The organism is Pseudomonas sp. ESBL9, from assembly GCF_036668715.1.
In the GTDB taxonomy this organism is placed as follows: domain Bacteria; phylum Pseudomonadota; class Gammaproteobacteria; order Pseudomonadales; family Pseudomonadaceae; genus Aquipseudomonas; species Aquipseudomonas lundensis.
The window spans coordinates 229,479-344,821 of sequence record NZ_JAZEVV010000003.1 but is presented as its reverse complement, the minus strand read 5'-3'; the positions used below and the strand labels follow the sequence as shown (position 1 = coordinate 344,821).

Annotated in this window: 97 protein-coding genes and 1 pseudogene (2 of these 98 cut by a window edge); 48 read left to right on the top strand and 50 right to left on the bottom strand. The window is 60.1% G+C overall.

Annotated features, from left to right (window positions below):
* From V6F78_RS11245 to glnE, 9 genes are all read right to left on the bottom strand, one after another.
* Positions 1 to 1,335, bottom strand: the 5' portion of a protein-coding gene (locus V6F78_RS11245) for a lipopolysaccharide kinase InaA family protein (RefSeq protein ID WP_094990067.1). 114 nt of this gene lie to the left of the window's left edge; 1,335 of the gene's 1,449 nt are visible here — the first part of the coding sequence; its start codon is at positions 1,333 to 1,335; its stop codon lies beyond the left edge, outside the window.
* Positions 1,335 to 2,087 (bottom strand): lipopolysaccharide kinase InaA family protein, encoded by a 753-nt coding sequence (locus V6F78_RS11240; protein WP_094990066.1) that lies wholly within the window; start codon positions 2,085 to 2,087, stop codon positions 1,335 to 1,337. Before V6F78_RS11240 ends, V6F78_RS11245 begins: the two co-directional genes overlap by 1 nt.
* A complete protein-coding gene (locus tag V6F78_RS11235) occupies positions 2,084 to 2,818 on the bottom strand; it encodes a lipopolysaccharide kinase InaA family protein (protein WP_047273071.1) in 735 nt (244 codons plus the stop codon). Before V6F78_RS11235 ends, V6F78_RS11240 begins: the two co-directional genes overlap by 4 nt.
* Complete coding sequence (gene rfaP, locus V6F78_RS11230) at positions 2,818 to 3,624, bottom strand: lipopolysaccharide core heptose(I) kinase RfaP (protein ID WP_047273070.1); 807 nt, start codon at positions 3,622 to 3,624, stop codon at positions 2,818 to 2,820. Before rfaP ends, V6F78_RS11235 begins: the two co-directional genes overlap by 1 nt.
* On the bottom strand, positions 3,624 to 4,745 hold the full coding sequence (locus V6F78_RS11225) for a glycosyltransferase family 4 protein (RefSeq protein WP_094990065.1): 1,122 nt from the start codon (positions 4,743 to 4,745) through the stop codon (positions 3,624 to 3,626). The genes rfaP and V6F78_RS11225 overlap by 1 nt, the downstream gene beginning before the upstream one ends.
* Positions 4,745 to 5,806: a lipopolysaccharide heptosyltransferase I gene (waaC, locus tag V6F78_RS11220; RefSeq protein WP_047291591.1), complete on the bottom strand. Its 1,062-nt coding sequence runs from the start codon at positions 5,804 to 5,806 to the stop codon at positions 4,745 to 4,747. Before waaC ends, V6F78_RS11225 begins: the two co-directional genes overlap by 1 nt.
* Positions 5,807 to 6,841 (bottom strand): lipopolysaccharide heptosyltransferase II, encoded by a 1,035-nt coding sequence (gene waaF / locus V6F78_RS11215; protein ID WP_047275016.1) that lies wholly within the window; start codon positions 6,839 to 6,841, stop codon positions 5,807 to 5,809.
* Between the two features lie 155 nt (positions 6,842 to 6,996).
* Complete coding sequence (locus tag V6F78_RS11210; RefSeq protein WP_047273066.1) at positions 6,997 to 7,920, bottom strand: branched-chain amino acid transaminase; 924 nt, start codon at positions 7,918 to 7,920, stop codon at positions 6,997 to 6,999.
* Between the two features lie 84 nt (positions 7,921 to 8,004).
* Positions 8,005 to 10,977, bottom strand: coding sequence for a bifunctional [glutamate--ammonia ligase]-adenylyl-L-tyrosine phosphorylase/[glutamate--ammonia-ligase] adenylyltransferase (gene glnE, locus V6F78_RS11205; RefSeq protein ID WP_047291587.1), 2,973 nt, complete (start codon positions 10,975 to 10,977; stop codon positions 8,005 to 8,007).
* Positions 10,978 to 11,360: 383 nt separating this feature from the next.
* Between glnE and aceE the strand changes: the two genes are divergently transcribed.
* The 12 genes from aceE to msrA all read left to right on the top strand — a co-directional run bounded on the left by aceE (position 11,361) and on the right by msrA (position 29,651).
* Positions 11,361 to 14,006 (top strand): pyruvate dehydrogenase (acetyl-transferring), homodimeric type, encoded by a 2,646-nt coding sequence (gene aceE / locus V6F78_RS11200; RefSeq protein WP_047291585.1) that lies wholly within the window; start codon positions 11,361 to 11,363, stop codon positions 14,004 to 14,006.
* 11 nt (positions 14,007 to 14,017) lie between these two features.
* Positions 14,018 to 15,652: a dihydrolipoyllysine-residue acetyltransferase gene (aceF, locus tag V6F78_RS11195; protein ID WP_047291583.1), complete on the top strand. Its 1,635-nt coding sequence runs from the start codon at positions 14,018 to 14,020 to the stop codon at positions 15,650 to 15,652.
* A 438-nt stretch (positions 15,653 to 16,090) separates the two neighbouring features.
* Positions 16,091 to 18,172, top strand: a complete 2,082-nt coding sequence (gene tssI / locus V6F78_RS11190; protein WP_047291582.1) for a type VI secretion system tip protein TssI/VgrG — start codon at positions 16,091 to 16,093, stop codon at positions 18,170 to 18,172.
* Positions 18,169 to 19,023 carry a DUF4123 domain-containing protein gene (locus V6F78_RS11185; protein ID WP_332727221.1) on the top strand — a complete coding sequence of 285 codons (855 nt, stop codon included), beginning with the start codon at positions 18,169 to 18,171 and terminating at the stop codon, positions 19,021 to 19,023. Before tssI ends, V6F78_RS11185 begins: the two co-directional genes overlap by 4 nt.
* Positions 19,020 to 19,796: a hypothetical protein gene (locus tag V6F78_RS11180; RefSeq protein ID WP_332727220.1), complete on the top strand. Its 777-nt coding sequence runs from the start codon at positions 19,020 to 19,022 to the stop codon at positions 19,794 to 19,796. The genes V6F78_RS11185 and V6F78_RS11180 overlap by 4 nt, the downstream gene beginning before the upstream one ends.
* A 165-nt stretch (positions 19,797 to 19,961) precedes the next feature.
* The gene (locus V6F78_RS11175; RefSeq protein WP_332727218.1) at positions 19,962 to 20,621 is read left to right on the top strand and encodes a hypothetical protein; all 660 of its coding nucleotides are present in this window, start codon (positions 19,962 to 19,964) and stop codon (positions 20,619 to 20,621) included.
* Positions 20,622 to 20,624: 3 nt separating this feature from the next.
* Positions 20,625 to 21,434 (top strand): hypothetical protein, encoded by an 810-nt coding sequence (locus V6F78_RS11170; protein ID WP_257011119.1) that lies wholly within the window; start codon positions 20,625 to 20,627, stop codon positions 21,432 to 21,434.
* Positions 21,435 to 21,446: 12 nt separating this feature from the next.
* On the top strand, positions 21,447 to 22,256 hold the full coding sequence (locus V6F78_RS11165; protein WP_257011118.1) for a hypothetical protein: 810 nt from the start codon (positions 21,447 to 21,449) through the stop codon (positions 22,254 to 22,256).
* Between the two features lie 11 nt (positions 22,257 to 22,267).
* Complete coding sequence (locus V6F78_RS11160; protein ID WP_169839403.1) at positions 22,268 to 24,475, top strand: lipase family protein; 2,208 nt, start codon at positions 22,268 to 22,270, stop codon at positions 24,473 to 24,475.
* A gap of 192 nt (positions 24,476 to 24,667) precedes the next feature.
* Positions 24,668 to 26,056 (top strand): alkaline phosphatase D family protein, encoded by a 1,389-nt coding sequence (locus V6F78_RS11155; protein ID WP_094990063.1) that lies wholly within the window; start codon positions 24,668 to 24,670, stop codon positions 26,054 to 26,056.
* Between the two features lie 183 nt (positions 26,057 to 26,239).
* Entirely contained in the window at positions 26,240 to 28,933 is a 2,694-nt protein-coding gene (locus V6F78_RS11150; RefSeq protein ID WP_094990062.1) for a putative bifunctional diguanylate cyclase/phosphodiesterase, read from the top strand.
* A 67-nt stretch (positions 28,934 to 29,000) separates the two neighbouring features.
* Entirely contained in the window at positions 29,001 to 29,651 is a 651-nt protein-coding gene (msrA, locus tag V6F78_RS11145) for a peptide-methionine (S)-S-oxide reductase MsrA (RefSeq protein ID WP_332727215.1), read from the top strand.
* A 100-nt stretch (positions 29,652 to 29,751) separates the two neighbouring features.
* Here msrA and V6F78_RS11140 read toward each other — a convergent pair whose 3' ends face one another.
* From V6F78_RS11140 to putP, 3 genes are all read right to left on the bottom strand, one after another.
* Complete coding sequence (locus tag V6F78_RS11140) at positions 29,752 to 30,588, bottom strand: 23S rRNA (adenine(2030)-N(6))-methyltransferase RlmJ (RefSeq protein ID WP_047291535.1); 837 nt, start codon at positions 30,586 to 30,588, stop codon at positions 29,752 to 29,754.
* Positions 30,589 to 30,677: 89 nt separating this feature from the next.
* Positions 30,678 to 31,019 (bottom strand): hypothetical protein, encoded by a 342-nt coding sequence (locus V6F78_RS11135; RefSeq protein ID WP_048377079.1) that lies wholly within the window; start codon positions 31,017 to 31,019, stop codon positions 30,678 to 30,680.
* A gap of 220 nt (positions 31,020 to 31,239) precedes the next feature.
* On the bottom strand, positions 31,240 to 32,727 hold the full coding sequence (gene putP / locus V6F78_RS11130) for a sodium/proline symporter PutP (protein ID WP_047291531.1): 1,488 nt from the start codon (positions 32,725 to 32,727) through the stop codon (positions 31,240 to 31,242).
* Between the two features lie 458 nt (positions 32,728 to 33,185).
* Between putP and putA the strand changes: the two genes are divergently transcribed.
* Positions 33,186 to 37,139 carry a trifunctional transcriptional regulator/proline dehydrogenase/L-glutamate gamma-semialdehyde dehydrogenase gene (gene putA / locus V6F78_RS11125; protein ID WP_332727212.1) on the top strand — a complete coding sequence of 1,318 codons (3,954 nt, stop codon included), beginning with the start codon at positions 33,186 to 33,188 and terminating at the stop codon, positions 37,137 to 37,139.
* Between the two features lie 92 nt (positions 37,140 to 37,231).
* On the opposite strand, the gene V6F78_RS11120 is transcribed toward putA, so the two are convergent.
* The 4 genes from V6F78_RS11120 to V6F78_RS11105 all read right to left on the bottom strand — a co-directional run bounded on the left by V6F78_RS11120 (position 37,232) and on the right by V6F78_RS11105 (position 42,073).
* Positions 37,232 to 37,816, bottom strand: a complete 585-nt coding sequence (locus V6F78_RS11120) for a hypothetical protein (protein ID WP_143517909.1) — start codon at positions 37,814 to 37,816, stop codon at positions 37,232 to 37,234.
* Between the two features lie 86 nt (positions 37,817 to 37,902).
* Positions 37,903 to 38,943, bottom strand: a complete 1,041-nt coding sequence (locus tag V6F78_RS11115; RefSeq protein ID WP_052959347.1) for a hypothetical protein — start codon at positions 38,941 to 38,943, stop codon at positions 37,903 to 37,905.
* A 228-nt stretch (positions 38,944 to 39,171) separates the two neighbouring features.
* Complete coding sequence (locus V6F78_RS11110) at positions 39,172 to 40,056, bottom strand: DUF4123 domain-containing protein (RefSeq protein ID WP_052959346.1); 885 nt, start codon at positions 40,054 to 40,056, stop codon at positions 39,172 to 39,174.
* Positions 40,043 to 42,073: a type VI secretion system Vgr family protein gene (locus V6F78_RS11105; protein WP_332727210.1), complete on the bottom strand. Its 2,031-nt coding sequence runs from the start codon at positions 42,071 to 42,073 to the stop codon at positions 40,043 to 40,045. Before V6F78_RS11105 ends, V6F78_RS11110 begins: the two co-directional genes overlap by 14 nt.
* A gap of 266 nt (positions 42,074 to 42,339) precedes the next feature.
* Here V6F78_RS11105 and V6F78_RS11100 point away from each other — a divergent pair, with 266 nt between their 5' ends.
* The 4 genes from V6F78_RS11100 to trxC all read left to right on the top strand — a co-directional run bounded on the left by V6F78_RS11100 (position 42,340) and on the right by trxC (position 49,657).
* The gene (locus tag V6F78_RS11100) at positions 42,340 to 44,082 is read left to right on the top strand and encodes a potassium/proton antiporter (protein WP_047291523.1); all 1,743 of its coding nucleotides are present in this window, start codon (positions 42,340 to 42,342) and stop codon (positions 44,080 to 44,082) included.
* Positions 44,083 to 44,117: 35 nt separating this feature from the next.
* Positions 44,118 to 47,480 (top strand): mechanosensitive channel MscK, encoded by a 3,363-nt coding sequence (gene mscK / locus V6F78_RS11095; RefSeq protein WP_094991021.1) that lies wholly within the window; start codon positions 44,118 to 44,120, stop codon positions 47,478 to 47,480.
* Positions 47,481 to 47,588: 108 nt separating this feature from the next.
* A complete protein-coding gene (gene selO, locus V6F78_RS11090; RefSeq protein WP_332727208.1) occupies positions 47,589 to 49,052 on the top strand; it encodes a protein adenylyltransferase SelO in 1,464 nt (487 codons plus the stop codon).
* A gap of 164 nt (positions 49,053 to 49,216) precedes the next feature.
* Positions 49,217 to 49,657, top strand: coding sequence for a thioredoxin TrxC (gene trxC / locus V6F78_RS11085; protein WP_047274986.1), 441 nt, complete (start codon positions 49,217 to 49,219; stop codon positions 49,655 to 49,657).
* Here the strand turns inward: trxC and V6F78_RS11080 are convergent.
* Positions 49,654 to 50,427: a ParA family protein gene (locus tag V6F78_RS11080; RefSeq protein WP_047291517.1), complete on the bottom strand. Its 774-nt coding sequence runs from the start codon at positions 50,425 to 50,427 to the stop codon at positions 49,654 to 49,656. The two genes, trxC and V6F78_RS11080, sit on opposite strands and share 4 nt — an antisense overlap.
* A gap of 336 nt (positions 50,428 to 50,763) precedes the next feature.
* Between V6F78_RS11080 and V6F78_RS11075 the strand changes: the two genes are divergently transcribed.
* The 22 genes from V6F78_RS11075 (at position 50,764) to V6F78_RS10970 (ending at position 69,762) form a co-directional block, all read left to right on the top strand.
* The gene (locus V6F78_RS11075; protein ID WP_047291514.1) at positions 50,764 to 51,483 is read left to right on the top strand and encodes a beta-ketoacyl synthase chain length factor; all 720 of its coding nucleotides are present in this window, start codon (positions 50,764 to 50,766) and stop codon (positions 51,481 to 51,483) included.
* Positions 51,459 to 52,271: a lysophospholipid acyltransferase family protein gene (locus tag V6F78_RS11070; RefSeq protein ID WP_048377302.1), complete on the top strand. Its 813-nt coding sequence runs from the start codon at positions 51,459 to 51,461 to the stop codon at positions 52,269 to 52,271. Before V6F78_RS11075 ends, V6F78_RS11070 begins: the two co-directional genes overlap by 25 nt.
* Positions 52,246 to 52,506 carry a phosphopantetheine-binding protein gene (locus tag V6F78_RS11065; protein WP_094991022.1) on the top strand — a complete coding sequence of 87 codons (261 nt, stop codon included), beginning with the start codon at positions 52,246 to 52,248 and terminating at the stop codon, positions 52,504 to 52,506. Before V6F78_RS11070 ends, V6F78_RS11065 begins: the two co-directional genes overlap by 26 nt.
* A 9-nt stretch (positions 52,507 to 52,515) precedes the next feature.
* Positions 52,516 to 52,770: an acyl carrier protein gene (locus V6F78_RS11060; RefSeq protein WP_047273032.1), complete on the top strand. Its 255-nt coding sequence runs from the start codon at positions 52,516 to 52,518 to the stop codon at positions 52,768 to 52,770.
* Positions 52,767 to 53,312 carry a hypothetical protein gene (locus tag V6F78_RS11055; protein ID WP_332727204.1) on the top strand — a complete coding sequence of 182 codons (546 nt, stop codon included), beginning with the start codon at positions 52,767 to 52,769 and terminating at the stop codon, positions 53,310 to 53,312. The genes V6F78_RS11060 and V6F78_RS11055 overlap by 4 nt, the downstream gene beginning before the upstream one ends.
* Positions 53,309 to 54,979: an AMP-binding protein gene (locus tag V6F78_RS11050; RefSeq protein WP_094991023.1), complete on the top strand. Its 1,671-nt coding sequence runs from the start codon at positions 53,309 to 53,311 to the stop codon at positions 54,977 to 54,979. The genes V6F78_RS11055 and V6F78_RS11050 overlap by 4 nt, the downstream gene beginning before the upstream one ends.
* Positions 54,980 to 55,028: 49 nt before the next feature.
* Positions 55,029 to 55,763 carry a glycosyltransferase family 2 protein gene (locus V6F78_RS11045; RefSeq protein ID WP_047273029.1) on the top strand — a complete coding sequence of 245 codons (735 nt, stop codon included), beginning with the start codon at positions 55,029 to 55,031 and terminating at the stop codon, positions 55,761 to 55,763.
* The gene (locus V6F78_RS11040) at positions 55,760 to 56,698 is read left to right on the top strand and encodes an LpxL/LpxP family acyltransferase (RefSeq protein WP_169839896.1); all 939 of its coding nucleotides are present in this window, start codon (positions 55,760 to 55,762) and stop codon (positions 56,696 to 56,698) included. Before V6F78_RS11045 ends, V6F78_RS11040 begins: the two co-directional genes overlap by 4 nt.
* The gene (locus V6F78_RS11035; protein ID WP_047281961.1) at positions 56,679 to 58,223 is read left to right on the top strand and encodes an HAL/PAL/TAL family ammonia-lyase; all 1,545 of its coding nucleotides are present in this window, start codon (positions 56,679 to 56,681) and stop codon (positions 58,221 to 58,223) included. Before V6F78_RS11040 ends, V6F78_RS11035 begins: the two co-directional genes overlap by 20 nt.
* Positions 58,216 to 58,641 (top strand): acyl-CoA thioesterase, encoded by a 426-nt coding sequence (locus V6F78_RS11030; protein WP_047273026.1) that lies wholly within the window; start codon positions 58,216 to 58,218, stop codon positions 58,639 to 58,641. Before V6F78_RS11035 ends, V6F78_RS11030 begins: the two co-directional genes overlap by 8 nt.
* A gap of 83 nt (positions 58,642 to 58,724) precedes the next feature.
* Positions 58,725 to 59,288: an outer membrane lipoprotein carrier protein LolA gene (locus tag V6F78_RS11025; RefSeq protein WP_047273056.1), complete on the top strand. Its 564-nt coding sequence runs from the start codon at positions 58,725 to 58,727 to the stop codon at positions 59,286 to 59,288.
* Positions 59,278 to 61,590 (top strand): MMPL family transporter, encoded by a 2,313-nt coding sequence (locus V6F78_RS11020; protein ID WP_332727202.1) that lies wholly within the window; start codon positions 59,278 to 59,280, stop codon positions 61,588 to 61,590. Before V6F78_RS11025 ends, V6F78_RS11020 begins: the two co-directional genes overlap by 11 nt.
* Positions 61,587 to 62,747 (top strand): sodium:proton antiporter, encoded by a 1,161-nt coding sequence (locus V6F78_RS11015; protein ID WP_332727200.1) that lies wholly within the window; start codon positions 61,587 to 61,589, stop codon positions 62,745 to 62,747. The genes V6F78_RS11020 and V6F78_RS11015 overlap by 4 nt, the downstream gene beginning before the upstream one ends.
* Entirely contained in the window at positions 62,738 to 63,985 is a 1,248-nt protein-coding gene (locus V6F78_RS11010; RefSeq protein WP_088500214.1) for an NAD(P)/FAD-dependent oxidoreductase, read from the top strand. The genes V6F78_RS11015 and V6F78_RS11010 overlap by 10 nt, the downstream gene beginning before the upstream one ends.
* Positions 63,982 to 64,710 carry a class I SAM-dependent methyltransferase gene (locus V6F78_RS11005; RefSeq protein ID WP_047291499.1) on the top strand — a complete coding sequence of 243 codons (729 nt, stop codon included), beginning with the start codon at positions 63,982 to 63,984 and terminating at the stop codon, positions 64,708 to 64,710. Before V6F78_RS11010 ends, V6F78_RS11005 begins: the two co-directional genes overlap by 4 nt.
* Positions 64,707 to 65,234: a DUF3261 domain-containing protein gene (locus V6F78_RS11000; protein ID WP_080963736.1), complete on the top strand. Its 528-nt coding sequence runs from the start codon at positions 64,707 to 64,709 to the stop codon at positions 65,232 to 65,234. Before V6F78_RS11005 ends, V6F78_RS11000 begins: the two co-directional genes overlap by 4 nt.
* Positions 65,231 to 66,415, top strand: a complete 1,185-nt coding sequence (locus tag V6F78_RS10995; protein WP_169839893.1) for a beta-ketoacyl-[acyl-carrier-protein] synthase family protein — start codon at positions 65,231 to 65,233, stop codon at positions 66,413 to 66,415. The genes V6F78_RS11000 and V6F78_RS10995 overlap by 4 nt, the downstream gene beginning before the upstream one ends.
* Positions 66,412 to 66,879: an ApeP family dehydratase gene (locus V6F78_RS10990; protein WP_047273020.1), complete on the top strand. Its 468-nt coding sequence runs from the start codon at positions 66,412 to 66,414 to the stop codon at positions 66,877 to 66,879. The genes V6F78_RS10995 and V6F78_RS10990 overlap by 4 nt, the downstream gene beginning before the upstream one ends.
* Positions 66,872 to 67,600: a 3-oxoacyl-ACP reductase FabG gene (gene fabG / locus V6F78_RS10985; RefSeq protein ID WP_047291495.1), complete on the top strand. Its 729-nt coding sequence runs from the start codon at positions 66,872 to 66,874 to the stop codon at positions 67,598 to 67,600. Before V6F78_RS10990 ends, fabG begins: the two co-directional genes overlap by 8 nt.
* Entirely contained in the window at positions 67,600 to 68,826 is a 1,227-nt protein-coding gene (locus V6F78_RS10980; protein WP_094991026.1) for a beta-ketoacyl-ACP synthase, read from the top strand. The genes fabG and V6F78_RS10980 overlap by 1 nt, the downstream gene beginning before the upstream one ends.
* 19 nt (positions 68,827 to 68,845) lie before the next feature.
* Complete coding sequence (locus V6F78_RS10975; RefSeq protein ID WP_047273017.1) at positions 68,846 to 69,286, top strand: hypothetical protein; 441 nt, start codon at positions 68,846 to 68,848, stop codon at positions 69,284 to 69,286.
* Positions 69,287 to 69,315: 29 nt separating this feature from the next.
* Positions 69,316 to 69,762 (top strand): hypothetical protein, encoded by a 447-nt coding sequence (locus V6F78_RS10970; protein WP_047274957.1) that lies wholly within the window; start codon positions 69,316 to 69,318, stop codon positions 69,760 to 69,762.
* A 22-nt stretch (positions 69,763 to 69,784) separates the two neighbouring features.
* On the opposite strand, the gene V6F78_RS10965 is transcribed toward V6F78_RS10970, so the two are convergent.
* Positions 69,785 to 70,072, bottom strand: a complete 288-nt coding sequence (locus V6F78_RS10965) for an addiction module antidote protein (RefSeq protein WP_047273015.1) — start codon at positions 70,070 to 70,072, stop codon at positions 69,785 to 69,787.
* A gap of 519 nt (positions 70,073 to 70,591) precedes the next feature.
* On the opposite strand from V6F78_RS10965, the gene V6F78_RS10960 reads away from it, so the two are divergent.
* On the top strand, positions 70,592 to 70,771 hold the full coding sequence (locus V6F78_RS10960; protein WP_169839891.1) for a DUF6124 family protein: 180 nt from the start codon (positions 70,592 to 70,594) through the stop codon (positions 70,769 to 70,771).
* Between the two features lies 1 nt (position 70,772).
* Here V6F78_RS10960 and V6F78_RS10955 read toward each other — a convergent pair whose 3' ends face one another.
* On the bottom strand, positions 70,773 to 71,672 hold the full coding sequence (locus V6F78_RS10955) for a LysR family transcriptional regulator (protein WP_169839890.1): 900 nt from the start codon (positions 71,670 to 71,672) through the stop codon (positions 70,773 to 70,775).
* 169 nt (positions 71,673 to 71,841) lie between these two features.
* Here V6F78_RS10955 and V6F78_RS10950 point away from each other — a divergent pair, with 169 nt between their 5' ends.
* Entirely contained in the window at positions 71,842 to 73,074 is a 1,233-nt protein-coding gene (locus tag V6F78_RS10950; RefSeq protein WP_414860395.1) for an MFS transporter, read from the top strand.
* Here V6F78_RS10950 and gspM read toward each other — a convergent pair.
* The 24 genes and pseudogenes from gspM to pilM form a co-directional block, all read right to left on the bottom strand.
* On the bottom strand, positions 73,061 to 73,516 hold the full coding sequence (gene gspM, locus V6F78_RS10945; RefSeq protein ID WP_047291494.1) for a type II secretion system protein GspM: 456 nt from the start codon (positions 73,514 to 73,516) through the stop codon (positions 73,061 to 73,063). The two genes, V6F78_RS10950 and gspM, sit on opposite strands and share 14 nt — an antisense overlap.
* On the bottom strand, positions 73,513 to 74,619 hold the full coding sequence (gspL, locus tag V6F78_RS10940) for a type II secretion system protein GspL (RefSeq protein ID WP_047291492.1): 1,107 nt from the start codon (positions 74,617 to 74,619) through the stop codon (positions 73,513 to 73,515). The genes gspM and gspL overlap by 4 nt, the downstream gene beginning before the upstream one ends.
* Positions 74,616 to 75,476, bottom strand: coding sequence for a type II secretion system protein GspK (locus tag V6F78_RS10935; protein WP_094991030.1), 861 nt, complete (start codon positions 75,474 to 75,476; stop codon positions 74,616 to 74,618). Before V6F78_RS10935 ends, gspL begins: the two co-directional genes overlap by 4 nt.
* Positions 75,473 to 76,036 (bottom strand): type II secretion system protein GspJ, encoded by a 564-nt coding sequence (locus V6F78_RS10930; RefSeq protein WP_047291487.1) that lies wholly within the window; start codon positions 76,034 to 76,036, stop codon positions 75,473 to 75,475. The genes V6F78_RS10935 and V6F78_RS10930 overlap by 4 nt, the downstream gene beginning before the upstream one ends.
* Complete coding sequence (gspI, locus tag V6F78_RS10925; RefSeq protein ID WP_048377313.1) at positions 76,026 to 76,397, bottom strand: type II secretion system minor pseudopilin GspI; 372 nt, start codon at positions 76,395 to 76,397, stop codon at positions 76,026 to 76,028. The genes V6F78_RS10930 and gspI overlap by 11 nt, the downstream gene beginning before the upstream one ends.
* Positions 76,394 to 76,876, bottom strand: coding sequence for a type II secretion system minor pseudopilin GspH (gspH, locus tag V6F78_RS10920; RefSeq protein WP_048377314.1), 483 nt, complete (start codon positions 76,874 to 76,876; stop codon positions 76,394 to 76,396). Before gspH ends, gspI begins: the two co-directional genes overlap by 4 nt.
* 3 nt (positions 76,877 to 76,879) lie before the next feature.
* Positions 76,880 to 77,320 (bottom strand): type II secretion system major pseudopilin GspG, encoded by a 441-nt coding sequence (gspG, locus tag V6F78_RS10915; protein ID WP_332727192.1) that lies wholly within the window; start codon positions 77,318 to 77,320, stop codon positions 76,880 to 76,882.
* Positions 77,321 to 77,323: 3 nt separating this feature from the next.
* A complete protein-coding gene (gene gspF, locus V6F78_RS10910) occupies positions 77,324 to 78,535 on the bottom strand; it encodes a type II secretion system inner membrane protein GspF (RefSeq protein WP_332727191.1) in 1,212 nt (403 codons plus the stop codon).
* Between the two features lie 2 nt (positions 78,536 to 78,537).
* The gene (gene gspE, locus V6F78_RS10905) at positions 78,538 to 80,010 is read right to left on the bottom strand and encodes a type II secretion system ATPase GspE (RefSeq protein ID WP_047291479.1); all 1,473 of its coding nucleotides are present in this window, start codon (positions 80,008 to 80,010) and stop codon (positions 78,538 to 78,540) included.
* Positions 80,007 to 81,893 (bottom strand): type II secretion system secretin GspD, encoded by a 1,887-nt coding sequence (gene gspD, locus V6F78_RS10900; protein WP_332727189.1) that lies wholly within the window; start codon positions 81,891 to 81,893, stop codon positions 80,007 to 80,009. Before gspD ends, gspE begins: the two co-directional genes overlap by 4 nt.
* A 9-nt stretch (positions 81,894 to 81,902) precedes the next feature.
* The gene (locus V6F78_RS10895; protein ID WP_332727187.1) at positions 81,903 to 82,436 is read right to left on the bottom strand and encodes a type II secretion system protein N; all 534 of its coding nucleotides are present in this window, start codon (positions 82,434 to 82,436) and stop codon (positions 81,903 to 81,905) included.
* Between the two features lie 58 nt (positions 82,437 to 82,494).
* A complete protein-coding gene (locus V6F78_RS10890; protein ID WP_332727186.1) occupies positions 82,495 to 83,007 on the bottom strand; it encodes a cytochrome b in 513 nt (170 codons plus the stop codon).
* A 104-nt stretch (positions 83,008 to 83,111) separates the two neighbouring features.
* Positions 83,112 to 84,596, bottom strand: coding sequence for an N-acetylglucosamine-binding protein GbpA (gbpA, locus tag V6F78_RS10885; protein WP_169839882.1), 1,485 nt, complete (start codon positions 84,594 to 84,596; stop codon positions 83,112 to 83,114).
* Positions 84,597 to 84,988: 392 nt separating this feature from the next.
* On the bottom strand, positions 84,989 to 86,056 hold the full coding sequence (gene hemE / locus V6F78_RS10880; RefSeq protein WP_047291470.1) for a uroporphyrinogen decarboxylase: 1,068 nt from the start codon (positions 86,054 to 86,056) through the stop codon (positions 84,989 to 84,991).
* Between the two features lie 165 nt (positions 86,057 to 86,221).
* Complete coding sequence (locus V6F78_RS10875; protein WP_047291468.1) at positions 86,222 to 87,640, bottom strand: FAD-dependent oxidoreductase; 1,419 nt, start codon at positions 87,638 to 87,640, stop codon at positions 86,222 to 86,224.
* Between the two features lie 33 nt (positions 87,641 to 87,673).
* Complete coding sequence (gene gltB, locus V6F78_RS10870) at positions 87,674 to 92,122, bottom strand: glutamate synthase large subunit (protein WP_047291466.1); 4,449 nt, start codon at positions 92,120 to 92,122, stop codon at positions 87,674 to 87,676.
* Positions 92,123 to 92,455: 333 nt separating this feature from the next.
* Complete coding sequence (locus tag V6F78_RS10865) at positions 92,456 to 94,057, bottom strand: AAA family ATPase (RefSeq protein ID WP_047274923.1); 1,602 nt, start codon at positions 94,055 to 94,057, stop codon at positions 92,456 to 92,458.
* Between the two features lie 10 nt (positions 94,058 to 94,067).
* Entirely contained in the window at positions 94,068 to 95,168 is a 1,101-nt protein-coding gene (gene aroB, locus V6F78_RS10860; protein ID WP_095008498.1) for a 3-dehydroquinate synthase, read from the bottom strand.
* Between the two features lie 150 nt (positions 95,169 to 95,318).
* A complete protein-coding gene (gene aroK, locus V6F78_RS10855) occupies positions 95,319 to 95,837 on the bottom strand; it encodes a shikimate kinase AroK (protein ID WP_047273052.1) in 519 nt (172 codons plus the stop codon).
* 4 nt (positions 95,838 to 95,841) lie between these two features.
* Positions 95,842 to 97,080 (bottom strand): annotated as a pseudogene (locus tag V6F78_RS10850) (type IV pilus secretin PilQ); the annotation flags it as partial.
* Between the two features lie 159 nt (positions 97,081 to 97,239).
* Positions 97,240 to 97,767 (bottom strand): pilus assembly protein PilP, encoded by a 528-nt coding sequence (locus V6F78_RS10845; RefSeq protein WP_169859250.1) that lies wholly within the window; start codon positions 97,765 to 97,767, stop codon positions 97,240 to 97,242.
* A complete protein-coding gene (locus tag V6F78_RS10840) occupies positions 97,764 to 98,384 on the bottom strand; it encodes a type 4a pilus biogenesis protein PilO (protein ID WP_332727179.1) in 621 nt (206 codons plus the stop codon). The genes V6F78_RS10845 and V6F78_RS10840 overlap by 4 nt, the downstream gene beginning before the upstream one ends.
* Positions 98,384 to 98,950 carry a PilN domain-containing protein gene (locus V6F78_RS10835; RefSeq protein ID WP_047291456.1) on the bottom strand — a complete coding sequence of 189 codons (567 nt, stop codon included), beginning with the start codon at positions 98,948 to 98,950 and terminating at the stop codon, positions 98,384 to 98,386. The genes V6F78_RS10840 and V6F78_RS10835 overlap by 1 nt, the downstream gene beginning before the upstream one ends.
* Positions 98,950 to 99,633 (bottom strand): type IV pilus assembly protein PilM, encoded by a 684-nt coding sequence (gene pilM / locus V6F78_RS10830; RefSeq protein ID WP_169859249.1) that lies wholly within the window; start codon positions 99,631 to 99,633, stop codon positions 98,950 to 98,952. The genes V6F78_RS10835 and pilM overlap by 1 nt, the downstream gene beginning before the upstream one ends.
* Before the next feature lie 205 nt (positions 99,634 to 99,838).
* On the opposite strand from pilM, the gene V6F78_RS10825 reads away from it, so the two are divergent.
* Positions 99,839 to 102,262: a penicillin-binding protein 1A gene (locus V6F78_RS10825; protein WP_390898184.1), complete on the top strand. Its 2,424-nt coding sequence runs from the start codon at positions 99,839 to 99,841 to the stop codon at positions 102,260 to 102,262.
* Between the two features lie 146 nt (positions 102,263 to 102,408).
* Here V6F78_RS10825 and V6F78_RS10820 read toward each other — a convergent pair whose 3' ends face one another.
* From V6F78_RS10820 to rpmE, 3 genes are all read right to left on the bottom strand, one after another.
* The gene (locus V6F78_RS10820; protein WP_047272988.1) at positions 102,409 to 103,677 is read right to left on the bottom strand and encodes a malic enzyme-like NAD(P)-binding protein; all 1,269 of its coding nucleotides are present in this window, start codon (positions 103,675 to 103,677) and stop codon (positions 102,409 to 102,411) included.
* Between the two features lie 181 nt (positions 103,678 to 103,858).
* On the bottom strand, positions 103,859 to 104,686 hold the full coding sequence (locus V6F78_RS10815) for a thermonuclease family protein (RefSeq protein ID WP_332727176.1): 828 nt from the start codon (positions 104,684 to 104,686) through the stop codon (positions 103,859 to 103,861).
* A gap of 5 nt (positions 104,687 to 104,691) precedes the next feature.
* Complete coding sequence (rpmE, locus tag V6F78_RS10810; protein ID WP_047272986.1) at positions 104,692 to 104,919, bottom strand: 50S ribosomal protein L31; 228 nt, start codon at positions 104,917 to 104,919, stop codon at positions 104,692 to 104,694.
* 218 nt (positions 104,920 to 105,137) lie between these two features.
* On the opposite strand from rpmE, the gene V6F78_RS10805 reads away from it, so the two are divergent.
* The 6 genes from V6F78_RS10805 (at position 105,138) to V6F78_RS10780 (ending at position 112,602) form a co-directional block, all read left to right on the top strand.
* Positions 105,138 to 107,357: a primosomal protein N' gene (locus V6F78_RS10805; RefSeq protein WP_047279881.1), complete on the top strand. Its 2,220-nt coding sequence runs from the start codon at positions 105,138 to 105,140 to the stop codon at positions 107,355 to 107,357.
* Positions 107,358 to 107,566: 209 nt separating this feature from the next.
* Positions 107,567 to 109,303 carry an arginine--tRNA ligase gene (gene argS / locus V6F78_RS10800; RefSeq protein ID WP_047291451.1) on the top strand — a complete coding sequence of 579 codons (1,737 nt, stop codon included), beginning with the start codon at positions 107,567 to 107,569 and terminating at the stop codon, positions 109,301 to 109,303.
* A gap of 1 nt (position 109,304) precedes the next feature.
* A complete protein-coding gene (locus V6F78_RS10795; protein WP_047272983.1) occupies positions 109,305 to 109,997 on the top strand; it encodes an SPOR domain-containing protein in 693 nt (230 codons plus the stop codon).
* Between the two features lie 175 nt (positions 109,998 to 110,172).
* Positions 110,173 to 110,703: an ATP-dependent protease subunit HslV gene (gene hslV, locus V6F78_RS10790; RefSeq protein WP_016783176.1), complete on the top strand. Its 531-nt coding sequence runs from the start codon at positions 110,173 to 110,175 to the stop codon at positions 110,701 to 110,703.
* A 67-nt stretch (positions 110,704 to 110,770) separates the two neighbouring features.
* Positions 110,771 to 112,105, top strand: coding sequence for an ATP-dependent protease ATPase subunit HslU (hslU, locus tag V6F78_RS10785; protein WP_047272982.1), 1,335 nt, complete (start codon positions 110,771 to 110,773; stop codon positions 112,103 to 112,105).
* A 125-nt stretch (positions 112,106 to 112,230) separates the two neighbouring features.
* Entirely contained in the window at positions 112,231 to 112,602 is a 372-nt protein-coding gene (locus tag V6F78_RS10780; protein ID WP_390898183.1) for a gamma-butyrobetaine hydroxylase-like domain-containing protein, read from the top strand.
* Between the two features lie 136 nt (positions 112,603 to 112,738).
* On the opposite strand, the gene V6F78_RS10775 is transcribed toward V6F78_RS10780, so the two are convergent.
* The 4 genes from V6F78_RS10775 to V6F78_RS10760 form a co-directional block, all read right to left on the bottom strand.
* Complete coding sequence (locus tag V6F78_RS10775; RefSeq protein ID WP_047291447.1) at positions 112,739 to 113,479, bottom strand: phasin family protein; 741 nt, start codon at positions 113,477 to 113,479, stop codon at positions 112,739 to 112,741.
* 188 nt (positions 113,480 to 113,667) lie between these two features.
* Positions 113,668 to 113,949: a polyhydroxyalkanoic acid system family protein gene (locus V6F78_RS10770; protein WP_047291446.1), complete on the bottom strand. Its 282-nt coding sequence runs from the start codon at positions 113,947 to 113,949 to the stop codon at positions 113,668 to 113,670.
* Between the two features lie 611 nt (positions 113,950 to 114,560).
* On the bottom strand, positions 114,561 to 114,878 hold the full coding sequence (locus tag V6F78_RS10765; RefSeq protein ID WP_047291444.1) for a hypothetical protein: 318 nt from the start codon (positions 114,876 to 114,878) through the stop codon (positions 114,561 to 114,563).
* A gap of 273 nt (positions 114,879 to 115,151) precedes the next feature.
* A protein-coding gene (locus V6F78_RS10760; protein ID WP_047272977.1) for a polyhydroxyalkanoic acid system family protein crosses the window boundary here: on the bottom strand, positions 115,152 to 115,343 show its 3' portion. The gene runs 84 nt beyond the window's last position; 192 of the gene's 276 nt are visible here — the last part of the coding sequence; its start codon lies beyond the right edge, outside the window — the gene reads right to left on this strand; its stop codon occupies positions 115,152 to 115,154.

Sequence of the window (115,343 nt, the reverse complement as noted above, 5' to 3'; positions counted from 1 at the left end):
GCGGTGCTGGCACATTGAGTCCAGATCAATCAGCGCCCAACGTCCGGGCGCCCGCGATGGGTCCCAAAACACGTTATGCCCCTTCAGATCACCATGGCTGATGCGCTCACGAATCAAGTCAGCAAACAGCTGATCCAGCGCCTGCAACTCGGCTTCTGGGGCATCGCCGCTCTCAACGTAAGGCGCAAAACGCTCAATGATGTCCGGCCCGGGCAAGTATTCAGTGACCAGATAGGCCTTGGTGCGCAACCACAAAAACCGGGTTTCCAGCAGTGCCAACGGCTTGGGCGTGGCGATACCGAGAAACGCCAGCCGATTGCCTTCACGCCATGAGTGCCAGGCGCGGCTCGGGCGCCAGAAGCGTTTAAGCCAATGGGCAACGCCCTTGATGTTGTAGCGTTTGATCACCAGCGTGCGACCGTCTACTTCAACCTTGCCGACACTCGCTGCGCCGCCGGTTTTGTAGAGATGGCCCTGATCGAGCAACGCATCAGCCCTGGCCAGCACCGGCAGCATCGCGGCCTCTTCTTCACGTCGCACAGCTTGAAAGGCCATCGCCCCACGTTGCACGCTGAACAACGAACAGTCGCGGCCGACCTTGTCGAGAAAGTCGTTCAGACGCCAGGCGCGCACTTTTTCGACGTGCTTGAGCAATGCTTCCAGCGGCAAGGCGTGCTCACCGTTACTGAGTAGGTAATGCACCAGCAACTCTTCGATAAACGGCTCAAGGTTTTTGGGCAACTGGGCGAAGAACACCCCAAGGTTTTCCAGCACCTTTTGTCGAGACAACGGCGTGCCCGCGGTTTCAACGCAAATACCGCCACCGTCGATGACGAACAGTTTGCCGTTTTGACGCAACAGGTTGTCCAGATGCAGGTCTTGCTGCCACACGCCTTTGAGGTGCATCCGGGCAATGGCTTCCAGAGCTTGCGCCAATACAGCTTGTTGCTCGTCTGCCAGCACCGGCAAATCCTCAACGGCGCGCCACGCGTCGCCCAAGCTCTCGGCGTGCTCCAGAAACTCAAACAGCAACCAGCCGCCCTCACCTTCCTGCAACCCGTCTGCCAGCAACAGCGGTGTAGTCAACCCCTGCTCGGCCAGCACGCGGACACCCGTCAGCTCACGTTCAAAGTTGCGCGCAGCCTTGCTGCCGACCATCAATTTGGCCAGCACGGTGCGACCACGCCAGACACCGGCGCCGACATAGCGCTGGCCCGGCAAGACGCGCAACAACGTCAGCAGTTGCAAGTGCGCGGGCCCGGCAGCGTCCGCCAGCTCAATACTCAGCGGCAATCCCGGGGCACGCCCGGTTTTTTGCAGTTCGGATAGACGCATCAGCGGTTCTCCTTTTGATTACGACGCACATTCAGACGTTGATACCACGCCTCGACCAAACCGCTGTCCAGGGGCTGATCGAGATAAGCCGCCAGCATCGTGCGCACGTCTGTTTCAGTCCAGACCTGCGCGCGGCGCAGTAACGGCTCAATATCCTTGACCCGGTCGCGCTGGCCCAACAGCAACGGCCGGGTTTTTTCAAGGTCGATCAACTGCGCGCGGTACGCCGGGCCATCAGGCTGCAAAAAGATGTGCTTGGGGTAGAAACAGCCATGCACCTGACGCACCTCGTGCAGACGCCGCGCCAGTTGGCCGCAGGCCTGCAAGATCGCCTGGCGCTGGGGTGCGCTCAACTGGGGCCATTGCTCCAGCAACGACTCGAGGTCATTCCAGCCATCTAGCGCACGGGTCATCAGAATGGCCCGACGCTCGCCCCCGACTTTGCGCTCACCAAAAAACACCGCTTCCAGCGCGGGAATGCCTAACTGCTGATAGCGCTGAATATTACGGAACTCGCGGGCGAAACTCGGCTCACCCAACGGGCTGTGCAGCGTGCGGGTCAGGTAGTTGCTTTGACGTTTGAGGTAAAACCCCTGACCGTCGAGGTCCATGCGAAACACGCTGCTCCAGCCACCGCGACTGGTGTTGGGTTCGTCCACCGCATCGAGTTGCAGGTTCCACAACGCATCGAAATCCGCCAGTCCATTGCGTTCCAGCAAGGCGCGATCAGCGTCTGCCACAAAATCAGTCATTCCCGGCCCTCAAAAAAACGCACGATATGACGGACGCGTTCCTTGTCCGCCCCAGTGAGCGTCGTCCGCCCGGTGTATTGGAAATAAAAGCGCAGGCGCTGGGTGGCCGACAGGTGGTATTTGGCCACTTTGTCGAGGCAGGCCAGGTCTTTGGTGATGCGGTACTTGAGCCAGAAACCGCGCCAGAAGTCGCCGTTGGGGCAATCGATCAAATACAGCTGCGCCTGATCGTCGATCAGCAAGTTGCGCCACTTCAAATCGTTATGGGTGAAGCGGTGGTCATGCATGGTCTTGGTGTAACGCGCCAACTGGCGGCTGACTCCATCGACCCAACGCCGGTCCTTGAGCAACGGGTCGTTGTTGTCGGCCAGCTCCGAGAGGTCGCGGGTGTTCGGCAGTTCGCGGGTAATCATGGCGCCACGGGCGTAGGCGAGGCCTTTACGCTCAAGGCCCCAGGCCACCACGTCAGCCGTCGGAATGCCCCACTTGGCGAACCGCTTGAGGTTCTGCCATTCGGACTTCACGCGCGGGCGGCCCAGATAGCGACGCAGCCCTTTGCCAGCCCCGGTGTAGCGCTTGACGTAATAATTCACGCCCTCGCGCTGAACGCGGATCACCTCCGACAGCGGATCGCGGGTCAGGTGTTCGCCCTTGAGCGCAAACACCGCGTCCAGGGTGCCAAAGTCTCGGGCCAGCGCGCTGTAGGCCGGGTCCAGATTCCAGCCCGCCATTACAGTGCATCCCCATAACGCACTTTGCGTTCGTAGAGTTTTTTCGCCTTGCCTTCCAGCCAGGCCAACAGACGGGCTTCATCGCGCAAGATCTGGCGCAGCGGCATCTGGAAATAACCGCGCAAAAAACGCAGCTTGTCGCGCGGGGTCAAGCCGATGTCCAGCGCCGAAAAATACAGCGCTGCCAAGTCTTTGTTGCGCCAGCGGCGGCTGATGACCGGGCGGGTCTGGGCGCGGTGCAAATCGATGATCGACAGACGGAAATTGTCCGGCGTCACCGGTTGGTCGGTGTGCAGCAAAAAGTGGCAAATGTAGCAGTCGCGATGGTTGACGCCTGCGCGGTGCATCATGCCGGTCATGCGCGCCACTTCAGCGATCAGCGCGTGCTTGAGCCGGGGCTGAGGCGGTTGCTTGACCCAGTTGATGCTGAAATCTTCAAGGCTGACCGTGGGCGCCAGTTCTTCGGTGATGATGAACGAGTGCTGTGCGGCCGGGTTGCTGCCTTTCTCGCCATAGGCCACGGCGGTCATGGTCGGAACGCCGACCTCATGCAGGCGATTGATCGCCCGCCACTCCTGACCTGCGCCGAGCACGGGCAATTTGGCGGTCAGCAGGTTCTTGAACACTTCGCCCCAGCCAATGCCCCGGTGGATTTTGACAAAGAAACCACGCCCGTCGACCTCAGTACGCAACGTGCGTCGGCCTTCCAGCTCGCGGTAAACCTCGCCTTCCAGACGCTCGACTTCGGTGAACGCATCGCGCCCGGCCCATAAGCGCTTGAACGGTTCGGCAAGTATCAATTTCATCAGTGTTGCTCCGCCAGAATCACATCCGCAGCGTGCTGCGGCATGCTATAGAGGTCGGCCGTCTGCGCGAAGGCCAGGCCGTTTTGGCTCCAGGCCGCGCGCGCAGCATCATCGGACAACATGTGGGTCAGGTACTCATTGAGTTGCGCCTGCTCGAACGGCTCATCCAGCACACGCCCCGCATCCGCTTCGGCAATGTAATGGGCGTAACCGCATACCGCGCTGACCAGCACCGGCAAGCCGGCCACCAGCGCTTCAAGCAGTACGGTGCCGGTGTTTTCGTTGTAGGCCGGGTGAATCAGCACGTCCGCGCCCAACAAAAAGCGCGGGATGTCGCTGCGCCCTTTCATGAACTGCACGTGCTCGCCCAGCCCCAACGTGGCACTTTGCAATTGAAAGACTTTGGGGTCGTCCTGACCGATGACAAACAGGCGGGTGCGTTTTTTAAGGTCCGCGGGCAATGCCGCCAGCGCTTTAAGGCTGCGATCCACGCCTTTGGTCTTGAAGCCAGAGCCGATCTGCACCAGCAACAAATCATCGTCTGCCAGCTTGAACTCACGACGGAAATCCGCCCGAATGTCAGCCGCATTCGGCGGCGCACGGCGATCCAGCGCAATCCCCGGCGGCAGCAAATGGAAGCGCTCGATCGGGGTGCCGTAGTGCTTGATGAACAACGGTTGCTGGACTTCGGAAATCATCAGAATGTCGGTTTTAGCGTGCTTGTCGAACACCGCGCGCTCGTACTCGGCAAAGTGCCTGTAGCGCTTGAAATAGCGGTACATCGAGTGCCGCAGGTTTTGCGCCTTGTCTTCAAAACAACCGTCAGCGGCGTAATAGACGTCCAGCCCCGGCATTTTGTTGAAGCCAATCAGACGATCCACCGGGCGCTTGGTCAGGTCAGCCTGCATCCAGGCGAGCATTTTTTCATTGCGCGTGTGGTTGAAGAACGCCTTGACCGGCGCCACCAGCACTTCAAAACCCGGCGGGATATCGCCTTCCCAGATCATGGTGTAGACGCGGATCTGGTGCCCGCGTTTCTGGCACTCCAGCGCAATGCGCATGAAGTCCCGTTGCAGACCGCCAAACGGAAAGTATTTGTACAGGACAAAAGCCAGTTGCATCAGCGCAGTTCCTCAGCCAGTAACAACGTGCTTAATCGACTTGCGACACGCTCAGGGTTCAAACGAGTGAAGCACAAGGGCCACTCGGTTTTCAGGTCAAACCGCTGCTGGTCCTGTGCAGTCGGTGGGTATGTGCATTTTTTCTGCAGGCAAGGCGCGCACGGGAAATCGCTGGCGAGGTGGATTTGCGACTTGCCATAGGCGCCCGTCAGACCGGGGTTGGTCGGCCCGAACAGGGAAATGGTGGGCACATCCAGTGCCGCCGCCAGATGCCCGAGGCCCGTGTCCACCGCCACGCAGGCACTGGCGCCGGCCAGCACTTTGGCGACGCCTGCCAGGTTCAACTTGGGCAGTACCACCACGTGAGGCAACTCCCTGGCGATACGTTCCGCGCGGGCCTTCTCGGCCGGGTTGCCCCACGGCAAACGCACCTGAACGCCCAGGTGCCCCATGCGAATGGCCAGGTCGCGCCAGTACACTTCGGGCCAGTGTTTGGTGTCCCACGTGGTGCCGTGCAGGAACAGGACAAACGGCTTCTGACGCGGCAACTCGACCAAGCGGTCGACATCCAGCCCGTAATCGCCCAAGCCTTTGGGCAAGTCGTAGCCCAGCGCAACGGCAAACAGCTGACGCAAACGTTCGACGGCGTGCTGGCCGCGCGCCACAGCCAGGCGGCGCTGGTAAAAACGGCTGGCCAGCGGCTCCCGGGCCGAGTCGCGATCAAACCCTGCGACGGGCGCCTTGACATAGCGGGTCAGCCACGCACTTTTGAGCAAACCCTGCGCGTCGATGACCAGGTCGTATTTTTCAGCGCGCAAGCGTTGCTTGAAACGTCGCCATTCGCCGCTTTTGATGGTTTCCCAGAGGTTCTTGCGCCAGCGGCGGATGGCCACGGGAATCACGTTGCCCACTGACGGGTGCCAGGTCGGAATCTCGGCAAAGCCTTCTTCCACCACCCAGTCAAACGTGATGCCCGGAATCGCCCGCGCGGCGTCGGTCAGCGCAGGCAATGCATGAATCACATCCCCAAGGGATGAGGTTTTCACCAACAGGACGCGCACCTAGTGAACCTCGACCGGTGAGCCCTGCAAACGCTGCAAGGCGTCTACGACGAGTTGCGGCATCAGTTCGCGCAGGCAGTTGTAATGACCGAAACGGCAGGTGCGTTCAAAGCACGGGCTGCATTCGAGCCCCAGGCGCACGATCTCGACCTTGTCGGCCAGCGGCGGGGTGAAACCCGGCGAGGTTGAACCATACACGGCCACCAGCGGGCGATTCAGCGCAGCCGCCACGTGCATCAGGCCCGAATCGTTGGACACCACGGCGTCGGCACAAGACAACAGATCAATGGCCTCGGCCAGCGAGGTGTCGCCGCTGAGGTTGACGGCCTCTTCACGCAAGCCGGGGATCAAGCGTGCGCGGATGTCTTCGCCCACCGCGTGATCGTTTTTCGACCCGAACAGCCACACCTGCCAGCCTTCGCGGATCTTCTGTTCAGCGACGTTGGCGTAGTGTTCAGACGGCCAGCGCTTGGACTCACCGAATTCCGCACCTGGGCACAGCGCCAGCACCGGACGGTCGAGGGTCAGGCCAAAGGTGTTGAGTGCCGCGTCGCGGCTTTGCGGGTCAATTTGCAAGGCCGGGCGCGGGTACGGCGTGGGCAACGCGGCGCCCGGCGCATACGCCAGCGCCATGAAGCGCTCGATCATCAGCGGGTAGCGTTCTTTGTCGAGCGTGCGCACGTCGTTCAGCAGGCCGTAGCGAAATTCGCCCCGCCAGCCGGTGCGCTTGGCGATCCCGGCGAAAAACGGCACCAGCGCCGATTTCAATGAATTGGGCAGCAGGATGGCCTGATCGTACTGACCCTTGAGGGACTTGCCGATCTTGCGCCGCGTGGCCAGTTCCAGTGCGCCGTGGCCGAGCGGAAAGCTCAAGGCCTGGCGAACTTCAGGCATGCGCTCGAGAATCGGCCGGCTCCACTCAGGCGCCAGCACATCGATTTCGCACTCTGGGTGACGCTGTTTCAGGCACTGGAACAGTGTCTGCGCCATCACCATGTCACCGACCCAGCTGGGCCCAACGATCAAAATTTTCATAAGTTTCCATAAACAAGCAAGGGAGGCATTCGCCTGATGCTCGCCAGTCAAGGGCCATCAGCCGCAGGAGTGAGCGAACTCGCTCGTGCAGGGGCAGCCTGTTCTTAACTGGCGGGTCTCAGGCTTTCGCCTCCCCGCTGTGATGCCATTTCGCTTTATTTGACCAGTGTACGCCACTCGGCGTGGGCCGACGTTTTGCCGGTAACCAGATCAAAGTAAGCCTTTTGCAGTTTTTCAGTGATCGGACCACGACGGCCGATCCCGATTTGACGCCCGTCGACTTCACGAATCGGCGTCACTTCAGCGGCCGTGCCGGTAAAGAACGCTTCGTCGGCGATGTACACCTCGTCGCGGGTGATGCGTTTTTCAACAAATTTGTAACCCAGCTCGGTGGCCAGGGTCAGGATCGTGCTGCGGGTGATGCCATTGAGGCACGCGGTCACGTCCGGAGTGTAGATGACGCCATCCTTGACCAGAAACACGTTCTCGCCCGAGCCTTCGGCCACGAAACCTTCCGGGTCCAGCAACAGCGCTTCGTCGGCACCGCCGGAAATCGCTTCCTGCAGGGCCAGCATCGAGTTGATGTAATGACCGTTGGCTTTGGCACGGGTCATGGAAATGTTCACGTGGTGGCGGGTGAAAGAGCTGGTACGCACCTTGATCCCGACTTCCAGTGCTTCGGCGCCCATATAGGCACCCCAGCTCCACGGCGCGATGATCACGTGGACTTTCAGCCCGGTGGCACGCAGGCCCATGGCTTCAGACCCGTAGAACACCATCGGGCGAATGTAGGCGCTGTCGAGGTTGTTTTCACGCACCGCCACGCGGGTCGCTTCGTTGATTTCGTCTTTGCTGAACGGGATCTTCATGCCCATGATGTGGGCCGAATCGAACAGGCGGTCAGTGTGCGCCTGCAGGCGGAAAATCGCGGCGCCCTGCGGGGTTTCGTACGCACGCACGCCTTCAAACACGCCCATGCCGTAGTGCAGGGTATGAGTCAGCACGTGGGTTGTTGCGTCACGCCACGGCACCAATTTGCCGTCATACCAGATCACACCATCACGATCAGCCATCGACATCATTACGCTCCTCAAAGAATCCAGCACCTGCGCCTTGAGACGACAGGCAAATTGGACGGACCTTATGGGCCCGCCGGATACGTTTTACAGCTTTAACTCTGTGTTCTGGCTGACCGGGCCCAGGCCCAGCTCAGACCAAATGCGCCGTACGTTCTGACGTTCGACGACAAACTGATCGCCCGTGACCACCCCGGCTTCCTTCTGCAAGGCCTGGCGGTGGGCAACGGCACGAAAGGCCTTGTAAGCCTCACGCAGCAGGCTGGCATCGGCGGCGGGCATTAACCCGGCCTCTTCCAGCCCTTCCAGAATGCGGATGTTATCGGTGAAACGGAGCAACTGCGGGTAGTCCCGCGCCCATGCAAGGGCCGCGTATTGCACCATAAATTCAATATCGACGATACCTCCGGCGTCCTGCTTGAGGTCGAACGGCACCGTGGCCTCGAAGGCGTTTTCACCCAGGCCGGCGGCGGTTATGCGCGTGCCGAGGTTGTCGCGCATCTTGGCCCGCATCTCGCTGACCTCCTGACGCAACGTGGGCAAGTCCCGCTCGCGGCCCAGCACGCTGGCGCGCACTTGCTCGAATGCACTGCCCACTTGCTTGCAGCCCACCAGCACACGGGCGCGCACCAACGCCTGATGCTCCCAGGTCCAGGCTTCGTTTTGCTGATAGCGCTCAAAAGCACCGAGGGAGCTGACCAACAACCCGGAAGCGCCTGACGGACGCAAGCGCATATCGACGTCATACAACTGGCCAGAGTTGGTTTGCGCGGTGAGCAAGTGAATGATCCGCTGCCCCAGGCGAGTGAAAAACTGTGCGCTGTCGATGGGTTTTGGCCCGTCGGTATCGGCGTTCGGGTCGCCATCGTGGATAAACACGAGGTCCAGATCAGAGCCGTGCCCCAGTTCGATACCGCCCACTTTGCCGTAGCCGACAATAATAAAGCCGGGGTCGCACAGGCTGCCGTCGGTGCGCTGCGGCGTGCCGTATTTGGCAACCGTCTGACGCCAGGCCAGCGCCAGCACTTGTTCCAGAATGGCCTCGGCCAGCCATGTCAGGTAATCGCTGACCTTCATTAAAGGCAGGCTGCCCGCGATTTCCGACGCCGCCACGCGCAAACGGTGCGCCAGTTTGAAATTACGCAGCGCTTCCATCTGCTGTTCCAGGTCATCTTCCGGAATGCGCGTCAGGCGCTCACGCAACTCCGCAGCCAGCTCCGGCGCCAGGGGCGGCTTGAACAGACGGCCTTCATTCAGCAACTCATCGAGCAGCAGCGGAAAGCGCGTGATTTGCTCAGCGATCCACGGGCTGGCCGCACACAAGGTCAACAGACGGCGCAGCGCGTCGGGGTTTTCGGTCAACAACACCAGATACGCCGAGCGACGGGCCACGGCTTCCACCAGCGGCAACACCCGTTCCAGCACCAAATCCGGGTTGGCGTGTTCAACCGCCTGGGCCAGCAGGCGCGGGATAAACGCGTCGAGACGTTCTCGCCCCAAGCGCTGCATCGCGCGCAATTGCGGACTGGAACGCAGACTGGCCAGTTGTTTCAGTGCCTTGGGCGCGTCGACAAACCCGGCCTCTTCAAGTTGAACGCACGCCGCTGCATCGTCCTGAACTTCTTCCCACAGCGGCAACCATTCCCCGCCGACAATCAGCTCACCGTCATCGATGTCTTCTTCGTCGTCCGGGTCGGCAATCACCTGACGGAAATGCCAGTCAATTCGCCCTCGCCACGCCATCAGTTGCGCGTGAAACGCGGCCCAACTGTCAAACCCCATCATGAACGCAATGCGCGCTTGGTCCAGCTCGCTGTCGGGCAGCATCTGGGTCTGGCGATCGGCAATCGCCTGAATCGCGTGCTCGGTGTAGCGCAAAAATTCATAGCCTTCGCGCAATTCAGCGACCACAGCGGCAGGCAAATAGCCTTGCCCCTCCAGAATGCTCAGCACTTTGAGCAGCGGGCGCTGTTGCAAGCTCAGGTCTCGCCCCCCGTGAATCAACTGGAAGGCCTGAGCAATGAATTCAACCTCGCGAATCCCGCCCGCCCCCAGCTTGATGTTGTCGGCCATGCCTTTGCGCCGCACTTCCTGCTGAATCAGCTGCTTCATGGTGCGCAGCGCTTCAATCGCCGAAAAATCGAGATAGCGCCGGTACACGAACGGGCGCAACAGATCGAGCAATTGCGCGCCCATGACTTGATCGCCTGCCACCACGCGGGCCTTGATCATCGCGTAACGCTCCCAGTCGCGGCCCTGGTCCTGGTAATACTGCTCCAGCGCATTGAAGCTCAGCACCAACGCCCCGGACGAGCCATACGGGCGCAAACGCATGTCGACGCGAAATACAAAACCGTCGACGGTCATGGGGTCCAGCGCTTTAATCAGGCGCTGGCCCAACCGAATGAAGAACTCCTGATTGTCCAGCGGGCGCTTGGCGCCGACCGTTTCGCCCCCTTCGGGGTAGGCGAAGATCAGGTCGATGTCCGACGACAGGTTCAGCTCCACCGCCCCGAGCTTGCCCATGCCCAGAATCACCATCGGCTGGGGCTCGCCGCTGCGCTGCCCGATCGGTGTGCCGAACTGCTGGCAATGACGTTCGTACAGCCAGCGATAAGCCTGATCGATGCAGGCATCGGCCATGTCCGACAGGTCGCGGCAGGTTTCGATCAAATCCGCCTGGCGGGTCAGGTCGCGCCAGATGATGCGCACTTGCTGCCGCGTGCGCTGGCGACGCAACACGCGAGCCAACTCCTCATCGGTTTGCGCCTGCTGCACAGCGGCAGCAATTTGCCCGCACAGCTCGCCAGGCGCGAAGTTACGGTCCAGCTCACCGAAGCTCGCCAGCTCCAGCAACATCAACGGGTCGCGTAACGCCTGCTCAATAAAGAAGTCGCTGGCCGCACTGACGCGACTGAACGCTGCCCAACGCGCGTCAGACCAATCGTCCAGCCCCGGCCCGCCGTCAAGCCCGGCCACTGCAGCGCGCCAGGACTGTTCGGCACGGTTCGCAACGGGCATTAAAAGGGAGGGGATTGGAGCAAGCGACGGAAGGCTCATGGTCTATCCTTGATCGGCGAAGGGAATGCCGGGTACGGTGACAGGAAGAAACAGCGGTTTAATCCGACTGTCGAACAAAGGTTATAAATAGCTGACAATTGTTTTTTATTGGCACAAAACCTGCGACAACTCGGCAAAAAGATAAATTTCGCACCAACAGTATCGATTTTTCACACAAGCAAACAGGGGGCCGTTGAAGCCTATCCTGTAGTTTTACTACTGACTCACCCATTTGAAAGGCTGAAATGGCCAACGATTTGTAGTAAAACTACACAACCCCGGAATCTACTTCCGGCTATCCAAGAATTTATGTCGTCTGCCCACAAGGCCAGTCGCAAACTCAGGCAACCGATTCTGGAAGCCTTTCCGCCCTGGAGCAAGCCATGCAAGACCTCGATCCCGTCGAAACCCAGGAATGGCTGGACGCCCTGGAATCGGTTCTCGACAAAGAAGGCGAAGACCGTGCTCACTATCTGATGACCCGTATGGGTGAGCTCGCTACTCGCACCGGTTCGCAGCTGCCGTACGCCATCACAACGCCATACCGCAACACCATTCCCGTGACCCACGAAGCACGCATGCCTGGCGACCTGTTCATGGAACGCCGCATTCGCTCGTTGGTTCGCTGGAACGCCATGGCCATGGTTATGCGCACGAACTTGAAAGATTCTGACCTGGGCGGTCACATCTCCAGCTTCGCTTCCAGCGCAACCCTGTATGACATCGGCTTCAACTACTTCTTCCAGGCCCCGACCGAAGAACACGGCGGCGACCTGATCTACTTCCAGGGCCACACCTCCCCGGGCGTTTACGCCCGTGCGTTCATGGAAGGCCGCATCACCGAAGAACAAATGAACAACTTCCGCCAGGAAGTCGACGGTCAGGGCCTCTCGTCCTACCCGCACCCTTGGCTGATGCCTGACTTCTGGCAGTTCCCGACCGTTTCCATGGGTCTGGGTCCGATTCAGGCGATCTACCAGGCACGCTTCATGAAGTACCTGGAAGCCCGTGGCTACATCCCGGCCGGCAAGCAAAAAGTCTGGTGTTTCCTGGGCGACGGCGAGTGTGACGAGCCGGAATCCCTGGGCGCCATCTCGTTGGCAGGCCGCGAAAACCTCGACAACCTGATTTTTGTCATCAACTGCAACCTGCAGCGCCTCGACGGCCCGGTTCGCGGCAACGGCAAGATCATCCAGGAACTCGAAGGCGTGTTCCGCGGTGCTCAGTGGAACGTGACCAAAGTCATCTGGGGCCGTTTCTGGGACCCGCTGCTGGCCAAAGACGTCGACGGCATCCTGCAACGCCGCATGGACGAAGTCATCGACGGCGAGTACCAGAACTACAAAGCCAAAGACGGCGCGTTCGTGCGTGAACACTTCTTCAACACGCCTGAACTCAAGGCGATGGTTGCAGACCTGTCCGACGACGAAATCTGGAAACTCAACCGTGGCGGCCACGACCCGTACAAGGTCTACGCGGCGTACCACGAAGCGGTCAACCACAAAGACCAGCCAACCGTCATCCTGGCCAAGACCATCAAGGGTTATGGCACCGGTGCCGGCGAAGCGAAAAACACAGCGCACAACACCAAGAAAGTCGACGTCGACAGCCTGAAGTTGTTCCGCGACCGCTTTGACATTCCGGTCAAAGACGAAGAAATCGAAAACCTGCCGTTCTTCAAACCCGAAGAAGGCAGCGCTGAAGCCCGCTACCTGAGCGAGCGTCGTACGGCACTGGGCGGTTTTGTGCCTCAGCGTCGCGCCAAGAGCATGAGCATTCCGACTCCGCCACTGGACACCCTCAAGGCCATCCTTGACGGCTCCGGCGAGCGCGAAATCTCCACCACCATGGCGTTCGTGCGCATCCTGGCCCAGTTGGTCAAAGACAAAGACATCGGCCAGCGCATCGTCCCGATCATCCCGGACGAAGCCCGTACCTTCGGTATGGAAGGCATGTTCCGTCAGTTGGGCATCTACTCGTCCGCCGGCCAGCTCTACGAGCCCGTCGACAAAGACCAGGTGATGTTCTACCGCGAAGACAAGAAAGGTCAGATCCTCGAAGAAGGCATCAACGAAGCAGGCGCCATGAGCTCCTTCATCGCCGCCGGTACTTCGTACTCCAACCACAACCAGCCAATGCTGCCGTTCTACATCTTCTACTCGATGTTCGGCTTCCAGCGTATTGGCGACCTGGCCTGGGCCGCTGGCGACAGCCGCACCCGTGGCTTCCTGATCGGCGGCACCGCCGGGCGCACCACGCTCAACGGTGAAGGCCTGCAACACGAAGACGGTCACAGCCACATCCTGGCTGCAACCATCCCGAACTGCCGCACCTACGATCCGACCTACGGCTATGAGCTGGCGGTGATCATTCAGGACGGCATGAAGAAGATGACCGAAGAGCAACAGGACGTCTTCTACTACATCACCGTGATGAACGAGTCCTACCAGCAGCCAGCCATGCCGGCCGGTGTCGAGCAAGGCATCGTCAAGGGCATGTACCTGCTTGAAGAAGACACCAAGGAAGCCGCTCACCACGTTCAACTGATGGGCTCCGGCACCATCCTGCGTGAAGTGCGTGAAGCTGCGAAGATCCTGCGTGACGAATTCAACATCGGTGCCGACGTCTGGAGCGTTACCAGCTTCAACGAACTGCGTCGCGACGGCCTGGCCGTTGAACGTGCCAACCGCCTGCACCCTGGCCAGAAGCCACAGGTCAGCTACGTTGAAGAGTGCCTGAGTGGCCGTAAAGGTCCGGTTATCGCGTCGACTGACTACATGAAGCTGTTCGCTGAGCAGATTCGCCAGTGGGTGCCGGTCAAGGAATTCAAAGTGCTGGGCACTGACGGTTTCGGCCGCAGCGACAGCCGCAAAAAACTGCGTCACTTCTTTGAAGTAGACCGTCACTTCGTGGTGTTGGCAGCCCTTGAAGCGCTGGCTGACCGTGGCGATATCGAACCCAAGGTGGTGGCTGAAGCCATCGTCAAGTTCGGCATCAACCCGGAAAAACGCAACCCACTGGACTGCTGAGGAGAATATTTGTGAGCGAACTCATTCGAGTACCTGACATCGGCAGCGGTGAAGGTGAAGTCATCGAACTGTTTGTAAAGGTCGGCGACCGCATTGAAGCCGACCAGAGCATCCTGACGCTGGAATCGGACAAGGCGAGCATGGAAATCCCTGCGCCCAAGGCCGGTATCGTCAAGAGCCTGAAAGTTAACCTGGGCGACCGCCTCAAAGAAGGCGACGAACTGCTGGAGCTGGAAGTCGAGGGCGCCAGCGCGGCGCCTGAAGCCGCCGCTCCGGCCGCCGCTGATGAGCCTGCCAAAGCCCCTGCCGCACAAGCGCCAGCCGCCCAGGCACCCGCCGCTGCGGCCCCGGCAGAAGCCACCGTGCAGGACATTCACGTCCCGGACATCGGCTCGTCGGGCAAAGCCAAAATCATCGAGATTCTGGTCAAGGCTGGCGACACCGTTGAGGCCGATCAATCGCTGATCACCCTCGAATCCGACAAGGCCAGCATGGAAATTCCATCGCCAGCTGCCGGTGTGGTGGAAAGCATTTCGGTCAAGCTCGATGACGAAGTCGGCACTGGCGATTTCATCCTCAAGCTCAAGGTTCAAGGCGCGGCGGCACCTGCTGCACCTGCGCCAGCCGCCCCGGCGCCGGCCAAAACTGAAGCGCCTGCTGCTGCAGCCCCTGCGCCAGCCGCCAAAGCCGAGGCAGCCCCTGCCCCGGCCGCCGCGCCTGCGCCAAAAGGCGCCAAAGTTCACGCAGGCCCTGCTGTGCGTCAGCTGGCCCGCGAGTTCGGCGTCGAGCTGAACGCCGTGAGTCCGAGCGGTCCGCACGGGCGCGTCTTGAAAGAAGACGTGCAAGCCTACGTCAAAGCCATGATGCAGAAGGCCAAAGACGCTCCGGCCGCCGGTGCAACCGGTGGTGCTGGCATTCCGCCGATTCCGGCTGTCGATTTCAGCCGTTTCGGTGAAGTCGAAGAAGTGGCCATGACCCGCCTGATGCAAATCGGCGCGTCGAGCCTGCACCGCAGCTGGCTGAACATCCCTCACGTGACGCAGTTCGATCAGGCTGACATCACTGAGCTGGAAGCTTTCCGCGTCGCGCAAAAAGCCGTGGCTGAAAAGGCCGGCGTGAAACTGACCGTACTGCCCCTGCTGCTCAAGTCGTGCGCCCACCTGCTCAAGGAAATGCCCGACTTCAACAGCTCGCTGGCGCCAAGCGGCAAAGCCATCATCCGCAAGAAATACGTGCACATCGGCTTCGCCGTGGACACACCGGACGGCTTGCTGGTCCCTGTGATCAAGAACGTTGATCAGAAGAGCCTGCTGCAACTGGCTGCCGAAGCCGCTGCGCTGGCTGCCAAAGCCCGCGACAAGAAGCTCACCGCTGACGACATGCAAGGCGCCTGCTTCACCATTTCCAGCCTCGGCCACATTGGCGGCACCGGCTTCACGCCGATCGTCAACGCGCCGGAAGTGGCGATCCTGGGTGTCTCCAAGGCAACCATTCAGCCTGTCTGGGACGGCAAAGCCTTCCAGCCCAAACTGATGCTGCCCCTGTCGCTGTCCTACGATCACCGTGTGATCAACGGCGCTGCCGCTGCACGTTTCACCCAGCGTCTGAGCCAGTTGCTGGCCGATATCCGCACCATCTTGCTGTAAGCCAGACCCCGGTCTTCTTCACCGAAGACCGGGGCCGCGCACTGTTTTCCGAGCGCCACGCTCGTACCTCAACCCCGCCCATTTGGCGGGGCTTTTTTTGCCCGAAAAACACCCCCCATTACATAATAGCTAAAGGCCATTATGCGCAACTTTTTGCACACCTCACTGTGGATAAGTGTGTGGATACATCGCTGAAGCCCATACTGTTCAATACATACAAGCAAGTGCGCAAGAAGTTGCACAGTACTGCGCAACTTCTTGCGCACTTTTTCGAACTTTCCCTAACTTTTCACGGGTAAATTACCCCTCTAAAAATCCAAAAAAAAATAACTCCCGTATAAACAAGGCTTTAAAAAACAGTGGCATGAAAGTTGATTACCCACTTAGTTCCCATTCAGGCCTGCGGGGCTGAATTCACTCTTTTCATGGGTAAAAAACATGTTCGCGCAGGCCAATACAGCTCACTTTTCCTTGCTCATCCCGAACGTGCGTAACGACTTCAAAGTCTTGGCATTCAACGGCAAGGAAGCGATCAGCCAGCTGTACGCCATTCGCATCGAGTTGGTCAGCGAAAATTCGAATATCGATCTCGAATCATTATTGTGCCAGCCCGCTTTTCTACAGTTCGGCCATAAAGGCGAAGGGCTCCACGGCCATATCGAAGAGGTATACGTCGGGGAATCCGGCAAGCGCCTGACGCGTTATAGCGTCAGCCTTGTACCCGCCCTGCACTATTTGCAGTTCAGCCAGAACCCGCGCATTTTCCAGCACCTGAGCGTGCCGCACGTGCTGGCCAAGGTGCTTGGGGGCCATGGCATCCAGGCAGATGCTTACGCCTTCAACGTCCACCACAGCCCGGTGCGTGAATACTGCACGCAATACGCCGAGACTGATTTTGAGTTCTTGCAGCGCCTGTGCGCCGAAGAGGGTATCGCCTGGCATCACCAGCACAGTAAAGACGGCCACTTGCTGGTCTTCACAGACACCCAGACCTACTTCCCTCTTTTGGGAGAAACGCCTTACCAACAAGGCACTGGCACCGTGGCTGACCACCCAGTGATTCAGCAGTTCTCCCAGCGCCTGAGCACCCGGACCAGCACCGTCACGCGTCGCGACTACGACCTCAAGCGCCCCAGCCTGCTGCTGCAAAGCGATTTCACGGCAGACTTTGCCCCCGCGCTTGAGGACTATCAGTACCCGGCGCTGATCGACAGCGAGAAGCGCGGCAGGCAACTGGCCCGGCAAGCCCTGGAGCGCCATCGCAGCGACTATCGCCTGGCTGAAGGCCATAGCGATCAGCCCGTGTTACGCAGCGGCCACTTCTTCACCCTGACCCAACACCCGCGTAAAGCCTGTAACGACTTGTGGTTGCTGCTCAGCGTCCATCATGAAGGCCTGCAGCCCCAGGCGCTGGAAGAGTCCGTCAGCAGCGATGTGCAACCCGCAGACGGCTTCACCCAGGGTTACCGCAACCAGTTCAGCGCTATCCCGTGGGACGTGTTCTACCGCCCGCCCCTGACACCCCCGCGCCCTCCGCTCGTGACCCAGACCGCCCGTGTGACCGGCCCGGAGGGCCAAGAGATTTTTTGCGATGAACTGGGACGCGTGCGGATCGAGCTGCCATGGGACCGGGCCGAACTGGACAGCGACAAAAGCAGTTGTTGGGTACGCGTGTCATCGAGCTGGGCGGGCAAGCATTTCGGGGCCAGTACCCTCCCCCGCGTCGGCATGGAGGTGGTGGTCACCTATGTCGAAGGAGACCCCGACAAACCGCTGATCACCGGCTGCGTGCCCAACACATCAACACCTGTGCCCTACCCGCTGCCGGCCAATAAAACCCGAACAGTGATGCGCAGCCACAGCTCGCCGCACACCGGCGGTTACAACGAACTGTCAATTGAAGACCGTGCCGGGCAGGAAAAAATCTTTCTGCGGGCACAGCGCGATCTCGAACACATCGTGCTGAACGACAGCGACACAACAATCGGCCGCGACCGCGCCGAACACATCACCCGCGACAGCCGCAGCCTGATTGATAACGACCGTTTCGAGCAGGTTGGCGGCAACAGCACCAGCCTCATCAAAGGAAACGAACAGCACACCACCCAAGGGCTGCGCGACACCGTGATCGAAGGCAACGAGCAACTGTCGGTCACCGGCAACAGCAGTACCCAGGTCGACGGCACGTGGGTGATGCAGGGGGGAGCCCACGCCCATGTCACCGCGACCCACGTGGTCATCAACGCCGGGGCCAGCTTGACCCTGAGCGCGGGCGGCCAACACATCGTGATCAATGGCGGGGGGATTTTCAGCAGCGTGCCGATCGTGGTCGGCGGTGCGCCCGTGCCCGGCGTCGCGCCATTACAGGCAGCCCAGGCGCAGGCCATCGCTGCCAAACCTCTGATTGCGCCCACACTGGCGGCCCTGATGAAGGCCAGTAAAGCCAAGGGGACTGACTTCTGCCCCCTCTGCGAGGCGTGCAAAGACGGCGTCTGCCTGCCGCAAGGAGCCACATCATGAGCCTCACCACCGTCGTGCAATGGATGAGCGAACAGCGTCAACTCGGCCAGGCCATTGCCCTGGTGCTGGACTCCGAAGACGAGCGCGAGACCCGTCAACAGTTGTTGCTAAGCTGCGATTACGAACGCTACTGCGGGGTCTATCACCAGACCCCGGTCAGCGAACTGGCCGATGCAGGGCCCTTTATCTTCATCATCGAGCCCCGGGAATACGCCGTGCTCGAAACACTGCTGGCCGAGCCGCAGCGCCACTGGGGCTGGCTGGCCAGCCTGCCCCAACAGCAACTGCCCGCCCTGACCCGGCACTGGCGCGAACGCATCATCACCGGCACCCGCCCGAATCAGGCGCTGTACCGTTTCCACGACAACCGGGTACTGGCCCGGGCGCTGGCGTTCATGCCAGAAGACTCTCGGCCCGGCTACCTGGGGCCTGTCACCAGCGTGTGTTACTGGGCCCAATCGCGCTGGGACGTCACCCACAACCCCGCGCCCGGTGAACACCCCGTGCCCGACCAACCGGCGTGGCTCAACGTCCCGGCCCCGCCGTTGCTGGCCATCGACATCCTGCACACCAATATCTACCGCTACCTGTGGGCCGAACGCAGCGATGAAATGCTCGCACTCAGCCAGCATCGAGACCCGGACGAGTGGCTGGCCGAGCAACTGACCCAAGCGCGGCACTGGAACTGGAACACGCCCGAACAGCTGCACTTTTTAGTGCTGCACCGTTTAGAGACCCTGGAGCGGCCGCTGATAAAAAACTGGTCCCCCCGCGACCACGAAACACCCCAGGCCCACTTTGAGCGACTGTTGAGCGAAGTGCAGTTCTGGGCGGGAGAAACTCCCCTATGAAGCCTAACCTGCGTGCATGGCTCTTGAGCACCAGCATGAGCCTCCTTACCGGCTGCTCACTGACCCCACCCAAAACCTTCACCTTTCAGGCTGACGTGCCTGAAAACTTTACGGTGACGGGCACTGCCAACTACAAACCCGCGCCCGGTGAAACCTGCATCGCCCCCACCGGCGAAGCGTTCACGACAGGCAGCCTGTTTTTCAAGCCGGAGCAACCCAAAACAGCCCATCAGGTTGAGTTCAAAGTCCCACTGACCGACGACGACCATGGCTGCTCGATGATACTGCGAGGGCTGAAGCTGACTATTGAGGGGCAATGGGGGCCCCGCGAATTAGATATGGGACAAGAAACAGCCAGTTTTTCTGTTTCAGACGACCCCTCAGAACAAACGCCCGTAGTTCAAGTGTTCAAAGGGCAATGCCAGTGGTTATTCAGAACCATGGGCCCGTATCGCTACATCGTAAAAATTCCAAAGTGCAGAGCCTTGAATGCAAACGGCGACATGGAAAAACGCATGATCGGCGGCCGCTTGCATCGCGATCTGTTGGCGGACTCGACAGTCAAGTTGGTGTTGTCTGTGGCGAAGGAAGAAGAACCAGCCGTTGGAGATAACTGGGTTAAGTTTCCTCAGGGATGGAAACGCTGTATGGGAGAAGATCTTGACGATAGGGATGCCTTCTGCTTTGGGAACACCACCGATTTCAAACCCTTCAAAATGCCCGACGGTCGCGATTGCACTGTTTATCCCAACTGCACTGAACAAGAACAATAAACAATGAAAACACGTCTAAATATTTGCGATGGGAACGTGCGAATACCCGCCATCAACTGGGTGCAAACCGTGTGCCTGGGCGCTTTTGCTTTGGTGATGTCGGGCTGCTCAATGACCCCGCCCAAAACCTTCACCTTTCAGGCTGACGTACCTGAAAACTTCACAGTGACCGGCACAGGCAATTACATACCTGCGCCCGGAGAAACCTGCACGGGCCGATCCGGCAAACCGTTCCGCGTCGGTCGTCTGCACTTCAAACCGGAACAACCCAACACGGCCCATCAGGTTGAATTCAAAGTGCCGCTGACTGATAACGAACATGGTTGCTCGTCAGTGCTTCACAGTTTGAAGCTGACCATTGAGGGGCGGTGGGGGCCAGGCAGAGAGCATACTTCACAAGAATCTGCCAACTTCTCTATTTCAAATGAAACCTCGCAACAAGCCTCTACGCCTCAAGTGTTTGAAGGGCAATGCCAGTGGTTATTCAGAACTATGGGTCCATATCGCTACATCGTAAAAATCCCCATGTGCAGAGCCTTGAATGCAAACGGCGACATGGAAAAACGCATGATCGGCGGTCGTTTGCACCGCGATCAATTGGCGGACTCGACAGTCAAGTTGGTGTTGAGCGTGGCCAAAATTGAAAAGCCTTACTACAAAGGCTGGTGGATTGAAACTCCAAAAGGGTGGAAAGCCTGTACAGGCGTTTGGGGCACTCAAAATGAGGAGCCTTGCACCAAGCCGTATAAATTTCTTGAGTCTTTCAAAATGCCGGACGGTCGCGATTGCACTGTTTATCCCAACTGCACTGAACAAGAACAATAAACAATGAAAACACGCCTAAACATTTGCGATGGGAACGTGCGAATACCCGCCATCAACTGGGTGCAAACAGTGTGCCTGGGCGCTTTTGCTTTGGTGATGTCGGGCTGCTCAATGACCCCGCCCAAAACCTTCACCTTTCAGGCTGACGTGCCTGAAAACTTTACGGTGACCGGTACAGGAAATTACATACCTGCGCCCGGAGAAACCTGCACGGGCCGATCCGGCAAACCGTTCCGCGTCGGTCGTCTGCACTTCAAACCGGACCAGCCAAAAACGGCCCACCAAGTTGAATTTAAAGTGCCACTGACCGACAACGAACATGGTTGCTCGTCAGTGCTTCACAGTTTGAAGCTGACTATTGAGGGGCGGTGGGGGCCAGGCAGAGAGCATACTTCACAAGAATCTGCCAACTTCTCTATTTCAGATGAGACCTCGCAACAAGCCTCTACGCCTCAAGTGTTTGAAGGGCAATGCCAGTGGTTATTCAGAACTATGGGCCCATATCGCTACATCGTAAAAATCCCCATGTGCAGAGCCTTGAATGCAAACGGCGACATGGAAAAACGCATGATCGGCGGTCGTTTGCACCGCGATCTGTTGGCGAACTCGACAGTCCGGTTAGTGTTAAGTGTGGCAAAGGAGGAGGAGCCTTATTTCAATCGCTATTGGATTAGGACAGCCGCTGGCTGGAAACCCTGTAAAGGGAATTGGGGCCGGGATATAGAAGAATTGTGCGTAAGTCCCCCGCAATTTAAAAACTTCAAAATGCCTGATGGTCGTGACTGCACTATTTACCCCTACTGCACTGAATAAGGACATTAAAAAATGAATAAACATGTAAACACGCCAAATGGGAAGCCGCTGATGCCCACCATCAAATGGGGGCAGGTTGTGTGCCTGGGCGCTTTGGCTTTGGTGATGTCGGGCTGCTCAATGACCCCACCCAAAACCTTCACCTTTCAGGCTGACGTGCCTGAAAACTTTACGGTGACGGGCACTGCCAACTACAAACCCGCGCCCGGTGAAACCTGCATCGCCCCCACCGGCGAAGCGTTCACGACAGGCAGCCTGTTTTTCAAGCCGGAGCAACCCAAAACAGCCCATCAAGTTGAGTTCAAAGTCCCACTGACCGATGACGACCATGGCTGCTCGATGGTACTGCGAGGGCTGAAGCTGACTATTGAGGGGCAATGGGGGCCCCGCGAATTAGATATGGGACAAGAAACAGCCAGTTTTTCTGTTTCAGACGAACCCTCAGAACAAACGCCCGTAGTTCAAGTGTTCAAAGGGCAATGCCAGTGGTTATTCAGAACTATGGGCCCATATCGCTACATCGTAAAAATCCCGATGTGCAGAGCCTTGAATACAAACGGCGATATGGAAAAACGCATGATTGGCGGCCGCTTGCATCGCGATCTGTTGGCGGACTCGACAGTCAAGTTGGTGTTAAGTGTGGCGAAGGAGGAAGAGCCTTATTTTAACCGCTACTGGATTAAGACAGCCGCTGGCTGGAAACCCTGCAAAGGAAATTGGGGTAGGGATATAGAAGAGCTGTGTGTGACTCCGCCGCAATTCAAAAAATTCAAAATGCCCGATGGTCGTGATTGCTCTGTCTATCCCAATTGCACTGAATAAGGATGCTCGTTATGAGTACATACGAAAAAAAAACCGATTGGGAAGAACCCGTATTCAGTGCGGATATGCTCGCGTGTCCTTTGAAAGAAAACTGGGTAAGTTTTCAACTCGTTGACGAACAAGGGAAGGGAGATGCCTATGCAGGGCTGAGCTATACCTTGAGAGATAGTGCAGATCAAATATACCGAGGCACTCTGGATTCTGAGGGTTTCGCGAAAATCAAAGAGTGTTATAAGGGCCCTGTAATTTTATGCCTTGATACTTCCTACGCTGGCAGTGAGGTGACGTATAACGACCTGAAAATTAGAAAATCTTACCCGCTCCCCATCACCGAACTCCAAGTCCGAGCAGAAAAAACCCAATTTTTCCACAAAGACGGCTTCCGTACCGAGCACAACCCTGCCAATAAGAACGACGGCAATTTCATTCAGGTGGAGGTTCGCGACCTGGTTAAAAACGGCGCGCATTTACCGCCGGTGGTTGACCGTCACTACCCGCCCAAAAAAGCACTGCTTGACGCAGTGGCTCAGTTATCGCCGGGGCAAGACGCGTCCGACCTGTACGGTGTCGGGCTAATGCCTAATCGCCATACCGTGCTGGAAGTTCGCCCTCTGCGTGCCTTCAGGCCCCTGCTTTCAACCGCGAATGAATTCAGCGCCTTGAATTTGTATCAGCTCTCCATCATGGCCGGGCTGAGTTATTCGGATTTCGGCCAAAAGCCGCCCGTCAGGCCTACTCATACTGTCGAATTCAAATTTAACCCCAGTGTCGGCAACTTTTTCGGGGATGCCCTGGCAAACTTCCGCCAAAGCTGGAGGGTCGAAAAAGACCAATCTTCGGTCACCCGCTATTACCCTCTTTATGAAGAGGTGCCCTACTCCAAACGCTTCGAAATCCTGCCCTTCGACCCCACGCTTTATGAAATGAATTTGCCGGAGAAAGAAGAAGAGCAAGAGCATCCGGCCAATCTTCATTTTTTCACCGATCACAATAAGTACTGGCTGAGCGGTAAAAGCACCCAGGCCTATATCACGCACCATGATGAAATCATCCTGATCGGCATACGTGGCACGCTTGAAAAGTCAGACTGGTGGCGTGATGCCGATGCTGTACAGGTGCCTTTTGAAGAGGGTACAGGTCATGTTCACCACGGTTTTTACGATGCCTACAAGGCGCTAAAAAAATTCATTCAAAAATATCTGCTTCAGTTCTTCACTGGTCAAAAAATCGTTATTACCGGCCATAGTTTGGGCGGGGCAATTGCACTGATCCTCGCCGAGGCCTTGCGCAACGATAAAGAGCAACAGTACGACATCCTCCTCTACACCTACGGCGCGCCACGCGCGGGTGATGCGGCTTTCGTCGAGGCCGCCAGGCCGCTGGTTCACCATCGTATGGTCAACAACGACGACGTGGTGCCCAGCGTACCCGCGCCCTGGATGAATGCCCGGCGTACCATCTGGCTTCCGGGGCTCGCTTCGCTGTTTGTGATCAACCCGGTGATGGCCATTTTGATTTTTGTCGGAGGCCTGGTGCGGGTCGGCGGCAAACCGTATGAGCATCACGGCACGTTGCACCACTTCATGCCCGTGCGTTTCGGCGCCGAGGAAAAATCTTCCATTCTCTGGAACCCCGGTTGTGCCTCTATCGAAGAGGCCGCTTGCACCCGCGCCCTGGCCAAGGACGGGGACCTTCCTTGGCGCGGTGGTTTAATCCAACAGTTCATGAGTTTTGGGGATCACAGTTTGGCGGGCGCTTACATCCCGTTCTCATGGGCCACCTTGCGGCGCTGGCAGCAAACCGAGAAAGACAGTCAGACGGTGGTCACCAACCGTGAGTACAGGCTGGTGAGTGAGGCGCTGCAAACCATGCGCAAACAGGTGTTGAACAAGAGCAGAGAAGCCGCCGACACCAAGGGGTATGCCAATAACGAGCCCGACTACATTCAGACCGTCAACGACTATTCAGGCGAGTACGGCAAGCTGGGCACGGCCCTGCAACGCCTCAAAACCCAGAACGATCGTTACCTGACCCTTAAGGATGTCTACGGCACCGCCGCGCAGTCTGACCAGTTGCAACCCACGCTGGATCGCTGGATGGCCCAGCGCGAGAACCAGGTGCAGGTGCAAATCGCGATGATCCCTCAGCTCACGGGGTATGACTTGGAGGTCGCTTCAGCCGGGAAGCCATATTTCCTGGACTTAGACTCCATTGTGTAACGCCTCGCCAGCAGCCCGGTTGCGCCAGTCACCGGGCTGGAAGTTGTGTTTTGCGGTGTTCATATCGATAGGGTCACACAGGCGCTGATCGCTGCGGCCTACAGTTCGCGTCGAACTCACGGACAGGTCATCCCGTGGGGCCACTTCTATGTTTAAAAAAAGATTTTTTTAAACATCAGAAAGGATTTCGATGTGAATGGACCCACTGTCGGCCCGATTCTGGGCTACACCACTGCTCACCATGCGCGCATTTTTCTGCGCGGCGCCCCCAGCCAGGATGACCCGGTTTTCGCAGGCATTCGGCATCGTAAACGCGGCGAACCGCTGTGGTCTTCGGGTGTTTATTCAAAGCTCGATGACGCCTACGACATGTCCGACACCCTGGTGCTGGACAACCTTGAAGCCGACACGCCCTACGAATACCAAGCGGGCTGGTTCAACACCACGCACCCCGACCACACCGCCGAAACCGTGGCAAAGATACCGCTGCAATGGCCACAAACCGTTTACACCTTCAAGACTGCAAGCACCGAACGCAATCGGGCACGTCGTTATATCGTGGGGTCTTGTCGCTACCTCAGGCTCACCTTGGGCGTGCCGTCTGCGCCCGAACTCGGGGACGCCATTTTCAGCGCGATTCAGTCGCTGTCAGCCCACCAACCGCTCGATGCGCTGCTGATGATCGGCGATCAGGTCTACGTTGATGATTTGAACATCGTGGCGCCCGACCGTGATTACCCCTCCATCGCGCACAAATACCGCTGCGCCTTTTCTCAGCCTCACATCCGCACCTTAATGTCGGGCACACCGACGTACATGATTCTCGATGACCATGAAATCGAGGATAACTGGCCCGCCAATCAAAGCAGCACCGACAAAGCGCTTTATCAAAATGCCATCCGTGCTTATGAAATCTATCAGTGCAGCCATGGCCCGGCGCTTGAGCGGCTGCCCGACGGACACATCAACCGAAAGGCATCGCGCTATTGGTACTCGTTTGCCGACGGCGACAGCGACTGGTTTGTCATGGATTGCCGCACGCAGCGCACACTGAAGGGCAGCGACAAACGCATGCTGGGCGTCGAGCAGGAAAACGCGTTACTTAAATGGCTGATCCAGAGCCCGGCCAACGTGAAATTCATTGTCAGCAGCGTGCTGGTCTTCCCCGACCAAAACAAACATGGCGACGATGGCTGGCAGGCTTACTCAGCCCAGCGCACACGTATTCTTGAGACCATTCGTACCAACAAGATCAAAAACGTCATTTTTGTATCCGGCGATATTCATGGCTCGTTGACCAGCCAATTGCGGCATAGCCAAGACCCTGACTTCCTCGTACACAGCATCGTTTCTTCGCCGCTGTGCAACTCAAAAATGCTGCCCTACGCCAAAGCCAACAACCTGATCTTCGACCGCCCCTTGGCCACCAACAGTGCCGGCGCTTATGAGGTCTCAATGACCAGCCGCATGATCAGCGAAGACAATTTCGCTTGCCTGACGCTGCAAGCGGACCAGTTAACCGTGGACTTTCACGATAAAAAAGGCAGAAAAATCGAATCCGTGACCCTCGCCCTGATGTGAAAGTCATAAATCTGAAACGTACGACAGTCGGCATGCAGGAATGGGACTGCCTGCCGATAACCCCATATAGCACTTAGCCTGCATGCTCACTTGTCAGCGCAGTGAGCATGATGCAACCTTGCTCAAACCGCAGTAACAGGCGCCAGCCCATGCGTAAACAGCATTTGTGAAGCGAGTTTCCCGATGAAAAGCCAACCCGATGCTGTCCCGCGAGCGGCAGCCGAGGTCGTCACGCAGTTACCTGTGCCTTCCCGGCTCGGGATGCTGCGTTTCGAGCGGCTTAATGACGCCAGCTGGGCACTGCTTTACCTGGACCCTAATTGCGAGCGCCAATTCGGCTTGCCGGCCGTGGAGCTGTGTTCGTTGCTGGGGTCGCCTTATGCCAGCCTGATGGAACCGCAAGCACGCTACCGGTTGCACGACGCAATCCAACTCCAGTTGGGGGTCAACCCGTATTACGTGGTGCATTACACCCTGCACACCTCCTTGGGCGCGCTGAGCCTGATGGAACTGGGCGAAGCCTACAAACAACATAATCGGCACCTGTTACGTGGCTACCTGCTGGTGGTTGAGTCGGCCGTCAACAGCGCGCCCCCGGTGCCGCTGGATGATCTCGAAACCCAGAACTCCCGCTTGCAGATTGCCCTTGAACTCAACCAGCGCGCCCAGCAAGAGCAACTTCAGCACCTGGAGCGTGTCCGCGCCCAGCAAGACTTGATCCTGCGCCTGGCCCGCCATCGTTATAGCCAGAACAACTCCCTGCAAGAAGCCGCGGAGCTGATCACCCGCAGCGCCTGCGACATCTATCAAATCGACGGCGCCAGCCTGTGGAACCTCGAAGGCAACCGCCTGCTGCCTATTTCCGCTTACGAGCGCGAAAGTAATGCCTACGTCGCCCACGATATTTTCGATGCCAGCGACTTCCCGGATTACCTCGAAGCCCTGCACACCAGCCGCTCGATTGACGCGCAAAACGCCACCCGTGACCCACGCACCCGCGAACTGGCTGCCAGCCTCAGCCGGAGCGATGTTAACGCCATGCTCGACGCCAGTATCCGCATCGATGGTCAGGTGGTGGGCGTGCTGTGCCTTGAGCAAACAGGCAGCACCCGCGTGTGGCAGGCCGATGAAATAGCCTTTGCCGGAGAGCTGGCCGACCAGTTCGCGCAGGTCATCAACAACCACAACCGGCGCACGGCCACCAATGCGCTGCATCTGTTCCAGCGGGCCGTGGAACAAAGCGCAAATGCCTTCTTGCTGGTCAATTGCGATGGCGTGGTGGAGTACGTAAACCCCAGTTTTACAGCCATCACCCAATACAGCACCGAAGAAGTGCAGGGTCACAAACTGTCCGAGCTGCCCGCGCTGGAGAACCTCAGCGAACTGCTGTTCGACGCGCAATCAAGCCTGAGCAAAAGCAACAGTTGGCAAGGCGAATTCAAAAGCCGACGTAAAAACCTGGAACCCTACTGGGGGCAACTGTCGATTTCCAAGGTCTACGGCGACAACCGCGAGTTGACGCATTACATCGGTATTTATGAAGACATTACCGAGTCCAAACTGGCCCAACAGCGCATCGAGCGCCTGGCCTATACCGACAACCTGACGAATCTGGGCAATCGCCCCGCCTTCATTCGCAACCTTGATGAACGCTTCAACCGTCACGATGATGCCCCGCTTTGCCTGCTGCTGGTGGACATCGACAATTTCAAACGCATCAACGACAGCCTCGGTCACCAGACCGGCGACAAACTGCTGATCAGCCTCGCACGCCGCCTGCGCAATAGCCTGAGCCCTAGCGGCAGTCTGGCGCGGTTTGCCAGTAATGAGTTCGCGGTGTTGCTCGACGACACGGACCTTGAAGCCGGCCAGCAGATAGCCTGCCAGTTGTTGATGACCCTCGACAAACCCATGTTCGTCGACAACCAGTTAATCAGCGTGACCGGCTCGGTAGGCGTGGCCAGCGCACCGCTGCACGGCCGCGACCCGCAAACCTTGATGCGTAACGCAGGCCTTGCCCTGCACAAAGCCAAAGCCAATGGCAAACATCAGGTTCAGGTGTTTACCGAAGCGCTGAACGCCGAAGCCAGCTACAAGCTGTTCGTCGAAAACAACCTGCGCCGCGCCCTGACCCAAAACGAGCTTGACGTCTTTTACCAGCCCAAACTGTGCCTGCGCACAGGCCGGTTGCTGGGGATGGAAGCGTTGCTGCGCTGGAACCACCCGGAGCGCGGCATGATCCGCCCTGACCAGTTCATCAGCGTGGCCGAAGAAACCGGCCTGATCATCCCTATCGGCAAGTGGATTGCACGTCAGGCCTGCCGCATGAGCAAGCAGTTGAGCGCCGAAGGCCTGGGCAACCTGCAAGTCGCCATTAACCTGTCGCCCAAGCAGTTTTCCGACCCCGACCTGGTTGCCTCGATTGCCAGCATCCTCAAGGAAGAACAACTGCCCGCGCGTTTGCTGGAGCTGGAACTGACCGAAGGCCTGCTGCTCGAAGCCACCGAAGACACTCACCTGCAGCTCGACCAACTGAAAAAACTGGGCCTGACCCTGGCCATGGACGATTTCGGTACGGGCTACTCATCGCTCAGCTACTTGAAGAAATTCCCGATCGACATCATCAAGATCGATCGCAGCTTCATCAATGAGATCCCGGACAACCAGGACGACATGGAAATCACCTCAGCCGTGATCGCCATGGCGCACAACCTCAAGCTCAAAGTCGTGGCCGAGGGCATTGAAACCGCCGAGCAACTGGCCTTCTTGCGCCGCCATCGCTGCGATGTGGGCCAGGGCTACCTGTTTGACCGACCGATTCCTGGCAGCGAACTGGTGGAAAAACTCAAACGCTACCCGCGTGGCCCTCTGGACTGACAGCGCCGCAACACTCGGGCACACTGGCGGTCTACATTTTTACAAACTGACTGAGAGGGCTTGAAACATGGTCTTGCGCTCGGAAATCCTGGTGAATAAAAACGTGCTACCTACCCCTGAACAAGCCCTGCCGGGCCGTGAAACGCCTATGGTGCTGCCCGAAAAGCATTTCGTGTTCGAAAACACCCCGCTGCTGGGCCCTTTTATTGGCAATGTCGGCTTTGCCATTTTCGGCCTGGGTTGTTTCTGGGGCGCGGAACGCAAGTTCTGGCAAAAAAATGGCGTGGTCAGCACCGTCGTGGGCTATGCGGGCGGCTCGACCCCCAACCCGACGTACGAAGAAGTGTGCTCGGGCCTGACTGGCCACACTGAAGTCGTGCTGGTGGTCTACGATCAGGACAAGGTCAGCTATGAAGCACTGCTGAAAATGTTCTGGGAGCTGCACGACCCGACTCAGGGGATGCGCCAGGGCAACGACATCGGCACCCAATACCGTTCGGTGATCTATTGCACCACGCTTGAACAACTCGCAGTCGCCAAGGCCAGCAAAGAGGCCTACCTGGCCGAACTGACCAAAGCAGGTAAAGGCACCATCACCACTGAAATCGATAAGGCCCCGACGGTGTACTTTGCCGAGGCTTATCACCAGCAATACCTGGCCAAAAACCCTGAGGGTTATTGCGGGATTGGCGGCACAGGCGTGACCTGCCCGATTTAAAGGGCTACAACGCGCGCACCGCAACACGACGCCGCCTCACGCAGCGGGAGGCGGCGATTCGATTCCGCCGCCCCAGCCATCAGTGCGGTCGGGCAATGACCTACTCCGCGATCAACCATTCCATCTGCCAGCCGCCCTGGGTTTGCCCCAGTTTTTTGGCCAACCACGGCAACAGCTCGCGCAGCTCTTCTTCCAGACCCCAAGGCGGGTTGGCAATCGCCAAGCCCGAGCCATTGAGGCTATTGGGCGTGTCGAGCGGGTGGACAAACAACTCCACCTGCAAGAGCTTCGGCGCGCCTGAACCCGCCAGGTCCTGATAAAAACGACGCAGCTGACGCTTGTCCTTGATCGGGTACCAGATCGCGACAACGGTCTGACGCATCCGGCTGATGGCATCTTTGAGCGACTCTGCGCAGCGTTTCATTTCGTCGAGCTTTTCAAACGGCGGATCAATCAGCATCAGTCCGCGCTTTTCGGCCACGGGCAGCAGCGCACGCGGCACGTGCCAGCCTTCACCCAAATGCACCGCAACGCGGCGATCGCCCTTCATGTTGTCTTTGAGCAACACACCATCTTGCGGGTGTTTCTCGTTCAATAACACGCGGTCCTGAGAGCGGGTCAAACGCCGCGCCAATTCAGGCGAACCCGGGTAGTAACGCAACTCACCGTCCGGGTTCATCTTGTGCAGCACGTGCATGTAATCCGCTGTCACGGCGGGCAAGTCTTTCTGCCCCCACAGGCGTGCAATGCCCTCCAGGTACTCGCCGGTGCGAGTGGCCTGATCCCCTTGAAGGTCGTACAGACCAATGCCCGCATGGGTATCCAGGTAGGCAAAGGGCTGCTCTTTACGCGACATCAAGGCGATGAGGCGGGTCAAAACAATATGTTTAAGGACGTCAGCATGGTTGCCGGCGTGGAAGGCGTGACGATAGTTCATGGTTGCTCCTGCGCAGGGGGCGAAGTTTACCCTGTGCAGCCCCTACCGTCAGGCGTTATGCCCAATACAGTGCCAGACGGTTTAGCAGGTCAAATCGCCTGAGGCTCCAGCACCAGATGTTGCGTGCTTGGGGCATCGTTTTGCCAGGCAGCCGAGAAACTGTGATCCGCATCTGCAACCAGCGCACTTCCATCGAGCACCTCTACGCGAATGACGTAGTGTGCAACGCTTTCAGGGACATGGTCATCGTCGAAATGAAACGCAAAATCCCACGGTTCCCTGATGGAGGTGGGCTCACTGATAAAACCAATCTGCTTTCGAACACCGTCAGCCTGGAGAATAAATAGCTGGATCGTCCAAACGTAATGGCGTTGAAACTGAAACGGTATTTTATGAAGTGAAATATCACCGCGAAGTACTTTAGTGCTCATCTGCTAACTCCTGAATGAAGGCGCTCAAAAGCGAGCGCTGATGAGAGGCTAGTCGAGATCATTCGGGCAAAAACAGTCTCAGACGCTTCCCGGCAGTCACCCGGATTTTTCATACGGCAAGCCGGTCTGTGCGCCTTATCCGCAAAGCCCACTGCAAAAAAAACCGCCTCCAGAGAGGCGGTTTTTCAGGTGTCGACACTTGAGCAAAAGCTCGATGGACTTATTGGTTCAGCTTGAAGTCTTTCTCGGCAGCATCAAAGCGCTCAATCATCTTGCTGCTTGGGCCTTTGCCCATGGAGCTGACCGCCAGAATGGCGATGCTGGCGAAGATGAAGCCCGGGATGATCTCGTACAGGCCCAACAATTCGAAGTGCTTCCACACGATAACCGTGACAGCGCCGACCACAATACCGGCCAATGCGCCGTTACGGGTCATGCCTTTCCACAGCACAGAGATCAGAACCACGGGGCCGAACGCGGCACCGAAGCCTGCCCATGCGTAGCTCACCAGGCCCAGAACGCGGTTGTCAGGGTTGGCCGCCAGTAAGATGGCGATCAACGCAACCACCAGCACCATGGCGCGACCGACCCACACCAGTTCTTTCTGCGAAGCATTTTTACGCAGGAAGGCTTTATAGAAGTCTTCGGTCAGGGCGCTGGAACATACCAGCAACTGGCAGCTCAAGGTGCTCATCACGGCAGCCAGAATAGCCGACAGCAACACACCAGCAATCCATGGGTTGAACAGCAACTTGGCCAGCTCAATGAATACACGCTCAGGGTTTTCGGTCACGGGACCAGCCACTTCAGGGTGTGCCGAGAAGTAAGCGATACCGAAGAAGCCCACGGCAACCGTACCGGCCAGGCACAGGATCATCCAGGCCATGGAAATGCGACGCGCCTTGGCGATCGATTTCACGGAGTCGGCAGCCATGAAGCGCGCCAGAATGTGCGGCTGGCCGAAGTAACCCAGACCCCAGCCCATCAGCGAGATGATGCCGATGAAGGTCGTGCCTTTGAGCATGTCGAAGTTGCTTGGGTCTTGCGCTTCGATCGCCAGGAAGGTGGTATCCACGCCGCCGGTCGCCAACAGCACAATGATGGGCGTCAGGATCAACGCGAAAATCATCAGGGTGGCCTGAACGGTGTCCGTCCAGCTGACCGCCAGGAAACCGCCGACGAAGGTGTAGGCGATGGTCGCTGCAGCGCCCGCCCACAGTGCGGTTTCGTACGGCATGCCGAAGGTGCTTTCGAACAGGCGGGCACCGGCCACGATGCCGGAAGCACAGTAGATGGTGAAGAACACCAGAATCACGATGGCAGAGATGATCCGCAGCAGGCCGCTCTTGTCTTCAAAACGGCTGGCGAAGTAATCCGGAAGGGTCAGTGCATCGCCGTTGTGCTCGGTCTGTACCCGCAGGCGACCTGCCACAAACAGCCAGTTCAGGTAGGCCCCGGTCACCAGACCGATGGCAATCCAGCTTTCCGACAGGCCGGAAACATAAATCGCACCCGGTAAACCCATCAACAACCAGCCGCTCATGTCGGAGGCGCCAGCGGACAATGCCGTCACAACGCTACCCAAACTACGGCCGCCAAGAATGTAATCAGACAGGTTATTGGTGGAGCGATAGGCCATGAAGCCAATCAGCACCATTGCCACGATATAGATCACGAACGTGATCAGGGTTGGGTTACTAACACTCATTGAATTAAGCCCTGGCATTGTTTTTATGTTTAGCAGCGGTCTGGTGGGACGCTCACAAACGTCCTGTTTGAGACGAAGAACATAGCCGCGCATTTATAACTGACGTTTCCCCAGGAAAATCATCAGCCGATGAACCAAACAGTGAAGCGGTTGCACCTTAGCGGCGAATGCTATGCAACAAAGCAAATCAGGTGCAACCAGTTTTTGTCTGACAAGTTGCACCTTGTCGCCTTTTCATCTCAATTCGGTTTTTTTGCTCCTTTTCGGAGCAAGAACCGCACATAAGCAAAGAAAAAGCACCAACGCTGTGCAAAAAAATCCAGCCAAGGAAAATTCCTGACGAAGTGTCGAACAATCCTCAAAAAAACGGGTTGCACTAGGTTGCACCTCGTTGTGCGCGGAGCTAATCTTGCCGCCAGCTGCTGCCGCGCAAATGCGGCACCCATGAGGATAAAAATATGGCTACCACCACCCTTGGGGTCAAACTTGATGACCCGACCCGCGAGCGCCTGAAGGCCGCCGCGACTTCGATTGATCGCACGCCCCACTGGCTGATCAAGCAGGCAATCTTCAATTACCTGGAAAAACTCGAGGGTGGTGCAACCCTGACCGAGTTGAGCGGTATCCCTGGCGCGGCCAGCGATGACGCCGACGACGTGCAAACCGATCACGCTCACCAGTGCTTCCTGGAGTTCGCAGAAAGCATCCTGCCACAGTCCGTACTGCGCGCCGCGATCACTTCGGCTTATCGTCGCCCGGAACCCGAAGTGGTGCCGATGCTGATTGAACAGGCCCGTCTGCCTGCACCAATGTCCGAAGCCACGCAAACCCTGGCAGCCTCGATTGCCGAAAAACTGCGCAATCAGAAAAGCGCCGGCGGCCGTGCAGGCATCGTTCAGGGCCTGCTGCAAGAGTTCTCCCTGTCGTCTCAGGAAGGTGTGGCCCTGATGTGCCTGGCCGAAGCGCTGCTGCGCATCCCGGACAAAGGCACCCGCGACGCGCTGATTCGCGACAAGATCAGCACCGGCAACTGGCACCCGCACTTGGGCAACAGCCCGTCGCTGTTCGTCAACGCCGCGACCTGGGGCCTGTTGCTGACCGGCAAACTGGTCTCGACCCACAACGAAGCAGGCCTGACCTCCTCCCTGAGCCGCATCATTGGTAAAAGCGGCGAGCCGATGATCCGTAAGGGCGTCGACATGGCCATGCGCCTGATGGGCGAACAGTTTGTAACCGGCGAAACCATCGCTGAAGCCCTGGCCAACGCCACGCGCTTTGAGGCCAAAGGCTTCCGTTATTCCTACGACATGCTGGGTGAGGCAGCACTCACCGAGCTTGACGCGCAAAAATACCTCGCGTCCTACGAGCAGGCGATCCACTCCATCGGCAAAGCGTCGAATGGCCGCGGCATTTATGAAGGCCCTGGCATTTCGATCAAGCTGTCGGCCCTGCACCCGCGTTACAGCCGCGCCCAGTACGAGCGTGTGATGGACGAGCTGTACCCGCGCCTGCTGTCGCTGACCTTGCTGGCCAAGCAATATGACATCGGCCTGAACATCGACGCCGAAGAAGCCGATCGCCTTGAGCTGTCGCTCGATCTGCTGGAGCGTCTGTGCTTCGAACCACAACTGGCGGGCTGGAACGGCATCGGCTTCGTGATTCAGGCTTACCAGAAGCGCTGCCCGTACGTGATCGACTACGTCATCGATCTGGCACGCCGCAGCCGTCATCGCCTGATGATCCGCCTGGTAAAAGGCGCCTACTGGGACAGCGAAATCAAACGCGCCCAAGTGGAAGGCCTGGAAGGCTATCCGGTCTACACGCGCAAGGTGTACACCGACGTGTCGTACCTTGCCTGCGCGAAAAAACTACTGGCCGTGCCAGAAGCCATCTACCCGCAATTCGCAACCCACAACGCCCAGACACTGTCGGCCATTTACCACATCGCGGGTCAGAACTATTACCCCGGACAGTACGAGTTCCAATGCCTGCACGGCATGGGCGAACCGCTGTACGAGCAAGTGGTGGGCAAAGTCTCCGAAGGCAAGCTGAACCGTCCTTGCCGCGTGTACGCACCGGTCGGCACCCACGAAACATTGCTGGCGTATCTGGTGCGTCGTCTGTTGGAAAACGGCGCCAACACCTCGTTCGTGAACCGCATTGCCGACCACAGCATTTCGATTCAGGAGCTGGTGGCCGACCCGATCGCGCAGATCGAGCAAATGGCTGCGCAGGAAGGTGGCTTCGGCTTGCCACATCCGCGCATCCCGTTGCCACGCGACCTCTATGGCAGCGAACGCGCCAACTCCAGCGGCATCGACATGGCCAACGAACACCGCCTGGCGTCGCTGTCCTGCGCCTTGCTGGCCACTGCCCACAATGACTGGAAAGCCGCGCCGATGCTCGGTTGCGCGTCCAGCACTGAAACCCCGGCCCCTGTGTTCAACCCGTCCGATCTGCGTGACGTGGTTGGCCACGTGCAGGAAGCCACGGTTGAAGACGCCGACAACGCGATCCAGTGCGCCCTGAACGTTGCGCCGATCTGGCAGGCCACCCCGCCCGCCGAACGCGCGGCCATTCTGGAACGTGCTGCTGACTTGATGGAAGCCGAGATCCAGCCACTCATGGGCCTGTTGGCACGTGAGGCGGGCAAGACCTACGCCAACGCCATCGCTGAAGTCCGCGAAGCCGTCGACTTCTTGCGCTACTACGCCGTACAGGCACGCAACGACCTGACCAATGATGCCCACCGCCCACTGGGCCCAGTGGTGTGCATCAGCCCGTGGAACTTCCCGCTGGCCATTTTCAGCGGTCAAGTGGCTGCCGCGCTAGCTGCCGGTAACCCGGTACTCGCCAAACCTGCCGAGCAAACGCCGCTGGTGGCGGCACAAGCAGTGCGCATCCTGCTGGAAGCCGGTATCCCGGAAGGCGTCTTGCAACTGCTGCCGGGCCGTGGCGAAACCGTGGGTGCCCGTCTGGTCGGCGACGATCGCGTCAAAGGCGTGATGTTCACCGGCTCCACCGAAGTCGCCCGTCTGCTGCAACGCAACATCGCGGGCCGTCTGGATGCCCAAGGCCGTCCAATCCCGCTGATCGCTGAAACGGGTGGCCAGAACGCCATGATCGTCGACTCCTCGGCGCTGACCGAACAAGTGGTCATCGACGTGGTGTCTTCGGCCTTCGACAGTGCCGGTCAGCGTTGTTCGGCGCTGCGTGTCTTGTGCTTGCAGGAAGATTCGGCTGATCGCGTCATCGAAATGCTCAAAGGTGCCATGGCCGAATCGCGCATGGGCAACCCTGAGCGCCTGTGCGTGGACATTGGCCCGGTGATCGACGCCGAAGCCAAAGCCGGCATCGAAAAACACATCCAGGGCATGCGCGACAAGGGCCGCAACGTGTACCAGATGGCCATTGCCGACATCGAAGAGTGCAAGCGTGGCACCTTCGTCATGCCGACCCTGATTGAACTCGAAAGCTTTGACGAGCTGGAGCGCGAAATCTTCGGCCCGGTGTTGCACGTGGTTCGCTACAAGCGCAAAGACCTCGACAACCTGATCGCGCAAATCAACGCGTCGGGCTACGGCCTCACGCTGGGTGTACACACGCGCATCGACGAGACCATCGCCAAAGTGGTCAACAGCGTCAATGCGGGCAACGTCTACGTGAACCGCAACATCGTCGGCGCCGTGGTCGGCGTGCAACCGTTCGGTGGTGAAGGCCTGTCAGGCACTGGCCCGAAAGCCGGTGGCCCGTTGTACCTGTTCCGCCTGCTGTCGACCCGTCCGGCCGATGCCATTGAGCAATCGTTCGCGAAAGTTGACGCCATCAGCGCGCCAGACACCCAGGCCCGCGAAGCCTTGAGCAAACCCCTCAAAGCGCTGCAAAGCTGGGCACAAAACAATCAGCAAGCGGCCTTGGCCGAACTGTGCAGCGAGTTCGCCGCCCATTCGCAAAGCGGTATTACCCGCCTGCTGAATGGCCCGACGGGCGAGCGCAACAGCTACGCCATCCTGCCGCGCGAACACGTGCTGTGCCTGGCCGACACTGAAAGCGACCTGCTGACTCAACTGGCTGGCGTTCTGGCCGTGGGCAGCTCGGCGGTCGTGCCGGACAGCGAATTGGCCAAAGCCTTGCTGACCCGCCTGCCCAAAGAAGTACAGGCACGCATCAAACAGGTCGCTGACTGGACCAAGGACGAGGTGGTGTTCGATGCCGTGCTGCACCATGGCGACTGCGACCAATTGCGCGATGTGTGCCAGCAAGTGGCCAAACGTGCGGGCGCTATCGTCGGTGTGCAAGGTCTGTCCCAAGGCGAAACCAACATCGCACTGGAACGCCTGGTGATCGAGCGCGCTCTGAGCGTCAACACCGCTGCAGCGGGGGGTAACGCCAGCTTGATGACCATCGGTTGATGCCGTAACCGTCAGCTGAAAAAAACCGGGCACCTGTGAAGGTGCCCGGTTTTTTATGGCCTGCGAACAATCAATCAATCCCGCAGGTGCGTTTATTCAATGGGCATGTCAATCACAAGTGACGACGTCACGATCAACAACACCCACATAACGCCCCCACCGACTGCGCACACGCTTTCGCCAAGACTCAGTGCCTGGTTCTGTTTGCCTTGAAGGTCGTTGTGCAGAAAATTGATCGCCTTCTGAGCCCCTGCCAGTCCCCAGCAGCAGAGCGCCAACACCCCTGCGTGAAGCACAAACAGGACGGGTTCCGGCTCCATCAACAGGGTGGCGTTCGAGACGATCCAAGCGGTAAACAGCACGATGGCGCGGGCGGTCGGAAACCACTCATAGTCGCGACCGGACTCAACGAGTGCGCGCTGCACTTTGCTGAAGAGTGAAAAAACATACAACAAACCGATACCACTTCTGAAGGCAGGCCACACATTAACGCCGGTCGAACGCTTGTACTGCCTCCACTGCACATAGAACCAAATTATCAAGTACCACCCCATGGTGATGGCGTACATGAAGATGAACTTTTTGATCGACATCACATGAAACTCGGCGGGCTTAACGCCCGCGAGTGCTGTGTCCTGTGTCATAGGGGAGTTCCAGACGAATGAAAGCGGCGACATTGCTCCCTTCCACAGCGCCGAAACATCATCCTGTTCCGAGTTTTATGCAGGACAAATCTCAACCATATGAACGACTCAGTCGTTAATCAAACCCGATCCGGGACTTCAATATTGAAATACCCCAGCACGTTTATGCCCTTGCCATAGGCCTCGTGCACCTGCGCACTTTTTTGCAGCAACTCGGCGCTGGGCTTGGCATGGTGTTTCGGTGGGAGTGATGTCGACCATTCAACAATGGACTTCGGAAACGTCGCCTTGGGCCGCGTTTTTAGCCATTGAGCCAGTCGGCAGGGCAAGGTCCAGCCGCTACACCACTGAACCATCAAAAATCCAAAGCAGTACGCCAGCGCCGAGTGGGTGTCGCGGTATACCCGGCGGCACTGATGGAAGTGGGCAACAGTGCCGGGGGTGCATGCTTCATCCGTCAACAACGTGTCCCGCATCCCCCGCAGCTGCCCTTCTTCCATATAAACCCGCAGTGCTTCCCACTCGCTGATCGCCAGTTTCAGGTTATCCCTGGGAATGCTCATCCATTGCAGGGCGCCACTGGCGCGGTCATGCAATCCGATCATCAACGAAGCAGTCACCTTTACGTGTTCATTGACAGTCCGGCTGAACGTAACCCCGGCAACCACTTCCTCCCACGGCACGATAAACGGCGGCTGGCCGTGTTTGGGCGCATACGCCACTTCGCGGCGCTGGCGATTAAAACGCATGCAGGGATGAGTCATATCGCGTTTGACCCACTTATAGAGAAACATCCCAACGGCGATCAACAGGAACCCTGCACCCCCCAGCACATAGGCATTGTTAACGTTATCGATCAGCACACGCCTGAAACCATGCCCTTGGGCGTAAGCGCCTAAAGAAATAATCACATTCAAAATCGTAAAAATTAAAGCCACACTCACTAAGAATCCCGCAGCCAGTCGAAACTCAAACTCGAAATTACGGACGCCAGGTCCCACATCTATAAACACATCACTCGTGTGTCGATTTATCTTCTGAATACTAAAGGGCGTAAACCCCGTTGGAACCGGCTTGGGCGCTAGAAACAACATTTCACAATCAGCGGCTTTAGCATGGTCGCCCGCGCGCGGTGTGTGCTCATATCGATCTTCATTCATTTAAATCACCCTTTTTGACTGCTGCCGCAGGCCCTCACCTCATGACGAGCCCGTACTCCAAACCGGAGGGTTAACCCTGCGACTTGGCTCTCTACCCCATCAACCTCCAGCGCCTTCGCCGCCTGTTTGAACCCTTGTTGTTTAATCTCGGGATGCACTGTCGCCTTCACCCAACAGGGGACATAGGCCTGCCAGCACCAAGGGTATGGGCTTTATCTCGCCCTGCGCTCATGCCGTGAGGTCCTCAACGCAGTGGCTGCGAGCGAGCGCCAGTTCGGCGGCGTGTGTAATGCGCTGGGCAGGCGTGAGCGAGGACGGTCGGGTCAGCAATTCGACGATGTCGGGATGCTGTGTCACCCCGTCATGCCCTAATAACACTTGCACGTTGGCGTACAGGCAGATGTCGTGTTCACTGCTGAATCCCAACCCATACGCCTCCTCGGTGATTTGGCGAATCCACGCCCAGCGCGCTGGCGCGTCCTGACCGATCGGCGCATGCGGGAATGTTCCACGCACGTGCTGATGCAGGTTGATCCAGGTAGCCCGCAGACGAACCTCATCAAGCAAGGCCACCTGGCGATCACACAGCGCATACGGTTGAGGCCCCAAGGGCTGAGGCAGATCACCGTTGCGCACATGGTGGTGCCACGCATCGCTGACCACATCCGGCAGCACCACCTGCTCCATCGGGCCGAACATGTGTGGCGTGTGCGCGCTGGCGGCATGGGTGAGCAAGGCGTGCATCACGGCGGGGTCAGCCACCCGCAACCAGACATTCGGCCCTTGCGGGTACTGCGCATTGAGCAGCGCGCGCAAATGACAGATGACCTCATAGGCGCTGGCCTGGCTGAAAATCAGGTAGCCCCATTCTTCAGCAATCTGCTTGAAATAAGGCTGCAAGCCCGACGTTTGCAGGCCGTTGAGCGTAACCAGGCAGGGAGAAACGGCATTGCAGGACGCCAGCGGTGTGTTGGCATACAACAGCTGGAAATCCGGCGCGTCGAACCACTCGTGCAACCGGACGCGTAGGTTGCTCACACTGATACCGTCCAGAAACAAATAGGCATTGCGCTGCCAAGGCAGGTCGCGAGGCAAGGCGTCAGGCGTCAGCATGAGCGCCTCCCACTGCAACGGTCTTTTTCAAGGTTTCGCACTGCGGACACGCCGGTGCCTTGAGGTTCAACGCCTGTATCTGGGTCGCCGGGTCCAGCTCAACACTGTGCAAGACCTCCACCGCGCCCGGTGTTAACGGCATCGCCGGCGTGCCCGGTATTGGCACGCCTCCCAGTTGGATGGGCGAACTGCAATAAATCCCCGCCGCACTGATGACGATATGCTGCCCGCCCGCCTTCAGCGTCAGCGCTGCGCCCGCTTCCAGCACCACCATGGCGCCCGCCTTGAGGTGGATTTCCTGCCCGGCTTCGGCCAGCACGCTCTGTCCGGCACGGGTATGGGCACTGGTTGCAATGTGCAGATGATCGCTGCCCAGGATCTGCACTTTGCGGTCCGCGCTGACGGTGCGCTGTTCTTCGGCCTGGAGCACGCTGATGCTGTTGCCGGTCACGGTTTCGCTGCGCTGGCCGTCGACCTGCAAGCGGCTGTCGTGTTTGATGTGTTGCTCAAGGTCACGCTGCGCATGCAGGTAGATCAGCTCCTGGCCTTGGCGGTCTTCGATGCGCAGTTCGTTGTATCCGTCGCCGCCGGGGGTGCTGCGGCTGCGGAACACGCTTTGGCTCTTGTTGGCCGGCAAGTCCAGCGGTAACGGGTTGAGGCTGTTGGCCAGGCACCCGGAAATGATCGGGCAGTCCGGGTCGCCGTTGACGAAGTCCACCAGCACTTCCATGCCGACCCGCGGCACGCTGACGCCGCCATAGTGCGCCCCGGCCCAGCTCGACGAAACCCGTAGCCAGCAACTGCTGCGTTCATCGGTGACGGGGCTGCGGTCCCAATGGAATTTGACCCGCACCCGGCCATACGGGTCGCAATGGATTTCTTCGCCAGCCGGGCCGGTGACGCGGGCGGTCTGACTGCCGAAAATGCGCGGCTTTTCGTACACCGTCGGGGCACGAAAGGTGCCGATCTCCGGCGTTCCTTCAAAGGTGTTGCGATAGCCCTGAAACCCTTCGTCGGCGGCGGGCGCCGCTTCTTCCAGCACTTGCGGCTGGTGGCCTTCATGCCGCACGCGGGTCAGCAGCCACTGTGCGTTGTTTGCAGGGGTCGGGTGCTCGCTGAGGGTCAGAAAATGCCCGCTGAGCAAGGCGGGCTGATCGCTCTGGCCGCTGACCACGCAGTGTTGGGCCTGATGGCGCTCCAGCGTGCGCAGGCTATGACGCTGGCCTTCTTGATCGCGGGTGAAGCGGCCGGGGTAGGTGTAGCGTTCCAGCGGGCGCATGCTGGAGGGCGAATGGCTGTCTGCCTCAAGGGTGCGCCCGGCTTTGTCGAAGTCGTAATCGCGGGTAAACGTGCGGTTGGTGCAGGCTTGCAGGCTCATCTGAAAGTCATGGACGACAGGGCCTTGCGCAACCAGGCCATTGCCTGGCACGTAAGGGGTCGGCATTTTGAGCGGGGTAAAGGCCTGTTGTTTATCGCCGAATACCAGCTCATGCCTGTCAGGCGAATGCCTGAAGTAATAGTGAAAACCCTCCTCAAAACACAGCCGCTGGATGAAGTGCAGGTCCGACTCGCCGTATTGCACGCAATAGTCGCGAGGCGGGTACTCCGAGAACCCGGCAAAGCTATAGACGTCACTGAACAGGCCGTGCTCTTCAAGCACCTGCCGGATGATCTGCTGCACGCTCATCTGCTGGAAAATCCGGTGGTTGGTGCGATGCGCGAGGTACGCAAGGCTTGGGACCAGGGTCAGGCGGTAATGGGTCAGGCGCTTGCCGGTACTGGCGCGGGTGATGCGCTCAATCTGGCCATGAATGCCGTGACCGGGGCCAAACGAGAGCCATGCGGGCTGGTGCAAGAGGGTTTCGAGGTCAAGACTGGCCTGCTCACTGACCAGTTGAATGTCAAAGGAAAAGGGCTCGCTGATGGCCTCTTCGCCTTTGAATGCCAGCACCGAAAAGGGCTGGTCGCTGCCCATGAGGGTCAGCTGGAAGCGGGTTTGGCGGCTAACGGTGGACATCCTTGGTTCCTCAGAAACTGAGGGTGCGCCTCATCATGAAGCCACCCCTCGGCAAAGGAGGTAAACGCTAACGGATACACCGTCATAGCCTTTGTAGGAGGATTCCTAAATTTCTAAAAGAACGGCGCCAATCTCTGCTACAAACCCTCGGCCGTGCTTTCACAAAACCTTTTTGACAGCCCGGCAATCGCGCAGGTTAGAATCGCTGGCACGCAAACTGCTAGATCGGTATGCGCCCTGCCTTTGAGTTTTCTGGAGTACTGCCTTTGAATGCGACGACCATCAACAGCCTGTTCTTGATCGGCGCGTTGCTGGTGGGTGCAAGCATTCTGGTGAGTTCCCTGTCTTCCCGCCTGGGGATCCCGATTCTGGTGATCATTCTGGCCGTGGGCATGGCTGCTGGCGTCGACGGCGGCGGCATCATTTTTGATAACTACCCGACGGCCTATCTGGTGGGCAACCTGGCGCTGGCGGTGATCCTGCTCGATGGCGGCTTGCGAACCCGGGTTTCCAGTTTCCGCGTTGCGCTCTGGCCCGCGTTATCGCTGGCCACGGTCGGGGTGATGATTACCACCGGGCTGACCGGGCTGATGGCCGCCTGGCTGTTCAACCTGAACCTGATTCAAGGCTTGCTGATCGGCGCCATCGTCGGGTCCACCGATGCCGCGGCGGTGTTCTCCCTGCTGGGCGGCAAAGGGCTGAACGAGCGGGTGTCGGCCAGCCTGGAGATCGAATCCGGCAGTAACGATCCGATGGCCGTGTTCCTCACCGTGACCCTGATCGACATGCTGGCCAGCGGCGAAACCAGCCTGCACTGGAGTTTGCTGCTCAATTTGCTGCGTGAGTTCGGCATTGGCTGCACCATCGGTCTGGCGGGCGGCTGGATGATGCTGCAACTGGTCAACCGCATAAACCTGGCCAACGGCCTGTACCCGATTCTGGTGGTAGCGGGCGGCCTGGTGGTGTTTGCCCTCACCAACGCCCTGCACGGCAGCGGCTTTCTCGCGGTGTACCTGTGTGGTCTGGTGATTGGCAACAGCCCGATCCGCAGCCGCCACGGCATTTTGCACATGCTCGACGGCATGGCCTGGCTGGCACAGATCGGCATGTTCCTGGTGCTGGGTTTGCTGGTCACGCCTCACGACTTGCTGCCCATCGCGGTCCCGGCACTGGCCTTGGCGTTGTGGATGATCCTGTTCGCCCGCCCGTTGTCCGTGCTCGTGGGCCTGCTGCCCTTCAAAGCCTTCCACTCCCGTGAAAAAGCCTTTATTTCATGGGTCGGGCTGCGCGGCGCGGTGCCGATCATTCTTGCCGTGTTCCCGCTGATGGCCGGGCTGTCGAATGCGCAGCTGTATTTCAACCTCGCGTTCTTTATCGTGCTGGTCTCCCTGTTGGTGCAGGGCACCAGCCTGCCGTGGGTCGCCAAACTGCTGAAAGTGACCGTACCGCCCGACCTGGCCCCCATCTCCCGCGCAGCCCTTGAGGTTCACGTGACCAGTGAGTGGGAGTTGTTTGTGTACCGTCTGGATGCACAAAACTGGTGCATCGGTGCCGCGTTGCGAGAACTGAAAATGCCCGAAGGGACGCGTATCGCCGCGCTGTTTCGCGGCCAGCAACTGCTCCACCCGTCGGGCAGTACGACCCTTGAAATTGGCGATTTGCTCTGCGTGATCGGCCACGAACACAACCTGCCGGCCCTCGGCAAACTGTTCAGCCAACCGCCGACCCGTGGTCTGGACCTGCGCTTCTTCGGTGACTTCGTGCTTGAAGGCGACGCCCATCTGGGCGCGGTATCGGCGTTGTACGGCCTCAAGCTCGACGGGATCGACCCCAACTTGCCGCTGAGCAGTTTCATTGCGCAGAAGGTCGGCGGAGCGCCCGTCGTAGGCGACCAGGTGGAATGGAACAACACCATTTGGACCGTGGCCGTGATGGACGGGAACAAGATCGCCAAAGTGGGCGTCAGATTCCCCGAAGGAAGTGCCCCGGGTCCGGGGTTGTTCCTCTAAACTGCCCACTTCTGTCCCTCGTATGACCGGAATCTATGCCCACTCTGCGCACGTTTTTCGCCACCGTCTTGCTCGGCCTGAGCCTTTGTGTGGGTTCGCTGCAAGCGGCTGAACCCCTGACCGCCGAGTCGGTTCAGCAAAGCCTGGATAAAATTGCCGATCGAAAGCTGCCCGACGCCGACCAAAAGGCCCTGCAAGCGGTCCTCGAAAAGACCCTTGCCCAGTTGGCCAACAAGGCGGAGTACGAACAGAGCCTGAGTGAGGTCAAGCAACTGCTCGGCACTGCGCAGCAGCAAACCCTCGAAAACCAGCGCGAACTGGCGCGACTCAAAGCCAGTACTGTCGTGCCGGTGGCCCAACGCTACAAAAATCTGAGCGTGCCCGAGCTGGAGCAACTGGTGGCGGATCGCACCACGCAGCAGGGCGAACTGCAAAAAGCCCTGGCCAGCGCCAACAGCATGACCATCGCGGCCCAAACCCGACCTGAGCGGGCGCAGGCCGAAATCAGCACCAGCCAGACGCGCATCCAGCAGATCAACACCACCCTCAAGCTGGGCCGCGATAACGGCAAGTTGCTGACCCAGGATCAGCGCAACCAACTCACCGCTGAGGCGGCTGCCCTCACCTCGCTGATAGCGTTGCGCCGTCAGGAACTGGCGGGCAACAGCCTGCTGCAAGACCTCAGCGGCAGCCAGCATGACCTGCTGCTGGAAAAAACCGCGCGCCAGGACCAGGAGATTCAGGAGCTGCAAACCCTGATCAACCAAAAGCGTCTGGCGCAATCGCAACAAACCGTGACCCAACAATCGCTGGAAGCGCAAAAGTCTGGCAGCAGCAGCCTGCTGGCCACCGAGAGCGCGCTCAACCTCAAGCTTTCCGACTACCTGTTGCGCAGCACCGACCGCTTGAACGAAGTCACGCAGCAGAACCTCGAAACCAAACAACAACTGGACAACGTCACCCAAAGCGATCAAGCGCTGGATGAGCAAATCAGCGTGCTGAAGGGTAGCCTTCTGCTGTCCAAGATCCTTTACAAACAGAAACAAGCGCTGCCGCGTCTGCAAAAGATGGACAAGAACCTGGCGGACGAAATCGCTGACATCCGCTTGTATCAATTCGAGATCAACCAGCAACGCGAACTGATCAGCAACCCGGTTACCTACGTGGACAACCTGCTCAGCACGCAACCGGCCGATCAAGTCACCCCGCAACTGCGCAAAACCCTGCTGGAACTGGTGGGCACCCGTGGCGAACTGCTGGAGCGCCTGAACCGCGAACTGAGCGCGCTGCTCAACGAAACCATCACCCTGCAACTGAACCAGAAGCAGTTGCTGAGCACCGCCCAAAGCCTGCGCGCCACGCTCGATGAGCAAATGTTCTGGATCCCGAGCAACAAGCCGCTGGACCTGGAATGGCTCGAAACCGCCCCGCACTACCTCAAACAGCAACTGCTGACCTTGCCCTGGACTTCCGGCCTGAGTGAGCTTCGCGATGGCCTGGCCCAGCGCCCGTGGCTGTTTTCACCACTGGCATTGCTGATCGTGGCCCTGCTGTGGAAACGCCGTTACCTCTACGGCAAGTTGAACAACATCCATCAGGACATTGGCCACTTCAAACGTGACAGCCAATGGCACACGCCGATGGCAATCCTGATCAATGTCCTGCTGGCCATGCCGATTTCGCTGGCCCTGGCTTTGTGCGGCTATGCGTTGCAAACCGATGCCCGGGGCATGAACGCCAACCTCGGCGCGGCGCTGATCCAGATGGCCCAGGCCTGGCTGGTGTTTTACACCGCCTACCGCATCCTGGCGCCGGGCGGCGTGGCGGAGCTGCATTTCCGCTGGGAAAAACCACTGGTGGCGTTCCTTCAGCGCTGGGTGCGCAAGCTGGGCTTTGTGGTACTGGCGCTGGTGGCCGTGGTGGCATTTGCCGAACAGCAACCGGCCGCGCTGGCCGACGACGTGCTGGGCATCGTGATCGTGCTCAGCTGCTACGCCGCCATGGCGTGGCTGCTGTGCCGCCTGCTGCTCAATGATTTCGAAACCGAGAAAAAAGCCTACCGCCTGCGCAAACTGCTGGGCTTCGCTTTTGCCCTGCTGCCGCTCGCCCTGTTTGTGGCCGTGTGCTTCGGCTACTACTACACGGCGCTCAAGCTCAGCGACCGCCTGATCAACACGCTTTACCTGCTGATGTTCTGGCTGGTGGCAGAAGCCGCCTTTGTGCGCGGGCTCGCCGTGGCGGCCCGCCGTCTGGCTTATCAACGCGCACTGGCCAAACGCCAGGCCGCCAAGGAAGCCGGCGAAGGCAACGAGATCATCATCGAAGAACCCACGCTGGACATTGAACAGGTCAACCAGCAATCGCTGAGGCTGATCCGTCTGGCGCTGCTCGCAGCGTTTGTCGGCGGTTTGTACTGGGTGTGGGCCGACCTGATTTCAGTGTTTTCGTACCTCGACAACATCACCCTCTACGAATACACCAGCGGCACTGGCGCCAACGTCAGCATGGTGCCGATCAGTATTGGCGACATGCTTGGCGCACTGATCATTATCGGCATCAGCATCGCACTGGCGCGCAACCTGCCGGGGCTGCTGGAAGTGCTGGTGCTGTCGCGCCTCGATCTCGGGCAAGGCAGCGCTTACGCCACAACCACCCTGCTGACCTACGTGATCGTCGGCGTGGGCTTTGTCGCCACCCTCTCGACCCTCGGCGTGAGCTGGGACAAGTTGCAGTGGCTGGTGGCCGCACTGTCGGTCGGTCTGGGCTTCGGGATGCAGGAGATTTTCGCTAACTTTATCTCCGGCATCATGATCCTCTTCGAGCGCCCGGTACGGATTGGCGACACCATCACCATCGGCAACCTCTCCGGCACCGTGAGCAAAATTCGCATCCGCGCCACGACCATCACCGACTTCGACCGCAAGGACATCATCGTCCCGAACAAAACGTTCATCACCGGTCAATTGATCAACTGGTCGCTGACCGACACCGTCACCCGTGTGACCCTGAAACTGGGTGTCGATTACGGCTCCGACCTGGACCTGGTCAAACAGCTGCTGCTCAAGGCTGCGCAAGAAAACCCACGTGTGCTCAAAGACCCGGAGCCGCTGGTGTACTTCCTCAACTTCGGCCAAAGCACCCTCGACCACGAACTGCGTATGCACGTGCGCGATCTGGGCGACCGCAACCCGGTGATTGACGAGGTCAACCGCTTCATCAACCGCGAGTTCAAAAACCACAGCATCAACATCTCGTTCCAGCAGATGGAGGTGTACCTCAAGAACTTGCAGGGCCAGGAATACAAACTGGTGCCGGTCGGCCCTGAAGTGCCGCAAGCGCCGAACACGCCCGACTCGCCTCCGCGACTGGACAAGCCCGACGCGCCCAAAACCCTGTAAGCGCCCAAAGCTGCGATCGGGCCCGCCGGGATCTCCTTAAAACGGGTGGCCCGGCACCCCGTCGCCGCCCGCTGCAGCGACGCCATTCATTTATGTGGGAGACGGCCATTGAAAGCCCTCGACGAACTGACCTTCGACAACCGCTTTGCTCGCCTGGGCGACGGGTTTTCGACCCACGTCCTGCCCGAGCCCATCGACGCGCCACGCGTGGTAGTGGCCAGCCCATCGGCCATGGCACTGCTTGATCTTGACCCGGCCGTGGCCGACGACCCGATCTTCGCGCAGCTGTTTGGCGGCCACACCTTGTGGGCCGACGCCGAACCGCGCGCGATGGTGTATTCCGGCCATCAATTCGGCTCCTACAACCCGCGCTTGGGCGACGGCCGCGGCTTACTGCTGGGCGAGGTCTACAACGACGCGGGCGAGCATTGGGACGTGCACCTCAAAGGCGCGGGCATGACCCCCTACTCGCGCATGGGTGACGGCCGTGCCGTGCTGCGTTCGTCCATTCGCGAATTCCTCGCCAGCGAAGCGCTGCACGCGCTGGGCATCCCCAGCAGCCGTGCGCTGTGTGTGATCGGGTCCGACACCCCGGTGTGGCGCGAAAAACAAGAACGCGCGGCGATGGTGCCACGGCTGGCGCCTAGCCATATCCGCTTCGGGCATTTCGAATACTTCTATTACACCCAGCAACCGGAACAGCAAAAACAGCTGGGCGAACACGTCCTGGCCCTGCACTTCCCCGAATGCCTGGAGCAACCGGAGCCCTACCTTGCGATGTTCCGCGAGATCGTGGAGCGCAATGCTGAACTGATCGCCAAGTGGCAGGCCTACGGGTTTTGTCATGGCGTCATGAACACCGACAACATGTCGATCCTGGGCATTACCTTCGACTTCGGGCCGTTCGCCTTCCTCGACGACTTCGACGCCACATTCATCTGCAACCATTCCGACCATGAAGGGCGTTACGCCTTCAGCAACCAAGTGCCCATCGGCCAATGGAACCTCAGCGCGCTGGCTCAAGCGCTGACGCCGTTCATCAACGTCGACGCCTTGCGTGAAACCCTCGGCCTGTTCCTGCCGCTGTATCAAGCCCATTACCTGGACCTGATGCGCCGCCGTCTGGGCCTGACCACGGCTGAAGACGGGGATCAGGCGTTGATCGAAACCCTGCTGCAACGCATGCAAGGCAGCGCCATCGACTACACCCTATTCTTGCGCCAACTGGGTCAGCTCCCGGCAGCCCAGGCCGTGGCCCGCCTGCGGGATGACTTTGTCGACCTTAAAGGCTTTGATGAATGGGCGGCGCACTACGTGGCCCGGGTTGCACGTGAAGGCCACACCGACGAACAGGCGCGTCGCGAACGCATGCACGCCGTCAACCCGCTGTACATCCTGCGCAACTACTTGGCGCAAAAAGCCATCGACGCCGCCGAGTCCGGGGACTACAGCGAAGTTCGCCGGTTGCACACCGTCCTGACGCAACCCTTCACCGAGCAACCGGGCATGGAAGCCTACGCCGAGCGGCCCCCTGAATGGGGCAAGCACCTGGAGATCAGTTGCTCGTCATGAACCCGATCAATGCGTGACAGGACCTCCCGCTCACTCGCGCCCCTCAACGGGTCAGTGGCAGGTTGAGCATTCATCTGCTGAACTTGCACGCCATTGGCCTGGAGCCGCTGACGAACAGCGCAAGCGTGAGCGCGTCGTGATCCATTTTTTAAAGGAGCTACCCCATGACTGACCCGCTGCTGATCCCCTGCCCTCACTGCAACGGCCTGAACCGCATCCCCGCCGCGCGCGTGGGCGAGCATCCCAAGTGCGGACGCTGCAAAAATGAGGTGTTGCTGAGCAAACCGTTCGACTTGAATCAGGCCGATTACGTCAGTCAGATCAAGGGCGATCTGCCGTTGTTGCTGGATGTGTGGGCCCAATGGTGCGGGCCGTGCAAGTCGTTTGCGCCGGTGTTTGAACAGGCGGCCAGTCAATGGGTCGGCAAGTGCCGTCTGGCCAAGCTCGACAGCGAAGCCAATCCGCAACTGGCCGGGCAACTGGGCATCCGTTCGATCCCCAGCCTGATTTTGTTCAAGAACGGCCGGGAAATCGCCCGCCAAAGTGGCGCCTTGCCATTACCTCAACTCAAAGCTTGGCTCCACAGCCAGGGCATCAGTGTTTAAGCGTTCTGGTCCAGAAAGTCGTGCAGCTCGATAAATTGCTGGGTCAGCTTATGCCGGGGGTCGTAGTGCACCAGCGGCTGGCTGGCCTGGTGCGATTCGCGCATGCGCACAGAGCTGCTGAGGTAGACCGGCAACACCGGCAAGCCTTCTGCTATCAGCTCATCCAGCATTTGCTGCGGCAGGCTGGCACGGGCCTGAAACTGGTTGACCACGATGCCTTCGACCAGTAGGTCTTCGTTGTGGTCGTCTTTTAGCTCTTCGATCCCGGACAACAAACCGTACAGGGCTTGCCGGGAAAAACTGTCGCAATCAAACGGGATCAATACGCGATCACTGGCGATCAACGCCGATACCGCATAAAAATTCAAGGCAGGCGGGGTGTCGATGTAAATGCGGTCGTAATCCTCTGCCAACTCATCCAGCAGTTTTCGCAGTTTATTGATCTTGTGCTTGGCTTCCAGCTTGGGCTGTAGGTCCGCCAGTTCTGCGGAGGCCGTGATGACGTGCAAGTTTTCGAAAGGCGTTTCGTAAATGTCGACCCGATTCTTCTTACTCCCTACCCCGGCGGACAAGGTCTGTTTGAAGAACTCTGCGATGCCCATCGGGATGTCGTCGCCGGTCAATCCGGTGAGGTATTGAGTGGAGTTGGCCTGGGCATCGAGATCCACCAACAGGGTTCTGTAACCCTCGCTGGCGCTGACGGCCGCCAGGTTGCACGCGATGCTGGACTTGCCCACACCGCCTTTTTGATTGAACACCACGCGACGCATTTGAAAACCTCCGTGTATCAATGAGAGCCCGAGTGTAGATGCCCTTCGCGCGTATCCGCTACCTCGCAGCGAAACGAACTACAGCTCTAGGTCGCTTATCTTCGAATACCCGCAAATATCTCCTATTCCTGTGACAGTCTTGCCTGACTCATAGACCAATACTGGCAAAAAGACAGTGTCTTTTTTGTAGATCGCGAAAAAACCATACTCAAACTGTAAGCAACATTTGCTACCAGCTAACTGCACCGGGATAATGCCGCCCATCTGTTACAGGTGCGGCGTCGATCGATGCTCACTTTCGCATCAAGGAAGCCTGCAAAGGCGGGATGAACTCCAGTGATCAATTTCAATATCGCCGCGTGGCGTGCCTGGGCTCCGGGCCTCGACAGCGTGGCCGATTGGCAGGCCTGGAGCCAGCAACCCAGCCTGTTGGCCGCCAGCGGTGCAGCCCCCGACGTCTCGTTTTTACCCGCCATGCAACGCCGCCGCTTGAGCCGTCTGGCACGCATGGCGTTCAGCGTCGGCTGGCCACTGGCTGAAGGCCACCCTGCGCTGCCGCTGGTGTTTGCCTCGCGCCACGGCGAAACCCCGCGCACGTTCGAGATCCTCAGCGACCTCGCGGCCGAACAGCCCCTGTCCCCCACGCAGTTCAGCTTGTCGGTGCATAACGCGGTGATTGGCCTGTGGTCGATCCTGCGTGGCGAAACCAGCGAGATGACGGCGCTGGCCGCCGCCGGGGATGGCCTGGAACACGGCCTGATTGAAGCCTGCGCACTGCTCAATGAGGGCGCGCCCGCCGTGTTGCTGGTGATTACCGAAGAACAACCGCCCGAAGCCTACGCCTGCTGGATCGATGACGTGCCCTTCCCCTATGCCGTGGGCCTGCTCCTGACCCCCGGCACACAGTGGCAAGTGACTCTGGAGACGGGCCCGGCAGACGCCGAACACGCGCCGTGGCCTCACGCCCTGAACCTGCTGCGCCACCTGTTCGACGAGCAGGCCTCATTCCAACACGCCTGGAAAACCCGCGTATGGACCTGGCAACGCAACCTGTGAGCACGCGCCGCGATGCCTGGTGCTGGCGCCTGATTGCCACGGCGATCAGCTTCGGCCTGTTCGGTCTGGGCTGCCTGGGCCTGCGCCTGATTATTTTCCCGCTGCTGAGCGGCCTGCCCGGCACTGCCGTTCGTCGCCGTGAACGCGCCCGCGCCACCGTCAGTCGGCTGTTCTGGCTGTTTATCCGCTCAATGGCGCGCATGGGCGTGCTGACCTATGACGTGCAAGGTGCCGAGCGACTGGGACGGCCGGGGCAAATGATCATTGCCAACCACCCGTCGCTGATCGACGTGGTTTTTTTGATCGGCCTGGTGAGAAACGCCAATTGCGTGGTCAAACAGAGCCTTTGGCAAAACCCGTTTACCCGCAGCCCGGTGCGCGCCACGCAATACATCAGCAATGACGGCAGTGTCGACATGCTGGACAACGCCGCCCAGGCTTTGCAAGAAGGCCAGACACTGATCATTTTTCCTGAAGGCACACGCACGCCGCCGGGGCACACGCCCGCCTTTCACCGTGGCGCCGCCTCGATTGCACTGCGGGGTGCGAAGGTCCTGACCCCGGTGATTATCAAGGTCAGCCCGACCACGCTGACCAAGGCTGAACCCTGGTATCGCATCCCGGATCGCCGCGTGCACTTCAGTTTTCGCGTGGGGGCCGATATAGACCCACACACCTTTGCCGCGCTGGGCCCGCCACCCAAGGCCTCGCGACTGCTCAATGACTTCGTGCATGACTACTTTATTAAGGAGCTCGCCACAGATGAGCGATCTGAACACGCAAATTAAACAACTGATCATCGATGCCCTGGGCCTCGAAGACATCACCCCCCACGACATCGGCGACGAACAGACCCTGTTCGGCGAAGGCCTCGGGCTGGATTCGGTCGACGCGCTGGAGCTGGGCCTGGCCATTCAAAAGACCTACGGCATCAAAATAGACGCCGACGCCAAAGACACCCGCGATCATTTTTCCAACGTGGCCAGCCTTGCGGCTTTTGTCACTGCCAAACAGGCCGCCTGAGACCGAACCATGCAAACCCGTGACGACATCTTCAACACCCTGCGCGACGCTCTGGTCGAACTCTTCGAGCTGGAACCCGAGCGCGTCACCCTGGACGCCAACCTGTATCAGGACCTGGAAATCGACAGCATCGACGCCGTCGACCTGATCGATCACATCAAGCGCAAAACCGGCAAAAAAATCGCCGCCGACGAATTCAAGTCAGTGCGCACCGTCAATGACGTGGTCGAGGCGGTTTACCGTCTGGTTCACGCGCACGCATGAGTCGCCTGATTGGCCTTGGCCTGCTGCTGGCCGGTCTGCTGTACCCCTTTGCGGTGTATTTCGGCATGGCCCATTTCGCCCCGTGGCAGTTTGCGCTGTTGCTCGGCGGCCTGTGGCTGGCCCGCGCACTGACCGGCGAACGTCGCCCCGGCAGCCTGTGGATGGCGGTGGTCGCCCTGGCGTTTTGTGCGCTGCTGGCGCTGTTCAACAGCCCGACGCTGCTGCGCTGGTACCCGGTGTTGATCAGCGGCTTCATGCTCAGCCTGTTCGGTGTGAGCCTGAAATTCGGGCCTCCGGTGATCGAGCGTCTGGCGCGCCTGCGCGAGCCGGTACTGCCTGACATCGCGATTCACTACACGCGACAGGTGACCAAGGTCTGGTGCCTGTTTTTTCTGCTCAACGGGTTCGTCGCAGCAGGGTTGACGCTGTGGGCGCCGCTGAGTTGGTGGACGTTGTACAACGGCCTGATCGCCTACGGGCTGATGGGGCTGCTGTTTGCCATTGAATGGCTGATACGACAACAGGTAAGAGGCCGGGCATGAATTGGATAAAACTTGAGCAATTGTTGCTCAAGGGGCACGCAGGACGCACCGTCGCCGTTGAACCCGCACTGGACCACGCCGCCCTGTGCGAACAGGCCTTGCGCCTGGCCGGCGGCCTGCAACAACGCGGCGTGCAGCGCATTGCCGTGTACCTGGAAGACGCCGCCGAGCTGGCCGTCACCTTGCTGGGCGCGTGGCGGGCCGGGGTCAGCGTGTTATTGCCCGCCGACCTGCAAACGCACACCCGTCAACGCTGGGACGCTGACGTCGACCTGTGGATAACTCAACACAGCGAGCTGTACGGGTTGTCCGCCGAGCCGCTGACCCCGGCGCCCCTGGACCTCGACGCCTGCCAGCTCAGCCTGTGCACCTCAGGCTCCAGCGGCGCCCCCAAGCGCATCGACAAAAGCCTGCGCCAGATCGCCAACGAAGTGCAGGCACTGCAAGCGTTGTGGGGCGCAGAGCTGGGCGACGCGTGCGTCATTGCCAGTGTCGCGGCGCAACACATCTACGGGTTGTTGTTCCGCGTGCTGTGGCCGCTGTGCGCGGGCCGTCCCTTTGTGCGCCGCCAGTTAGCCTTCCCTGAAGACATGCAACGCGCCAGCCGCGAACACCCTGCTTTCGTCTGGATCGCCAGCCCGGCCCTGCTCAAACGCACCGCTGACAACCTCGACTGGGCCGCCCTGAGCCGGGTGCGCCGGGTGTTTTCATCGGGCGGCGCGTTGCCGGCCGATGCCGCCGCTGCCCTGTTTGAACGCCTGGGCCAGTGGCCCACCGAAATCCTCGGCAGCTCGGAAACCGGCGGCATCGCCTGGCGCCAGGGTCAAACCCTGTGGCAACCGTTTGCCGATGTGCAACTGAGCCAGGGCGAAGACGGCGCCTTGCGCATTGCGTCGGCGTACCTGCCCGTGGGCCATGTCGAACACACCGCCGACGCGGCGCGCATTGAGGCTGACGGACGTTTCACGCTGCTCGGGCGCCTGGACCGCATCGTCAAACTCGAAGAAAAACGCATTTCCCTGCCCATGCTCGAACAGGCACTGGTCAGCCATGACTGGGTGGCCGACGCCCGCCTGGGCGTGGTCAACGAAAACCGGGCTTCACTGGGCGCGCTGCTGGTGCTCAGCGACAGCGGCCTGTTCGCCCTGCGCGAACACGGGCGCCGGGCGCTGACCCACGCCCTGCGCCAGCACCTGAGCCAGCACTGCGAAGCCCTGGCGTTGCCGCGCCGCTGGCGCTTGCTGCGCCAATTGCCGTTCAACAGCCAGGGCAAAGTGCCTCAGGCCCAGGTCGATGCCTTGTTAATGGCGCCGCGCCCGAAAATGCCCGAGGTCCTGAGCCAGACCGAAACCGACGGCCAATGGACGCTGAACCTGTCGATCCCGCCGGATTTGGCATTTTTCAGCGGGCACTTCCCCAAAACCCCGGTCCTGCCGGGCGTGGTGCAAGTCGATTGGGCGCTGGCGCTGGGTCAGCAACGGCTCGACCTGCCGCCACGCTTTGCCGGGATGGAAGTGCTCAAATTCCAGCAACTGGTGCGCCCCGGCGACGCCATTGAGCTGACCCTGCGTTTCGACCGCGAGCGTCAGAAGCTGCACTTCGCCTACCGCAACGACACGGCTGCGTGCTCCAGCGGCCGCATCCTGCTGGAGGCGGCCTGTGGATAACGCATCACGTCGCGCCCCGGTGCCACCCGCTCGCCCACAAGGCTCTCTTATGCATAAGCCCTGCGCCGTGATCCCGGTCTATAACCACGAAACCGCCGTGCCTGCGGTGGTCGATGCACTGCTCGCGGCGGGCTTGCCGTGTGTACTGGTGGACGACGCCAGCAGCCCGGCCTGCTGCGCGGTGCTTGAACAACTGGCCGTGCGCGAACAGGTGTTTCTGATTCGCCTCGCGGTCAACCAGGGCAAAGGCGGGGCGGTCATGGCCGGTCTGCGCGAAGCCGCGCGACTGGGTTTCACCCATGCCCTGCAAGTGGACGCCGACGGCCAGCATGACCTGCGTGATGTCGCCACGTTCCTGCACGTCTCGCGGCACAACCCCGAGGCGCTGATTTGCGGTTATCCACAGTACGACGCCAGCGTGCCCAAGGGCCGTTTGTATGCACGCTACCTGACCCACGTCTGGGTCTGGATCAACAGCCTGTCGTTGCAGATCCCCGATTCAATGTGCGGCTTCCGGGTCTACCCGCTGACCCCGACCCTGGCGCTGATCAACAGCGTCAAGCTGGGCAAGCGCATGGATTTCGACCCTGAAATCCTCGTGCGCCTGGCGTGGCGCAACCAACCGATGCGCTGGCTGCCGACCCGGGTCCACTACCCGCAGGACGGCCTCTCGCACTTTCGCCTGTTCCACGACAACGCGCTGATTTCCAGCATGCACACCAAGCTGTTTTTCGGCATGTTGCTGCGGTTGCCGAGCATCCTGTGGAGACGCTGCACAGCATGAGCGACCCTCAACAGCATTGGGCTGACCACAAGGAGCGCGGCAGTTTCCGGCTGATGAAGCTCACCGCATGGGGCGTCAAACTGCTGGGCCGTCGCGTGCTCGCGCCGGTGTTGTACGCCATCGTGCTGTACTTCTTTTTGTTTGGCGGGCGCGCGCGGCGCAGCATCTGGCAGTACCAGCAGCGCCTGGCCGACTGGAGCGGGCAAGCGGCGCTGCGCCCCACGCGCCGCCGCGTGTTCGCTCAATTCATGTGCTTTGCCGACGCCCTGCTCGACAAGCTCGACGTGTGGAACGGCAAGCTGAGCATCCACGACATCGAAATCGTCGACCCGGCCCGCCTGCGCGATCAACTGCGGGGCGAACGCGGGCAAATGCTGGTGGGCGCGCACCTGGGCAACCTTGAGGTGTGCCGTGCCCTCGCTGAACTGGGCGAGCAAGTGACCATGAACGTGCTGGTGCACACCAAGCATGCCGAGCAATTCAATCGCCTGCTGGGCGAAGCGGGCGCCAGCCACCTGCGGCTGATTCAGGTCAGCGAACTCAACCCCGCGGTGATGCTGCAACTCAACCAGCGCCTCGAAAACGGCGAGTGGCTGGCCATTGCCGGGGACCGCGTGCCCCTGCATGGCGGGCGCAACGTGCAGGTCAATTTCCTCGGCCATCCGGCGGCGTTTGCGCAAGGCCCGTGGCTGTTGGCCGGGCTGCTCAAATGCCCGGTCAACCTGATGTTTTGCCTGAAACAGGCGGGCCGCTATCGCGTGATCCTCGAACCGTTCGCTGACGCCGTGCACTGGCGACGCAGCGACCGCGAACAAGTGATTGCCGACTGGACCGCCCGCTACGCCGAACGCCTGGGGCATTACTGCCTCCAGGCGCCGCACCAATGGTTTAACTTTTACCCATTCTGGAAGACCGATGACGACGCATCCGCATGAGCCAGTAACCTTCGGCCAAACCCCTTTGCGCATTGAAGACGTGCTGGCGCTGGCCAATCGTCAGGCGCCGACCCGGCTGCAAGACGACGCCGAGTACCGCGAGCGCATCGCCAAGGGCGCGCGTTTCCTCGACTCGCTGCTGGACAAAGAAGGCGTGATTTATGGCGTGACCACCGGTTATGGCGACTCGTGCGTGGTGGCGGTGCCGCTGGAGCACGTCGAAGCGCTGCCGCGTCACCTGTACACCTTCCACGGCTGCGGGCTGGGCAAATTGCTCGACGCCCAAGCGACCCGTGCCGTGCTGGCGGCGCGCTTGCAGTCGTTGTGCCACGGGGTGTCCGGGGTGCGCATCGAACTGCTGGAACGCCTGCAAGCCTTTATCGCCCACGACATCCTGCCGCTGATCCCCGAAGAAGGCTCGGTGGGCGCCAGTGGCGACCTGACGCCGTTGTCCTACGTGGCCGCGACCTTATCCGGTGAGCGCGAAGTGCTGTTCAAGGGCGAGCAACGCTTTTCGGCCGACGTACACCGCGAACTGGGCTGGACGCCGCTGGTGCTGCGGCCCAAAGAAGCGCTGGCGCTGATGAACGGCACCGCCGTCATGACCGGGCTGGCGTGCCTGGCCTACGCCCGCGCCGATTACCTGCTCAAACTGGCCACGCGCATCACCGCGCTCAACGTGGTCGCACTGCAAGGCAACCCGGAGCACTTCGACGAGCGCCTGTTCGCCGCCAAGCCGCACCCCGGGCAGATGCAAGTCGCGGCGTGGATTCGTGAGGACCTGGCCATCGACGCCCCGGCCGCGCCGCTGCATCGCCTGCAAGACCGTTACTCGCTGCGGTGTGCGCCCCACGTGCTCGGCGTACTGGCCGACAGCCTGAACTGGCTGCGCGGGTTTATCGAGATCGAACTCAACAGCGCCAACGACAACCCGATCATCGACGCTGAAGAAGAGCGCGTGCTGCACGGCGGGCATTTCTACGGCGGGCACATCGCTTTTGCCATGGATAGCCTCAAGACCCTGGTGGCCAACGTTGCCGACCTGCTCGACCGCCAGCTCGCCCTGCTGGTGGACGTGCGTTACAACCACGGTTTGCCGAGCAACCTGTCGGGGGCCAGCGCCGAACGCGCCATGCTCAACCACGGGTTCAAAGCGGTGCAGATCGGCACCAGCGCCTGGACCGCCGAAGCACTGAAAAACACCCTGCCCGCCAGCGTGTTCTCGCGCTCTACCGAATGCCACAACCAGGACAAAGTGAGCATGGGCACCATCGCCGCCCGAGACGCGATCCGTGTGCTGGAGCTGACCGAACAGGTCGCCGCTGCCACCTTGCTGGCGGCCAATCAGGGCGTGTGGCTGCGCAGCCGCGCCGAAGACGCCCGCCCGCTGCCACCGGCGCTGGCCGCGATGCACGCCGAACTGGCCAAAGACTTCCCGCCGGTGGTCGAAGACCGCGCCCTGGAACGCGAACTGCGCCTGTGCCTGAGCCGCATCGCCCAACAACACTGGAGGCTGCATGCGTAGCAAAGGCGTGTTGCACGTAGATACCGAAGTGTTGGTGCCGTTTTTCGACATCGACACGATGCACGTGGTGTGGCACGGGCATTACGTCAAATACCTCGAAGTGGCGCGCTGTGCGCTGCTCGACCACATCGGCCACAACTACACCCGGATGCAGGAAGCGGGCTATGCGTGGCCGGTGATCGACCTGCAACTGCGTTACGTGCGCGGCGCCACGTTCGGCCAGCGCCTGAACGTGCGCGCCAACCTGGTGGAGTGGGAAAACCGTTTGAAGATCAGCTACCTGATTACGGACCTGGCCACGGGTGAGCGTTTGACCCGTGCGTGTACCGTGCAAGTGGCGGTCGAGATTGCCAGCCGCGAGATGCAACTGGCGTCGCCTCAATGCTTTATCGAGGCGGTTGAGAGCGTGTTGCCATGATGCTGCTGTTAAACGCCAAAGGCCCTCACCCTCGGGGTGAGGGCAAGCGCCGTACGCGCCTCTGCCTGCTGATCGCCGCCCTTATGGCTTTCTCGCCGCTGGCCCACGCCTTCGACCTGCAACAGCTCAGCGAACAACTGGCCAAGCCGCACGTCATCCACGGCGACTTCATCCAGGAAAAACACCTGCGCGCCCTGCCCAAACCCCTCACCAGCACCGGCACCTTCGTGCTGGCCAAAGACCACGGCCTGCTCTGGCAACTCAAAACGCCGTTGCAACAGGACTACCGCATCACCCCCCAGGGCATCGCCCGGCGTGACGGCACGCAGTGGCAGATGCTTCCCGGCAAAAGCGCTGGCGCGGAACAGAACCGCTTGTTCCTCGCGGTGTTGCAAGGCGACAGCAGTGGCCTGCAACGGGATTTCGACCTGCAACTGCAAGGCCAAGCCGATCACTGGAACCTGACCCTGACCCCGCGTTCGTTGCTGCTCAAACAGGTGTTCAAGCACATCGACATCGAAGGCGGCGCGCTGGTGCAACGCATCGAGCTGCACGAAACCCAGGGCGACAGCACGCTGCTGACGATGCACAACAGCATCAGCCATCAACCGTTGACGGCAGCGGAGCAACACGACTTTGCGCAGTGAACGCTGGTTGCCACGGGGCTTTTTGATCCTGTTGCTGGCCGTGCTCGCTGTGGCGGGCTGGCAGTGGCGCCAGGGCGCGCCCTTGTCGGCCAACCTGATGGCGCTGGTGCCCGGCGACGCCCCCGACGCGCTGCAATTGCGCGCCGAACAGCGTATGCAAGAGCCACTGAACCGCGAAATGCTGGTGCTGGTGGGCAGCGCGGATCGTCAGCAGGCCATCAACATGGCCCAGCAACTGGGGGAGCAATGGCAGGCCAGCGGCCTGTTTGAACAGGTGCAATGGAACCTGCAAGCCGATCTCCCGGCGCTGCGCGAACAATTGCTGCGCGGACGACTGGCGATGCTCTCGGCCGCCGACCGCGAACAGTTGATCGCGCACCCGGACGCCTTCATTGAGCAACGGGTTCAGGCGTTGTTCGACCCCTTCACCGGCTTCAGCCTGGTGCCCAGTCAAGACGATTGGCTGGGCCTGACCGGGCGCATACAGAACAGCCAGCCGCAGCGTGGCGCGGTGCAGTTGGACATCGGCAGCGGCGCGCTGATGGCCCATGCCGACGGCAAACAGTGGGTGCTGTTGCGCGCCCGCACGCAAGGCAATGCGTTTGACCTGACCCTGCCCATGCAGGTCGCGGCCTTGCTGGAGCAGAGCCGGGCGCAGGCGGCCACGCAACAGGTCGAGCTGCTGGCCGCCAGCGGGTTGCTGTACGCCGCCAGCGGTCAGCAACAAGCCAGCCGGGAAATCACCTGGGTCGGCGGCGGCGCCACGGTCGGTATTGTGCTGCTGTTGCTGCTCGCATTTCGCCGTTGGCGCGTGCTGCTGGCGTTCGTGCCGGTGCTGGTGGGCATGCTGTTCGGTGCCGTGGCCTGCGTGGCCTTTTTCGGCAGCATGCACGTGATGACGCTGGTGCTGGGCTCCAGCCTGATCGGCGTGGCGGTGGATTACCCGCTGCATTACTTGTCCAAAAGCTGGAGCCTGAAACCCTGGCGCAGCTGGCCCGCCCTGCGCCTGACGTTACCCGGCCTGAGCCTGAGCCTGGCCACCAGTTGCATCGGTTATCTGGCACTGGCCTTTACCCCGTTCCCGGCGCTGACCCAGATCGCCATTTTTTCCGCCGCCGGGTTGGTCGGGGCCTACCTGAGCGCCGTGTGCCTGTTGCCCGCCTTGCTCAATGGCGTGGTGCTGCGACCTGCGCAGTGGCCGTTGAACGTCGCCCAATTCTTGCTCAACGCCCGCCAAGCCTTGCTGAAAAAAGTCCCGACCCCGGCGCTGCTGGCGCTGCTGCTGATGTTCTGTGCGGCAGGGCTGTGGCAGTTGAACAGCAAAAACGACATCCGCCAGTGGGTTAGCGCACCGCCGCAGTTAATGACCCAAGCGCAAGCCATCGCCCGCATCACCGGGTATCAGCCCACCAGCCAGTTCTTTCTGGTGCGCGCCGACTCTGAGCAACAACTGCTGGAGCGCCAGGCCGCGCTCAGCGAACGCCTGGACGCGTTGGTCGGCAAGGGCACGTTACAGGGCTATCTGGCGCTGAATCAGTTGGTCAGCCCGCCGCGCGAGCAACAGCGCTTACGGGCAGCGCTCAGTGCGTTGCCCCGGCATTGGCAACCGCTGCTGGCGCTGGGCGTGCCGCTTCCTGCGCTGCAACACGAACTGGCCCAGTTGCAAGCCCTGCCCGAGCAACGCATCGACGCTGCGCTGAGCGGGCCGCTGGCCGAGCCGTGGCGCCTGTTGTGGCTGGGCCGTGACGCCGACGGCGTCGCCGCGATGGTCAGTCTGCAAGGGTTGAACGATGCCAGCCTGCTGCGCGAGCAAGCCCGGGATTTGCCCGGCGTCGAGCTGGTGGACCGCTTGGGGGACCTGAACACGGTGTTCGCCGCCACGCAAATCAGCGCCGCCGAACTCAAGCTGTTGTCCTGCGCCCTGATCGTGTTGTTGCTGATTGCACCGTTCGGGTTGGGCGGCGCCGTGCGCATTGTCGCCCTGCCGCTGCTGGCCGCGCTGTGCAGCCTCGCCAGCCTCGGTTGGTTGGGCCAGCCCCTGACTCTGTTCAGCCTGTTCGGCCTGTTGCTGGTGACAGCGATCAGCGTCGATTACGCGATTCTGATGCGCGAGCACATCGGCGGCGCGGCCGTCAGCTTGCTCGGCACATTGCTGGCGGCGCTGACCACCTGGTTGTCGTTTGGCTTGCTGGCCGTGTCCAGTACGCCCGCCGTGAGTAACTTTGGCCTGTCGGTGAGCCTGGGGCTGGCGTTCAGTTTCATCCTCGCGCCGTGGGCCGCACGTCAGGAGCCTACAGCGTGATGACCCTGGTGTTCTGGCTGCTGGCCCTGGCGCTGTTTGCGCTGGCGACCCGTGTAGGGCGCCAGTTTGGCGTGATCCCGATTGTCAGCCAGTTGCTGCTGGCCTCCATCGGTTTGCCGCTGCTGATGCTGCTGTGGATCGGGCCGCACTGGCACCTGAGCGGCGCGCAACTGGTCGCCCCGACCTGGCTCAAGGGCTTGTACAGCCTGAGTTTCGCCTTGTTGCTGGGGCACATTTTGAGCGACGTGATCGACCTGCGCCTCGACCGCCAAAGTGTAAAAATCGCCCTGCCCAGCTTTCTCGTGCCGTTCGCCTGCGGACTGGCCTGCGCCGTGTGGCTGTTGCCCGAGCAACCCTGGCTGAGTTCGCTGGCCGTGGGGCTGGTGTTTGCCATCACCGCCATCCCGGTGCTGTACCTGTACCTGCGCCACATCGGTTATCCGCCCGCCGCTACCCGGCGGCTGGTGCAAAGCGCGATCCTGATCGACCTCACGTGCTGGACCCTGTTCGGGCTGGCGCAAGGCAGCCTGGACCTCGCCAGTTTGCTGCTGCCGCTCGCCGGGGCCCTGTTGCCGCTGGCTGGGCGCCTCCTGCGGATTCGTCAGCCGTTGTGGTACAGCCTGAGCTTTTTTGCCGGGCTGGTGGTGGCCGAACATTACCGCCTCAATGCGCTGATTTTCGGGGTCGGCTATCTGTTGTGCATGGCCGCGCTCAAGGTGCCGCTAGTGATGCCGTTAAACGCTGTCTGGGCTGAACGTTTACACACCTGGCTGGCGATCCCGCTGATCCTCACATTTGGCATTGTGCAGATCAACGTCCACAGCGCTTTGAGTGACATCAGCCCGCTGCAAATGAGCGCGCTGTTGCTGTTGCCGGTGGTGAGCAAAGTGCTGGGCAACTGGCTGGGCCTGAGCTGGGCCACGCCGTCGTTTGCCGGTGCCAGCCGCTGGCGTGAAAGCCTGTTACTGAACATTCGCAGGTTGAGCGAGATCGTGTTCCTCAACCTGTTGTTGCAACAACAGCTCATCAGCCCCGCGCTGTACTTCGCGCTGATGCTGATGGGCCTGATCGCCACGCTGTTACCGGCGCTGGCGGGTATGAACAAAACCCCGTTGAAGTCTGCCGTAGTCCCCGGCAAGGAGCCCTTGTGTCAGTAGTAGAAATGGAACGTCGTCAGGTGGTGGTGATTGGTGCCGGGCCGTCCGGCGCGATCGCGTCGGCCTTGCTCAAACGCAACGGTCACGATGTGTTGATCGTCGAGCGCCAGCACTTCCCGCGTTTCTCCATCGGCGAAAGCCTGTTGTCGCATTGCATCGATTTCATCGAAGAAGCCGGCATGCTGGACGCCGTACAAGCCGCGGGTTTCCAGTTGAAAAACGGCGCGGCCTTCGCCTGGGGCGATCACGTCAGCGCGTTCGACTTTGGCGACACGTTCAGCAACGGCAAACCCACCACCTTTCAGGTACAGCGCGCCGATTTCGACAAACTGCTGGCCGACCAGGCCGCGCTGCAAGGGGTTGAGATCCGCTACGGCCACACCGTGATCGCCACTGACATTGAGCGGGCCAAACCGCGGCTGGAGATCGAGCGCGAAGACGGCAGCCGCTATCAGGTCGAAACCGATTTCATCCTCGACGCCAGCGGCTATGGCCGCGTGCTGCCGCGCCTGCTTGACCTGGAAGCACCGTCGAATTTCCCGGTGCGTCAGGCGGTGTTCACCCACGTCGAAGACCGCATCGCGTGCGACGGTTTTGATCGCAACAAAATCCTCGTCACCACCCACCCGACCCAACGCGACATCTGGTTCTGGAGCATCCCGTTCAGCAATGGCCGCTGCTCGGTGGGCGTGGTCGCGGCGGCGGAGCATTTCGCAGGCCGCAGCGAAGACCTCGACGAGCGCCTGCGCAGCTTTATCGACGAGACCCCGAGCCTGCAACGGGTGCTGGCCAACGCTGTGTGGGACACCCCGGCGCGCACCCTCAGCGGGTACTCGGCCAACGTCAAAACCCTGCACGGCCCGGGCTTTGCGCTGTTGGGCAACGCCGCCGAATTTCTCGACCCGGTGTTTTCTTCGGGCGTGACCATTGCCATGCGCTCAGCGAGCATGGCCGCCGCCGTGTTGCACCGCCAGTTGCAAGGCGAAGCCGTGGACTGGCAAACCGAGTTCGCCGACCCCCTCAAACGCGGCGTCGACACCTTCCGCTGCTACGTCGAAGGCTGGTACGCCGGCACCTTCCAGGACGTGATTTTCCACCCCGGCAGCTCGCCACAGATTCGCCGCATGATCAGCTCGATTCTGGCGGGCTACGCCTGGGATGAACGCAACCCTTTTGTCAGCGAACCCAAGCGCCGGTTGCGCATGCTGTCCGATATCTGCGCCACGGAGCCCGCATGAAACCTCTGAGCGACACCTACGTTGAAGAAACCCGTTTCGGCTTTTGGTTTTTGCGCAGCCACACGTGGCAGCACCACGTGTTGCGCGTGGCCATCAACGACCTGCGCAGCCTGTTCAGCGACCCGCTGCCTGCCGCGCCGGTGCTGCTGGACGCCGGGTGCGGGCAGGGCAAGTCGTTCCAGTACCTGCACCGGACGTTCGCCCCAGGCCGTCTGATCGGTCTGGATGCCGACCCGCTGAGCCTTGAGATGAGCCGCGAAGAAGCCAGGCGCCAGGGGCTAGACATCGAACTGATCGGCAGCGACTGCGCCGAACTCGACATGCCCGATGCCAGCGTCGACCTGCTGTTCTGTCACCAGACGTTTCACCACCTGGTGCAGCAGGACCGCGCACTGGCCGAGTTCTACCGGGTGCTCAAGCCGGGCGGTTACTTGCTGTTTGCCGAGTCCACCGAAGCCTACATCGACACCTGGGTCATCCGCTGGCTGTTCCGCCACCCGATGCACGTGCAAAAAAGCGCCGCGCAATACCTCGAGATGATCCGCGACCAAGGGTTTGAGTTTGACGCCCGCAACGTGTCGTACCCGTACCTGTGGTGGAGCCGTTCCAAGGATTTCGGGCTGCTGGAGCGCATGGGCCTGCGCCGTCCAAAACCGGTGGGCCAGCGCGAAGAAACCCTGGTCAACGTCGTGGCGCGCAAGCCCCTGCAAGGCGCCTCGGCATGATGCGTGCCGACGTGACCATTGCGCGCTCGGCTCGCAGCCGGGGGATGCTGGCGCTCTTGACGTGCCTGTTGCTGTTGCTCACAGGGTGCAGCGCCCTGCCGCTGCCCCGTCAGACACCGACCCTGGCGCTGCCGATGCAGCTGCATGTGCAGCGCCAGCAAGCCGATCAGCGTCAAGACTGGCTGCTGGTGATCCAGCAGGAAGACGCCGGGCTGCGCTGGTCGTTGATGGACCCGCTGGGGATTCCGCTGGCGCGCCAGTTGCTCAAGGACAACCGCTGGCACGCCGACGGCTTGCTGGCGCCCAACCCTGAGGCCCGCGAGCTGTTCGCCGCGCTGCTGTTTGCGCTGACCCCGGCCGACGAATTGAAACGTAATTATCCACAGGCCAAATCCATGTCCACTGTGCGCGTGTTGCCCCACCGCTGGATGATTCAGTACGAACAGACGCAGGCGTTTCGTATCAATACCCAGGGCGATGTGTATTACGACATCAGCCCGCTGGATGACGAGGCCAGCCGATGACCGCCTACCTGAATGCCTTGGGTGTTGTGTGCGCGCTGGGCCGGGGCCAGGACGAAGTGGCGCGCAACCTGTTTGCCGGTGATTGCAGCGGCATGCAGCGAGAAAGTGGCTGGGTGCCGGAACGCTCGCTGACCGTGGGCGCGGTGCGCGGCGCGCTGGCGTCGATCCCGAGCGGGCTCAATCAGCAAAGCAGTCGCAACAACCAGTTGCTGCTCGAAGCCGCGTTGCAGATTGAAGGCGACATCCGGCAGGCGATTGACACCTACGGCCCTGACCGCGTGGCCATCGTGCTGGGCACCAGCACCTCGGGCATCGACGAAGCCAGCCGTGGCATCGCCCACTACCTGCAAACGCAGCACTTCCCCGGCGACTACGACTACCAGCAGCAAGAACTCAGCGCCCCGGCGACCTTTTTGGCCGAGTGGCTGAACATCAGCGGCCCGGCCTACGTGATTTCCACCGCCTGCACCTCCAGCGCCCGCGCCCTGATGAGCGCCCAGCGCCTGCTGGACATGAACCTGTGCGACGTGGTGCTGTGCGGCGGTGTCGACAGCCTGTGCGCGCTGACCCTCAACGGGTTCTGCTCGCTCGAAGCAGTGGCCGATGAACGCTGCAACCCGTTTTCAATCAACCGGCGCGGCATCAACATCGGTGAAGCCGCCGTGCTGTTCGTGATGAGCAAGCAACCGGCGACCACTCACGCCATCGCCCTGCTGGGCGCGGGCGCCAGTTCTGACGCGCACCATATTTCCGCCCCCGAACCCTCCGGGCGCGGCGCCGTGCAGGCCATGCACACGGCCTTGAGCCGGGCAAAGGTGCAGCCGCACCAGATCGCCTACCTGAACCTGCACGGCACCGCCACCCAGCACAACGACGCCATGGAAAGCCAGGCCGTGGCGCAGGTGTTCCCGGACGGCGTGCCGTGCTCCTCGACCAAACCCATGACTGGCCACACCCTGGGCGCGGCCGGTGCGCTGGAAGCTGCTTTTTGCTGGCTGAGCCTTGAGCGCAATGCGCTGGCGCCGCACGTGTGGGACGCCCAACCCGACCCGGCGTTGCCCGCCCTGCAGTGGGTGACGCCCGGCCAACCCCTGACCTCAACCGCTGAGCGCTGCCTGATGAGCAATTCGTTTGCCTTCGGCGGCAATAACGTCAGCCTGATTATCGGAGACGCCCCATGATCGATTGGCCGCTCGCCGAATTACTGCCCCACGCCGGTGACATGATCCTCATCGATCAGGTGCTGGCGTTTGATGAAGAACAAATCCACACCCGCCTCACGGTGCGCGCGGGCGGTTTGTTCAACCGTGAAGACGGCAGCCTGCCCGCCTGGGTCGGTGTCGAACTGATGGCGCAAAGCGTGGCCGCCTACGCCGGTTGCCGTGCGCGTCTGCTGGGCGACCCGGTGGTGCTGGGCTTTTTGCTCGGCACGCGCAAATTTGAATGCAACGTTGAACACTTCCCGGCGGGCACCGAGCTGCACATCCACGCGCTGCGCTCGCTGGAAGACGACAACGGCATGGGCGTGTTCGAGTGCCACCTCACCGGCCCCGGCATCCATGCCACCGCCCGCCTGAACGTGTTCCGCCCGCCTCAGGCCGACCATTACCTTGCTCAACCCACTTCGGAGACCCGCCATGTCTGAGTCCATTTTGGTCACTGGCTCCAGCCGTGGCATCGGCCGCGCCATCGCCCTGCGTCTGGCGCAGGCCGGTTTCGACCTGGTGCTGCATTGCCGCAGCGGCAGGCCGCAAGCCGATGCCGTGATGGCCGAGGTGCACGCCCTGGGCCGCAGCGCCCGCGTGCTGCAATTTGATGTGTCGGACCGCGCCGCCTGCAAGGCCGCACTCGACACCGACGTCGAGACCCACGGCGCCTATTACGGCGTGGTGCTCAACGCCGGGCTGACCCGTGACGGCGCGTTCCCCGCGCTCAGCGAAGACGACTGGGACGTGGTGATGCGCACCAACCTCGACGGTTTTTACAACGTATTGCACCCGGTGATGATGCCCATGATCCGCCGCCGCGCCGCCGGGCGCATTGTGTGCATCACCTCGGTGTCGGGGCTGATCGGCAATCGCGGGCAGGTCAATTACAGCGCCTCCAAGGCCGGGCTGATCGGCGCCGCCAAGGCCCTGGCCATTGAGCTGGGCAAACGCAAGATCACCGTCAACTGCGTCGCGCCGGGCCTGATCGACACCGCCATGCTCGACGACAACGTCCCCGTAGAAGAATTGATGAAAATGATCCCCGCGCAACGCATGGGCACCCCGGAAGAAGTCGCAGGCGCGGTCAACTTTTTGATGTCCGCCGAGGCGGGCTACATCACCCGCCAGGTGCTGGCCGTCAACGGAGGCTTGTGCTGATGAAACGCGTTGTCGTCACCGGCATGGCCGGCATCACCTCGCTGGGCAGCGACTGGGCCAGCATCGAAGCCAACTTCATGGCCGGGCGCAGCGGCATTCGGCGCATGGACGAGTGGGACCGGTTCACTGAACTCAACACCCGCCTGGCCGGGCCCATCGATGACTTTGCGGTACCCGCGCATTGGACCCGCAAGCAGCTGCGCAGCATGGGCCGCGTGTCGCGGCTGGCCGTGGGCGCCGCCGAGCAGGCGTTGCAAGACGCCGGTTTGCTGAGCAACCCGATCATCCGCGACGGGCGCATGGGTGTGGCGTGCGGGTCGTCCACCGGCAGCACGGACGAGATCAAAGCGTTCGGCAACATGCTGCTCAACTCCGTGGCCGAAGGCCTGAACGCCAACAGCTACGTGCGCATGATGCCGCACACCACGGCGGCCAATATCAGCATCTTTTTTGGCCTCACCGGGCGCCTGATCCCGACCTCCAGCGCCTGCACCAGCGGCAGTCAGGGCATCGGCTACGCCTACGAGGCGATCAAGTTCGGGCGCTTGCCCCTGATGCTCGCCGGCGGCGCCGAAGAGCTGTGCCCGACCGAAGCCATGGTGTTCGACGCCCTGTACGCCACCAGCCTGAAAAACGACGCCCCCCAGACCAGCCCGCGCCCTTACGACAATGGCCGTGACGGGCTGGTGATCGGTGAAGGCGGCGGCATGCTGGTGCTCGAAGAACTGGAACACGCACAGGCGCGAGGCGCGCACATCCATGCCGAAATCGTCGGTTTTGGCAGCAACGCCGACGGCCAGCACACCACGCGCCCGGAGGTCAGCACCATGCGCCGGGCGATGGAGCTGGCGCTCGAAGACGCCGGCCTTGAGCCCCGGGCCATCGGCTACGTGAACGGCCACGGCACCGCCACCGAGCAGGGCGACATTGCCGAAACCCTGGCCACCCATGCGCTGTTCGGGGCGCGCATGCCCATCAGTTCGCAAAAAAGCTTTTTGGGCCACACCCTCGGCGCCTGTGGGGCGCTGGAGTCCTGGTTCAGCATCGAAATGATGAACCGCGACCGCTACGTGCCAACGCTCAATCTGGACCACATCGACCCGCGGTGTGGCGAGCTGGACTACCTGCGCGGCGAGTTTCGCCCGATGCACAACGATTACGTGATGAACAACAACTTTGCGTTCGGCGGGGTCAACACGTCGTTGATCTTCCGTCGCTGGGCGTGAACCCGCTGGAGCCCATGCAATGACTTACCTGTTACGCGCAACCCTGATCGCCCTCGCACTCCTAAGCACGGTGGCGTGCAGCAGCAAACGCCTGCTCACCCCGGACCGCACCCTGCCCGTGACCCTCAAGACCGACCGCGCGCAAATGCAACAGGCGATCGTCAAAACGCTGGTGGCGCGCCAATGGACGGTGCAGCAAATCACCCCGAACAGGGTGCAGGCGCAGATCACGGTGCGCGGCCAGTACCACGCTGAAATCGACATCCCGTACAGCGCCGACCACTACCGCATCCAGTACCGCGACAGCCGCGGCCTGGACTACAAGGACGGCAAGATCCACAAGAACTACATCCGCTGGGTGCGCCTGCTGGACAAGGGCATCTTGCGTGAACTCAAAGACCACCAAAACGAACTGACAGCCCGACAGCTGTCTGAATCGGCTTTGGCCACACCGCAGTAACGCACTCATACAACGTCATGGAGACTTCAATGCGATTCAACACTCTGGCAGCCGCCACCACCCTGCTGCTGTGCACCCTGCCTGCCGTCAGCCAGGCCCGCGACACCGCGCTGTACCTGCCCTTCGATCAGGTTGTGACCGAAGCCATCAGCACCGGCAAGATCGACGGCAGCGTCAAGTTCTACCTGGCCGGCAACACCCCGCGCGGCAAAGTGACCGTGGTCAGCCCGGGCGCGGTGACCAACAAAAAAACCAACGCCTTCAACAAGAGCGACGAACAAGCCTGTTCGTGGGCCCTGCAATCGGCGCTGATCACGATGCATGAAGCGGCGAAAAAAGTCGGTGCCAACGCCGTGACCAACATCGCCAGCTTCTACAAACGCAACGAACGCAAAGACCCGAAAACCTACGAGTGCCATGCGGGCGCCGTGATTGCGGGTGTTGCGTTGAAAGGTGATCTGGCGAAGGTGAACTGAAGCCTGGTGACACGGCAGGCGATTAGAGGGAAAGGTGCAGCTTTAACCCCAGCGCCTTGGCCACTTTAAGCAGCGTGCCGAACTCGGGGTTTCCTTCCCCGGACAGCGCGCGGTACAGGCTTTCTCTGGAGAGTCCTGCATCGCGCGCCACCTGACTCATGCCGCGCGCTCGCGCAATGGTGCCCAGTGCCTTGGCAATAAAGGCAGGGTCGTCGCCCGCTTCTTCCATGCAGGCTTGAAGGTAATGACCGATGTCCTCTTCGGTCTTGAGGCCTTCAGCCGTGTCCCAGCGTGAGAAATGTTCAGTCACAGGTTTTGCTCCTTCCACGCATGGGCAATCAGCCTGGCGTGCTTGATGTCGCGCATCTGGGTGGTCTTGTCGCCTGCACAGAGCAGGAGGATCCATTGGCGGCCAGGTTGCATCACGTACAGCCAGCAATTTGTAGCCCACAAGCAACATCTTCGACATCATCCACTGCGATTTCCTTTCGTCAGAAAGGGCTTCTCGTCAGGTAGCCGTTGCCAAGCTGCGGGCCGGGTCGGAGGGGTTGTCGCTTTCCTTTGCAGGACGTTTCCTAGAGAATCCACGGGCCTTGCGTCTGTCTCTTTCGATCGATAGCCTCCGGTTCGTCATCCCCCATGGGTGGCCGGACGTGCAAGTTCGAAATACGCAAATGTCACTTTCAGAAGCCCGATTTATGGCGGCTGTATGTGGGAGGTCTTTGGCCTGCCGGTTTGCGTTCCTCCGGTCTTGCACACCCGCATACAGCTGCCACCCTCTTTGTGTGCAAGCAAATGGCGTCAGCTCTTATCACTTAAGGAACTGCGCATGAACCACACCCCCGAATACGAACAACACCTGGAACACACCCACGAATTACTGCGCTGCGCGCTTGCGACGGCGTACGCCTCGGCGGACAACCTGCAAGGCTTGAACCGCGATGTGGCGCTGGCGGTGGTGCACCTGATTCAACAGGCCCGTACGGCAATGGACAGGTTGCTGGCCTGACTCAGACCGGGGCCACGGTTTGGCGGGTCAGCAGGTCTGCAAACGCCGTGGCCATCGGTGACTGACTGCCCTTGCGCTGCACCAGCCACACCGCGGTGTTGGCGTCCGGGTCCAGCAGCGGCCGGTACACCACGCCTTTGATGCGCATGTGCTGGAACGAGGCGGGCAATACCGAGACGCCCAACCCCGCCGACACCAACCCGATGATGGTCATGGCCTCGCCGGCTTCCTGGGAGAAGTGCGGGCTGAACCCGGCCTGCCGCGCCAGGCTCAGTAATTGCGCGTACAAGCCGCTGCCATAGCTGCGCGGGAAGAACACAAACGGCTCTTCGGCCAGCGCCGCCAGGTGCAGCCCCGCTTCACTGCCGTCAGCCAGCGGGTGATCGGCGCGGATCACGGCCACCAGCGGTTCGCGAAACAACTCCACGGCGTGCAGCGAATCGGGCAAGACCAACGGCCGCATCATCCCCACTTCGATGGATTCGTCCACCAGCCCGTCGGCCACTTCGCGGCTGCTCATTTCCTTGAGGTGCAAGTGCACCGCCGGGAACGCTTGCCGGAAGGCAAAAATCGCTTGCGGAATGCTGGAGCTGAACGGCGCCGAGGAGGTAAAGCCGATCTTCAGTTCGCCCAGTTCACCCAGTTGCGCCCGCCGCGCCACGTCGGCGGCCTTGTCGACCTGCGCCAGCACCCGACGGGCCTCTTCGAGAAACAGGCGCCCGGCTTCACTGAGGGCGACGCGGCGGTTGGTGCGCTCGAACAGACGAGCCCCCAGTTCCTGCTCCAGCGCTTGTATTTGCTGGCTCAGCGGCGGTTGCGAGATGCCCAGCAACTGGGCGGCACGGCCAAAGTGCAGCTCTTCGGCCACGGCGATGAAGTAGCGCAAATGACGCAGTTCCATACCCTCTCCAATGAGTCGTAAAACCTATCAAACAGGTCGAACAATATATTGGAAAGAATCGTTAGCCGCCTATATTCTTTTGCCATTGCCGCTCGGCTTTACGCGCTTTTTGAGGTCCCCCGTGAAAACTGCTGTCGCCCCGCTCGCCCACGAAGTCCGGCCGTCTGCGCTGGATGATGGTGTCGCTGAACTCAATGATGTGTTTATCGAAAAAGGCACCCCGATGTTTATGCGCACGGTACTGGCGCTGTTCTCGGGTGGGTTCGCGACGTTTGCGTTGCTGTATTGCGTGCAGCCGATGATGCCGGTGCTGTCCCATGAATACGGGATCAACGCGGCGCAAAGCAGCCTGATCCTGTCGGTGGCCACGGCGATGCTGGCCATTGGTCTGCTGATTACCGGGCCGATTTCTGACGCCTTCGGCCGTAAACCGGTGATGGTGTTTGCGCTGTTTTCGGCGTCGATCTTTACCGTATTGAGTGCGCTGATGCCCACGTGGGAAGGCGTGCTCATCACACGGGCCCTGGTGGGGTTGTCGCTCAGCGGGCTGGCGGCCGTGGCGATGACGTACCTGAGCGAAGAAATTCACCCGCAGCACATCGGGCTGGCCATGGGCTTGTACATCGGCGGCAACGCCATTGGTGGCATGAGCGGGCGTTTGATCAGCGGCGTGCTGATCGATTTTGTGAGCTGGCACACGGCGATGCTGGTGATCGGCGGGCTGGCCATGGCGGCCGCGCTGGTGTTCGTGAAAATCCTCCCCGAATCGCGCAATTTCCGGCCGCGGGCGATGAACCCGCGCAGCCTGCTGGACGGCTTCACCATGCACTTTCGCGATGCCGGTTTGCCGTGGCTGTTTCTCGAAGCCTTTTTGCTGATGGGCAGCTTTGTGACGCTGTTCAACTACATCGGTTATCGCTTGTTGGCCGATCCGTACAACATGAATCAGGCCGTGGTGGGCTTGCTGTCCATCGTGTATTTGTCAGGCATTTACAGCTCGGCACAGATTGGCGCGCTGGCTGACAAACTGGGGCGTCGCAAAGTGCTGTGGGCCGTGATTGTGTTGATGCTTGCCGGGATCGCCCTGACCCTGCTGGAGCCCATCGCGTGGGTGGTGATCGGCATGTTGCTGTTCACGTTTGGCTTTTTCGGCGCGCATTCGGTGGCCAGCAGTTGGATCGGCCGCCGCGCCACCAAGGCCAAGGGGCAAGCGTCGTCGCTGTACCTGTTCAGTTATTACGCCGGGTCGAGTGTTGCCGGGACGCTGGGCGGTGTGTTCTGGCACTTGGCGGGCTGGAACGGCATCGGCCTGTTCATTGGCGCGCTGTTGGTGGTTGCCCTGTTGGTGGCGCTGCACCTGGCGCGTTTGCCCGCCCTGCCGGGCAATATCAAACACGCTTGATGACGAGCCGGGCTTCAAGCAGGCGGTCGCGTTTTTCCAGGTGCAGGCTCTGGAACTCGGCGCCTTCATGCTCGATGCGCGCCAGCCAGGTCAGTAACGCGCCGGCCTCGGCACTGACGGTCACGCGCAGCACGTCGGTATCCATCTCAAATTGCTCGACGTTCAACCCGGCGGCCACGGCGCTTTCACTAAGGCGGGTGGCCAGCGGTTGATCGGGGACTTTCATCGGCTGGGCGGGCCGTGTGCGCTGTATTTCACCGGCCAGGGCGAGGTTTTTGTAATAGAGCGCCTGCGCCGTTTGCAGGCGCTGCTGCGCCGGTTGCCACAGCCCGTACACGGCCAACACGCCCGCCAGAAACACCGCCAGCGCCACACACAGTTGGCGGTCGCGGCGCGGCAGTTGCTGCCACGTTTGCACCCCATCACGCAGACGAGCCTTCATAAAATATCCTCAAGTGTGAGTAAGGCTTGCACCCGGTTGCCGTGCTGACGGGCATTGCCCACGTTGATCGGCAGCGCACTTTGCTCGCCCCGCTCACGCAACCGCTCAAGCTCAGCGAAGCTGGACGCCGTGATGGTCAAGGCCCAGCCGCCATGTTCACGCCACTCAAGGCGCTGGACATCGACGCTGCTGGCGCCGATCACCTGTTCGACCAAATGGGCCAGACGCACCATGTGGCCGTCGGCGGGCGCCCCGCCCCGTTGCTGTAACCCTCTGAGCTGCGTCGCCAAATCCAGACGGCTGGTTTGGCCCGGATAGAGGATGTTGAAGCGCTCTTCACTCAGTGCGTACAGGCGGGCGGCCTGGGTTTCGAGGTAGCTGCTGCGCGCATGGGTGAAGCCCAGCGCAATGACCAACGTCAGCCCCACGCAACAGCAGACGCTGCGCCACGGCAGGGCTTTGGCCGCCGGACGAAAGGACCCTTGCAACAAGTTGATCGCCTCGCCGCCGGACGCACTCAACAGCGTGTTGAGGCGCTCGCCCGGTAATTCGATGAGGTCGGCGGGTAGCCCGGCTTTCACGGTGTCGTAGTCTTGATCCGAGAGCGCCAGCCTGAGGTCCTGCGCGCCGCCGACGAGCCAGCGCCCGTGACAGCGCGCTGCGCAGGCCTGTTCGCGCGGCAGCAGGTCGGCATCCACCCGCACGCTGGCGATGTCCAAGCCCAGCGCCTGCAACTGGTCGAGCACGCGGCTGAAGCGCTGTTTGTGCGTCACCCATAAGGGGTAGCGGCGCTGCGCGTCCATCGGGCCGACGGCGATATGCAGCGCGTCGAGATCGTCAGCCAGTTGTTCTTCAACGGCGAAGGCCAGCGCCTGAAGGCCGGGCCGTCGCTTGTTGGGCCAGGGCTCGGTCAGCAACCAGCTGCACATTTCCATGGGCACGATCACCTGCACGGGGTGGTGCCGGAACGCCGTGGCGGCGTCGTGCAGCCCGCCACGGCACACGCCGGTGTCGTCCTGCCAGAAGTGAACGCAGGCACGTGTGAAGTCGATGTCGTCGCTGCGGGCAAAGTCTTCGGCGGGGAGGTAGAGCCAGCTGTTCATTCGTGAGGTTCGCTGTGTAGGGGCGCGAGAAAGCGTCGCTGCAAAAGACGCCATTGGCCGGTGGTGGAGTGGCGCGCGACGTCACTTTCCAGACGCAAGCGACTTTGACCCAGGCGCACGTGGGTGGTGATCCGAAACCGGTGGCTGTCGATGCCCAGGCCATTGGCCGGAATACCAAGCCCCCTCAGCGCCGGGAGAAAGGTAAACGCTTCGACGCTGGCATAGCCTTGAGCAGGCCGCTCGGCCACCAGGCGGCGGGCCAGATCGGGGGTGATCCCCGCCAACGAGGACAGCAGCGTGACGGAGGCGGTGTTGAGGTTGAGCCGCGCGCCTTTGTCCAGCAGGGCGACCCAAGGTTGCATCCGCGCCCACCATTGGGCATCGACCCCCGGCACCTGCCGCAACTGGCTGATGTCACTCAAGCTCAAACCCTGAAATGCGGTGGCCTCGATCGCCGGGACCTTGAGCTGTTTTTGCAGGCGCAACCAGCGCTGGGCGACGGCGGCGTCGGGCGGGCCTTTGGTCAGCAGAGCGGTGACGTTGAAACGCCCGCTGAGGTCTTCGATGTCAACCTCCACCCGGCCGTCTTCGAGGCTCAAGCCCGGTTCGCCCTCGGCCCAGGCTTGCCCGGCCGCCACCGGTGACGCGGGGTCGGGCAACAGCGTGCGCAAGCGCTCGCGGCCCCAGGCTTCGCCGACGAAACCCAGCTGGCGCAACTGCAATTGATGGATTTGTTGGGCGTTGCTGTGCAGCGACAGCCGCTGGCTGCGCAGCATCCCGGCCGTCATCAGCAAGGCCAGGCTCATCACCAGCAACACGGTGATCAGGGCCACGCCTTGCTGGGCGCGGCGCTTCATTCTCCCTCCGGCAGCAACATCACGCGGCGCACCTGCTCAAAACGGCCCACTGATATCTGGAGCTCAAGGGCTTGCGGGGTCTTTTTTCCATAGGCCTTGCGGGTGGGCCACGCGTTGAGCCAGCCGGTCTTGGCATCAAACAGGCGCCAGCGCACGGCGCGCACATCGCTCAACAGTTGCTGTTTTTGCACTCCGGCCACGCCCACGCCCTGGCTGTAACGCCACAGCACGCCCTGCTCCAGCCGGTAGCTGACGTCTTGCAGTTCGCTGCGCGGTTGGCCCAGCGGATTGCGCCAGTTACCCCGGCGCAGGTTGAGCCGGTCGGGATAGAGCGTCAGGCCGGGCGACTTGGCCGAAGTGTGCACGTGCAAGGCATCGCGCTCGATCAACGCCACCGCCCGTTGCAAGCTGCGCAGCGCCTGTTCATGGGCACTGCTGGCACGCTCGGCGCGCACCACCCCGTCAAACAGGCGCCAGCAGCCAATCCCCAGCAGGGTAAAAATGGCCATGGCGATGACCAGTTCGAGCAAGGTAAAACCGGCCTGGGCGTTAGGGCGCATGGTGGACTGCCAGCCAATGCACCCGCGACTGCATGACCTGTGCGCTGCCCGCCGGGCTGACCTCCAGCTCAACCCGCCACAGCCCTGTGCCGGGCTCGCGTGCGAGGCGCTGCTGCACGCGCCAGTCCCGCTGCGCAAACGTGAGGTTAAGGACCGTTTGCCCTTCTGCCAGCGGCTGCGGGCGCAGTTGCAAGTCGCTCAGGTGGTTGTCGGCCAACCAGGCGGCGAACAAGCGCGACTCGACCCGTGCGCTGTGCCCCAGCACATAGCTGCTGGCCGACATGATCGCGGCCGACAGGGTGGCGAAGACGGCCAGCGCGACCATGATCTCCAACAAGGTGAAGCCTTTTTCAGCCTTCATGGTGGTGAGCCGTTGTCGTCGATGCGCGCGTCGTTCAGACCGTCGCTGACGATGCTGCGCCAGCGCACCGGCGGGCTCTCAAGGTGCAGATCAAAGGCGGTGTTTTCGTCGCTGCTCAGCCATATCAACTGTGGCCGGTGGGCGCTGTCGTGGAGCGGGTGAGACTGGCCTTCAAGGGTCAAGGCCAGTTGCAGCCCGTCGGGCAGTGGCACGGCAGGTTGCAAGGGCTGCCATTGGTCCTGCGTGAAGCCCATCAGTTGGTAGGCCGTCGGCTCCAGCCGCAAGCCGAATTCGAGCCCTTCGAGCACGGCTTTTTCACGTAGGCCGTGCATCAGGTTCAACAGCACGTCAGCCTCCTGACGCGCCAGCCGCGCGTGGTTGTCGCCCTGACTGATGCGCACCATCGACGCCATCACGCCGATCAGCACAATGACCACCATCATTTCGATCAAGGTAAACCCTGCCACCGCGCGCCGCATGGCTCACTCGCTCCAGTTACCGATGTCGGCTGCATAGCCCTCGCCCCCGACCACGCCATCGGCGCCGAAGGAAAACAGGTCGTAACCGGCCGAATGGGTGCCGGGGTTGGAATACTGATAGGGCGTGCCCCAAGGGTCGAGCGGCAGGCTTTTCAGGTAACCCTGAGGGTTCCAGTTTTTCGCCACCGGCGTACCGGACGGGCGTTTGCTCAACGCGTCGAGGCCTTGCTGGGTGGAGGGGTAGTTGAAGGTGTCCAGGCGGTACATTTCCAGCGCCGTGGAAATGGCCTGAATGTCCGTGCGTGCCGCCGTGACTTTGGCTTGATCCGGGCGGCTCATGAATTGCGGCACCACAATGGCGCCGAGCACGCCGATGATGACCACGACCACCATGATTTCGATCAGGGTGAAGCCGCGTTGGGTCGATTTCGAGGGGGTATTCATCAGTCAATTCACCAGTTGATTGAGGCTAAGAATGGGCAGGAGGATGGCCATCACGATCAATAAAACGACGCCGCCCATGAGCACCAGCATGATGGGTTCGAACAGGCTCACCACCAGGGCGATGCGGGCGGCGAGGGTTTTTTCCTGTTGCTCGGCGGCCCGGGCCAGCATGTTGTCCAGCTCACCGGCGCGTTCGCCGCTGGCAATCAGGTGCAGCATCATGGGCGGGATATCGCCGCTGCGTTCCAGGCCCCGGGCCAGGGTCCCGCCTTCACGCACCGAACGGGCGACCTCGTGCAGGCGTTGGCGGATCGCCAGGTTGGCGATGACCGTGGCCGAGATTTCCAGCGCATCCACCAACGGCACGGCACTTTTGCCCAGGATCGACAGGGTGCTGGCAAAACGCGCCGCTTCCATCGCCCGCAGTACGCCACCCACCACCGGCGCGTCGAGCAGCAAGCCATGCCAGCGCAAGGTCAGCCGGGGCTGGCGCAAGGCCCAGCGGGCAGCGCCCACCCCGGCGATCAGGACGATCAGCAAGAGCACGCCGTAGCGGCGCAGCCCGGTGCTCAGGGCAATCATGGCCTGGGTGAGCACCGGCAGGGCCTGGCCGCTGTTTACGAAAATTTTCACCACGTCCGGGACCACATACCCCAGCAAAAAACCGACGATGGCCAACGACGCAAACAACAAGATCATCGGGTACACCAGCGCCAGTTGGATCTTTTGTCGCGCCGTATGGCGTGCTTCGGTGTAGTCGGCCAATTGTTCAAGCACGTGCCCCAGATGACCGCTGCGTTCGCCTGCCGCGACGGTGGCGCAGAACAACGCGGGGAACGCACGGGGGAACGCCGACAGCGCGGTGGCCAGCGAATGGCCTTCCATGACACGGCTACGCACCGCCGCCAGCAAGCTGCCGACCTTGCGCTTGTCGGTTTGCGCGGCCACGGCCAGCAACGCTTCTTCAAGGGGCAGGCCGGCGTGAACCAGCGTCGACAATTGGCGGGTCAACAAGGCCAGATCCGGCACGCCCAAGCGTGTGCCGGGCTGCCCGAAACGCCCCGCCGTCCGGCCGACGCTGGCTTCGCTCACCTGAAGGGGGCGCAAGCCGCGCTCGCGCAAGCGTTGCCGCGCATGCCGTGCGCTGTCAGCGTGCTGCTGGCCCCGGTAGGTGCGGCCATTGGCGTCCTGCGCGCGATAGTCGAACGTGGGCATGGTCAGTCTTCCTGCGTCACGCGCAGCAGTTCATCCAGGCTGGTGCGGCCTTCGAGCACCCGCCGTTGACCATCCTGAAACAAGCTCGCCGAGCCCCCGCGCGCTTCGCGGGTTAACTGCGCCTCGCTGGCGCCTTGATGAATCAGGCCCGCCAGCGTCGGGGTCACACGCACTAACTCGTAAATCCCGATCCGCCCCCGATACCCCTGCTGGCACTGGTCACAGCCCTGCGCGCGATAGAGGGTCACGGCCGCCTGCGGATCAAGCCCGAGCCGTGTACACAGCGCCGGGTCGGCGGTGTACGGCAGCTTGCAGTCGGGGCACAAGGTGCGCAGCAGACGCTGGGCCAAGACCCCGACCAGCGATGAAGCCAGCAAAAACGCATCGACGCCCATGTCGATCAGTCGGGTGACGGCGCCAATGGCGCTGTTGGTGTGCAGGGTGGACAACACGAGGTGCCCGGTCAGCGAGGCCTGCACGGCAATTTCGGCGGTTTCCCGGTCTCGGATTTCCCCAACCATGACCACATCCGGGTCCTGGCGCAAAATCGCCCGCAAGCCACGGGCAAAGGTCATGTCGACCTTGGTGTTGACCGGCGTCTGGCCAATGCCCGGTACGTGATACTCCACCGGGTCTTCAACGGTCAGGATGTTGCGCGAGGTGTGATTGAGATGACTCAGCGCGGCATACAGGCTGGTGGTTTTGCCGGAGCCGGTTGGCCCGGTCACCAGAAAGATCCCGTGGGGCCGCGCCAGCACCTGCTCAAAACAGGCCAGCGTGTCGGCGGGCATGCCCAGGCGTTCGAGGTCCAGCCGACCGGCCTGTTTATCGAGCAATCGCATCACCACCCGTTCGCCGTGGGACGAAGGCAGGGTCGAGACACGCACATCCACCTCATGACCGGCCAGGCGCAAGCTGATGCGGCCATCTTGTGGCACGCGCTTTTCAGCGATGTCCAACCGGGCCATGACCTTGATGCGCGAGACCAGCAGATTGGCCAGCTCACGTTTTGGCCTGAGCACCTCACGCAACTGGCCATCGATGCGCATGCGCACCGACAGGTAATGTTCGAAGGTTTCGAGGTGAACGTCGGACGCTTTTTCACGCATGGCTTCGCGCAGCAACGCGTTGATCAGACGGATGATCGGCGCGTCCCCTTCTTGCTCCAGCAAGTCGGCGGTCTGCGGCACCTGTTCGGCCGCGCTCATGAGGTCCAGTTCGCTGTCCAGCCCCTGCGCCACCTGCTCGGCGGCGCTCTGGCCCGCGCTGTAGGTACTGGCCAGCGCGGTATTGAAGTCGGCATCAGACACCCGTTTGAGCACCAGCGCTGTGGCCATCCTGCGCCGCACTTCGGCCAATACGCTTAACGGGGTGTCACTGCGCATCAACAGCGTGGCCGGGGTGCAAGACGCGTCCAGCACGACGCCAAAACGCCGTGCAAAACTGAAAGGCAAACGCGCACTGGATTGGGTCATGGCTGCGCCGGCGTCGACAGGTTGCCGTCAAACATCTGCTGCGGGTCGCGGGGCAGCAGCAACGAGTTTTTGTCTTTGGCCTCAGGCTGGCTGAGGGCGCGCAACGCGTCGTAGCTCTTTTGGCTCATGGCGTGGATGTCTTCTTTGCTGCGCACGATGGTCGGGCGCAGGAAGACCATCAAGTTGGTTTTGGTCTGGGTGTCTTTGTTCCAGCGAAACAACGCCCCCAGATACGGGATGCTGCGCAAGAGCGGAACGCCGCTGACCTGAGTGCGCACGCTGTCTTTGATCAGGCCGCCGATCACGATGATTTCACCGTCCTCGGCCAGGATGGTGCTTTTGAGTTTGCGCTTGTTGGTGATCAGGTCACTGGAGCCTTCGGGCGCTGGGGCAAGCTCGGAGCTTTCCTGCTCGACTTCCAGACGCAATGAAGAACCGTCATTGATGTGCGGCTTGATCTTGAGGCTGATGCCGATGTCTTGACGGGTGAAGTTGGTGACCGGGGTTTGTGAACCCTCGCTGGGCGGTACGTAGCTGCTGGTCTTGAAGGGGACGTTTTGCCCGACCAGAATTTCGGCTTCCTGATTGTCCAGGGTCAGCAGGCTCGGGGTGGACAACACGTTGTTGTTCACATCGCTGGCCAGGGCCGAAATCAACGCATTGAAGCGATCACTGCCGATCTGCAAGACCGCCCCTTCGGGTAATTGGGTTTTGCTGTCCGAGAGTTGGCCGATTTGGATATTGGTCCCCGGGAAGGTGATCGCGCCCTGCCCGCCGCCAGTGTTCACGCCCCATTGCACGCCCAGGGTTTTGTTAATGTCGCCCGAGATTTCAACGATGGCTGCATGAATCAAGACCTGTGAGCGCGGCTGATCGAGCTGTTTGACGATGCTCTCCAGGGACCGCACCTGCACCGGGTCCGCCATGATGACCAACGCGTTCTGGCTGATGTCGGCCGCCACCATTGCTTCGCGCTTGCTCACAGCGGCTGTCGCGCCACCCAACGGAGCATTGTCCTGAACGCCCTGCCCGACAGCTGCCAGCACTTCGGCCAGCTGTTTGGCATCGCTGTGCCGCAGACGAATCACCCGCGCATTTTCTTGCTGGAGGGTGGCGGGTTTATCCAGTGAGTGCGCCAAGGTGTTCAAGCGCATGCGCACCGATTCCGTGCCGATCACCACCAGACGATTGGAACTGCTGTCAGCGATGACCTGCCCGCCACCGGCGTTCTTTTTGTCGATCGTTTTCTCGATGACCGCGGCGATGTCGCTGGCCAGGCCATGGCGCAATTCGATGACCGAATGCCCGAACTGCCCGCCGGCATCGAGCTGGCGCGCCAATTGGACAATCCGTTGGGTATTGGCCGCTGTATCGGTGACGACCAGCGCATTGGCTGAAGTCGAAGGCCCAACATAGCCATTGTTCGACACAAGGGGGCGCAATAACCCGGACAAGTCGGCGGCGAGGCTGGTGTTCAGCTCGATGATTTCGGTGACGAATTCTTCATCCAGCGCTGGGCGAGTGCCGGCCGTGCTGGCCCGGGTTTTGGCGTCTGCCGCCGGAATAATCAATAAACGTTCGCCCTGATCGACCACCGCAAACCCTTGGGCCTCCAGCACCGAGTAGAACAAGTTGCGCACGCCTTCGCGATCAAGCGGCTGATCGGAGATCACCGTAATGCGCCCCTGAACACGCGGGTCGAGCACCACCGTGGCGCCCAGCACGCTGGACATGTGCTGCACCACATCACGCAACTCGGCGTCTTTCATTGCCAGTTGCCATGATGGCTCTTGAGCATGCCCCGGGCTTGCAAAAAACAGCGCGGTGCACAGCGTGCTACGCAGCAGTAAGCGGCCGATGCCGAACCTGTGTGGCCTGTTCATGGTGAGTCTCTAAGGTTGTTCGGCAACGGGCCGCAAATAAGTGGAAGCAGGCTGCGCTTTGGGGGCATCAGCCCGTGTAACCGGCAGCAGGTACTGCCCGGCGGATTCGAGGACCAGGCTTTCTTCCCGGCCATTACGCCAAAGCACCACGCGGGACACTTCAATACGGCGTAAAACACTGCCGCCCGGCAGGCGATCACCCACGCTGTAAAAACGTGCCTCGCTGGTACCGGCCAGCAGCGCGCGGGACTGGCCCTGGCTGGAAACCAGACTGGCGCGTAACGTCAGCGCCTCGGCACTGCGCACGGCTACGCCCTGTGGGGCAAAACCCAGGACCGTCGCGATGCCATTCGGGTTGAACACCATGGGCTTCGAAGGGGGGGCAGCCTCAAGGGGCGTCAACGCGGTCAGGCCGGTCAATGCGGTGCGATACGCCCACTCTTGCCAGGCATGCCAGAGCGTCACGCCTACAGGCAGCGCAATCAGGCATAGCGTCAGGATCAGCCGTGAAGAACGCCTCGCTAAAAATGCTGAAATACTCAAATCCTGAACGTCCGCCTGCTGTGTGCCCTGCTATTGATCGGGTGCCTTGTGCAAAGGCCTAGAAAAACATGCCCTTGAGTACCGGCCTGCCCGTGAGGTGATGCTTGATCACTGCGGCTACGTGCATGAACAGCAACAGCGCCAGCCCATAACAGGTCAGGGTATGAGAGTCAGAAAACCATCCATGCAATCGCGGATCGGTTATCACGGCAGGGATGTAAAAGAGGCCGAACATATCGATGTCGCGATTCATCATCAGAAATCCCGACACGATCACGATCAGCGTCGTTATATAAATCAGGTTGTGAACAAGAAATGCGGCATACCGCATGACATCCCTTGATCTCAATACGTCGGCATAGCCTTTACCGAACGACACATACATTCGAAACAGGAATACGGGTGCAAACAACGTGGCCAACGCAACATTAAAGGCACTCACCGCACCTTTTACTTCGGGGATATGCGTGATAAGTGCAGCGTAATAACCGGAGGCCATCAACCACACAATGATCATCATCGAAATAGCATGTAACCCTTTCTGCAACCCCGAATACGTCGAATGAATCACAGCGTCAATCCCGAACATTTTAAAAGACATCGACTTCTGATTAAACGCAAGCACTCACACGAAGGCCAAGCCGCGTTAGTCACGCAACTTGGCCTGTCGTTGCTTTAGTTCAGCTCAGTCCAGGCATCCATCCAGCTCGACCCCACACCGGGCTCGTAACCGTTGGACGTCGGCGAGTACTGAGAGCACCAGCCCGAAAACGGGAACGGCTTGCACTCGTATACCTTGTCGTTCTTCGGCTGAAGCACCTTAGTGCCCTCATCGTATTGCTTCACCCCTTCAGGGAACACGAAATCGAAGTCATGCTCGGCAGCTTCGCCGGTCAGGTTCAACGCCTTGGCTTCCTGGAAGTTTTCACGACCGTCCTGGCTGCTGGCGATCAGTTTCAAGGTATGCACGCCCGGCGCGCTGATCACAGGAACAACGACTTGTTCGGTGGATGCATTCAGGGTCTGTTTGACAGTGCCGACGGACTTGTTGTTGGCATCGTAAACGGTGGCATCAACGTTGATTTCCTTGTTGGTCATCAAGGTGAAGCCTACGTTGCCGCGGCCTTTTTCAAGGACGTATTGCGGCTTGACGTCATGCACATGCATGTAGGCATCCGGGTCCGGGACCATCGTGGTCTGCATCTGATAGCTGGTCACGCCTGTTTGCGGCTTGACGTAAAAGATGTTGGTGCCCTTGATCGGCTCGATTTCGCCTTGCGCATTGCGAACGCCTGCACGCACCGATTTGTCAGCCGCATTCACCGCTTGGGCCAACTTGAGCGACCAGTTTTGCGGCTGGCCTTCTTCAACCGAGTCGATGCCTACCGAGAAGCTGTACTCGGCGCTCTCGGCACTTCCGGTAAAGGCGCGGGCCTTGACCGAATCACCCGGCATCAGCGCTTGGGTGGGGGCAAGGGCACTCACACGCTGCCAGCCATCCGGGTCGGGTTCGTACTCGGACTCTGCCGTGATATTCACGTCAACAACGTCATAGAACGTGGCGCCGGTGTCATCGATGGTCCAAGCACCCAGGATGATGTGGTGGCCGCTGCGATCACCGGGAATGGTGCACGCGTGTTTCTGCTTGAGCGGGCCATTGCCGCCAGCCCCCCCGTCAATCGGAACCGCGCCGCCCGCCTCAACGGAACAGAACGGCGTCAGCTCAAAAGTGTCACGGGCCAATGGCAGGTTGGGGTTCCAGCCCGTTTTGGTAATGAAGTATTCCCACTTGGTCGTTTTGTGAGCCGCGGTGAAAAACCAGCTGAACGTCGCGTTGCGGTCGTTGATTTCGGTCAAATGCCAACGGTCCGGGGACTGGGCATCCATTGCTGCAAACAAGGCGTTTTCACCACTGGCGATCTTGCCGTCGGCCGGGCCCAATGCCGGGAAGCCTTTGGGGGCTTCACCGACGGTTTGAGGTTCAAATTCAGCAGGGCCGCAGTCGGCATTCAATTTTTGCTGACAGGCATAAGCGCGTGAAGGCGGGCTGTCCATGTAACCATGGGCCGCAACCTGTTGCGATGCAAACATCGCGGCCATCAGCGTTAACGACGATATACAACCCGTTAAAGATAACGACCTTGAACGTGAAGACTTCATATGTAACCTCATATTATTTTTTATTCAAACGTGATGCACGTTCGCGCATTAATCAAACGCACGCCCATCAGTAACTCAACAACATGAACAATCAACTTCCTAAATAAAAACTACAAAAAACAAAGAAAATTCCTTCAATACTTTTCTTCATAGCAGTTTAAATTCAGTCGGCGCTCCCCCGGGAGGTGGGAGATTTTACCGTCTTACATGGATTAGTCTGTAAGGCAATACGTTACTTAAGGTAGGGAATTTCTTATGGCTTGTAAGTTTAAGCTCAACGCATTTAGTTGATCAGCGGTTGTTATTGAGTGTTTTAAAACACGTCTTCACGGGCGCGCCGTACACACAAAAATGCCCGGCATTAGCCGGGCATTGGGTGTAATGCGAAATACTTAAACGTGGTATTGCGCCGAAAACTCATGCACTGCGCTGATGAAGGCGCCAGCGTGTTCGGGTTTCACTTCTGGGGTGATGCCATGGCCCAGGTTGAACACGTGCCCAGAACCGTTGCCGTAGCTGGCCAGAATGCGTTTGACCTCGGTACGGATCGCTTCCGGGTTGGCGTACAGCACGGTCGGGTCCATGTTGCCCTGCAAGGCGACTGTGTTGCCGACGCGACGGCGGGCTTCGCCCAGGTCGCAGGTCCAGTCCAGACCCAATGCATCCGCGCCTGCATCGGCAATGCTTTCGAGCCACAGGCCGCCGTTTTTAGTGAAGAGGATGACGGGCACTTTACGGCCTTCGTGCTCGCGGATCAGGCCGCTGACGATTTTGCGCATGTAGGCCAGGGAGAACTCCTGATAGGCCGCCGAGGACAGGTTGCCGCCCCACGTGTCGAAGATCTGCACCGCTTGCGCGCCCGCGAGGATCTGCCCGTTGAGGTACGACGTCACCGACTGCGCCAGCTTGTCGAGCAGCAAGTGCATGGCCTGCGGGGTGTCGTAGAGCATGGCTTTGGTTTTGCGGAAGTCTTTGGACGAACCGCCTTCGACCATGTACGTGGCCAGCGTCCACGGGCTGCCGGAGAAACCGATCAGCGGCACGCGGCCGTTGAGTTCCTTGCGGATGGTGCTGACCGCGTTCATCACATAACCGAGGTCTTTTTGCGGGTCAGGGATCGGCAGGGCTTCGATGTCGGCCAGGGTGCTGACAACCTTTTTGAAGCGCGGGCCTTCGCCGGTTTCAAAATACAGACCCTGCCCCATGGCATCAGGGATGGTCAGGATGTCGGAAAACAGGATCGCGGCATCGAGCTGCGGGAACCGGTCCAAAGGCTGCATGGTGACTTCGCACGCGAACTCGGCGTTCTTGCACAGGCTCATGAAATCACCGGCCTTGGCGCGGCTGGCGCGGTATTCCGGCAAGTAGCGACCGGCCTGACGCATCATCCACACAGGCGTTACGTCAACGGGTTGCTTGAGCAAAGCGCGAAGGAAACGGTCATTCTTGAGATCAGTCATGTCAGCATCCGGAAAAAAAGTGCGGGCATTTTCTCAGAGACGGACACAAAAGGCACGGCAAGAGCCGTGCCTTTTATCTATCGGGGCGATTTGCCGCGGTGGGGGGGCAGTTTTTCCCTCGCCCCAGCCCTCTCCCACAGGGAAAGGATTAGGGTGAGGGCCGGGTCAGACGCCCAAGTAATCCAGAATCCCTTCCGCCGCCGTACGGCCTTCAAAGATGGCGGTGACGACCAGGTCTGACCCACGCACCATGTCACCACCGGCGAAGATCTTCGGGTGGCTGGTCTGGTGTTTGAACGGTGACTGCTCGGGCGCAATGACGCGGCCCTGGCTGTCGGTCCGGATGTCGAACTGTTCAAACCACTGCGCCGGGCTCGGGCGGAACCCGAATGCGATGATCACAGCATCCGCCGGGATGATCTCTTCAGAACCGGGAATCGGCTCGGGGCTGCGACGACCACGGGCATCCGGCTCGCCCAAACGGGTCTCGACCACTTTCACGCCTTCAACCCGACCTTCACCCACAATGGCAATCGGCTGACGGTTGTAGAGGAATTTCACGCCCTCTTCCTTGGCGTTTTTCACCTCTTTGCGCGAACCCGGCATGTTGGCTTCGTCACGACGGTACGCACAGGTCACGGACTTGGCACCCTGGCGGATGGAGGTGCGGTTGCAGTCCATCGCAGTATCGCCACCCCCCAGCACCACAATCCTTTTGCCTTTCATGTCGACGAAATCGTCCGGCGACTTTTCAAAGCCCAGGTTGCGGTTGACGTTGGCAATCAGAAAGTCCAACGCGTCGTGCACGCCCGGCAAGTCTTCACCGGCAAAGCCGCCTTTCATGTAGGTGTAGGTGCCCATGCCCATGAAGACCGCGTCGTACTCGTCCAGCAGCTGTTGCATGCTGATGTCTTTGCCGATTTCAGTGTTGAGGCGGAACTCGATGCCCATGCCGGTGAAGACTTCGCGACGGTGGCTGAGCACGGTTTTTTCCAGCTTGAATTCCGGAATACCGAAGGTCAGCAGACCGCCGATTTCCGGGTTTTTGTCGAACACCACCGGGGTCACGCCGCCACGCACCAGCACGTCGGCACACCCCAGGCCCGCAGGCCCGGCACCAATGATGGCGACGCGCTTGCCGGTCGGCACGACCTTGGACATGTCCGGGCGCCAGCCCATGGCAAAGGCGGTGTCGGTGATGTACTTCTCGACCGAACCGATGGTGACGGCGCCAAAGCCGTCATTGAGGGTGCAGGCGCCTTCGCACAGACGGTCTTGCGGACACACCCGGCCGCACACTTCGGGCAGGGTGTTGGTCTGGTGCGACAGCTCGGCGGCGGCCAGGATGTTGCCCTCGGCCACCAGCTTGAGCCAGTTGGGAATGAAGTTATGCACAGGGCATTTCCATTCACAGTACGGATTGCCGCAACCCAGGCAGCGGTGGGCCTGCTCGGCCGACTGCTGGGGTTTGAACGGTTCGTAGATTTCCACGAACTCTTTTTTGCGTTGACGTAACAGTTTCTTCTTCGGATCTTTGCGCCCGACATCGATGAACTGGAAGTCGTTACTCAGACGTTCAGCCATGGTTAAAACCTCATCACACTCTTCAGGCGCATATCACTGCGGGTTGGCACGGATGCTGGAAAGCAACGATTTCAAGCTGGCAGCCTTGGGCTTGACCATCCAGAAACGACGCAGGTAATCATCGAGGTTTTCCGAGAGATTACGGCCCCACTCGCTGTGGGTTTCCTCGACGTATTCGTCCAGCACGTGTTGCAGGTGGTTGCGGTAGGCTTCCATCGCTTCGCCACTGATGCGCTGGATTTCAACCAGTTCATGGTTCACCCGGTCAACGAAGGTGTTGTCCTGATCCAGCACGTAGGCGAAACCGCCGGTCATGCCTGAACCGAAGTTGTAACCGGTTTTGCCCAATACGCAGACAAACCCGCCCGTCATGTATTCACAGCAGTGATCGCCCGTGCCTTCCACAACGGTGTGGGCACCTGAGTTACGCACCGCAAAACGCTCACCCGCCGTACCCGCGGCAAACAACTTGCCGCCTGTGGCGCCGTACAGGCAGGTGTTACCGATAATCGCGCTGTCCTGGGTTTTGTAGACGCTACCGGTCGGCGGTACGATCACCAGCTTGCCGCCGGTCATGCCTTTGCCGACGTAGTCGTTGGCATCGCCTTGCAGGTAGAGGTTCAAACCTCCGGCGTTCCACACACCAAAGCTCTGACCCGCCGTGCCTTTGAAGCGGAATGTGATCGGGGCCTTGGCCATGCCCTGATTGCCGTGGGTGCGGGCGATTTCACCGGAGATCCGCGCGCCGATCGAACGGTCGCAGTTGCAGATGTCGAGGTCGAACTCGGCACCGCTCAGGTCGTTGATCGCCGGGCGCGCCATGTCGAGCATTTTTTCGGCCAGCAGGCCTTTGTCAAATGGCGGGTTGCGCTCCACTTCGCAGAACTGCGGCTTGTCGGCAGGCACGTTGTCGCTGCCCAGCAACGGGGTCAGGTCGAGGTGTTGCTGCTTGGCGGTTTCGCCCGGCAGGATGTCCAGCAAATCGGTGCGTCCGATCAGTTGTTCAAGGCTGCGTACACCGAGCTTGGCCAGCCACTCACGGGTTTCTTCGGCCACGTAGGTGAAGAAGTTGACCACCATGTCGACGGTGCCGATGTAGTGGTTTTTACGCAGTGATTCGTTCTGCGTTGCCACACCGGTGGCGCAGTTGTTCAAGTGGCAGATCCGCAGGTATTTGCAGCCCAGGGCGATCATCGGCGCGGTGCCGAAGCCGAAGCTTTCCGCCCCAAGGATCGCAGCCTTGATCACGTCGAGGCCGGTTTTCAGGCCACCGTCGGTCTGCACCCGCACCTTGCCGCGAAGATCGTTGCCGCGCAGGGTCTGGTGGGTTTCAGCCAGCCCCAGTTCCCACGGAGCGCCCGCGTATTTGATGGAGGTGAGCGGCGAAGCGCCGGTGCCGCCGTCATAACCGGAAATGGTGATCAGGTCGGCATAGGCCTTGGCCACGCCAGCGGCGATGGTGCCGACTCCCGCTTCCGCCACCAGCTTCACCGAAACCAGCGCCTTGGGGTTGACCTGCTTGAGGTCGAAAATCAGCTGCGACAAGTCTTCAATCGAATAGATGTCATGGTGCGGCGGCGGCGAAATCAGGGTCACGCCCGGTACGGCATACCGCAGCTTGGCGATCAGGCCGTTGACCTTGCCACCCGGCAGTTGCCCGCCCTCACCCGGCTTGGCGCCTTGGGCCACCTTGATTTGCAGCACTTCAGCGTTGACCAGGTATTCCGGGGTCACGCCAAAACGGCCGGTGGCCACTTGCTTGATTTTCGAGCTTTTGATGGTGCCGTAACGCGCCGGGTCTTCGCCGCCTTCACCGGAGTTGGAGCGTGCGCCCAACCGGTTCATGGCTTCGGCCAGCGCTTCGTGCGCTTCGGGCGACAACGCGCCCAGCGAGATACCGGCCGAGTCGAAACGCTTGAGGATTGACTCCAGCGGTTCGATCTCTTCGATGGCCAGCGGCGTGTCGAGGGTTTTGACCTGCAACAGGTCACGGATCATCGACACCGGGCGCTTGTCGACCAGTGACGTGTATTCCTTGAATTTGTTGTAGTCGCCCTGTTGCACGGCGGCTTGCAGGGTCGCGACCACGTCCGGGTTGTAGGCGTGGTATTCGCCACCATGCACGTATTTGAGCAGGCCGCCTTGCTGGATCGGCTTGCGCGCACTCCAGGCTTCGGCCGCCAGCAGTTTTTGCTCGGCTTCAAGGTCGACAAACCGCGCGCCCTTGAGGCGGCTCGGCACACCACGGAAGCTCAGGTCGCAGATTTCTTCGGACAGGCCGATGGCTTCGAACAGTTGCGCACCGCGGTATGACGCGATGGTCGAAATGCCCATCTTCGACAGGATTTTGAGCAGGCCTTTGGTGATGCCTTTGCGGTAGTTCTTGAACACCTCGTAAAGGTCGCCCAGCACTTCGCCTGTGCGGATCAGGTCGCCCAGCACTTCGTAGGCCAAAAACGGGTACACCGCCGACGCACCAAAGCCGATCAGCACCGCGAAGTGATGCGGGTCACGGGCAGTCGCGGTTTCGACCAGGATGTTGCTGTCACACCGCAAACCTTTTTCGGTCAGGCGGTGGTGAACGGCGCCGACCGCCAGCGAAGCGTGAACCGGCAACTTGCCGGGCGCGATATGGCGGTCGCTGAGCACAATTTGTGTACGGCCCGCACGGGCCGCTTCTTCGGCCTGATCCGCGATGTTACGCACGGCCGCTTCGAGTCCCAGGCGCTCGTCGTAGTTGAGGTCGATGATCTGACGCTCGAAGCCCGGCAGGTTGAGGTTCATCAACGAACGCCATTTGGCAGGCGAGATGACCGGCGAGCTGAGGATCACGCGCGAAGCGTGTTCAGGGGATTCCTGGAAAATATTGCGCTCTGCACCCAGGCAGATTTCCAGCGACATGACGATGGCTTCACGCAGCGGGTCAATCGGCGGGTTAGTCACCTGCGCAAATTGCTGGCGGAAGTAGTCGTACGGCGTGCGCACGCGCTGGGACAGCACGGCCATCGGCGTGTCATCGCCCATGGAGCCGACCGCTTCGTAGCCCTGCTCGCCCAGTGGGCGCAGCACCTGATCGCGCTCTTCGAACGTGACCTGATACATCTTCATGTACTGCTTGAGCTGATCGACGTCGTAAAACGCCGAACCGTGGTCGTGGTCATCGATGGTGGCCTGAATGCGCAGCGCATTCTTGCGCAGCCATTGCTTATACGGATGGCGCGACTTCAGGCGGTTGTCGATGGCGTCGGTGTCCAGCACCTGACCGGTTTCGGTGTCGACAGCCAGAATCTGGCCCGGCCCTACGCGGCCTTTGGCAATCACGTCTTCGGGCTGGTAGTTCCACACGCCGATTTCCGAGGCGATGGTGATGTAGCCGTTGGTGGTCGTGACCCAGCGCGCTGGGCGCAGGCCGTTGCGGTCGAGCAGGCAAACGGCATAGCGGCCATCTGTCATGACGACGCCCGCCGGGCCGTCCCACGGCTCCATGTGCATGGAGTTGTACTCATAAAACGCCCGCAGGTCGGGGTCCATGGTTTCAACGTTTTGCCAGGCCGGTGGAATCAGCATGCGCACGCCACGGAACAGGTCGATGCCGCCGGTGACCATCAACTCCAGCATGTTGTCCATGCTTGAGGAGTCGGAGCCCACGCGGTTAACCAGCGGGCCGAGTTCGTCCAGATCGCCGATCAGGTCGTTGGCGAACTTGGTGCGACGGGCCAGTGCCCAGTTGCGGTTGCCGGTGATGGTGTTGATCTCGCCGTTGTGGGCGAGGAAGCGGAATGGCTGGGCCAGCGGCCATTTCGGCAAAGTGTTGGTGGAAAAACGCTGGTGAAACACGCAGATTGCGGTTTGCAGGCGCTCGTCGCTGAGGTCCGGATAGAAGGCGGTAAGGTCCGCCGGCATCATCAGGCCTTTGTAAATGATGGTCTTGTGGGAAAAGCTGCAGATGTAGTGGTCGGTGTCGGCGGCATTGGCCACTGACGAACGACGACGTGCGCTGAACAGTTTGATCGCCATGTCCTGATCGCTCAGGCCTTCACCGGCAATGAACACTTGCTCGATCTGCGGCAAACGCTCCAGCGCCAGACGACCCAGCACCCGTGTGTCGATTGGCACCTTGCGCCAGCCCACCAGTTGCAGGCCCGCCGCGAGGATTTCGCGGTTCATGTTATTGCGGGCCGCTTCGGCCTTGATCGGGTCCTGGTTGAAAAACACCATGCCGACCGCGTATTGCTTGGGTAATTGGCTGCCGAAGTGTTGCTGGGCGATTGCACGCAAGAACACATCGGGCTTTTGAATCAGCAGGCCACAACCGTCGCCGGTCTTGCCGTCTGCGTTGATCCCACCGCGGTGGGTCATGCAGGTCAGTGCCTCAATGGCTGTTTGTAGAAGGGTATGACTGGGTTCGCCCTGCATGTGGGCAATCAGGCCGAAACCACAGTTATCCTTGAATTCGTCGGGGTGGTACAGACCTGCTTTCATAGACACTTTCTCACCAGGCTGCCCCAAAAAGGGGCAAATTTCTTTTTAATTCAACCACTTGCTTCCCGCGCTGAACGTACGCCAGCTTGGCAGGGGCAAAAGGGTGGTCATTCTACACACCGCCAAAAACGCCCACAAATTGAGCGGCTATTAACCGTAAATTCGTGTCGCATTTGTGAAAGGTTTAAAGAGATTACTTGTGCTAGTCAAAACATTTTTGATGTTGACTGCCACAAGGCGCAGACACCACGAGGCACACGGCTTAAAAGCCGCATGCTCAAGCAGGCATGTTTAGGTGTGAAGCGCGGCGACCTGGGTAAGGTCGCCGGAGCATCAGCGAGCTGCTGCCAGTTCTTGTTGGACGCTGGCGACAGTGCGAGGCCAAGGTTTACCAGCCTGAATCTTCGCTGGCAAGTTCTTGATGGCGGCGGTGGCCGCGGCGTGGCTTGGGAAATTGCCGTAGGTCACGACATACAACGGTTTGCCGTTAAGCATTTTTTTGAAGTAGCGGGACTCGCCGCCCACTTCTTTCACGACATTTTGCGCCGAGGCTTCAGAGCTAGTGCCCACGATCTGCACCACGTAGTTGCCCGCGGGCTGGCTGGTGTACCAGCTACTGCCCGGTGCGGCCTTGGCCAGGGTGACGGGTTTCTCGGCCGGTTTGGCTGCCGGTTTGACCGCAGGCGCGGGCGCAGGCTTGGCCGCCGGTGCAGGCGTTGGCACTGGTTTGGCTGCCGCCACTGGCGCTTGCTGCACCGGACGTGGCGCTGGAGCCGGAGCAGGTGCCGGGACTGGCTCAGCCCCCGCAGGCACGCCCACAGGCGGCGCTGTGGTGGTCACGGTAGGAGGCACATCGGCGCCCCCGTCAACCGCTGGCACGCCACCATCATCCCCTTCAGAAATACCCCCGGCCGCTTCGGCCAGCGGGCCGCGCATGACCGGCTGCGACTGACCCACCAGTGGCAGCGGCATGGGTTGTGAAGAACCGGCGAAATCCACCGACGGGTTGGCACCGCCATTGGGCGCGGCTTGCCCCAGCGGCAACTGCGCCTGTTCAGCATTAGGGGTGGTCGGCGTTTTGCCACGGCCCGGAATCAGAATGGCAGCGGCGACGGCCACTACCACTACGGCACCAATGGCCAATACGTGTTTTTTCGGCATGTTGAACCCCATACTTGGACGCTTGACCGCAGTGCGGCTGGCAATCATGGCTTCGATCATTGCATCGCGGGCAACCTGGTTGATGTTCCCAGGCCAGCCGTCGGAGCTCTCGTGAATATCTGAGATCTGTTGTGCGCTCAAGAGTTCGATTCCGGCCCCGGCACCTTCAAGACGCTGTGCCAGGTATTCGCGGGTCTCTTCTTCGCTGTAGGGCTGCAATTCGATGACGTGGAAGCGCTCTTCGTCCGCGCTGAGCTGCTCAAGCCCGGCGATCATTGAAGGCTCGCCAAACAGGAACACATGCGGACGGCCTTCCGGCGTCCCGGCCGCCAGCGCCAGCAGGGCTTCGAGGGCCGAGTCGTCAAGCTGCTCGGCGTCATCGATCAGCAGATAGACTTCCTGGCCGGTCAGGGCCAGTTGTACCACTTGCGCCAGGATCGATCCGATGTCGGCATGGGCGACGTTCAGGGTTTGCGCAATCTGACGCAGCACACCGGCTGCATCACCGGCACCACGCGCCGAAACCACAACACTTTGCACCGACTGTTTGTTGGTGCTGGCGACCAGCGCCTGACGCAACAACGTCTTGCCGCTGCCTTCAGGCCCGGTCACCACCAGCAACAACTGGCTGTAACGGGCGAGGTGGTGCAACTGCCCCAGCACCGGCTTGCGCTGGGCCGGGAAGAACTTGAACCCCGGCACCCGTGGAGCAAAGGGGTCGTGGTTGAGTTGAAAGTGACCGAGAAACGCCTCGTCGGCATGCAAACTAGTCATCGGGATCTTATTAACCTTTGAGCTGAGCCAGCGCGCGGTAATCCGCACCCAGCGTGGCCTGTAGAACCTCTTGTGGATAATCGTCGGTCACTGTGGCTTCGCCCATGCGGCGCAACAGCACCAGGCGCAAGCGGCCGTCGATCACTTTTTTATCAATTGCCATGTGTTCCATGAAATCGGCAGGCGTCATCTCCTCAGGCGGCACCACCGGCAGACCCGCACGCTGGAACAGGCGAATACCGCGGTCACGTTCGGCCTCGGTGATCCAACCCAGTCGCGCTGACATCTCCAGCGCCATCACTGTGCCTGCCGCCACCGCTTCGCCGTGCAACCACACCCCGTAGCCCATATGGGTTTCGATGGCATGACCAAAGGTGTGGCCCAGGTTGAGCGTGGCGCGCACGCCCGATTCACGCTCATCGGCGCCCACCACGGCGGCCTTGGCCGCGCAGGAACGCTCAATGGCCGTGGTCAGCGCGGTCTGATCCAGCGCGCGCAAGGCGTCAACGTGTTCTTCCAGCCAGGTCAGGAAAGGCTCGTCGCAAATCAGGCCGTACTTGATCACTTCCGCCAGCCCTGCCGACAGCTCGCGGGCTGGCAAGGTGTTCAGGCTGGTGGTGTCGATGAGCACCAGATTGGGCTGGTAAAACGCACCCACCATGTTTTTGCCCAACGGGTGGTTGATGCCGGTTTTGCCACCCACCGACGAATCCACTTGCGACAGCAGCGTTGTCGGCACCTGGATGAAGTCCACCCCGCGCTGGTAACACGATGCGGCAAAGCCGGCCATGTCGCCGATCACGCCGCCGCCCAGTGCAATCACCGTGGTACGGCGATCATGGCGCGCCGTGAGCAAGCCATTGAAAATCAGTTGCAGGGTTTCCCAGTTTTTGAAGGATTCGCCGTCGGGAAGGATGATAGGCAGCACCGAATACGCCGCCAGGCTGCGGGTCAGACGTTCTAGGTAGAGAGGCGCCACGGTTTCGTTGGTCACAATCGCCACTTGCCGCCCGGCGATGTGCGGGGCCAGCAACTCAGGCTGATCCAACAACCCCTCGCCAATGTGAATCGGGTAGCTGCGCTCGCCTAGATCAACCTTCAGTGTCTGCATGAATCCCCGCATTGAAAAAGGACGACGGGCGCCCTGTCTCGCAATTATCAAGTGTTGGCCACGCCGGTGGGGGGCGCAGCCCAGTCGCTTTAGGCCCTACCGCTGTGCGGGCAAGGCCGGCGCCGAGGATAGCGCATTTTGTACCAAGCTTTAACGGGGAGGAAGCTGGGCCAGACGCTCAAGAATGTCCAAAACCACCATCCGCGGCGGCCGTTCATCGGTTTCGACGATGACGTCGGCGATTTCACGGTAGAGCGGATCACGAATGGCCAGCAAATCGCGCAGGATTTTCTCGGGGTTCGCATTGCGCAGCAGGGGGCGATTGCGATCGCGCGAGGTGCGCGCAACCTGCTGCTCAATGGAAGCATGCAGATAAACCACACGCCCGCCTGCATGCAGGTACTCGCGATTGACCGGGCGCATCACGGCACCGCCCCCGGTGGCGAGCACAATGCCATCTTCGTTACATAACGCTTTGATCATGGCCGTCTCACGATCACGAAACCCCGCCTCGCCTTCTTTATCGAAGATCCACGGGATATTCGTGCCGGTGCGCAGTTCGATTTCCTTGTCGGAATCTTTGAACGGCAGCCGCAGCTCCTTGGCCAGCAAACGTCCAATGGTGCTTTTACCTGCGCCCATCGGCCCAACAAGAATCAAATTTCGCACAGAATCAATGACTCGCAGCAATCGCCAGGTCGTTCATGATACGCGGAGTCAAGAACACCAGCAGCTCGGATTTTTTTTCGAGGACCAGGTCCCGACGGAAAAGTCGGCCAACATACGGCAGATCGCCCAAAAATGGCACTTTATCTACCACCTTGCTTTGCGTATTTGAGAACACGCCCCCAATCACAATGGTTTCTCCGTCCTTGACCAGCACCTTGCCCCGGACTTCATTTTTCTTGATGGGCGGCACGTTGTTGACCATGTTCATGTAGTCCGGCTCGTCCTTTGTCACCACCACCTGCATGAGAATACTGTTGTCCGGGGTAATCTGCGGGGTCACTTCCAGCGACAGCGAGGCCTCTTTGAACGACACGGACGTGGCGCCGCTGGAGGTGGATTCCTGATACGGAATTTCAGTGCCCTTCAGGATTTTGGCGGTCTCCTTGTCGGAAGTGACCACCTTGGGCTGCGAGATGATTTCACCGTTGCCCGTTTTTTCCATCGCGCTCAGTTCAAGGTCGAGCAACACATTGTTGGTGATGAAGGCGATGCCCAACCCTGAGGTGTTATTGGCAACCCCCAGATCCACGAAAGGCGCGCTGACCTGCGCCGCCCCTTCTGCTGCCGGCCCGCTGATCCCGCCCGCTTTCCAGTTGCCAAGATTGCGAAGCTCACCGCCCCAACGCACCCCCAGCTTCTTTTCGAAATCCACGCCCGCCTCAACGATGCGCGCTTCAATCATCACCTGGCGCATGGGCACATCGAGCTGCGCCACAATGCGTCGAAGCTCACCGAGGCGTTCGGCCGTCTGGAACGCGATGATGTGGTTAGTCCGCTCATCCACCGTGATCGAGCCTTGGTCTTCCCTACCCGCCGCATTGCCCGTGGCAGACTGAAACAGTTTGGCAATGTCAGCAGCCTTGGCGTGATTGACCTGCACCACGTCTCGGCGCAAGGGCGCAAGGTCGGCCAAGAGATTGCGCGCCTCCAGTGCTTGACGCGCTTGAGCGGCGATTTCATCCGCAGGTGCGATCAACAGCACGTTGCCCTCCCAGCGTTTATCGAGGCCTTTGCTCTTGAGCACCAGGTCCAGCGCCTGATCCCAGGGCACATCTTGCAGGTTGAGCGTGACATTGCCTTCCACGCTATCGCTGACCACCAGGTTGAACCGGGTGAAGTCCGCCAGAATCTGCAGCACGGTGCGCACTTCAATGTCCTGGAAGTTGAGCGACAGCACGTCACCTTCATAGGTGTGCGCATTGCCAGGCGCAAGCTGCTCGACCCGGGAGGTCGACGCATCGGGAAGTATCACAGGCGCACTGGCGACTGCTGCCTGTGAATTCAGCGCACTCCATAGCGCCAGTCCACAGACCGGGAAAATCCTTTTCATGGTTTGTTTCCGTTAAGACTGCTGTTTCAAAGGAAGGGTCAGGGTTCTTTCCAGCCAACCACCCCGACCATCAGAAATCACTTCAAACACTTCAACGTAGTGCGGGTTGAGGGCCACAATGCGGCCGTTCTGGCGACCCAGATAGTCGCCGGATTGCAAGCGGTGCACCACGCCGCTGACGCGCAACAGGACGCTGTCTTCGTACTGATCTGACAGCGTGCCGACCATCTCGAACTGCTCAAGGTCAATGCTTTCCAGCCTGCTTTTGCTGCGCTCGCCCTCAGCGCTGTGGTCCGTATCACTGACCTGCCAGCGTGCCCCTTCATCCCCGTGCTGACCTTGAAAAGGGCTGCGCAGCGCAGTGGCGTCATAAGCAAACGCAGGGTGCTGCACACGGGTCGGCATCGAGGGTGCGGGGACGCCCGCTGCCCCACGAAGCGCCTGCAACTCCTGCTCAAGGGACTCAATACCCGGCGGATTGTCGCAACCCGCCAACAGGGCCAGCGCACCGGCCAGCCCACATCGATACTTCACACTCACGGGATCAATCCTTGATCGTTGGCGCGATAGGTTTTAGCCAGTAACGTCATGCGCAACGGGCCGTTGGCCGCCGGTGTGGCCGCCGTCAGGGTGAAATCATGCAGCGTGACAATGCGTGGCAAACCCGCAATACCACCGAGAAAAACCCCAAGGTCGTGATACCCGCCCACGACCTTCAATTGCAGGGGGAGCTCGCTGTAAGCGGGTTGCAGTGTTTCAGGCAACCACTGGATCTGCTCGATGATCAGGCCGCTGTTTTGGGCAAGCCGGGACACTTCGTCCAGCAGCCCCGGCACCTGTGACTGGCGCGGTAGTTGCCGCATCACCTCGTCGAACGCCGTTTGTAATGCTTGAAGGTGCTGGTGATGGTCAACCAGTGACGCCGCCTGTTGGGCACGGGTTGCCAGTTGGGCTTTGAGTACCGGCTCGGCGCTGCGTTGCTCATGAAGCCGGGCCAGTCCGGGCTGCAACCAGAGCGCATAACCCGCCAGCACCAGCAACACCACAAACCCGGTCGCGACACCTGCTTTACGCTTGCCCGACCACGTCCCGGCCTGCTTGAGATTCAATTCATGCAGGTCAACCGTACGCAGGCTCTCCAGCCATTGCGCGACCATCAGAACTGCCCGCCATCATGGCCGTTTTGCGATTGCTGCACGGTCATGTGAAATAACCGTGCAGGGCTGCCGTCCTGGGCGTCTTCGGCGCCCACTTCAATCAACGTGGGGGCTTCAAGCCAATGGGAGGCGTCGAGATTGCGCATCAACTCGGCGACCCGTGCAGTGGACTGCGCCACCCCTGTGATCGCAATGGTGCGCTCGGCCATCTTCACGTCAGTGAAATACACACCTTCCGGCAAACTGCGCGCCAATTGATCAAGCACGATGCTGCTGCCCGAACGATTGCCTTGCAGGGTCTCGATGGTTTGCATGCGCTCCAGCAATTGCTCGCGACGTACTTTCAGCTGATCGATCTGCTGCGCACGCCCATCCAGCTGGACCATGGCGCTCCTGATCAGGTCATTACGCGCCAACTGCCGCTCCACGGCGCGGTCCACAAAATGATCCAGCACAAACAAACCCGCAGCCGTGACTACCAGCAACGCCACCAACATGCCCACATACCTTTTGCGGCGCTTTTCGCGCAGCCACTCACGCCATGGCAACAAATTGATTCGCGCCATCAATCGAACCCCCTCAAGGCCAGACCACAGGCTGTCAACAGCTGCGCAGCATCGCAGAAGAGCGCTTCGGGCGCGAGGCGGGGATTGATATTGACCCCGGCAAACGGGTTGTCCGGCTGATAACCGGGCACGCCACTCAACCAGTGCAGGCCCCGGGCATGGGCGTGATCGCGCACATCAATGACCTTCGCCTGCAAGCCGGCCTGCACCAGTACCGATTGATGCCACTCAAGCGCTTGCTGGCGGCACACCACCAGCAACACGTTCGTGCGGTACGGGTCATCGGCGCAAGGCCCCAGCACCTCGAAATCCAGCGCGGCTTCATCGAGGTTGTAAGGGACGTAGTGTTCCGCTTCAAGGCGCACGTGCAGTTCAAGGTCCTGCTCGTTCAGGCCGGTTTCAACTTGAATGGTTTTACACATCACCAGTGTGTCTGGCATCGACATCGCGGCACTGCGGGCCTGGATGCCTGCCTTGCTCAGCGCAACGGACAACACGTGGGCGACACTTTTTGCCGTGTCGCCGGTCAGATCGTGCAACGCCATGGTCGGCAAGGGCTCAATGGCATAGGCTTGCAGCTCAAAGCCGCTGCGCGACTGGCTTAATTCGACCACATTGATCGCGTGTTGGCCGACCTCGACACCCGCGTAACGCTGAGGTTTTTGTGTGAACAATCCGGGCACTGCTGTTTTCCCTAATGCAATCCGTGACTTACGGAGGGTGAAAAATGAGATCCGTTCATAACCCGACCCGATATGAGGCCCATGACGCCCATGACCGAAAAATGCTTATAATGCCGGGCGTTTTTTCCCGCATTGTCGACCCGTCGCGCCTGCGCACTGCCCTGACGTGCAACCCACTTCTTAATCTGGAAATCCAAAAGCCTTGATTCGTCTGCTGAAGTTTTTCGGGTGGTCATTCGTTGCTGTGATCTGCGGGCTCGTGCTCGGGTTGAGTGGCGCGTTTCTCTATCTTAGTCCTGGCTTGCCGTCCGTAGAGTCGTTGAGAAGCATCCAGTTGCAGATTCCTTTGCGGGTCTACACCAGCGACGGAAAGTTAATCGCAGAGTTTGGCGAAATGCGCCGCTCTCCGATCAAGTTCGCCGACATTCCCCCCAACTTCATCAATGCATTGCTGTCGGCCGAAGATGACAACTTCGCCAATCATTACGGGGTCGACCCGAGCAGCCTGATGCGTGCCGCGACCCAGTTGGTAAAAAGCGGACACATACAATCGGGTGGCAGCACCATCACGATGCAGGTGGCGAAGAACTATTTCCTATCCAGTGAGCGGAGTTTTTCCCGCAAAACCAACGAAATTCTGTTGGCACTGCAAATCGAACGCGAGCTGACCAAGGACGAAATCCTTGAGCTGTACGTGAACAAGATTTACCTGGGCAACCGCGCCTACGGCATCGAATCGGCCGCCCAGGTGTATTACGGCAAATCGATCCGCGACTTGAGCCTGGCGCAGATGGCGATGATCGCTGGCCTGCCCAAAGCCCCCTCGCGCTTCAACCCGCTGGCCAACCCGGTACGCAGTAAAGAACGTCGCGACTGGATTCTGGGCCGCATGTACAAGCTGGGTAAAATCGACCAGGCCAGCTACGAAGCAGCGATTGCCGAACCGGTCAACGCCAGTTATCACGTGCCGACCCCGGAAGTGAACGCCCCTTACATTGCTGAAATGGCCCGTGCCGAAATGGTCGGTCGTTATGGCAGCGAGGCCTACACCGAAGGTTATCGCGTCACCACCACGGTGCCGAGTGACCTGCAGGAACTGGCCAACAAGTCCGTCGAAGACGGGCTGATCACCTACGACCAGCGCCACGGCTATCGCGGCCCTGAGTCGCGCTTGCCCGGCAAGACGCTGGCGGTCTGGAAGCAAGAGCTGGCCAAGCAGCGCTCGATTAGCGGCCTTGAGCCAGCCATCGTGACTGAGGTCGACAAAGATGGCTTACATGTCCTGACCCGCACGGGTGAAGGCCGCGTGAGCTGGGACAGCATGAAGTGGGCGCGACGCTTCCTGAACACCAACAGCATGGGCCCGTTGCCCAAACAGCCAGCCGACGTGGCGCAGGTGGGCGATCTGATTCGCGTCCAGCCGCAAGCCGACGGCAGTTTCAAGTTCAGCCAGGTGCCGACCGTACAAGGCGCGCTGGTTTCACTTGACCCCAACAATGGGGCCATCCGCGCCTTGGTGGGCGGGTTCGCGTTTGAGCAGAGCAACTACAACCGTGCAATGCAGGCCAAGCGCCAGCCAGGTTCAAGTTTCAAGCCTTTCATTTATAGCGCAGCACTGGATAACGGCTACACGGCCGCCACGCTGGTGAACGATGCGCCGATTGTGTTTGTTGACGACTACCAGGACAAAGTCTGGCGGCCGAAAAACGACAACAACACCTTCCTCGGCCCTATCCGCGTGCGTGAAGCGCTGTACAAGTCGCGCAACCTGGTGTCGATCCGCCTGCTGCAAAGCCTGGGCGTCGACAAGACGGTCGACTACATCAGCAAATTCGGTTTCAGCAAACAGGACTTGCCACGCAACCTGTCGCTGGCACTGGGGACCGCGACCTTGACGCCCATGGAGATCGCCATGGGCTGGAGCACCTTTGCCAACGGCGGTTATAAAATCACCCCGTACCTGATCGACAAGGTTGAAAGCCGTAATGGCGAGACCCTGTTCGTGGCCAACCCGCCGAGCGTGCCTAAAGAGGCCCGCAAAGACGTGCCGCCCGAAGCCGAAGCGCTGACCATCGACACCCTCAATGCCGCGCCGGGCTTGCCGACCACTGAAACCCAGGCCGTGGCCGAGCGCATTGTAGACGGGCGCACCACGTACATCCTGACCAGCATGCTGCAAGACGTGATCAAGCTCGGCACTGGCCGCCGCGCCTTGTCGCTGGGGCGTACCGATCTGGCCGGTAAAACCGGGACGACCAACGAATCCAAGGATGCGTGGTTCTCGGGCTATAACGCCGATTACGTGACCACGGTGTGGACCGGCTTCGACCAGCCCGAAAGCCTCGGTCGTCGCGAATACGGCGGCACGGTGGCGCTACCGATCTGGATCAACTACATGGGCGGTGCACTGAAAGACAAGCCGCCTCACACCCAGGCCGAACCTGAAGGGATTCTCAGCCTGCGGGTTGACCCGATCAGCGGCCGCGTGGCGTCGCCAGGTACACCGGGCGCGTACTTCGAGCTGTTTAAAAGCGAAGACACGCCGCCGTCCAACAGCGAGTTAGGCAATGGCGTTGCACCGGGCAGCCCGCTGCCCGCAGAGGATGGCGCCCCGATCGACTTGTTCTGACGGCATCACCCTTCGCCAGAGGCCGCGCCCTTCGGGGTCGGCCTCTCATGCCGACAAACCGCCCGCCTGGGCCATGCCCTTTCTCGCAGAACCAAAAAAGCCCCGACACTCGCGTGCCGGGGCTTTTTGTTTAGCGCTGTCGAACCTTAGCCGTTGAACACGTCATCCACGCTTTTAAGCGGGTAGTTCTTCGGGTACGGCAGGGTGGCAACGCCGGTCTCGATGGCGGCTTTAGCCACAGCATCGGAGATCACGGTGATCAGGCGAGCGTCCATTGGTTTAGGAATGATGTACTCACGACCGAATTCCAGCTTGATGCCGCCGTAGGCGTCACACACGTCCTGTGGCACTGGCAGTTTGGCCAGTTCGCGCAGGGCGTTGGCCGCAGCGATCTTCATCTCTTCGTTGATGCGCTTGGCGCGAACGTCCAGTGCCCCACGGAAGATGAACGGGAAACCCAACACGTTGTTGACCTGGTTCGGGTAGTCCGAACGGCCGGTGGCCATGATGACGTCGTCACGGGTGGCGTGCGCCAGTTCCGGGGCGATTTCCGGATCCGGGTTCGAGCAGGCGAACACGATAGGGTTGGCCGCCATGGACTTCAGGCCTTCAGCGCTCAGCAGGTTAGGACCCGACAGGCCAACAAACACGTCAGCGCCTTCCAGGGCATCGGCCAGGGAACGCTTCTCGGTGGCGTGAGCAAACACTGCCTTGTACTGGTTCAGGTCATCACGGCCGGAGTGAATCACACCGGTACGGTCAACCATGAAGATGTTTTCGATGGTTGCACCCATGCTCACCAGCAATTTCATGCAGGAGATGGCGGCCGCACCAGCGCCCAGGCAGACGATTTTGGCGTCAGACAGGGTTTTACCGGCGATTTCCAGGGCATTGATCATGCCGGCTGCGGTCACGATCGCGGTGCCGTGCTGGTCATCGTGGAATACCGGGATGTCGCACTGCTCGATCAGCGCACGTTCGATCTCAAAGCACTCAGGGGCCTTGATGTCTTCGAGGTTGATACCGCCGAAGGTGATGGAAATGCGTTTAACGGTATCGATGAAAGCCTGTGGGCTCTCGGAATCGACTTCGATATCGAACACATCGATACCGGCGAAGCGCTTGAACAGGACGCCCTTGCCTTCCATCACAGGTTTGGAAGCCAACGGACCCAGGTTACCCAGGCCCAGAATGGCGGTACCGTCAGAAATAACGGCAACCAGGTTGCCCTTGCCGGTGTACTTGTAGGCCAGCTCGGGATCGCGGGCGATTTCGCGCACTGGTTCGGCTACACCCGGGCTGTAGGCCAACGCGAGATCGCGGGCAGTTGCGGTGGGCTTGGTGAGCTCGACACTCAGTTTCCCTGGACGGGGCTGGGCATGATATTCGAGAGCGGCGGTTTTCAAATCAGACATGTGGGCATTCCGCTTTTTTGCTGTTGGACAGACGGATCGCCGAGCATACGCGTGTCGCAAAGTCCCGACAAGACTGGCCGATCAGCAGTGTCAAGGGCTTTACCCTACGACTTTGGGCCAAGAGCCGCAGCCCGCAAGGGCTGGAGTGTTCACAATCCACATTTAAAATTGTCTACAATTTTTAGCGAGAAACGACTTTCAGCATCCCCGGATGCGTCAAAGGCAACATCCAGCGTGCCTGCCCCGCTTTCAAACCGCCCCGGCGCGAGCGATCAAGTACCCAGCCACGCGCCTCAAGCTGCGCCCCTTGTAAACCGGATAAGGTTTTTGGGTCGAAACTGGCCAGATGATTGGGTGCAATGTGCAGCACCAATCCCCCTTCCAAGTCGATCCAGAGCCCACCGCGATTGCGTTGCACCTTGCTCACCGTACCGCTCACCAGCAAGAAGCCCGAGCGACTGATTTGCGACGGCGCCTGCACCGGCGAATGCCGCCACAGCCCCGCCCCCGCCGAACGCGCGCGCTGTTCAGCCGTTTGCTGGCAAGCCAGCAGCTCTACGTTGGGCGCAATCGCCACCTGATACGCCAAGCCGTCGGCCAGCAATTGCGCTTCGAAATTGCTGCCATCTGCGCCGAATACGTGGGCAAGCGTGCGACCGTAGCGGTCCTTGGGTTGCATGCCCGCCAGCACCCCGACCCGCCCGTCGCTGCGCGCCACCAGCGCCTGCAAACGCTTGCGGGCCGCATCCGCATAAGGCTCGGCGCTTTGCCCCTTTTTACCGGTCTCCGGCGCATTAAGGCCGATCATGCGCACACTGCGTCCGTCTTTGAGCCGCAAGGTGTCGCCATCGACCACGCGCTCGACCTGAGCGGGCGTTACCGCACGCGGCGCCGGGCACAACACCTCGGCCTGAACCGAAGAAAGCCAAATCGCGGGCACAAAAAAGGCGCCCGCAAGGGACGCCTTTTTCAATAACCCGGTCAGACCCAAGAGCCTGTCCAGAGTCATACGCCTTACTCGGCGGCTTTTTTGGTAGTACCGAAAGCACCGAAACGAGTTTTGAAACGATCAACACGACCGCCAACGTCCAGAGTTTTCTGCTTACCGGTGTAGAACGGGTGGCACTCGTTGCATACGTCAGTGTTCAGTGGCTTGCACAGGTTCGAACGGGTTTCGAACTTGTTGCCGCAGCTGCAAGTTACTTCGATCACTTCGTACGCTGGATGGATATCGGCTTTCATGGGTATTCCTCAGGCTAGCGTGCCGCCACTCAACACCATTGTTGAATACCGCACGTAAATTTAGGGCGCCGATAATACCAGACCTTTGCATTGACGCAAGCGGCCAAGCATGCTCCTTCCAAAATCATTGCGCTTTAAACAGCCTGCCTTTTAGTCCCCAAGTACGTTGTCTGCTAGTCTGCGGGCCATCTTTGCCGTTCATCACTTGAGAGCCTCGCGTGCCCGACGCCATTTTGCGCCTTGCCCTGCCTTCCCCTTTGCGCCGCTTGTTTGATTACCGGGCGCCTGCGGGCGTGCGCCGCGATCAGTTGCAGCCGGGCATGCGCTTGCGGGTGCCGTTCGGTCGACGCGAGATGATTGGCATATTGGTTGAAGTGGTCGATCACAGCGATGTGCCCGCCGATAAGCTCAAGCCCGCGATTGCGCTGCTCGACACCACCGCGCCCCTGCCCCCTTCGCTGTTCAAACTGTGCCTGTGGACGTCGCAGTACTACCAGCACAGCCTGGGCGACACCCTGAGCTGGGCATTGCCGGTACTGTTGCGTCAGGGCGAATTGGCCGAAGCGCGTCAGGAACGCTTTTGGCAGGTGGCCCCCGGTGCTCGCCTGGACGACCCGCGCATCGCCCGCGCACCCCGTCAGCGGGAGGCACTGGCGACTTTGGCGCAGCACCCCCATGGCGTTGCGCACGCGCTGTTGAGCAAGTTGATGCTGAGCAAAGACAGTCTGGACCTGTTGCTGGCCAAAGAGCTGGTCACCGTTGAAATCCGCCGTCATGCGCCAAGCCAGCGCCACGAACACTGGCTGGCGCAGCCCGAACTGCCGCTCAACAGCGAGCAACGGGCCGCGTATGAGGCCATCCACGCCGGGCTCGGCAGTTTTCATGCGTTTTTGCTGGCCGGGGTAACGGGCAGCGGCAAGACCGAAGTGTATTTGCAACTGATCCGCGAGACCCTGGAAGCCGGCAAGCAGGCGCTGGTGCTGATCCCGGAAATCAACCTCGGCCCGCAAACCCTGGCCCGCTTTGAGCAACGCTTCAATGCGCGCATCGCGCTGGTGCATTCGGCGGTCAATGACCGTGAGCGCCTTGAAAGCTGGCTGGCCGCGCGCGATGGCGAAGCCGACATTATTATTGGCACCCGCTCGGCACTGTTCACCCCGATGAAAAACCCGGGGCTGATCATCATCGATGAAGAACACGACGGCTCTTATAAACAGCAGGAAGGCTTGCGTTACCACGCCCGCGACCTGGCACTGGTGCGCGCACGGCAGGAAAACATCCCGATCGTGCTCGGATCTGCCACCCCGTCGCTCGAAAGTCTGCATAACGCCTACACCGGCCGTTATGGGTTGCTGCGCCTCAATGAACGCGCGGGGGGAGCCAAACAACCGCGCTTCCTGCGACTCGATGTAAAAAGCCGTCCGCTGGACAGCGGTATTTCCGGCCCGATGCAACAAGCCATTGGGCAGACGCTGGCAGCAGGCCAGCAAGTGCTGGTGTTTCTCAATCGCCGGGGTTTTGCCCCCACACTGCTGTGCCACGATTGCGGCTGGATGTCGGAATGCCAGCGTTGCGACGCACGCATGACGGTTCACCAGCGCTCGGGCGAGTTGCGGTGCCACCATTGCGGCTATGTCGAACGCGTCCCGCGCAACTGCCCGCAATGCGGCAAGGTTGACTTACGCCCCGTCGGCGCGGGCACCGAGCGTGCCGAAGAGCGGCTGGGTATTCTGTTCCCGGATTACCCGGTGCTGCGCGTCGACCGGGACAGCACCTCGCGCAAAGACGCGATGAACCAACTGTTTGCCACCATCCAGAAAGGCAAGCCATGCATTTTGATCGGCACGCAAATGCTCGCCAAAGGCCACCACTTCCCGCGGGTCACGCTGGTGTCAATTCTGGACGCCGATGGCGGTTTGTTTTCCGGCGACTTCCGCGCCAGTGAGCGCATGGCGCAGTTGATTGTGCAGGTGGCCGGACGCGCCGGGCGCGCCGAGGAGCCGGGCAAGGTGATTATCCAGACCCACCTGGCCGACCACCCGTTGCTGATCCAGCTGACGGAGCAAGGCTACTTCGCCTTTGCCGAGCAAGCGCTCAGTGAACGCCGCGCGGCCGGGTTGCCGCCGTTCGCGCACCTGGCCTTGTTGCGGGCCGAAGCGCATAAACCGGGGCAGGCCGAAGGGTTTCTGGATCAAGCGTGCAGCGAGGCAGAGCGCCTGCTGGGTGAGCTGAACCTGACCGGTGTCGAACTGCTCGGCCCGGTGCCCGCGCCAATGGAACGCCGGGCCGGGCGCTACCGCGCGCAATTGCTGCTGCAGGCCAACGCCCGCGCGCCGTTGCACCGGTTGCTGAATCAATGGCTGCTGGTGCTCGAACAAATGCCCGCCGGGCGACAAGTGCGCTGGTCGCTGGACGTTGATCCGGTTGACCTCTATTGACCGCACAGTCGTTGATCGAGAGCAACTGCACCCCTATCTATATAGGCACCCTTAAAGGTGTGAATGGATCCCGGATCACGCAAGGATCGTCACCACAGATCCATTACCCGACTGCCAAGGTTGGCAAGGCCGACCCGGCAACGGATAATGCCCAGTTTTTCCACCTGCGCACTGAAGCGCTACCGCGCTTGCGGTCGAAAGAGAAGACCATGAAAGACACCATTCGCCAGCTTATTCAACAAGCCCTTGCTCAACTCGTCACAGAAGGTGTGTTGCCTGAAGGCCTGACGCCAGCGATTCAGGTGGAAAACGCCCGTGACAAGACCCACGGTGACTTCGCCAGCAACATCGCCATGATGCTGGCCAAGCCTGCTGGCCTGAAGCCGCGCGACCTGGCTGAAAAAATCATCGCTGCCCTGCCGGCCGATGAGCAGATCAGCAAGACTGAAATCGCCGGCCCCGGCTTCCTGAACTTCTTCCAGAACACCCAGGCGCTGGCATCGCGTCTCGACGCCGCGCTGGCCGACGAGAAAATCGGCGTGCGCAAGGCCACCCCGGCCATGCGCACGGTCATCGACATGTCCGCCCCCAACCTGGCCAAAGAGATGCACGTCGGCCACCTGCGCTCGACCATCATTGGTGACGGCGTGGCGCGCGTGCTGGAATTCCTTGGCGATGAAGTGATCCGTCAGAACCACGTGGGCGACTGGGGCACCCAGTTCGGCATGCTGATGGCTTATCTGGAAGAAAACCCGATCACCAGCGACGAGCTGTCTGACCTCGAAAACTTCTACCGTGCCGCCAAACAGCGTTTTGACGAGTCGCCGGAGTTCGCCGACCGTGCCCGTAGCCTGGTGGTCAAGCTGCAAGCCGGCGACCCGGACTGCCTGGCGCTGTGGTCCAAGTTCAAGGACATCTCGCTGTCGCACTGCCAGAAGATCTACGAACTGCTGAACGTGAAACTGACCATGGCCGACGTGATGGGTGAAAGCGCCTACAACGACGACCTGATCAACGTGGTCAACGACCTCAAGGCCAAAGGCATGCTGGTCGAGAGCAACGGCGCACAATGCGTGTTCCTCGACGAGTTCAAAAACGCGGAAGGCGAGCCGCTGCCGGTGATCATCGTCAAGGCCGACGGCGGTTACCTGTACGCCACCACTGACCTGGCGGCCATCCGCTACCGCAGTGGCGTTCTGAAAGCCGACCGCGCGCTGTACTTTGTCGACCAGCGTCAGGCCCTGCACTTCCAGCAAGTGTTTGCCGTGGCGCGCAAGGCCGGTTTCGTGACGCACCCGATGGACATGGAACACATGGGCTTCGGCACCATGAACGGCGCTGACGGCCGCCCCTTCAAAACCCGCGACGGTGGCACGGTAAAACTGATCGACCTGCTCAACGAAGCCAAAGAGCGCGCCTATACGCTGGTTAAAGAGAAAAACCCGGAGCTGCCGGAAGAAGAACTGCGTGCCATCGCCAAAGTGGTCGGCATCGATGCGGTCAAATACGCCGACTTGTCCAAGCACCGTGCCAGCGACTACAGCTTCAACTTCGACCTGATGTTGAACTTCGAAGGCAATACCGCGCCTTACTTGCTGTACGCGTACACCCGTGTGGCGGGCGTGTTCCGCAAGCTGGGCAAAAACTTCAACGAAGTTGAAGGTCATATTGTGCTGCAAGCACCACAAGAGCTGGAGCTGGCCGCCAAGCTGGCGCAGTTCGGCGAGGTGCTGAACAATGTGGCCGAGAAAGGCACGCCGCACATTCTGTGTACCTATCTGTACGAAGTGGCAGGCCTGTTCTCCAGCTTCTATGAGAACTGCCCGATCCTGAACGCAGAAGACGAAACACAAAAGCAAAGCCGCCTGCGCCTGGCTGCCCTGGCGGGCCGTACCCTCAAGCAAGGTCTGGAATTGCTGGGCCTGGAAACTCTGGAGCGCATGTAAGTTGGCCGCCAAGAAAAAACCTGCACCCAAGCGTGGCGCCAGTCGGTATCAGGCGCCCGCCAAACAACCGATTCCCGGTTGGCTGTGGATGGCCATCGGCCTGACCGTGGGCGCATTTATCGTGTTTCTGATGAAACTCGAACCCGGCAAGGGCGACGACGTCAAACGGGTCAAGCAAGAGCAGCAGAAGGCTTCGCAAACGGCACAAGCCAATAAAACACCGCCAAGCCCGACGCAGCCGGCCAAGCCAAAGTACGACTTCTATACCTTGCTGCCCGAGTCTGAAGTGATCGTGCCGCCAGAAGCCGTGCCGGAAAAAACCCCACCGACACCGCAAACCGCGCCGCTGGCACCCGTGACCCCCGCCGAGGCGGCCAAGATCGACACCGCGCGTGCCCAGGCGGCATTGAGCGGCATCACGCCACCGCCTGCACCACCGGTGGCCAAAGCAGCGCCGGTCACCAAGTTCTTCTTGCAGGCGGGCTCGTTCCGCAAGCAGGCAGACGCGGAAAAGGTGCGCGCACAGATCATCCTGCTCGGCCAGACCGCCACGGTGGAAGCCGGGACAGTGAAGGATGAAACCTGGTATCGCGTGCTGGTGGGTCCGTTCAGCAACCGCGACCAGCTCACCGTCGCCCAAAAGCAATTGGCGGGCAGCGGCTTTAGCAACCTGTTGCTACAGCAGCGCCGCTAACCCTCGCCAGCCCGGCGCCCCTGCAGATCCCACGCAAGATCTGCAGGGGCCGGCTGACGGGCGATTGTTTGTTCACCACTCATCCGCATTCCCTCCCCACAGTTGAAATACTCGACTGCACCCCCATATGTATCTCCATCAGGCATTTTCGCCCCGCTGCGTGGAGACTCTTCCCTTGACCACCATCGTTTCAGTACGCCGTCACGGCAAAGTTGTCATGGCTGGCGACGGCCAGGTTTCACTTGGCAACACCGTCATGAAAGGCAACGCGAAAAAAGTCCGTCGTCTCTATCACGGTCAGGTCATTGCCGGTTTCGCTGGCGCCACCGCTGATGCATTTACCCTCTTCGAACGTTTTGAAGGCCAACTGGAAAAACACCAGGGCCATCTGGTTCGCGCTGCCGTCGAGTTGGCCAAAGAATGGCGTACCGACCGCTCGCTGAGCCGCCTTGAAGCCATGCTGGCCGTAGCCAACAAAGACGCTTCATTGATCATCACGGGCAACGGTGATGTGGTTGAGCCCGAAGACGGCTTGATCGCCATGGGTTCGGGCGGTGCATTCGCTCAAGCCGCTGCACGCGCCCTGCTGATGAAAACCGAGCTGTCGGCCCGCGAAATTGCCGAAACCGCTTTGGGCATCGCGGGCGACATCTGTGTATTCACCAACCACAACATCACTATCGAGGAGCAGGACCTCGCCGAATAAGCCGCCTGCCGGGTCAATTCACCGACCCGTATGTGCCCTTCATTCAGCTAGAGGAACGCCAACTACTATGTCCATGACCCCCCGCGAAATCGTCCACGAACTCAATCGCCATATCATCGGCCAGGACGATGCCAAACGCGCCGTCGCCATTGCCCTGCGTAACCGCTGGCGCCGCATGCAGCTCCCTGAAGAGCTGCGCGTCGAAGTGACCCCCAAGAACATCCTGATGATCGGCCCGACCGGTGTCGGTAAAACCGAAATTGCACGTCGCCTGGCCAAACTCGCCAATGCACCGTTCATCAAGGTAGAAGCCACCAAGTTCACGGAAGTGGGCTATGTGGGCCGCGATGTGGAGTCGATCATTCGTGATCTGGCAGACGCTGCCATCAAACTGCTGCGGGAACAGGAAATCGTCAAAGTTCGCCACCGTGCCGAAGACGCGGCCGAAGAGCGCATCCTCGACGCCCTGCTGCCACCGGCGCGCACCTTTGGCGAAGAAGCCGCTGCCCCGCAGGACACCAACACTCGCCAGCTGTTCCGCAAGCGCCTGCGTGAAGGCCAACTGGACGACAAAGAGATCGAAATCGAAGTGGCTGATGCCGTTGGCGTCGATATCTCCGCGCCCCCAGGCATGGAAGAAATGACCAACCAATTGCAGAGCCTGTTTGCCAACATGGGCAAAGGCAAGCGCAAGAGCCGCAAGCTCAAAGTCAAAGAAGCCCTGAAAATGGTGCGTGACGAAGAAGCCGGCCGTCTGGTGAACGACGAAGAACTGAAAGCCAAAGCGCTGGAAGCCGTTGAGCAACACGGCATTGTGTTCATCGACGAAATCGACAAAGTGGCCAAGCGCGGTAACGTGGGCGGCGCCGATGTTTCCCGCGAAGGCGTACAGCGTGACCTGCTGCCGCTGATCGAGGGCTGCACCGTGAACACCAAGCTGGGCATGGTCAAAACTGACCATATCCTGTTCATTGCCTCGGGCGCCTTCCACCTGAGCAAGCCCAGCGACCTGGTGCCTGAGCTGCAAGGCCGTCTGCCGATCCGCGTAGAACTTAAAGCGCTGTCGCCGGAAGACTTCGAACGCATCCTTAGCGAGCCGCATGCTTCACTGACCGAGCAATACCGCGAGCTGTTGAAAACCGAAGGCCTGAACATCGAGTTCATGCCGGAAGGTATCAAGCGTCTGGCCGAAATCGCCTGGAAGGTGAACGAAAAAACCGAAAACATCGGTGCGCGCCGTTTGCACACCCTGCTAGAGCGCCTGCTGGAAGAGGTATCCTTCAGTGCAGGTGATATCGCCAGCGCGCAAAAAGATGAACCGATCCGGATCGACGCCGAGTACGTCAACAGCCACTTGGGCGAGTTGGCAGAAAACGAAGACCTGTCGCGCTACATCTTGTAAGTCCACTGGCCCGCAAGGGCAAACATGACACCTGTAGCCGCTGCCGCAGGTTACGAAACGGGTTAACGCCTGTTCGTAACCCGCGCCAGCGGCTACGGTGTTTGTGAAGACCAAAGGTTATGACCATGATTCCTAGCGCCATCAACCTGCATAAAGCCTCGAAAACACTCACGCTGAAGTACCCCTCGGGCGAGGAGTACGATCTGCCTGCCGAATTCTTGCGCGTGCACTCACCGTCCGCCGAGGTACAAGGCCACGGCAATCCAATCCTGCAATTTGGCAAGATCAATGTAGGTATCAGCCACGTCGAGACCGCAGGGCAATACGCACTGAAGATCACCTTTGATGACGGCCACGACAGCGGGCTGTTTACGTGGGAGTACCTGTACCAGTTAGGGCAGCGTCAAACTGAACTCTGGGCGGAGTATCTGGCAGATCTGAAAAAAGCCGGGAAGTCTCGCGACCCGTCCGAGTCCATCGTCAAATTGATGCTGTGAAAAACGCTGCTATCGCACTTCGACCCTATTTCACCCTGTGTAGTCGCCAACGCTTCATACGCAGCGGACATCAGTCGGAAACTGCGAGGCTGCGCTGTAACGCCATATGAAACTGGCCGCAGACTCGCATTGCTCGTCAGGACGCCGGGGTTTCCGTTTTTGGCGCGCTAGCAGCAGGCGCTGAAACGGTTGGGGTTTTGGGCGCTGCCGGTTTTTTGCTGGCGGCGGGCTTTGAAGCCGCGGGTGTAGCAGGTTTAGTCGTTGCCGGTTTAGTCACAGGTTTACTGGCAGACGCAGGGGCTTTTTTGGGCGCAGGTTTTGCTGCCGGTTTAACCGCTGGTTTGGCTGTGGTTTTGCTGGCAGGTCTGGCGGGCGCCGCTTTGGCCGCAACCGGTTTGGCCGCAGGCTTTGCAGAAGCCGGTTTGCTGGCCACCGGTGCTTTGGTCCCCGCCACTTTGGCGGCGGCAGCTGACAGCTTTTCAATGTGCTTGGTCAGCGTCTCGACTTTGGCCTGCAACACTTTCACTTCATCGCGACTGGGGACACCCAGCCGGGCAATTGCCCCGCTCAGACGCTTATCAAACGCCTCTTCCAGTTCACCCCATTTACCCAGTGCCAACTCTTTAACATCCTCGACCTTGGAACGGGCGGACGACTTGGTTGATTTGGGTTCAGCCGCTTTAGTCAGCTTCTCGGCTTTCTCGCCATCCTTGACCAGACTGTCAAACAGCTTGCTGCCGTCGGTATCAATTTTCGAATACACACCCAAGCCTGCCAGCCAGATTTTGCGTGAATACGCTTCTACCTTGCCTACCCATGAGTGGCTTTCATTAGCAGGTGCAGCTTTTGCAGATGCAGCCGGTTTTTTAGCAGCCATCGTGTTCCCCTCAATGTTCAGTCGCGACATCCGTAGCCAAACTGTCGAATCATCAAGATGAACAAAATGTTCACCTCCATCAGGTTTAGACGCTAAAGCCGTGTATTTCAAGGGTCGGAGGTGGGCGCTAAAACCATGGCCTGCGAAGGCCATGGTGTTCAAACAACAAGCGTTAAAGCCGCCACGCCCTAAATCAGTTCTTTCGCCAGGATCGAATTGATCGTGGACTCAATAACGCCCTTGAAAGCGCTTTGCAGAAAATTCAGTTCAACAATCACAGTGACCGTTTTTTCGGAGACTTCCAGCGTCCCGGTGATACCGGTCATTCCATGTTTAACCGTCACGCCCTTATCAGACCAAGAGGTTTTCAAACCATACTGCTCGGCCAAGCCATCGACCAGGCCTCGCGCTCGGATCATAGCCTGTGCAATACCCAGATTATGCTCACGTGTAATTTTTACATTCGCCATAACAAACATCCTTTTAAAATTATAGGGGTGAATTAACATAACCACGCGCCATCCTGGCGCCCGGCAGAGCAACTACTGCAACCTCATGCGATATTAATAACTTCAATTTCGCGTTCACATGAGCGAATAACACAGTCATTCAGAACCACATCACTGTGGATTGGCGAATACCAAACCGCCTCAAGCACGACTGTAATCGAACAAAACACTGACTGATGAGCCATTGCTGTATTCGCTATAAATAACTGTAGCGCCCCTTGTCCAACATACAAATACATCAATTTGACTACCTGTTTACGGCGAACGCTCTAATACGCACTTGACATAGCTTTCACTGTTTTAACTTCATGCTTTACAGCGCTTTAAAGTAAAACCACCTACCGCCTGGAGCACCAATGCGCGTTTACATCCCTCTATAAACCCAACATTGCTGGCCTGTGCTTCAGCCAGCGGTTAATCCATTGGCGAAGCGCTCAGGGCCAGGCGTGCTCTCTGTGCCTTTCGCTTCCTCCTTCGATACATCCCATCTCAGCGTCAACCCCCACTGCAACGTACAAAACGCCATCCCATTGAAGGGATAGCGTTGTTGATAAAGCGTGACGAGGGGTTAATTAATGCAGGCGTGAATTCGGAAAGGCTTCTTCCATCAGATCCGTCGCATCAATTTCCATACGCCAGTTATCTTTCTCGGCGACGGGGCCAGCCAAGGTAAAAATCACACTATTGCGATAAACAATAAGGCTACCGACATCTGCTTCTTGGGTGTCTTGGAGAATAAATTTGGTGAGGTCTTCATCACCGCGCTGCTCATCCACTCGTAGATGTTCACGATCTTTGACGAAAGCATGGATAAGGGCACGTGACTTTTCAAGCGCTTCTTTATGTTCAATTTTAGGGCCGTACGCGAGCATATAACGATAGACAGACATTTAATAATCCCATGGTGGTTTTTGAGTCCTGAAAAACAATAACCACTGACAGAGCATTATCAAAACGAACAGCCCGCCTCATGCCGCCCCGATAAAACTTAAACAAATAAGTCACTTAAGAAAATTCTCAAGCCTACTTCCATCGTTAGTGCATTGATCGCTGATGACTCTCACACAACAAAGGGCATTGCGCTAACACATGAATACGCGAACCACGGTTCACTTGCTGCCCGTCTGGACATTCACCTGCAGGGGCAGCAAGCCGTATCCTCTTCAAGCCAATGCTTTATCCAGCGAACGCTCGATTTCAGATTTGATCATGCCGCTCATCGCTGACATCAACATGCCCAGTTTCACGTCGACCTTGACGGTGTTCTCGCTGATCTCCAGCACACCATCCACACCTGAGCGCTTGAAGGCGACCTTGTCTCCCGACCATTGAGGTTTGAGCCCGTATTGCGACTC

Excerpts from the sequence above, each read along its gene's own strand:
- V6F78_RS11240 (WP_094990066.1), bottom strand. The coding sequence starts at position 2,087 with ATGACTGATTTTGTGGCAGACGCTGATCGCGCCTTGCTGGAACGCAAT.
- V6F78_RS11235 (WP_047273071.1), bottom strand. The coding sequence starts at position 2,818 with ATGGCGGGCTGGAATCTGGACCCGGCCTACAGCGCGCTGGCCCGAGAC.
- rfaP (WP_047273070.1), bottom strand. The coding sequence starts at position 3,624 with ATGAAATTGATACTTGCCGAACCGTTCAAGCGCTTATGGGCCGGGCGC.
- V6F78_RS11225 (WP_094990065.1), bottom strand. The coding sequence starts at position 4,745 with ATGCAACTGGCTTTTGTCCTGTACAAATACTTTCCGTTTGGCGGTCTG.
- waaF (WP_047275016.1), bottom strand. The coding sequence starts at position 6,841 with ATGAAAATTTTGATCGTTGGGCCCAGCTGGGTCGGTGACATGGTGATG.
- V6F78_RS11210 (WP_047273066.1), bottom strand. The coding sequence starts at position 7,920 with ATGTCGATGGCTGATCGTGATGGTGTGATCTGGTATGACGGCAAATTG.
- glnE (WP_047291587.1), bottom strand. The coding sequence starts at position 10,977 with ATGAGCCTTCCGTCGCTTGCTCCAATCCCCTCCCTTTTAATGCCCGTT.
- aceE (WP_047291585.1), top strand. The coding sequence starts at position 11,361 with ATGCAAGACCTCGATCCCGTCGAAACCCAGGAATGGCTGGACGCCCTG.
- tssI (WP_047291582.1), top strand. The coding sequence starts at position 16,091 with ATGTTCGCGCAGGCCAATACAGCTCACTTTTCCTTGCTCATCCCGAAC.
- V6F78_RS11185 (WP_332727221.1), top strand. The coding sequence starts at position 18,169 with ATGAGCCTCACCACCGTCGTGCAATGGATGAGCGAACAGCGTCAACTC.
- V6F78_RS11180 (WP_332727220.1), top strand. The coding sequence starts at position 19,020 with ATGAAGCCTAACCTGCGTGCATGGCTCTTGAGCACCAGCATGAGCCTC.
- V6F78_RS11170 (WP_257011119.1), top strand. The coding sequence starts at position 20,625 with ATGAAAACACGCCTAAACATTTGCGATGGGAACGTGCGAATACCCGCC.
- V6F78_RS11165 (WP_257011118.1), top strand. The coding sequence starts at position 21,447 with ATGAATAAACATGTAAACACGCCAAATGGGAAGCCGCTGATGCCCACC.
- V6F78_RS11160 (WP_169839403.1), top strand. The coding sequence starts at position 22,268 with ATGAGTACATACGAAAAAAAAACCGATTGGGAAGAACCCGTATTCAGT.
- V6F78_RS11150 (WP_094990062.1), top strand. The coding sequence starts at position 26,240 with ATGAAAAGCCAACCCGATGCTGTCCCGCGAGCGGCAGCCGAGGTCGTC.
- msrA (WP_332727215.1), top strand. The coding sequence starts at position 29,001 with ATGGTCTTGCGCTCGGAAATCCTGGTGAATAAAAACGTGCTACCTACC.
- V6F78_RS11140 (WP_047291535.1), bottom strand. The coding sequence starts at position 30,588 with ATGAACTATCGTCACGCCTTCCACGCCGGCAACCATGCTGACGTCCTT.
- V6F78_RS11135 (WP_048377079.1), bottom strand. The coding sequence starts at position 31,019 with ATGAGCACTAAAGTACTTCGCGGTGATATTTCACTTCATAAAATACCG.
- putP (WP_047291531.1), bottom strand. The coding sequence starts at position 32,727 with ATGAGTGTTAGTAACCCAACCCTGATCACGTTCGTGATCTATATCGTG.
- putA (WP_332727212.1), top strand. The coding sequence starts at position 33,186 with ATGGCTACCACCACCCTTGGGGTCAAACTTGATGACCCGACCCGCGAG.
- V6F78_RS11120 (WP_143517909.1), bottom strand. The coding sequence starts at position 37,816 with ATGTCGCCGCTTTCATTCGTCTGGAACTCCCCTATGACACAGGACACA.
- V6F78_RS11115 (WP_052959347.1), bottom strand. The coding sequence starts at position 38,943 with ATGAATGAAGATCGATATGAGCACACACCGCGCGCGGGCGACCATGCT.
- V6F78_RS11110 (WP_052959346.1), bottom strand. The coding sequence starts at position 40,056 with ATGCTGACGCCTGACGCCTTGCCTCGCGACCTGCCTTGGCAGCGCAAT.
- V6F78_RS11105 (WP_332727210.1), bottom strand. The coding sequence starts at position 42,073 with ATGTCCACCGTTAGCCGCCAAACCCGCTTCCAGCTGACCCTCATGGGC.
- mscK (WP_094991021.1), top strand. The coding sequence starts at position 44,118 with ATGCCCACTCTGCGCACGTTTTTCGCCACCGTCTTGCTCGGCCTGAGC.
- trxC (WP_047274986.1), top strand. The coding sequence starts at position 49,217 with ATGACTGACCCGCTGCTGATCCCCTGCCCTCACTGCAACGGCCTGAAC.
- V6F78_RS11080 (WP_047291517.1), bottom strand. The coding sequence starts at position 50,427 with ATGCGTCGCGTGGTGTTCAATCAAAAAGGCGGTGTGGGCAAGTCCAGC.
- V6F78_RS11070 (WP_048377302.1), top strand. The coding sequence starts at position 51,459 with ATGGACCTGGCAACGCAACCTGTGAGCACGCGCCGCGATGCCTGGTGC.
- V6F78_RS11065 (WP_094991022.1), top strand. The coding sequence starts at position 52,246 with ATGAGCGATCTGAACACGCAAATTAAACAACTGATCATCGATGCCCTG.
- V6F78_RS11060 (WP_047273032.1), top strand. The coding sequence starts at position 52,516 with ATGCAAACCCGTGACGACATCTTCAACACCCTGCGCGACGCTCTGGTC.
- V6F78_RS11055 (WP_332727204.1), top strand. The coding sequence starts at position 52,767 with ATGAGTCGCCTGATTGGCCTTGGCCTGCTGCTGGCCGGTCTGCTGTAC.
- V6F78_RS11050 (WP_094991023.1), top strand. The coding sequence starts at position 53,309 with ATGAATTGGATAAAACTTGAGCAATTGTTGCTCAAGGGGCACGCAGGA.
- V6F78_RS11045 (WP_047273029.1), top strand. The coding sequence starts at position 55,029 with ATGCATAAGCCCTGCGCCGTGATCCCGGTCTATAACCACGAAACCGCC.
- V6F78_RS11040 (WP_169839896.1), top strand. The coding sequence starts at position 55,760 with ATGAGCGACCCTCAACAGCATTGGGCTGACCACAAGGAGCGCGGCAGT.
- V6F78_RS11035 (WP_047281961.1), top strand. The coding sequence starts at position 56,679 with ATGACGACGCATCCGCATGAGCCAGTAACCTTCGGCCAAACCCCTTTG.
- V6F78_RS11030 (WP_047273026.1), top strand. The coding sequence starts at position 58,216 with ATGCGTAGCAAAGGCGTGTTGCACGTAGATACCGAAGTGTTGGTGCCG.
- V6F78_RS11025 (WP_047273056.1), top strand. The coding sequence starts at position 58,725 with ATGGCTTTCTCGCCGCTGGCCCACGCCTTCGACCTGCAACAGCTCAGC.
- V6F78_RS11005 (WP_047291499.1), top strand. The coding sequence starts at position 63,982 with ATGAAACCTCTGAGCGACACCTACGTTGAAGAAACCCGTTTCGGCTTT.
- V6F78_RS11000 (WP_080963736.1), top strand. The coding sequence starts at position 64,707 with ATGATGCGTGCCGACGTGACCATTGCGCGCTCGGCTCGCAGCCGGGGG.
- V6F78_RS10995 (WP_169839893.1), top strand. The coding sequence starts at position 65,231 with ATGACCGCCTACCTGAATGCCTTGGGTGTTGTGTGCGCGCTGGGCCGG.
- V6F78_RS10990 (WP_047273020.1), top strand. The coding sequence starts at position 66,412 with ATGATCGATTGGCCGCTCGCCGAATTACTGCCCCACGCCGGTGACATG.
- fabG (WP_047291495.1), top strand. The coding sequence starts at position 66,872 with ATGTCTGAGTCCATTTTGGTCACTGGCTCCAGCCGTGGCATCGGCCGC.
- V6F78_RS10980 (WP_094991026.1), top strand. The coding sequence starts at position 67,600 with ATGAAACGCGTTGTCGTCACCGGCATGGCCGGCATCACCTCGCTGGGC.
- V6F78_RS10975 (WP_047273017.1), top strand. The coding sequence starts at position 68,846 with ATGACTTACCTGTTACGCGCAACCCTGATCGCCCTCGCACTCCTAAGC.
- V6F78_RS10970 (WP_047274957.1), top strand. The coding sequence starts at position 69,316 with ATGCGATTCAACACTCTGGCAGCCGCCACCACCCTGCTGCTGTGCACC.
- V6F78_RS10960 (WP_169839891.1), top strand. The coding sequence starts at position 70,592 with ATGAACCACACCCCCGAATACGAACAACACCTGGAACACACCCACGAA.
- V6F78_RS10955 (WP_169839890.1), bottom strand. The coding sequence starts at position 71,672 with ATGGAACTGCGTCATTTGCGCTACTTCATCGCCGTGGCCGAAGAGCTG.
- gspM (WP_047291494.1), bottom strand. The coding sequence starts at position 73,516 with ATGAAGGCTCGTCTGCGTGATGGGGTGCAAACGTGGCAGCAACTGCCG.
- gspL (WP_047291492.1), bottom strand. The coding sequence starts at position 74,619 with ATGAACAGCTGGCTCTACCTCCCCGCCGAAGACTTTGCCCGCAGCGAC.
- V6F78_RS10935 (WP_094991030.1), bottom strand. The coding sequence starts at position 75,476 with ATGAAGCGCCGCGCCCAGCAAGGCGTGGCCCTGATCACCGTGTTGCTG.
- V6F78_RS10930 (WP_047291487.1), bottom strand. The coding sequence starts at position 76,036 with ATGCGCCCTAACGCCCAGGCCGGTTTTACCTTGCTCGAACTGGTCATC.
- gspI (WP_048377313.1), bottom strand. The coding sequence starts at position 76,397 with ATGAAGGCTGAAAAAGGCTTCACCTTGTTGGAGATCATGGTCGCGCTG.
- gspH (WP_048377314.1), bottom strand. The coding sequence starts at position 76,876 with ATGCGGCGCGCGGTGGCAGGGTTTACCTTGATCGAAATGATGGTGGTC.
- gspG (WP_332727192.1), bottom strand. The coding sequence starts at position 77,320 with ATGAATACCCCCTCGAAATCGACCCAACGCGGCTTCACCCTGATCGAA.
- gspF (WP_332727191.1), bottom strand. The coding sequence starts at position 78,535 with ATGCCCACGTTCGACTATCGCGCGCAGGACGCCAATGGCCGCACCTAC.
- gspE (WP_047291479.1), bottom strand. The coding sequence starts at position 80,010 with ATGACCCAATCCAGTGCGCGTTTGCCTTTCAGTTTTGCACGGCGTTTT.
- gspD (WP_332727189.1), bottom strand. The coding sequence starts at position 81,893 with ATGAACAGGCCACACAGGTTCGGCATCGGCCGCTTACTGCTGCGTAGC.
- gbpA (WP_169839882.1), bottom strand. The coding sequence starts at position 84,596 with ATGAAGTCTTCACGTTCAAGGTCGTTATCTTTAACGGGTTGTATATCG.
- hemE (WP_047291470.1), bottom strand. The coding sequence starts at position 86,056 with ATGACTGATCTCAAGAATGACCGTTTCCTTCGCGCTTTGCTCAAGCAA.
- V6F78_RS10875 (WP_047291468.1), bottom strand. The coding sequence starts at position 87,640 with ATGGCTGAACGTCTGAGTAACGACTTCCAGTTCATCGATGTCGGGCGC.
- gltB (WP_047291466.1), bottom strand. The coding sequence starts at position 92,122 with ATGAAAGCAGGTCTGTACCACCCCGACGAATTCAAGGATAACTGTGGT.
- V6F78_RS10865 (WP_047274923.1), bottom strand. The coding sequence starts at position 94,057 with ATGACTAGTTTGCATGCCGACGAGGCGTTTCTCGGTCACTTTCAACTC.
- aroB (WP_095008498.1), bottom strand. The coding sequence starts at position 95,168 with ATGCAGACACTGAAGGTTGATCTAGGCGAGCGCAGCTACCCGATTCAC.
- V6F78_RS10840 (WP_332727179.1), bottom strand. The coding sequence starts at position 98,384 with ATGGTCGCGCAATGGCTGGAGAGCCTGCGTACGGTTGACCTGCATGAA.
- V6F78_RS10835 (WP_047291456.1), bottom strand. The coding sequence starts at position 98,950 with ATGGCGCGAATCAATTTGTTGCCATGGCGTGAGTGGCTGCGCGAAAAG.
- V6F78_RS10820 (WP_047272988.1), bottom strand. The coding sequence starts at position 103,677 with ATGTCTGATTTGAAAACCGCCGCTCTCGAATATCATGCCCAGCCCCGT.
- V6F78_RS10815 (WP_332727176.1), bottom strand. The coding sequence starts at position 104,686 with ATGACTCTGGACAGGCTCTTGGGTCTGACCGGGTTATTGAAAAAGGCG.
- rpmE (WP_047272986.1), bottom strand. The coding sequence starts at position 104,919 with ATGAAAGCCGATATCCATCCAGCGTACGAAGTGATCGAAGTAACTTGC.
- argS (WP_047291451.1), top strand. The coding sequence starts at position 107,567 with ATGAAAGACACCATTCGCCAGCTTATTCAACAAGCCCTTGCTCAACTC.
- hslU (WP_047272982.1), top strand. The coding sequence starts at position 110,771 with ATGTCCATGACCCCCCGCGAAATCGTCCACGAACTCAATCGCCATATC.
- V6F78_RS10780 (WP_390898183.1), top strand. The coding sequence starts at position 112,231 with ATGATTCCTAGCGCCATCAACCTGCATAAAGCCTCGAAAACACTCACG.
- V6F78_RS10775 (WP_047291447.1), bottom strand. The coding sequence starts at position 113,479 with ATGGCTGCTAAAAAACCGGCTGCATCTGCAAAAGCTGCACCTGCTAAT.
- V6F78_RS10770 (WP_047291446.1), bottom strand. The coding sequence starts at position 113,949 with ATGGCGAATGTAAAAATTACACGTGAGCATAATCTGGGTATTGCACAG.
- V6F78_RS10765 (WP_047291444.1), bottom strand. The coding sequence starts at position 114,878 with ATGTCTGTCTATCGTTATATGCTCGCGTACGGCCCTAAAATTGAACAT.